100 protein-coding genes (1 of these 100 only partly in view) are annotated in these 94,485 nt (G+C 63.5%); 38 read left to right on the forward strand and 62 right to left on the reverse strand.

The genetic code is table 11. From position 1 onward, the window contains the following. A protein-coding gene (locus BQ8794_RS22800) for a YciI family protein (RefSeq protein ID WP_077380888.1) crosses the window boundary here: on the reverse strand, nucleotides 1–342 show its 5' portion. Its footprint begins 15 nt before the window's first position; only the first 342 of its 357 coding nucleotides appear in the window; the start codon lies at nucleotides 340–342; its stop codon lies off the left edge, out of view. After that, nucleotides 339–722, reverse strand: a complete 384-nt coding sequence (locus tag BQ8794_RS36690; RefSeq protein WP_244555066.1) for a hypothetical protein — start codon at nucleotides 720–722, stop codon at nucleotides 339–341. The genes BQ8794_RS22800 and BQ8794_RS36690 overlap by 4 nt, the downstream gene beginning before the upstream one ends. Before the next feature lie 30 nt (nucleotides 723–752). Between BQ8794_RS36690 and BQ8794_RS22810 the strand changes: the two genes are divergently transcribed. Continuing rightward, nucleotides 753–1,178, forward strand: a complete 426-nt coding sequence (locus BQ8794_RS22810) for an OsmC family protein (protein WP_077380889.1) — start codon at nucleotides 753–755, stop codon at nucleotides 1,176–1,178. A 99-nt stretch (nucleotides 1,179–1,277) separates the two neighbouring features. Here BQ8794_RS22810 and BQ8794_RS22815 read toward each other — a convergent pair whose 3' ends face one another. From BQ8794_RS22815 to BQ8794_RS22840, 6 genes are all read right to left on the reverse strand, one after another. Beyond that, entirely contained in the window at nucleotides 1,278–1,916 is a 639-nt protein-coding gene (locus BQ8794_RS22815) for a YceH family protein (RefSeq protein WP_077380890.1), read from the reverse strand. Between the two features lie 163 nt (nucleotides 1,917–2,079). Further along, nucleotides 2,080–2,859: a succinate dehydrogenase iron-sulfur subunit gene (locus BQ8794_RS22820; protein WP_077380891.1), complete on the reverse strand. Its 780-nt coding sequence runs from the start codon at nucleotides 2,857–2,859 to the stop codon at nucleotides 2,080–2,082. A 64-nt stretch (nucleotides 2,860–2,923) separates the two neighbouring features. Further along, a complete protein-coding gene (sdhA, locus tag BQ8794_RS22825) occupies nucleotides 2,924–4,762 on the reverse strand; it encodes a succinate dehydrogenase flavoprotein subunit (protein ID WP_077381019.1) in 1,839 nt (612 codons plus the stop codon). A gap of 4 nt (nucleotides 4,763–4,766) precedes the next feature. Further along, nucleotides 4,767–5,141 (reverse strand): succinate dehydrogenase, hydrophobic membrane anchor protein, encoded by a 375-nt coding sequence (gene sdhD, locus BQ8794_RS22830; RefSeq protein WP_268929907.1) that lies wholly within the window; start codon nucleotides 5,139–5,141, stop codon nucleotides 4,767–4,769. A gap of 23 nt (nucleotides 5,142–5,164) precedes the next feature. After that, entirely contained in the window at nucleotides 5,165–5,584 is a 420-nt protein-coding gene (sdhC, locus tag BQ8794_RS22835; RefSeq protein ID WP_077380892.1) for a succinate dehydrogenase, cytochrome b556 subunit, read from the reverse strand. A 381-nt stretch (nucleotides 5,585–5,965) separates the two neighbouring features. Further along, the gene (locus BQ8794_RS22840; RefSeq protein WP_077380893.1) at nucleotides 5,966–6,310 is read right to left on the reverse strand and encodes a hypothetical protein; all 345 of its coding nucleotides are present in this window, start codon (nucleotides 6,308–6,310) and stop codon (nucleotides 5,966–5,968) included. 229 nt (nucleotides 6,311–6,539) lie between these two features. Between BQ8794_RS22840 and BQ8794_RS22845 the strand changes: the two genes are divergently transcribed. After that, nucleotides 6,540–6,914 carry a hypothetical protein gene (locus BQ8794_RS22845; protein ID WP_077381020.1) on the forward strand — a complete coding sequence of 125 codons (375 nt, stop codon included), beginning with the start codon at nucleotides 6,540–6,542 and terminating at the stop codon, nucleotides 6,912–6,914. Here BQ8794_RS22845 and BQ8794_RS22850 read toward each other — a convergent pair. After that, the gene (locus BQ8794_RS22850) at nucleotides 6,898–8,121 is read right to left on the reverse strand and encodes a GGDEF domain-containing protein (protein ID WP_077380894.1); all 1,224 of its coding nucleotides are present in this window, start codon (nucleotides 8,119–8,121) and stop codon (nucleotides 6,898–6,900) included. The genes BQ8794_RS22845 and BQ8794_RS22850 overlap by 17 nt on opposite strands. Before the next feature lie 339 nt (nucleotides 8,122–8,460). Between BQ8794_RS22850 and BQ8794_RS22855 the strand changes: the two genes are divergently transcribed. Beyond that, on the forward strand, nucleotides 8,461–8,772 hold the full coding sequence (locus tag BQ8794_RS22855; RefSeq protein ID WP_077380895.1) for a hypothetical protein: 312 nt from the start codon (nucleotides 8,461–8,463) through the stop codon (nucleotides 8,770–8,772). A gap of 50 nt (nucleotides 8,773–8,822) precedes the next feature. Here BQ8794_RS22855 and leuC read toward each other — a convergent pair whose 3' ends face one another. The 5 genes from leuC to rplS all read right to left on the reverse strand — a co-directional run bounded on the left by leuC (nucleotide 8,823) and on the right by rplS (nucleotide 13,858). Continuing rightward, complete coding sequence (leuC, locus tag BQ8794_RS22860) at nucleotides 8,823–10,232, reverse strand: 3-isopropylmalate dehydratase large subunit (protein WP_077380896.1); 1,410 nt, start codon at nucleotides 10,230–10,232, stop codon at nucleotides 8,823–8,825. A gap of 259 nt (nucleotides 10,233–10,491) precedes the next feature. Next, complete coding sequence (locus BQ8794_RS22870; RefSeq protein ID WP_077380898.1) at nucleotides 10,492–11,127, reverse strand: class I SAM-dependent DNA methyltransferase; 636 nt, start codon at nucleotides 11,125–11,127, stop codon at nucleotides 10,492–10,494. A gap of 57 nt (nucleotides 11,128–11,184) precedes the next feature. Beyond that, nucleotides 11,185–12,000: an amino acid ABC transporter permease gene (locus tag BQ8794_RS22875; protein ID WP_077380899.1), complete on the reverse strand. Its 816-nt coding sequence runs from the start codon at nucleotides 11,998–12,000 to the stop codon at nucleotides 11,185–11,187. A gap of 263 nt (nucleotides 12,001–12,263) precedes the next feature. Next, nucleotides 12,264–13,061, reverse strand: coding sequence for a transporter substrate-binding domain-containing protein (locus BQ8794_RS22885; protein ID WP_077380900.1), 798 nt, complete (start codon nucleotides 13,059–13,061; stop codon nucleotides 12,264–12,266). Nucleotides 13,062–13,318: 257 nt separating this feature from the next. Then, nucleotides 13,319–13,858 carry a 50S ribosomal protein L19 gene (rplS, locus tag BQ8794_RS22890; RefSeq protein ID WP_077380901.1) on the reverse strand — a complete coding sequence of 180 codons (540 nt, stop codon included), beginning with the start codon at nucleotides 13,856–13,858 and terminating at the stop codon, nucleotides 13,319–13,321. A gap of 347 nt (nucleotides 13,859–14,205) precedes the next feature. Here rplS and BQ8794_RS22895 point away from each other — a divergent pair, with 347 nt between their 5' ends. Continuing rightward, nucleotides 14,206–14,958 carry a sulfite exporter TauE/SafE family protein gene (locus BQ8794_RS22895; protein ID WP_077380902.1) on the forward strand — a complete coding sequence of 251 codons (753 nt, stop codon included), beginning with the start codon at nucleotides 14,206–14,208 and terminating at the stop codon, nucleotides 14,956–14,958. Here the strand turns inward: BQ8794_RS22895 and trmD are convergent. Next, nucleotides 14,940–15,638, reverse strand: a complete 699-nt coding sequence (gene trmD, locus BQ8794_RS22900) for a tRNA (guanosine(37)-N1)-methyltransferase TrmD (RefSeq protein ID WP_077380903.1) — start codon at nucleotides 15,636–15,638, stop codon at nucleotides 14,940–14,942. The two genes, BQ8794_RS22895 and trmD, sit on opposite strands and share 19 nt — an antisense overlap. Further along, entirely contained in the window at nucleotides 15,635–16,234 is a 600-nt protein-coding gene (gene rimM, locus BQ8794_RS22905; protein ID WP_077380904.1) for a ribosome maturation factor RimM, read from the reverse strand. Before rimM ends, trmD begins: the two co-directional genes overlap by 4 nt. A gap of 148 nt (nucleotides 16,235–16,382) precedes the next feature. On the opposite strand from rimM, the gene BQ8794_RS22910 reads away from it, so the two are divergent. Together BQ8794_RS22910 and BQ8794_RS22915 are read left to right on the forward strand one after the other, a co-directional pair. Further along, nucleotides 16,383–17,321, forward strand: coding sequence for a tyrosine recombinase XerC (locus BQ8794_RS22910; RefSeq protein WP_077380905.1), 939 nt, complete (start codon nucleotides 16,383–16,385; stop codon nucleotides 17,319–17,321). A gap of 114 nt (nucleotides 17,322–17,435) precedes the next feature. Then, a complete protein-coding gene (locus BQ8794_RS22915; RefSeq protein ID WP_077380906.1) occupies nucleotides 17,436–18,503 on the forward strand; it encodes a TraB/GumN family protein in 1,068 nt (355 codons plus the stop codon). 719 nt (nucleotides 18,504–19,222) lie between these two features. Here the strand turns inward: BQ8794_RS22915 and lpdA are convergent. The 10 genes from lpdA to mdh all read right to left on the reverse strand — a co-directional run bounded on the left by lpdA (nucleotide 19,223) and on the right by mdh (nucleotide 30,398). Beyond that, on the reverse strand, nucleotides 19,223–20,629 hold the full coding sequence (gene lpdA / locus BQ8794_RS22925) for a dihydrolipoyl dehydrogenase (RefSeq protein WP_077381022.1): 1,407 nt from the start codon (nucleotides 20,627–20,629) through the stop codon (nucleotides 19,223–19,225). 142 nt (nucleotides 20,630–20,771) lie between these two features. Further along, nucleotides 20,772–21,527: an SDR family oxidoreductase gene (locus BQ8794_RS22930; protein ID WP_077380907.1), complete on the reverse strand. Its 756-nt coding sequence runs from the start codon at nucleotides 21,525–21,527 to the stop codon at nucleotides 20,772–20,774. Continuing rightward, the gene (locus tag BQ8794_RS22935; RefSeq protein ID WP_077380908.1) at nucleotides 21,524–22,009 is read right to left on the reverse strand and encodes a hypothetical protein; all 486 of its coding nucleotides are present in this window, start codon (nucleotides 22,007–22,009) and stop codon (nucleotides 21,524–21,526) included. The genes BQ8794_RS22930 and BQ8794_RS22935 overlap by 4 nt, the downstream gene beginning before the upstream one ends. 68 nt (nucleotides 22,010–22,077) lie before the next feature. Then, nucleotides 22,078–23,385, reverse strand: a complete 1,308-nt coding sequence (gene odhB / locus BQ8794_RS22940; protein WP_077380909.1) for a 2-oxoglutarate dehydrogenase complex dihydrolipoyllysine-residue succinyltransferase — start codon at nucleotides 23,383–23,385, stop codon at nucleotides 22,078–22,080. Nucleotides 23,386–23,435: 50 nt separating this feature from the next. After that, complete coding sequence (locus BQ8794_RS22945) at nucleotides 23,436–26,420, reverse strand: 2-oxoglutarate dehydrogenase E1 component (RefSeq protein ID WP_077380910.1); 2,985 nt, start codon at nucleotides 26,418–26,420, stop codon at nucleotides 23,436–23,438. 160 nt (nucleotides 26,421–26,580) lie between these two features. Further along, on the reverse strand, nucleotides 26,581–27,483 hold the full coding sequence (sucD, locus tag BQ8794_RS22950) for a succinate--CoA ligase subunit alpha (RefSeq protein WP_077380911.1): 903 nt from the start codon (nucleotides 27,481–27,483) through the stop codon (nucleotides 26,581–26,583). Between the two features lie 54 nt (nucleotides 27,484–27,537). Continuing rightward, nucleotides 27,538–27,909, reverse strand: coding sequence for a cupin domain-containing protein (locus BQ8794_RS22955; protein ID WP_077380912.1), 372 nt, complete (start codon nucleotides 27,907–27,909; stop codon nucleotides 27,538–27,540). Further along, nucleotides 27,909–28,199: a hypothetical protein gene (locus tag BQ8794_RS36090; RefSeq protein WP_210189852.1), complete on the reverse strand. Its 291-nt coding sequence runs from the start codon at nucleotides 28,197–28,199 to the stop codon at nucleotides 27,909–27,911. Before BQ8794_RS36090 ends, BQ8794_RS22955 begins: the two co-directional genes overlap by 1 nt. Nucleotides 28,200–28,204: 5 nt before the next feature. Then, nucleotides 28,205–29,398 carry an ADP-forming succinate--CoA ligase subunit beta gene (gene sucC / locus BQ8794_RS22965; protein WP_077380914.1) on the reverse strand — a complete coding sequence of 398 codons (1,194 nt, stop codon included), beginning with the start codon at nucleotides 29,396–29,398 and terminating at the stop codon, nucleotides 28,205–28,207. A gap of 31 nt (nucleotides 29,399–29,429) precedes the next feature. After that, the gene (gene mdh / locus BQ8794_RS22970; RefSeq protein ID WP_077380915.1) at nucleotides 29,430–30,398 is read right to left on the reverse strand and encodes a malate dehydrogenase; all 969 of its coding nucleotides are present in this window, start codon (nucleotides 30,396–30,398) and stop codon (nucleotides 29,430–29,432) included. A gap of 239 nt (nucleotides 30,399–30,637) precedes the next feature. On the opposite strand from mdh, the gene BQ8794_RS22975 reads away from it, so the two are divergent. Beyond that, on the forward strand, nucleotides 30,638–31,066 hold the full coding sequence (locus BQ8794_RS22975; protein WP_077380916.1) for a GNAT family N-acetyltransferase: 429 nt from the start codon (nucleotides 30,638–30,640) through the stop codon (nucleotides 31,064–31,066). A 47-nt stretch (nucleotides 31,067–31,113) separates the two neighbouring features. Here BQ8794_RS22975 and zapE read toward each other — a convergent pair whose 3' ends face one another. Both zapE and BQ8794_RS22985 read right to left on the reverse strand, forming a co-directional pair. Next, nucleotides 31,114–32,316 carry a cell division protein ZapE gene (gene zapE / locus BQ8794_RS22980; protein WP_077380917.1) on the reverse strand — a complete coding sequence of 401 codons (1,203 nt, stop codon included), beginning with the start codon at nucleotides 32,314–32,316 and terminating at the stop codon, nucleotides 31,114–31,116. Nucleotides 32,317–32,462: 146 nt separating this feature from the next. Beyond that, nucleotides 32,463–33,002: a protease inhibitor Inh/omp19 family protein gene (locus BQ8794_RS22985; RefSeq protein ID WP_077380918.1), complete on the reverse strand. Its 540-nt coding sequence runs from the start codon at nucleotides 33,000–33,002 to the stop codon at nucleotides 32,463–32,465. A 285-nt stretch (nucleotides 33,003–33,287) separates the two neighbouring features. On the opposite strand from BQ8794_RS22985, the gene BQ8794_RS22990 reads away from it, so the two are divergent. The 7 genes from BQ8794_RS22990 to BQ8794_RS23020 all read left to right on the forward strand — a co-directional run bounded on the left by BQ8794_RS22990 (nucleotide 33,288) and on the right by BQ8794_RS23020 (nucleotide 40,138). After that, nucleotides 33,288–34,298: an MBL fold metallo-hydrolase gene (locus BQ8794_RS22990; RefSeq protein WP_077381023.1), complete on the forward strand. Its 1,011-nt coding sequence runs from the start codon at nucleotides 33,288–33,290 to the stop codon at nucleotides 34,296–34,298. Nucleotides 34,299–34,384: 86 nt separating this feature from the next. After that, nucleotides 34,385–34,546, forward strand: a complete 162-nt coding sequence (locus tag BQ8794_RS22995) for a DUF1328 family protein (RefSeq protein WP_077380919.1) — start codon at nucleotides 34,385–34,387, stop codon at nucleotides 34,544–34,546. 176 nt (nucleotides 34,547–34,722) lie between these two features. Next, nucleotides 34,723–35,607, forward strand: coding sequence for a diaminopimelate epimerase (dapF, locus tag BQ8794_RS23000; RefSeq protein WP_077380920.1), 885 nt, complete (start codon nucleotides 34,723–34,725; stop codon nucleotides 35,605–35,607). Further along, entirely contained in the window at nucleotides 35,607–36,923 is a 1,317-nt protein-coding gene (mtaB, locus tag BQ8794_RS23005; RefSeq protein WP_077381024.1) for a tRNA (N(6)-L-threonylcarbamoyladenosine(37)-C(2))-methylthiotransferase MtaB, read from the forward strand. Before dapF ends, mtaB begins: the two co-directional genes overlap by 1 nt. An 11-nt stretch (nucleotides 36,924–36,934) precedes the next feature. Then, the gene (ftsY, locus tag BQ8794_RS23010; protein ID WP_077380921.1) at nucleotides 36,935–38,764 is read left to right on the forward strand and encodes a signal recognition particle-docking protein FtsY; all 1,830 of its coding nucleotides are present in this window, start codon (nucleotides 36,935–36,937) and stop codon (nucleotides 38,762–38,764) included. 62 nt (nucleotides 38,765–38,826) lie between these two features. Beyond that, nucleotides 38,827–39,501, forward strand: a complete 675-nt coding sequence (locus BQ8794_RS23015; RefSeq protein WP_077380922.1) for a septation protein A — start codon at nucleotides 38,827–38,829, stop codon at nucleotides 39,499–39,501. Between the two features lie 16 nt (nucleotides 39,502–39,517). Beyond that, nucleotides 39,518–40,138, forward strand: a complete 621-nt coding sequence (locus BQ8794_RS23020; RefSeq protein WP_077380923.1) for a pyridoxamine 5'-phosphate oxidase family protein — start codon at nucleotides 39,518–39,520, stop codon at nucleotides 40,136–40,138. 302 nt (nucleotides 40,139–40,440) lie between these two features. Here the strand turns inward: BQ8794_RS23020 and BQ8794_RS23025 are convergent, their stop codons facing one another. Together BQ8794_RS23025 and BQ8794_RS23030 are read right to left on the reverse strand one after the other, a co-directional pair. Next, nucleotides 40,441–40,650, reverse strand: a complete 210-nt coding sequence (locus BQ8794_RS23025) for a tautomerase family protein (RefSeq protein ID WP_077380924.1) — start codon at nucleotides 40,648–40,650, stop codon at nucleotides 40,441–40,443. Nucleotides 40,651–40,682: 32 nt separating this feature from the next. Then, entirely contained in the window at nucleotides 40,683–41,600 is a 918-nt protein-coding gene (locus BQ8794_RS23030) for an SMP-30/gluconolactonase/LRE family protein (RefSeq protein WP_077380925.1), read from the reverse strand. Between the two features lie 122 nt (nucleotides 41,601–41,722). Between BQ8794_RS23030 and BQ8794_RS35720 the strand changes: the two genes are divergently transcribed. After that, a complete protein-coding gene (locus BQ8794_RS35720; protein WP_167378805.1) occupies nucleotides 41,723–42,043 on the forward strand; it encodes a hypothetical protein in 321 nt (106 codons plus the stop codon). 73 nt (nucleotides 42,044–42,116) lie between these two features. On the opposite strand, the gene BQ8794_RS23040 is transcribed toward BQ8794_RS35720, so the two are convergent. From BQ8794_RS23040 to ccmA, 6 genes are all read right to left on the reverse strand, one after another. Beyond that, the gene (locus BQ8794_RS23040; protein ID WP_077380927.1) at nucleotides 42,117–43,160 is read right to left on the reverse strand and encodes a DUF2332 domain-containing protein; all 1,044 of its coding nucleotides are present in this window, start codon (nucleotides 43,158–43,160) and stop codon (nucleotides 42,117–42,119) included. Between the two features lie 15 nt (nucleotides 43,161–43,175). Further along, on the reverse strand, nucleotides 43,176–43,754 hold the full coding sequence (locus BQ8794_RS23045) for a DsbE family thiol:disulfide interchange protein (protein WP_077380928.1): 579 nt from the start codon (nucleotides 43,752–43,754) through the stop codon (nucleotides 43,176–43,178). After that, nucleotides 43,751–43,918 (reverse strand): heme exporter protein CcmD, encoded by a 168-nt coding sequence (gene ccmD / locus BQ8794_RS23050; RefSeq protein ID WP_077380929.1) that lies wholly within the window; start codon nucleotides 43,916–43,918, stop codon nucleotides 43,751–43,753. Before ccmD ends, BQ8794_RS23045 begins: the two co-directional genes overlap by 4 nt. Before the next feature lie 107 nt (nucleotides 43,919–44,025). Continuing rightward, nucleotides 44,026–44,403, reverse strand: a complete 378-nt coding sequence (locus BQ8794_RS23055) for an Imm50 family immunity protein (RefSeq protein WP_077380930.1) — start codon at nucleotides 44,401–44,403, stop codon at nucleotides 44,026–44,028. Next, nucleotides 44,403–45,068 (reverse strand): heme exporter protein CcmB, encoded by a 666-nt coding sequence (ccmB, locus tag BQ8794_RS23060; protein WP_077380931.1) that lies wholly within the window; start codon nucleotides 45,066–45,068, stop codon nucleotides 44,403–44,405. Before ccmB ends, BQ8794_RS23055 begins: the two co-directional genes overlap by 1 nt. A 223-nt stretch (nucleotides 45,069–45,291) precedes the next feature. After that, nucleotides 45,292–45,900: a heme ABC exporter ATP-binding protein CcmA gene (gene ccmA / locus BQ8794_RS23070; protein ID WP_077380932.1), complete on the reverse strand. Its 609-nt coding sequence runs from the start codon at nucleotides 45,898–45,900 to the stop codon at nucleotides 45,292–45,294. Nucleotides 45,901–46,185: 285 nt separating this feature from the next. On the opposite strand from ccmA, the gene acnA reads away from it, so the two are divergent. Further along, complete coding sequence (gene acnA / locus BQ8794_RS23075; RefSeq protein ID WP_077380933.1) at nucleotides 46,186–48,876, forward strand: aconitate hydratase AcnA; 2,691 nt, start codon at nucleotides 46,186–46,188, stop codon at nucleotides 48,874–48,876. A gap of 66 nt (nucleotides 48,877–48,942) precedes the next feature. On the opposite strand, the gene BQ8794_RS23080 is transcribed toward acnA, so the two are convergent. After that, nucleotides 48,943–49,611 carry a ceramidase domain-containing protein gene (locus BQ8794_RS23080; protein WP_077380934.1) on the reverse strand — a complete coding sequence of 223 codons (669 nt, stop codon included), beginning with the start codon at nucleotides 49,609–49,611 and terminating at the stop codon, nucleotides 48,943–48,945. A 178-nt stretch (nucleotides 49,612–49,789) separates the two neighbouring features. Here BQ8794_RS23080 and BQ8794_RS23085 point away from each other — a divergent pair, with 178 nt between their 5' ends. Together BQ8794_RS23085 and BQ8794_RS23090 are read left to right on the forward strand one after the other, a co-directional pair. After that, the gene (locus tag BQ8794_RS23085) at nucleotides 49,790–50,599 is read left to right on the forward strand and encodes a DUF1223 domain-containing protein (protein ID WP_077380935.1); all 810 of its coding nucleotides are present in this window, start codon (nucleotides 49,790–49,792) and stop codon (nucleotides 50,597–50,599) included. 596 nt (nucleotides 50,600–51,195) lie between these two features. After that, nucleotides 51,196–51,582: a DUF2794 domain-containing protein gene (locus BQ8794_RS23090; RefSeq protein ID WP_077380936.1), complete on the forward strand. Its 387-nt coding sequence runs from the start codon at nucleotides 51,196–51,198 to the stop codon at nucleotides 51,580–51,582. Here BQ8794_RS23090 and BQ8794_RS23095 read toward each other — a convergent pair whose 3' ends face one another. The 4 genes from BQ8794_RS23095 to BQ8794_RS23110 form a co-directional block, all read right to left on the reverse strand. Continuing rightward, complete coding sequence (locus BQ8794_RS23095) at nucleotides 51,583–52,155, reverse strand: GNAT family N-acetyltransferase (RefSeq protein ID WP_077380937.1); 573 nt, start codon at nucleotides 52,153–52,155, stop codon at nucleotides 51,583–51,585. Between the two features lie 117 nt (nucleotides 52,156–52,272). Beyond that, complete coding sequence (locus BQ8794_RS23100; protein WP_077380938.1) at nucleotides 52,273–53,052, reverse strand: Bax inhibitor-1/YccA family protein; 780 nt, start codon at nucleotides 53,050–53,052, stop codon at nucleotides 52,273–52,275. Nucleotides 53,053–53,293: 241 nt separating this feature from the next. After that, nucleotides 53,294–55,843, reverse strand: a complete 2,550-nt coding sequence (locus BQ8794_RS23105; RefSeq protein ID WP_077380939.1) for an ABC transporter permease — start codon at nucleotides 55,841–55,843, stop codon at nucleotides 53,294–53,296. After that, nucleotides 55,843–56,553 (reverse strand): ABC transporter ATP-binding protein, encoded by a 711-nt coding sequence (locus tag BQ8794_RS23110; protein WP_077380940.1) that lies wholly within the window; start codon nucleotides 56,551–56,553, stop codon nucleotides 55,843–55,845. Before BQ8794_RS23110 ends, BQ8794_RS23105 begins: the two co-directional genes overlap by 1 nt. Nucleotides 56,554–56,638: 85 nt before the next feature. On the opposite strand from BQ8794_RS23110, the gene BQ8794_RS23115 reads away from it, so the two are divergent. Both BQ8794_RS23115 and thpR read left to right on the forward strand, forming a co-directional pair. Then, nucleotides 56,639–57,283 carry an arylesterase gene (locus BQ8794_RS23115; protein WP_077381025.1) on the forward strand — a complete coding sequence of 215 codons (645 nt, stop codon included), beginning with the start codon at nucleotides 56,639–56,641 and terminating at the stop codon, nucleotides 57,281–57,283. Between the two features lie 140 nt (nucleotides 57,284–57,423). Next, a complete protein-coding gene (gene thpR, locus BQ8794_RS23120; protein ID WP_077380941.1) occupies nucleotides 57,424–58,020 on the forward strand; it encodes an RNA 2',3'-cyclic phosphodiesterase in 597 nt (198 codons plus the stop codon). On the opposite strand, the gene BQ8794_RS23125 is transcribed toward thpR, so the two are convergent. After that, complete coding sequence (locus BQ8794_RS23125) at nucleotides 57,924–58,442, reverse strand: low molecular weight protein-tyrosine-phosphatase (protein WP_077380942.1); 519 nt, start codon at nucleotides 58,440–58,442, stop codon at nucleotides 57,924–57,926. The two genes, thpR and BQ8794_RS23125, sit on opposite strands and share 97 nt — an antisense overlap. A gap of 52 nt (nucleotides 58,443–58,494) precedes the next feature. Between BQ8794_RS23125 and BQ8794_RS23130 the strand changes: the two genes are divergently transcribed. From BQ8794_RS23130 to BQ8794_RS23150, 5 genes are all read left to right on the forward strand, one after another. Next, nucleotides 58,495–58,788, forward strand: a complete 294-nt coding sequence (locus BQ8794_RS23130; RefSeq protein WP_077380943.1) for a 4a-hydroxytetrahydrobiopterin dehydratase — start codon at nucleotides 58,495–58,497, stop codon at nucleotides 58,786–58,788. A gap of 142 nt (nucleotides 58,789–58,930) precedes the next feature. Then, nucleotides 58,931–59,293 carry a YkvA family protein gene (locus BQ8794_RS23135; protein ID WP_023803329.1) on the forward strand — a complete coding sequence of 121 codons (363 nt, stop codon included), beginning with the start codon at nucleotides 58,931–58,933 and terminating at the stop codon, nucleotides 59,291–59,293. Between the two features lie 234 nt (nucleotides 59,294–59,527). Then, nucleotides 59,528–60,031 carry an invasion associated locus B family protein gene (locus tag BQ8794_RS23140; protein WP_077381026.1) on the forward strand — a complete coding sequence of 168 codons (504 nt, stop codon included), beginning with the start codon at nucleotides 59,528–59,530 and terminating at the stop codon, nucleotides 60,029–60,031. A gap of 174 nt (nucleotides 60,032–60,205) precedes the next feature. Further along, nucleotides 60,206–61,441, forward strand: coding sequence for a dual-specificity RNA methyltransferase RlmN (gene rlmN, locus BQ8794_RS23145; RefSeq protein ID WP_077380944.1), 1,236 nt, complete (start codon nucleotides 60,206–60,208; stop codon nucleotides 61,439–61,441). After that, on the forward strand, nucleotides 61,438–61,917 hold the full coding sequence (locus BQ8794_RS23150) for a hypothetical protein (RefSeq protein WP_077380945.1): 480 nt from the start codon (nucleotides 61,438–61,440) through the stop codon (nucleotides 61,915–61,917). The genes rlmN and BQ8794_RS23150 overlap by 4 nt, the downstream gene beginning before the upstream one ends. Here BQ8794_RS23150 and BQ8794_RS23155 read toward each other — a convergent pair. Then, entirely contained in the window at nucleotides 61,889–62,530 is a 642-nt protein-coding gene (locus BQ8794_RS23155; RefSeq protein WP_077380946.1) for a LysE family translocator, read from the reverse strand. The genes BQ8794_RS23150 and BQ8794_RS23155 overlap by 29 nt on opposite strands. Before the next feature lie 408 nt (nucleotides 62,531–62,938). Between BQ8794_RS23155 and BQ8794_RS23160 the strand changes: the two genes are divergently transcribed. After that, nucleotides 62,939–64,162 carry an argininosuccinate synthase gene (locus BQ8794_RS23160; RefSeq protein WP_077380947.1) on the forward strand — a complete coding sequence of 408 codons (1,224 nt, stop codon included), beginning with the start codon at nucleotides 62,939–62,941 and terminating at the stop codon, nucleotides 64,160–64,162. Between the two features lie 74 nt (nucleotides 64,163–64,236). Here the strand turns inward: BQ8794_RS23160 and BQ8794_RS23165 are convergent, their stop codons facing one another. Then, the gene (locus tag BQ8794_RS23165) at nucleotides 64,237–64,611 is read right to left on the reverse strand and encodes a hypothetical protein (protein ID WP_077380948.1); all 375 of its coding nucleotides are present in this window, start codon (nucleotides 64,609–64,611) and stop codon (nucleotides 64,237–64,239) included. 169 nt (nucleotides 64,612–64,780) lie between these two features. Between BQ8794_RS23165 and BQ8794_RS23170 the strand changes: the two genes are divergently transcribed. Continuing rightward, nucleotides 64,781–65,164 carry a RidA family protein gene (locus BQ8794_RS23170; RefSeq protein WP_077380949.1) on the forward strand — a complete coding sequence of 128 codons (384 nt, stop codon included), beginning with the start codon at nucleotides 64,781–64,783 and terminating at the stop codon, nucleotides 65,162–65,164. A gap of 234 nt (nucleotides 65,165–65,398) precedes the next feature. Continuing rightward, nucleotides 65,399–66,502: a 3-isopropylmalate dehydrogenase gene (gene leuB / locus BQ8794_RS23175; RefSeq protein WP_077380950.1), complete on the forward strand. Its 1,104-nt coding sequence runs from the start codon at nucleotides 65,399–65,401 to the stop codon at nucleotides 66,500–66,502. A gap of 60 nt (nucleotides 66,503–66,562) precedes the next feature. On the opposite strand, the gene BQ8794_RS23180 is transcribed toward leuB, so the two are convergent. After that, nucleotides 66,563–67,246, reverse strand: a complete 684-nt coding sequence (locus tag BQ8794_RS23180) for a DUF805 domain-containing protein (RefSeq protein WP_077380951.1) — start codon at nucleotides 67,244–67,246, stop codon at nucleotides 66,563–66,565. Nucleotides 67,247–67,592: 346 nt separating this feature from the next. Continuing rightward, nucleotides 67,593–69,449, reverse strand: a complete 1,857-nt coding sequence (locus BQ8794_RS23185) for a DEAD/DEAH box helicase (protein WP_077380952.1) — start codon at nucleotides 69,447–69,449, stop codon at nucleotides 67,593–67,595. A 199-nt stretch (nucleotides 69,450–69,648) separates the two neighbouring features. Here BQ8794_RS23185 and BQ8794_RS35725 point away from each other — a divergent pair, with 199 nt between their 5' ends. From BQ8794_RS35725 to BQ8794_RS23210, 5 genes are all read left to right on the forward strand, one after another. Then, nucleotides 69,649–69,798, forward strand: coding sequence for a hypothetical protein (locus BQ8794_RS35725; RefSeq protein WP_167366376.1), 150 nt, complete (start codon nucleotides 69,649–69,651; stop codon nucleotides 69,796–69,798). A 107-nt stretch (nucleotides 69,799–69,905) separates the two neighbouring features. After that, a complete protein-coding gene (locus BQ8794_RS23195; protein ID WP_077380954.1) occupies nucleotides 69,906–70,940 on the forward strand; it encodes an aspartate-semialdehyde dehydrogenase in 1,035 nt (344 codons plus the stop codon). 383 nt (nucleotides 70,941–71,323) lie between these two features. Beyond that, on the forward strand, nucleotides 71,324–72,229 hold the full coding sequence (locus tag BQ8794_RS23200) for a bestrophin family protein (protein WP_077380955.1): 906 nt from the start codon (nucleotides 71,324–71,326) through the stop codon (nucleotides 72,227–72,229). A gap of 125 nt (nucleotides 72,230–72,354) precedes the next feature. Next, complete coding sequence (locus BQ8794_RS23205) at nucleotides 72,355–72,765, forward strand: DoxX family protein (RefSeq protein ID WP_077380956.1); 411 nt, start codon at nucleotides 72,355–72,357, stop codon at nucleotides 72,763–72,765. Nucleotides 72,766–72,916: 151 nt separating this feature from the next. Next, the gene (locus BQ8794_RS23210) at nucleotides 72,917–73,180 is read left to right on the forward strand and encodes a YMGG-like glycine zipper-containing protein (RefSeq protein WP_077380957.1); all 264 of its coding nucleotides are present in this window, start codon (nucleotides 72,917–72,919) and stop codon (nucleotides 73,178–73,180) included. A 76-nt stretch (nucleotides 73,181–73,256) separates the two neighbouring features. Here the strand turns inward: BQ8794_RS23210 and rpsP are convergent, their stop codons facing one another. The 7 genes from rpsP to BQ8794_RS23245 all read right to left on the reverse strand — a co-directional run bounded on the left by rpsP (nucleotide 73,257) and on the right by BQ8794_RS23245 (nucleotide 80,328). Beyond that, complete coding sequence (gene rpsP / locus BQ8794_RS23215) at nucleotides 73,257–73,658, reverse strand: 30S ribosomal protein S16 (protein ID WP_077380958.1); 402 nt, start codon at nucleotides 73,656–73,658, stop codon at nucleotides 73,257–73,259. A 44-nt stretch (nucleotides 73,659–73,702) separates the two neighbouring features. After that, a complete protein-coding gene (locus BQ8794_RS23220) occupies nucleotides 73,703–74,029 on the reverse strand; it encodes a chorismate mutase (protein ID WP_023803766.1) in 327 nt (108 codons plus the stop codon). Between the two features lie 7 nt (nucleotides 74,030–74,036). Beyond that, entirely contained in the window at nucleotides 74,037–75,689 is a 1,653-nt protein-coding gene (ffh, locus tag BQ8794_RS23225) for a signal recognition particle protein (protein WP_077380959.1), read from the reverse strand. A gap of 325 nt (nucleotides 75,690–76,014) precedes the next feature. Beyond that, entirely contained in the window at nucleotides 76,015–76,977 is a 963-nt protein-coding gene (locus tag BQ8794_RS23230) for a CPBP family intramembrane glutamic endopeptidase (protein WP_077380960.1), read from the reverse strand. A gap of 233 nt (nucleotides 76,978–77,210) precedes the next feature. Next, nucleotides 77,211–77,810, reverse strand: a complete 600-nt coding sequence (locus tag BQ8794_RS23235; RefSeq protein ID WP_077380961.1) for a DUF1236 domain-containing protein — start codon at nucleotides 77,808–77,810, stop codon at nucleotides 77,211–77,213. A 63-nt stretch (nucleotides 77,811–77,873) separates the two neighbouring features. Then, complete coding sequence (locus tag BQ8794_RS23240; protein ID WP_077380962.1) at nucleotides 77,874–78,965, reverse strand: zinc-binding metallopeptidase family protein; 1,092 nt, start codon at nucleotides 78,963–78,965, stop codon at nucleotides 77,874–77,876. Between the two features lie 115 nt (nucleotides 78,966–79,080). After that, on the reverse strand, nucleotides 79,081–80,328 hold the full coding sequence (locus BQ8794_RS23245; RefSeq protein ID WP_077380963.1) for a flavin monoamine oxidase family protein: 1,248 nt from the start codon (nucleotides 80,326–80,328) through the stop codon (nucleotides 79,081–79,083). A 258-nt stretch (nucleotides 80,329–80,586) separates the two neighbouring features. Here BQ8794_RS23245 and BQ8794_RS23250 point away from each other — a divergent pair, with 258 nt between their 5' ends. Then, a complete protein-coding gene (locus tag BQ8794_RS23250) occupies nucleotides 80,587–81,381 on the forward strand; it encodes a lytic murein transglycosylase (RefSeq protein ID WP_077381027.1) in 795 nt (264 codons plus the stop codon). Between the two features lie 121 nt (nucleotides 81,382–81,502). On the opposite strand, the gene BQ8794_RS23255 is transcribed toward BQ8794_RS23250, so the two are convergent. Both BQ8794_RS23255 and leuD read right to left on the reverse strand, forming a co-directional pair. Beyond that, a complete protein-coding gene (locus tag BQ8794_RS23255; RefSeq protein ID WP_077380964.1) occupies nucleotides 81,503–82,432 on the reverse strand; it encodes a hypothetical protein in 930 nt (309 codons plus the stop codon). A gap of 61 nt (nucleotides 82,433–82,493) precedes the next feature. Continuing rightward, nucleotides 82,494–83,099, reverse strand: a complete 606-nt coding sequence (gene leuD, locus BQ8794_RS23260; RefSeq protein ID WP_077380965.1) for a 3-isopropylmalate dehydratase small subunit — start codon at nucleotides 83,097–83,099, stop codon at nucleotides 82,494–82,496. Nucleotides 83,100–83,252: 153 nt separating this feature from the next. Here leuD and BQ8794_RS23265 point away from each other — a divergent pair, with 153 nt between their 5' ends. Further along, nucleotides 83,253–83,678, forward strand: a complete 426-nt coding sequence (locus BQ8794_RS23265; protein ID WP_077380966.1) for a GNAT family N-acetyltransferase — start codon at nucleotides 83,253–83,255, stop codon at nucleotides 83,676–83,678. 195 nt (nucleotides 83,679–83,873) lie between these two features. Here BQ8794_RS23265 and BQ8794_RS23270 read toward each other — a convergent pair whose 3' ends face one another. Genes BQ8794_RS23270 through BQ8794_RS23285 form a run of 4 tightly spaced genes read right to left on the reverse strand, consistent with a single transcriptional unit; the run spans nucleotide 83,874 to nucleotide 88,890 of the window. Further along, entirely contained in the window at nucleotides 83,874–85,040 is a 1,167-nt protein-coding gene (locus BQ8794_RS23270) for an NAD(P)/FAD-dependent oxidoreductase (protein ID WP_077381029.1), read from the reverse strand. A gap of 38 nt (nucleotides 85,041–85,078) precedes the next feature. Next, on the reverse strand, nucleotides 85,079–86,575 hold the full coding sequence (locus BQ8794_RS23275; RefSeq protein ID WP_167378814.1) for an ATP-binding protein: 1,497 nt from the start codon (nucleotides 86,573–86,575) through the stop codon (nucleotides 85,079–85,081). 59 nt (nucleotides 86,576–86,634) lie between these two features. Continuing rightward, entirely contained in the window at nucleotides 86,635–87,330 is a 696-nt protein-coding gene (locus BQ8794_RS23280) for a response regulator transcription factor (protein ID WP_077381030.1), read from the reverse strand. A 3-nt stretch (nucleotides 87,331–87,333) separates the two neighbouring features. Then, on the reverse strand, nucleotides 87,334–88,890 hold the full coding sequence (locus BQ8794_RS23285; protein ID WP_077380967.1) for a DUF4153 domain-containing protein: 1,557 nt from the start codon (nucleotides 88,888–88,890) through the stop codon (nucleotides 87,334–87,336). A 562-nt stretch (nucleotides 88,891–89,452) separates the two neighbouring features. On the opposite strand from BQ8794_RS23285, the gene BQ8794_RS23290 reads away from it, so the two are divergent. Both BQ8794_RS23290 and BQ8794_RS23295 read left to right on the forward strand, forming a co-directional pair. Beyond that, entirely contained in the window at nucleotides 89,453–90,334 is an 882-nt protein-coding gene (locus tag BQ8794_RS23290; protein ID WP_167378810.1) for an HpcH/HpaI aldolase/citrate lyase family protein, read from the forward strand. Between the two features lie 26 nt (nucleotides 90,335–90,360). After that, on the forward strand, nucleotides 90,361–90,567 hold the full coding sequence (locus BQ8794_RS23295; RefSeq protein ID WP_077380968.1) for a DUF1737 domain-containing protein: 207 nt from the start codon (nucleotides 90,361–90,363) through the stop codon (nucleotides 90,565–90,567). 253 nt (nucleotides 90,568–90,820) lie between these two features. Here the strand turns inward: BQ8794_RS23295 and BQ8794_RS23305 are convergent, their stop codons facing one another. From BQ8794_RS23305 to BQ8794_RS23315, 3 genes are all read right to left on the reverse strand, one after another. Then, complete coding sequence (locus BQ8794_RS23305; protein ID WP_023802719.1) at nucleotides 90,821–91,243, reverse strand: metallopeptidase family protein; 423 nt, start codon at nucleotides 91,241–91,243, stop codon at nucleotides 90,821–90,823. Between the two features lie 235 nt (nucleotides 91,244–91,478). Then, nucleotides 91,479–92,081, reverse strand: coding sequence for a hypothetical protein (locus BQ8794_RS23310; protein WP_077380969.1), 603 nt, complete (start codon nucleotides 92,079–92,081; stop codon nucleotides 91,479–91,481). A 551-nt stretch (nucleotides 92,082–92,632) separates the two neighbouring features. Then, a complete protein-coding gene (locus BQ8794_RS23315) occupies nucleotides 92,633–93,592 on the reverse strand; it encodes an IS1595 family transposase (RefSeq protein ID WP_077380970.1) in 960 nt (319 codons plus the stop codon). A 168-nt stretch (nucleotides 93,593–93,760) separates the two neighbouring features. Between BQ8794_RS23315 and BQ8794_RS23320 the strand changes: the two genes are divergently transcribed. Beyond that, nucleotides 93,761–94,485: ImuA family protein (locus BQ8794_RS23320; protein WP_077381032.1), on the forward strand; the 725-nt coding region annotated here is incomplete at its 3' end.

Genomic DNA, 94,485 nt, shown 5'->3' on the forward strand with positions numbered 1-94,485 from the left:
GTTGTAGATCGCCCTGACCTCGATCATGCCGATTTCGGCCAGCGGAATCCCGCCGGCGACCTCCAGCGCCTCGTCGAGATCTCCCGCCTCGATCATGACGAAGCCGAGCAATTGCTCCTTGGTCTCGGCGAAGGGACCATCGGTGATCAGCCGCTTGCCCTTGCGCCGGCGCACGGTTTTCGAGGTTTTTACCGATTGCAGCGCCTGCGCGATGATCAGCCGGCCGCTTTGCTCCACCGACCTGTCATAGGCCAGCGAGTCGGCGTCGAGCCTGGCCAGCCTCTCCGGGCTCATTGCGTAAAGGTCTTTTTCCTGGCCGTAGACCAGGCAAACATATTTCATCTTTCATCTCCTTGTTGGGACGAACCGTTGGCGACCAAGGTTCCAGCCGGGCTTTTGACCGCCGCATGATCGAGAAGGGATACCGCAACCCCAATGATGGCGACCGCAGCAAGCAGTCGACCGAAACCGCAAGGTTGCCGAGCCAACCAGTCGGCTTCCTGTTCAGCCGCCTTTCGGCCGGTGTCTCCCCAGTGAGCAGAAAACAGATTATTCATGGTGTCCTCCATTCGGCCACGAAACCCGTAACCGCCCGCAGGACGGCCGAGGCAGATGGAAGTCGACATTTTTGCACGCAGATTTTTTTTACGCGTCGCCATTGGCGCAAAAGCACGGGTGGCCTTCGTGCCCGTGCGCGCTATAGTCGACCAGACGCCGATCACGGCTCAGCCACCACAATCAAGGAGGACTTCATGGACCGCACCGCAAACGCCGTCTGGAAAGGCAATCTGAAAGAGGGCAACGGCACACTCGAGACGCAGAGCGGGGCCCTGAAAGGCACGCCGTACTCGTTCAAGGCGCGGTTCGAGGATGAAAGCGGCAAGGCCGGCACCAATCCGGAGGAACTCATCGCCGCCGCGCATGCCGGCTGTTTTGCCATGCAGTTCTCTCACTTTCTGGCCGAGAACGGCACCCCCGCCACCGAACTCGACGCCAAGGCGGTGGTGACGCTGATTCCTGGCACGGGGATCACAGGCAGCGCGCTCACGGTGGTCGGCAAGGTGCCGGGCATCGATGCGGCGAAATTCCAGGAGCTGGCCGAGAAGGCCAAGGCCGAATGCCCGGTCTCGAAGTCGCTCGGCGCCATAAAGGTGTCGCTCGACGCCAAGCTCGGCTGAGCAAATGGCATGAGGTGATAAACGCCGGCTCCAAGGCCGGCGTTTTCATTTGTGGGGCGTAGGCGATCCTTCACGTCGCTCCGACGCATCAAAAGGTCATCAACGTCCGTCGCCGGTCAGCGCGTCGATGCGTGCGCGCAACTGCGCAACCTCTTCCTCGAGAGCCTGCACGCGCGCTTCGATATCCGAGGCCGGCGAAGGCGCTTGCAAGGGCGCCGCGGCAGCCGACAGCTGCACCGGTCCGCCCAAGAGATGCACATAGCGGTCCTCACGCTGGCCCGGACCACGATCGGTCTGCTGAACGAGCGGTGGCTTGCGGCCGATCAACAGGTCGAGATTGCTGCGAAGCTCGTCGATGGAGGGCAACCGCGCCATGCGCTCGCTGCGCGCCAGCAATTCATAGGCGGTCTGCGGACCGCGCAGCAACAGCAGCCCAAGCAGCGCAATCTGCGCCGAGGTCAGCGAAAAGCGCTGCGCGACGACATGCTCGTAGCGCTCGACGCGCGAGGCAAAGACCTGCCTGACCAGCCCCTTGTGCTCGAGCTGGCCAAGCGCTCGTCTGACCTCGGCAAGCTCGATCGACATCACCGGCTCGCGCGCCGTCTTCTGGTTGGCGGCGGCAAGTGCCGCATTGAGCGTCAGCGGGTAGATGTCGGGCGTCAGTTCCTTCTTTTCGATCAGGCAACCGAGCACGCGCGATTCGACAGGAGAGAGGATGGGGAGTTCGGTATCGGTCATCGGATGGCTATCCTTTTGAAGTCGGCGGGACAGCGCCCCCCTCTGTCCTGCCGGACAGCCCTGCCCTTTGCGGGGGAGATGTCCGGCAGGACAGAGGGGGGTGTGAAGGATCGCTACTATGAACATGCTGGGCAATCGTTGTCGCCGAGGCAGCCGTCCGAAGCTAAACCCTTCTCTCCACCATCATCTTCTTGATCTCGGCGATCGCCTTGGCCGGGTTCAGCCCCTTGGGACAGGTCTGGGCGCAGTTCATGATGGTGTGGCAGCGATAGAGCCGGAACGGGTCTTCGAGATTGTCGAGCCGTTCGCCCTTGGCCTCGTCCCGGGAATCGATCAGCCAGCGATAGGCCTGTAGCAGCGTCGCCGGACCGAGATAGCGGTCGCCGTTCCACCAATAGCTCGGACATGAGGTCGAGCAGCAGGCGCACAAGATGCATTCATAGAGCCCGTCGAGCTTTTCGCGGTCCTCATGGCTCTGCAGCCATTCTTTGGCCGGCTCCGGCGACACCGTCTTCAGCCATGGCTCGATCGAAGCGTGCTGGGCGTAGAAATTGGTGAGGTCCGGCACCAGGTCCTTGACCACCGACATATGCGGCAGCGGATAGACCTTGATCGCGCCGGAAATGTCGTCGCAGCCCTTGGTGCAGGCGAGCGTGTTGGAACCGTCGATATTCATGGCGCAGGAGCCGCAAATGCCCTCGCGGCAGGAGCGGCGCAGGGTCAGCGTCGGGTCGATCTTGTTCTTGATGTAGAGCAGCGCGTCGAGCACCATCGGCCCGCAATCGTCCATGTCGACGAAATAGGTATCCATGCGCGGGTTCTCGTCATCGTCCGGCGACCAGCGGTAGATGCGGTACTCCCGCAGATTGGTCGCGCCTTCCGGCTTCGGCCAGGTTTTCCCGGCCTTGATCTTCGAATTTTTCGGAAGGGTGAGTTCGACCATTATCTCAGGTCCTTTCGGATGACGAGCTTCAGCCCGGACCAAGTCCCGTTTACGGCGGCCATCGTCAATACACCCTCGGCTTGGGCGCGATCTTGGCCAGGTTGATGCCGCCGTCTGCTTCCCTGAGCAGCGGCTCGGTGTGCACCGGCCGATAGCTGAGCGACACCTCGCCGGCCTCGCTGAGCCGGGCCAGCGTGTGCTTGCGCCAGTTGGCATCGTCGCGCGCCGAAAAATCTTCCCGCGCATGCGCGCCACGGCTCTCCTTGCGCGCCTCGGCGGCGTAGACCGTGGTGATGGCGTTGGCCATCAGGTTTTCCAGCTCCAGCGTCTCGACCAGATCGGAGTTCCAGATCATCGAGCGGTCGAACACTTTTACGCCCTTGAGCTCGCCCCAGATCTGCGAAATGCGCTTGCAGCCGCTTTGCAGCGATTCTTGGGTGCGGAACACCGCCGCATCGTCCTGCATCGCCTTCTGCATCTTTTCGCGCAGGACCGCCGTCGGCGTCGAGCCGTTGGCGTGGCGCAGCCGGTCGAAGCGGTCCATGATCTTGTCGACCGAGGCTTCGTTGGGCGACGGGATCGCCGCGTTGCGGTCGATCACCTGGCCGGCCCGGATCGCCGCCGCGCGGCCGAACACCACCAGATCGATCAGCGAGTTGGAGCCCAGCCGGTTGGCGCCGTGGACGGAGGCGCAGCCGGCTTCGCCGACCGCCATCAGCCCGGGCGACACCTGGTCCGGGTTCAAGGCGGTGGGGTTGAGCACCTCTCCCCAGTAGTTGGTCGGCACGCCGCCCATATTGTAGTGGACCGTCGGCAGCACCGGGATCGGCTCCTTGGTCAGATCGACGCCGGCAAAGATCTTTGCCGACTCCGAAATACCCGGAAGTCGCTCGTGCAAGACGGCCGGATCGAGGTGGTCGAGGTGGAGGAAAATATGGTCCTTGCTCTTGCCGACGCCGCGTCCCTCGCGAATCTCCAGCGTCATGCAGCGCGAGACCACGTCACGCGAGGCAAGGTCCTTGGCCGATGGCGCATAGCGCTCCATGAAGCGCTCGCCTTCTGAATTGACAAGATAGCCGCCTTCGCCGCGCGCGCCCTCGGTGATCAGGCAGCCGGCGCCGTAGATGCCGGTCGGGTGGAACTGCACGAACTCCATGTCCTGCAGCGGCAGCCCGGCCCGCGCCGCCATGCCGCCGCCGTCGCCGGTGCAGGTGTGCGCCGAGGTCGCCGAGAAATAGGCGCGGCCATAGCCGCCGGTCGCCAGCACCACCATCTTTGCCGAAAAACGGTGGATGGTGCCGTCGTCGAGGTTCCAGGCGACGACGCCGGTGCAGGTGCCGTCCGGCTCCATGATCAGGTCGAGCGCGAAATACTCGATGAAGAACTGCGCGTTGTTCTTCAGCGACTGGCCGTAGAGCGTGTGCAGGATGGCGTGACCGGTGCGGTCGGCGGCCGCACAGGTGCGCTGCACCGGCGGGCCGTCGCCGAAATTCATCATATGGCCGCCGAACGGCCGCTGGTAGATCTTGCCCTCTTCGGTGCGCGAGAACGGCACGCCGTAATGCTCGAGCTCGTAGACGGCGGCGGGTGCTTCGCGCACCAGATATTCCATGGCGTCGACGTCGCCGAGCCAGTCCGATCCTTTCACGGTGTCGTACATGTGCCACTGCCAGGAATCGGGGCCCATGTTGGACAGCGAGGCGGCGATGCCGCCCTGAGCGGCGACAGTGTGCGATCGCGTCGGGAAAACCTTGGTGATGCAGGCGGTGCGCAGGCCCTGTTCGGCCATGCCGAGCGTGGCGCGCAGGCCGGCGCCGCCGGCGCCGACCACAACCACGTCGAATTTGTGGTCGACATAGCTGTAGGCGGACGCCGTGTTGGCGTTGTTCGCGTCCTTGGCCAAAATTTCAGCCTCCAAATGCCAGTTTGAGCAGGGCGAAGATCGAGGCGACGCCGACCACTACGGGAAAGAATGTGTTGAGCGCGAGCAGCGCCAGCCTCATGCCCTCACCATGCACATAATCCTCGATGATCGCCTGCATGCCGAGCCGCATATGGTAGAGCCCGGACAACAGCACCAGGGCCAGGACCAGCGCCACGAACGGGTTGGCAAGTGCGGCGCGCACTTGGGCATAGCCGGCGCCGTTCAGCGCGATCAGAAAGCCGACGAAGAACAGGATCAGCGGAATGTTGGCGATTGCCGTCAGGCGCTGGCGCCAGAAATGCTCCGTGCCCTCGCGGGCGGAGCCGAGGCCGCGGACCTTGGCCAGCGGGGTGCGCATGTCGGTGTTGTGGTGGCTCACGATCAGGCTCCCCGTGCCATGTAGCCGGCGATCCAGATCAGCAGCGTCAGTACGATCGAGCCGGCCAGCGTCGCCCAGGCGACCCTGGAGGCCGTGTCCTTTTCAAGACCGGCCCCGGTGTCCCAGATCAGATGGCGCACGCCGCCCAGCATGTGGTGCATCAGCGCCCAGGTATAGAACAACAGCACCAGCCGCCCCAGCCACGAGCCGAAGGCCCAGTTGACGGCATCGAAGGTGGACTGCGAGCTCGCCGCCGCCATCAGCCACAGCGCGACCAGCAGCGTGCCGAAATAGAGCGCCCCGCCGGTGATGCGATGGATGATCGACATCGTCATCGTGATCGGCGGTCGATAGACGGTCAGATGCGGCGAAAGCGGCCGTTCACGTCTGGCAAATTCGCGGGTGGCTGGTGATTTGCTCATGGCTCCCCCAGTTCGGCGTCTCTGGAGCCCCAGGTGGAAATGCGGCATTACCGCTTCCGGTTGCGACTTTGGACAGCCCGGTTTCTAATGCTCTTTTTGCACCGCGTCAAAGCCGGAAAATCGTTTCGAAAACGTAATTTAGTCTGAGAAAAGGCGGTGTTTCGCTTCAATCGATTAGGGCAGGACCTCAAAGCCGGCGCAATGTTCGCTGCGATGCAACATATCTGCCCGGCCTGGGCGCCCAGGGTGTGTTGAGATTCAGGTCAGGCCGAGTCGAAAATGGTAGCTCCGGAGCGGAGCGTACATTTCCCTACGTGAGCACCGGAAGCGCAGGAAGCTGCCATTTGCAGGCCGGCCTCACCTGAATATCAGCACACCCGGTCAGCGGATACAGGTCAGCGGGGTGGCGCCGCCCTTCATCACCAGCGCGTCGCGCCCGTCGATCACGATTGCGTCATGCGCCGCGCCGAAGCGGCTGTTTTGATTGGCTGGCGAGGCCGGCAGGTCCTCGCTGGCGCCGTCTGGGCCAAGCACCCTCACCGAAGTGCCGAGATTTTCGATGGTGATCCTGGCGCCATCGGCGCAAGTGTAGGTCGCGGTGCGCGGTTGCGGTGAATCGGCGAGCGGATTTCCGGCCTTCGGCGCATTGGTCTGAGACACGCAGGCAATTGTGGTCAGCAATGGACAAAGGGCCAGCGTCACCCGAAATGTCCGGCCTAACGCCATGTGCTGTCTCCCTGCGCGTCAATCCAGCCGCGATGCTTTGCCAAGATCACCGATGTCGCGCTCGGCGCCGGCCGCGATGGTGGTGGCAAGCATGGCCGAAAGATGGCCGCGGATATTAACCATGTTTGCCGAGAACTGGCGGCCAGCAGGACTGGCCTCTTAACAATGGTTAAGAAAAGGTTAATTTGTGATTCGAGCAAGACTCGGCCTCTGACAAATGGGGGACGCCATGCGTTCGAATTCAGCCAGATCGCGCCTTCCGGCGCCCGTCTCGACGGCCGTCGTCCTGGTGGCGGTGGCCATCGGCTTCGCATTCGCAGCGCCGGCACGCGCCGGGACGCGTGACCGCGTCTACGCCGATTCCTTCGGAAATCTCGTCATCGAGAGCGCCGCCGGCTACAAGCGCATCCTCGTTGGCAAGGGCAACCTGGCCAAGGAACTGTCGGACCACACCGGCGCCGGCCAGCCCAAAATCATCTATGAAGACGACCCCGATGACATCAGCAGCCGCGACTGCTACAGGCCGCCGGTTTTCGTGAAGGGCCGCAGCTATATGTACGGGCTTTCCGACGGCGAGATGCCGGAGCTTAGCCCCTGCCGCTGATCCTCGGCCCGGCATTGGCGACAGCCGGCTGCCGGGCGGCGATTGATCCTATCGAGATCCGCACGCAATTGCGTCCACTGCTCTTCGCTTGATAGAGCGCTTCGTCGGCGCGCCGCAGCAGGTCGGAAAAATCCTCAGCCGGGTGGAGCTCGGCAACGCCGAAGCTGGCGGTGCAACGATGGTTCGCCGGCAGACAGTCGATCGGCAACGCCCCGAAAGCGCTGCGCGTGCCTTCGGCGAAGAGCGGCGCGGCGGCGAGGTTGGTTCCCGGCAGGATGATGGCGAATTCCTCACCACCGATGCGGCCGGCGACGTGATGCTCGGCGGCCGCATCACGCAGGAAGCCGGCAAAGGCCTCGATGACCCGGTCGCCGGATGCGTGGCCGAAACTGTCGTTGATGCTCTTGAAATGGTCGAGGTCGGCGATGACCAAGGCGACCGGAATACCCCTGCGCACGGCGTCACGCATCGCGAGCTCGGCATGACGCTCGAAGCCGCCTCGGTTGAGCAGCCTCGATAGCGTGTCCGTTTCCGACTTCGACGTCGCTTCGGCGAGCACGTCGCGGACCAGAATGATCAGGATGAGAAGCGCGATTGTCATGGCGAACACCGTGCCGAGCGATTGCGATACCAGAGCGTAGTTGCTCTGCAGATAGGCCTGCGGATTGGCTCCCCAGCCGCCCAATGCATGGGCGATGAACGGCTTGCTCACGAATTGCAGGGCGCTGGCCGCCAGTACGGCCATCAGCGCATGGTCGAGCCAGTCGCGTCTTTGCCTCGATGACCAGACGATGCCGACGCCGACGACCTGCATGGCGGCATAGGGAAGCTGGTAGGCCATCATGCGAGCAAGCGATTGGCGCGGTAGATCCTGCACGAAATACACGGCGGCGGTGGCCGCAAACAGGAAGACGAGCATCGGCGCCCACAGCGGCGCCACGCCGTATTTATGGGCAAGCCCGCCATTGAAGGCGATGGTGGCGCCCAGGAAAACGGCGAAGCCCGCGACGACTGCGGGTCGCGCATTGTCGAAGAGCGGAATGCTGAACTCGATGGCGAAATAGGCCATCCCGAGCAGATAACCGAAGACCAGACAGCGCGCCGGCGCGCGCGCCACGTCGTTGAACGAGATGGTCATGAAGGCAGCCGCCAGCAGGCCGGCGACGAGCAGGTTGATTGCAAGGATGAACTCTGCGCCGCCGCCCATGTGGTCTTTCGCACTCCCTGCGACAGCAAATCACGAACGGGCGAAAAAGACGTTAACGTGGGGCCTGATGATCAGCCGGCTTTGAGCGGCTCCACAACAAGCACGCCTCCAACTGTCGATAGGCCGACCGTTGATAGGACGGCCTGTTCCGTTTGGTTTTTGTAAAGCGCCTCGTAGGCGCGCTGCATCAGCGGCTCCAGCTCTGCCTCGCCGGTGGGGCGGCCTCGCCGAAGCTCGCGTTACTCTCGCGCCGGGCGGAAGCCTGCCGACGCCATGAGGCTGCACGGAACTTGAAAACGCGATCGGCGTTTTCCAGCAGCAATCGATGGAGATGCTTTCATGGCCGAAACGATCATGCTGACCGACCACGAAGCAATTCGCTCATGGGCCGCGGCGCGCGCCGGATTTCCGGCAATCGTAGACGTGTCGCCCGAAACGGGAACGCAAGCCATGCTGAGGCTGGTTTTCGGCCAGCATGCCTATCAGGACCAGGACCAGGCCGAACGCCCGGCCAACGCCGGCGGCTACGAACTGGTCGAATGGGACGAATGGTTCAAACTGTTCGACGAACGGCAGCTGGCGCTCGTGGTGGCAAAGGATGAACCCGGCCGGCGTGAGCAGTTCCATGAGATCGTCAGGCGTCCAGGGTGAAGAAAACCCGAACCGCATCGCGGTTCGGGTTCTGGCCTATCGCCATCGGCTTATTTCCACTCGCGGATGTCGACGAAATGGCCGGCGATCGCCGCCGCCGCCGCCATCGCCGGCGACACCAGATGGGTGCGGCCCTTAAAACCCTGGCGGCCCTCGAAATTGCGGTTCGAGGTCGAGGCGCAGCGCTCATGCGGCTTCAGCCGGTCGTCGTTCATGGCAAGGCACATCGAGCAGCCCGGCTCGCGCCAGTCGAAGCCGGCGGCGACAAAGATCTTGTCGAGACCTTCGGCCTCCGCCTGCTCCTTGACCAGACCGGAGCCCGGCACGATCATCGCATCGACGTGAGGGCTGACTTTCTTGCCCTCGACCACCTTGGCGACAGCGCGCAGATCCTCGATGCGACCGTTGGTGCAGGAGCCGATGAAGACGCGGTCGAGCGCGATATCGGTGATCTTGGTGCCTGGAGTCAGGCCCATATAGTCGAGCGCGCGCTGCTTGGACGTACGCTTGTTCTCATCGGTGATATCGTCGGGGTTCGGCACGATACCCTGGACCGAGACGACGTCCTCGGGCGAGGAGCCCCAGGAGACGATCGGCGGCAGTTTCGCGGCGTCGAGCACGACCACCTTGTCGAAATGCGCGCCCTCGTCGGACTGCAGCGTCTTCCAGTAGGCGAGCGCGGCGTTCCACGCCTCGCCCTTCGGCGCGCGCGGCTTGTCCCTGACATAGGCAAAGGTCGTCTCGTCGGGCGCGATCAGGCCGGCCCGGGCGCCGCCCTCGATCGACATGTTGCAGATGGTCATGCGCCCTTCCATCGACAGCGCGCGGATCGCTTCGCCGGCATATTCGATGACGTAGCCGGTGCCGCCGGCAGTGCCGATCTCGCCGATGATCGCCAAAATAATGTCCTTGGCGGTGACGCCTTCCGGCAGCACGCCGTCGACGCGCACCAGCATGTTCCTGGCCTTGCGCTGGATCAGCGTCTGCGTGGCCAGCACATGCTCGACTTCCGACGTGCCGATGCCGTGCGCCAATGCGCCGAATGCACCATGCGTCGAGGTGTGGCTGTCGCCGCAGACGATGGTCATGCCGGGCAGCGTAAAACCTTGCTCCGGACCGATGATGTGGACGATGCCCTGGCGGATATCCTTCTCGGAATAGTATTCGACGCCAAAATCCTTGGCGTTCCTGGCCAGCGCCTCGACCTGGATGCGGCTTTCCTCGTTCTTGATGCCGAACTTGCGCTCGGGCGAGGTCGATACGTTGTGATCGACCACGGCCAGCGTCTTTTCCGGATGGCGGACCTTTCTGCCGGTCATGCGCAGGCCTTCGAAAGCTTGCGGGCTGGTCACTTCATGGACGAGGTGACGGTCGATATAGAGCAGGCAGGTGCCGTCGTCCTGGCGGTCGACGACATGGTCGTCGAATATCTTGTCGTAGAGGGTGCGCGGTGCGCTCATGTGCGTAAATCCGTCGATATGAAAATGGGAAGCGACTAGCGCCTGGCTAGCCGGCGAACACGGCCTAGCGAAGTCGGCTGGTCAGAGCGCCGGAAACGCGCGCCGCGAATCGCGACGGCAGGCGTTTTCTGTCTTGCAGCACGAACCCCTTGTAAGCCGGATCGCCAAAAAGCTGTTCCATGGCGTGGCTCATATCAATGTTTTGGCTTTTCGGCAATTGCGGCTGCGTTCGCAGAACCTGGGTTCTGCAAACCGGGATTCAAACCACCTCGAACACAAATGTCTTCACCAGCGCCTGGGGCTCTGCGATCGCATAGCAGCGGAACCACGGGCTTTCTTCGACCGGCCGCCATTTTTTCGCCTGCTCCAGTTCGTCGAACGTCGCGTGAAACCCGCCGCTCGCAAAAACCTGGTCGCGAACGGTGAAGATCGCGTGGCCGCCCTTCCTGGTGATGCGCACCAGTTCATGCAGGCCGGAGGCCGGTGCATGGCTGATGGTGAACACGCCGGTCGAGAAGAAGGCGCGGAAATACCCGTCCGGCCAAGGCAGCGGATTGCCGAGCGTCGCCTGTTTCAGCTCGCTGTAAGCCTGCCGGCTGCCGGCGATTTCAAGCATTTCAGCCGACAGGTCGAGCCCGGCGATGTCATGATAGCCAAGCGCCTTGAGCGACGGTCCCGACAGGCCGGTGCCACAGCCCGCATCGAGCAGCGGCGCTTCGCCTGACGGCACATGGCGCGCCACCCAGGCGGCGATCAGGAACGGCAGGAGATAACCGAGCGACGCGGTTTCGCTGTCGTAGGTCGCAGCCCATGCCGCGTAGGCCTTGGCAAGCGCTTCCGGCGTGTCGGCCGTATAGACCGCATCCAGCGCGGCATTGGCTTTGTCGACGATCACTGGTTTCTCCGGACACAGGACATATGCCGCAATGGTAGCACCGTCCTCGCCTGCCGGCTATCGCTCATCCTGGCGGCGCAGCCGCTTCTCCAGCGCCCGCAAGGCCAGCGACAGGCCGACCGTCAGGATGAGATAGATATAGGCGACGATCGAATAAGTTTCGAAGAAGCGGAACGAGCCGGCGGCATAGATCTTGCCCATCTGGGTGATGTCGGCGACGCCGAGCACCGAGACCAGCGAGGAATCCTTGACCATGGCAACGAAATCATTGCCGAGCGGCGGCAGGATGGTGCGGATCGCCTGCGGAAACACGATCAGCCGAAAACGCTGCGTGCGCGTCAGCCCCAGCGCCTTCGCCGCCTCGATCTGGCCCTTCTCGACCGCCTCGATGCCGGCGCGGAAGACCTCCGAGATGAAGGCCGAGTAGCCGATGGTCAGCGCCATGATCGCGCGCCATAGCAACGATACGTCGCGTATCATTAGCTCGCCGAACAGGCCGGCGCTTTGCAGCGGCGCCGTCAGCGCGTTCCATCCCGCGACGAAGGCCGGCGCGCCGGCGAAGGCGATCCAGAACAACAGCACCAGCATCGGCACGCCGCGAATGATCTCGACATAGAAGCGAGCGATCTGGCGCAGCCAGCGCGACCCCGACAGCCCCATCAACGCAATGCCGAGCCCGATTGCCGAGGCCAGCGCGAAGGCGACCACCGTGACGAGCACGGTGATGCCGATGCCCTTGGCGACGGTCGCGAAAACCTGGGCGTAAAGGTCGCTTGCGGCGATGAAGATAGCGGCTGCCAGGGCGAGCGCAGCGGCCACGGCGAGCCACCAGGGGAAGTCGGATTTGGCGGTTGAAGATGCGGGCGTTGCCATCAGGGCGCGCCGACGAACCAACGTCGCGCCAAGCCACCCCACTCTGGCCTGCCGGCCATCTCCCCCTCGGGGGAGATCGGCAGCTTCGCTGGCCGCGCTTTTTCTCTAACGTTGAAGATTGGAGAAAGCGGAGGGTACAGCAAATCTCCCCCCTTGCGGCCCTTGCGGGGGAGATGTCCGGCAGGACAGAGGGGGGTGTACAAGCGCAAAGTCAGCGCGAGATCACGCCCACCACTGTCACGCAGCAAGTGCGCCAAACCGGCTCACTGCCCCATCTTGTAATCAAGGAACCATTTCTTGTTGAGCGCGTCGAGCGTGCCGTCGGCCTTCAGCGCGGCGATCGCCGCATTGACCGGCTTGACCAGATCCGAGCCTTTCGGAAAAATAAAGCCGAAATCCTCGGTGCCGAGTGGTCCGCCGATCAGCTTCAGCCCGCCATTGGACGCCTCGACATAGCCCTTGCCGGCAGTGCCGTCGGTCAGCACGACATCGACGTCACCAGTCTTCAACGCCTGCACCGTGGCGCCGAACGTCTCGAACAGTTTTATGCGCGGGTTCTGCTCATTGCCGTCGAGGACGCTGTAGACAGCGGTGTAGAAGGGCGTGGTGCCGGCTTGCGCGCCGATCAGCCCGTCCTTGAAAGCGCCGAGCGTCTTGGCGTCGGTGAAGCGCTTCTCGTCGCCGCGCACCAGCATGAACTGTTCTGAGCGCATATAGGGGTCGGAGAAATCGACCTTCTGCTTGCGATCGTCCTTGATGGTGATGCCGGTCATGCCGATGTTGTACTGGTTGTCGGAAACCGCCTGGATCATCGCGTCCCAGGAGGTGTTTTGGTACTCGACCTGGAAATTCAGCCGCTTGGCGATCTCGTTCATCGCGTCATATTCCCAGCCGATCTGCCTCCCGGTCTTGGCATCGATGAACTGCAGCGGCGGATAGGCGTTTTCCGTCACCACCACCACCTTCTTGCCGCCGAGATCTGGCAGCGCCTGCGCCAGGGCGGCGACGGGCGCAAGTATCAGAGCCAACAGGCCGGCCAACAGCAGTTTCGATTTGATCATGGTACACCCCGAGCATTTGAACGGCCTCGACATTGTCGAGGCTTGCAGGAAATCCGGCGCCGACTTTAGCTTTCCGCAGGCGCCTTGCAAGCCGGCTTGATGCGGCTCGCGCGAAATTGGATTCCATGCTTTCGAGGCATTACGGAACGATCCGTTTCGATTGCGGACCGACGCAGCCCGGCAAAATCGCAACCCATTCCGCGAGGCAAAAAAGGCGGCCGAAGCCGCCTTTCCGAAACATGGTTGTTGAAGACGCCTTATTCGGCGGCAGCGGCTTCCTCGGCCTTGGCGGCCTCGTCGGCGGCCTTCTTCTCGGCGGCGTCCTGCGCCGCCTTCTCGGCGGCCAGCGCCTGGGCGGCGGCCACCTTCTCGGCCTCGATGCGGGCCTTTTCGGCGTTCAGCGCATCGCGCTCATCATCGTTCAGCTTGCGGGCGCGCACGCCGGTGTTTTCCGAAATGCGGGCCGACTTGCCGCGACGATCGCGCAGGTAGTAGAGCTTGGCGCGGCGCACCTTGCCGCGGCGCACGATCTCGACGCCTTCGACCATCGGCGAAAAGACCGGGAACACGCGCTCCACGCCTTCGCCGTAGGAAATCTTGCGAACCGTGAAATTCTCCTGGAAACCGGCGCCGGCGCGGGCGATGACGACACCCTCATAAGCCTGGACACGGGTGCGGGTGCCTTCGGTCACGCGGACCTGGACGCGCACGGTGTCGCCGGGCTGGAATTCGGGAAGCTTGCGCTTGGCTTCGATCTTGGCGGCCTGTTCGGCCTCGAGCTGACGGAGGATATCCATCTCAAAAATCCACTTCTTGTTCTTCCGACAGTCAGAGCGTCCGACACTCGCCTTGCAGTTCCATTGACCGCTCGGCTATGCCCTTTATTCGAGACCATCTGGGTTCGAGAACATCGGGCAGGGGCGACTACACCGTCATTGTTGACGGGTCCGGCAGATTGTTCTTGCCAGCACGGCGCGCACATACAGCTATTTCGGCGCTTTGTCACGCCTTCGCCGTGTCTTTTTTGGTCGTTGGCCGACATTGCAATCTTTCAGCGGCAATCTTTCAGCGCAGGGGGTTGCGTCGAAGGGCCAAGCTTTTTAAGCCGGGCAGAACGTGACTTTCCTCCGGCGGCAACACCTCCATGCCAGTTCTCGATGCGGCCCTGCTCTTTTTCGCGGGCTTTCTCTCAGGTGCCGTCAACGCCATAGCCGGCGGCGGGACGTTCATAACTTTTGGCGCCATGTCGCTGGTCGGCCTGCCGCCGATCGTCGCCAACGCCACCTCGTCGCTGACGCAGTTTCCCGGCTACATCACTTCGACGCTCGCCTACTGGTCCGACATCAAGCATTTCTGGCGCACAGCGTTGCTGCTCGGCCTTGTCTCGGCTTTCGGCGCGCTGGCCGGTGCGCTCATCCTTCTGGCGCTCGACAATCCGTCGTTCCGCGTCCTGGTGCCCTGGCTGCTGCTGGCGGCAACCGCGCTGTTCGCCGCCGGGCCGTGGCTGAAGCCGGCGCCCAAGCCGGGCCGTGAGGCCGCGACGGGTTCGCTGGTCGGTTCCCTGGCGCAGTTCGCCACCGCCGTCTATGGCGGCTTCTTCGGCGCCGGCATGGGCGTCATGATGCTGGCGACGCTCGGCCTCACCCAGGCTGGGGACTATCACCGCCTCAACGCGCTGAAGAACCTGCTGGCCGTGGTCATCGCGGCAGTAGCCATCCTGGTCTTCGTCTCCGGCGACGTCATCGCCTGGCGGCAGGCGATCGTCATGATACCGGGCGGCGCGCTGGGCGGCTATGCCGGCGTCTGGATCGCCAAGCGCGTGCCGCAAATTGCCGTGCGCGGCTTCGTCGTCGGGGTCGGCGTGTTCCTGGCCTTTTACTATTTCACCAGGGGGTGAGCGGCCAACAGATCCGGCCGCCGCTCTTTCGTCAATCTTTCCGATTCGGCGCGTCGCCATGCGGCGATCTTCTGGTGATTGCCCGAGGTGAGAACCTCGGGGATTTGCCGGCCCTCGAATTCCTGCGGCCGCGTGTAGTGCGGGTGTTCGAGCAGGCCGTTTTCAAAGCTCTCTTCATCGCCCGACACCACGTTGCCCATCACGCCGGGCAACAGCCGAACCACAGCGTCGAGCAGCACCAGCGCCGCCGGCTCGCCGCCGGAAAGGATGAAGTCGCCGACCGAGACCTCCTCCAGCCCCCGCGCGTCGATCACCCGCTGGTCGACGCCTTCGAAGCGGCCGCAGACGATGACGACACCCGGCCCGGCGGCCAGTTCGCGCACACGCACCTGCGTCAGCGGTTTTCCACGCGGACTCATCAGCAGCCGTGGCCGTGGATCGCCCGGTGGCGAGCTATGGTCGATCGCCTTGGCCAAAACGTCGGCGCGCATCACCATGCCGGCGCCGCCGCCGGCCGGCGTATCGTCGACGGTGCGATGGCGGTCGGTGGCGAAATCGCGGATCTGGATTGCTCCCAGCGACCATGTGCCGGCCTCCAGCGCCCGGCCGGCCAGCGACACGCCGAGTGCGCCGGGAAACATCTCCGGATAGAGCGTCAGCACCGAGGCGGAAAAACTCACCGGTTGCCCCCGGCGTCCTTCGGCCCGCGCGGCCTGCCCTTCGGGTCGAAACCATCGCGGCCGGGAGCATCGCTGTCTTCGTCATCGATCAAGCCCGCCGCCGTCGGATCGATGCGGACGAAGCCGTCCTTGATCGACACGTCAGGAACGGCAGCCTGCGTGAACGGGATCAGCACGCCTTTGCGCCCCGCCAACGTCACGTCGAGAATATCGCCACCGCCGAAATTATGCACGGCGACGACCTTGCCGATGTCAGCACCGGTATCGTCGCGGACCGCCAGCCCGACGAGATCGGCATGATAGAATTCGTCCTCTTCGCCGTCGTCCGGCAGCACCGAGCGGTCGACGAACAATTCCGTGCCGGCGAGCGCCTCGGCGGCGTTGCGGTCGCTGATGCCCTTGAAGCGCACCACGACGACGGTGTTGGCCGGCCTGATGTCGACGATCTGGAAGGCGCGGCCGTCCCTGGCATAGAGCGGCCCGTAGTCGGCCAGCGCCAGCGGATCACCGGTGAAGGTTTTCACGCGCAATTCGCCCTTGATGCCGTGGGCGGCGCCGATCACGGCCATCTGGACGGGGTTTTGCGGTTTGGTCATCGGTGGAAAAATCCTTTGCCTTGCTCTAGCTCCACGCTCTTGTCATTTCAATGACGCGGCTCTTCACCGCTTCCTAACCCGGCTGCCGGAAGATGGCCCAGAATTGGAAGAACGGAATATTGGAAGAACGGCATATCGGAAGAGCGCAATGCAGGAATTCCTCATCCCGGCCAAACCAGACCTTCAGGCGGCCCGCGAAAGCTGGCTGAAGATGCTGGCGCGCGAACGCCGGCTGTCGCCGGAAACCGTGGAAGCCTATGAGCGCGACACGCGCCAGTTCCTGCACTTCCTGACCGGCCATTGCGGCGGCTCGCCCGGCATTTCGGATATCGCCGCTCTGCGCCCGGCCGATCTGCGCGGCTTTCTCGCTGCCCGCCGCGCCGGGGGCGCCGGCGCGCGCACGCTCGGGCGGGGGCTGGCCGGCATCCGCTCGCTGCTGCGCTTTCTGGAGCGGCGCGGCCTCGTCAATGCGGCGGGTGCTGCGGCACTGCGCGCGCCACGGCAGCCGAAGTCGCTGCCCAAGCCGCTGACGGCCAGTGATGCGAAACACGTCGTTTCGGTGGAAGGCCAGTTGGCGGAGCAGCCGTGGATCGCCGCCCGCAACGCCGCCGTGCTGACGCTGCTCTACGGCTCGGGCCTGCGCATTTCCGAGGCGCTCGGCCTGTCCGGCGCCGATCTGTCGTCGCCTGATGAAACGGTGCTACGCGTCACCGGCAAGGGCGGCAAGACACGGCTGGTGCCGGTGTTGCCGATCGCGCTGCGGGCGATCGCCGAATACCGGCGGCTCTGCCCCTATCATCTCGATCCGAAGGGCCTGCTGTTTCGCGGCGCCCGCGGCGGCCCGCTCAACCCGGCCATCGTCCAGCGCGACATGGCCAAGCTGCGCTCGGCGCTCAATCTGCCGGACACCGCCACGCCGCATGCGTTGCGCCATTCCTTCGCCACACATCTGCTTGGGCGCGGCGGCGACCTGCGCACCATCCAGGAACTTTTGGGCCACGCCAGCCTGTCGACGACGCAGATCTATACCGGCGTCGACACCGCGAGGCTGCTCGAAATCTATGAAGCGGCCCACCCGAGGGCGTAGCCGACGCATGATTTCGCAAAGTTGCAGCCAGGATATGCGCCGTGGAACGATGTCCGAGACAATTTTGCCGCGCCGGTTAACCGTTTCGCCGTTCTTTGTCTCTAAAAGCGAGCCATGAAACACGTCATTACCATCGCCGACCGCACGGCCCTTGCGTCGTTGAAGCTGCTCGTGGCGCTCAACGTCCTGTTTTTTCTCTCTTTCCTCATCATCGCGCTGCTCGCCGCCGGCAAGGCGCGCGCCGAAACCCCGGTCTGCGCCGGCGCCGACATGCTGTCGACCTTGCAGAAGGACGACCCCGCCACCTACCGCAAGATCGAGACGGAAGCGGCCGCAACACTGAACGGCAAGGGCCTGTTGTGGAAACTGGAAAAGGCGGGCGAAAGGCCATCCTTCCTGTTCGGCACCATGCACATGACCGACCCGCGCGTGACCACGCTGCCGCCCGCCGCGCAAAAGGCCTTTGACGCTGCCGACACTGTCGTCATCGAGACCACGGAGGTGCTCGATCAGCAGAAGATGATGGCGGCGTTCCTGAAAGAGCCGGAGCTGATGATGTTCACCGACAGCACCACGCTGTCCTCGCTGCTGTCGCGGGACGATGCGGCGGCGGTGAACAAGGCGCTCGACGCGCGCGGCATCCCGCCGGCGAGTGTCGCCAAGATGAAACCGTGGATGCTGTCGACCATGGTCGCGCTCCCGGCCTGTGAACTGGCCCGCCAGGCCGGCGGCGCGCCGGTGCTCGACATCAAGCTCGCGCAGGACGCCAAAGCCTCAGGCAAGGCCGTCGATGGGTTAGAGACCGTCGCCGACCAGCTTCGCGCCATGGCCTCGCTGCCGCTCGCTTTTCACATGAAGGGCCTCGTCGACACGCTGAAGCTCGGCGACAGGGTGAATGACGTCAATGAAACCATGATCGTGCTTTACCAGCGCGGCGACACCGGCATGCTCTGGCCGCTGTTTCGTGCCGTCCTTCCCGGCGACGAAGACGATTCGGCAAGCTATGCCGCCTTCGAGGAAATCATGATCACCAGCCGCAACAAGATGATGATCGACCATGCCAGGCCGATCCTCGCCAAGGGCAACGTGTTCATGGCGGTCGGCGCCCTGCACCTCCCTGGCGCGGAGGGCCTGGTCGAGGATTTCCGCAAGGCCGGTTACACTGTCACTGCCGTCGACTGAGTTGCACGGTCGAGTTGCAGACCCGGCAGACGTCATTCCGGGCGATGCCTTCACGAATCACGGAAGGCTTGTCATAGTACAGAGAGGTTGAAAGGCTCGTTTTGGCTCGATCGCTGCGAAATTTGCGAAGAAAGTGCATGCGGTCCAACGATTCAAGGCGAAGATTGCCCTGTTTTCGGCGTTTTCGATTCCTAGCGTGAAACCTGTTCAACGATTGCGCGTTGATGTGTGTTGATTGATACTTTTCATCCCACGGAGGACACTTTTATGGCGAATCCAAACGACCCGTACACCACTCCGACCCCCCCTCCCAAGTCGGGTGGCGGCAGCACCGGCTGGCTGATTGCCCTGGTCGTCGTTATCCTGGCCATTGTCGCTTACTATATTTTTGGAACAAGCGGTGAGGCGCCAGAGCCTGGTGAACCGCCGGCTGCAACCACGCCGGCCCCGGCGCCAGCGCCCGCGGAACCGACGCCTGCTCCGGCAGAGCCTGCGCCAGCCCCGGCACCTGCAGAGCCTGCGCCAGCTCCGGCACCCGCAGAGCCTGCTCCGGCGCCTGCCCCAGCACCTGCTCCGGCGCCTGCAGAGCCAGCGCCTGCCCCGGCGCCCGCACCAGCCCCGCAGTGATCGGCTGCTGACTCCAAATACGAACGGCCCGCTGAAAAGCGGGCCGTTTTGCTTTGAGCCGTCAGATGGCTGCCGGAGTTCCTTGGGAAGGCCTACATGTGAATCGGCTTGAAGAAGGTCGCCAGTGCCGCTTCCTTCACCGCTTCCGACATCGTCGGATGGGCGTGGCAGGTGCGGGCAAGATCTTCCGACGAGCCGCCGAACTCCATCAGCACCGCCGCCTCGTGGATCATCTCGCCGGCGCCGAAGCCGACAATATGGACGCCGAGCACGCGGTCGCTCTGCTTGTCCGCCAGGATCTTGACGAAGCCGTCGGTGTGCAGCATGGCGCGCGCCCGGCCATTGGCGCTGAACGGAAACTTGCCGGCCTTGTAGTCGATGCCGGCCGCCTTCAGCTCTTCCTCCGTTTTGCCGACCGAAGCGATTTCCGGACTGGTGTAGACGACGTTCGGAATCACCTCGTAATTCACATGGCCGGCCTGGCCAGCAATGATCTCGGCCACCGCCACCCCCTCGTCCTCGGCCTTGTGGGCGAGCATCGGCCCGGCGATGACGTCGCCGATGGCGTAGATACCGGGGACATTGGTCTTGAGATGGCCGTCGGTCTTGACGCGGCCGCGCTCGTCGACTTCGACCCCGGCCTCCTTCAGCCCGAGATTGTCCGAATAGGCTCGGCGTCCGGTCGCGATCAGCACCGCTTCCGCCTCGATGGTCTCGACCGCGCCGCCCTTGACCGGCTCGAAGGTGACGGTGGCGCCCTTCTTGACCTTGGCGACACCGGTCACCTTGGCGCCGAGCCTGAATTCGATGCCTTGCTTGGACAGCATGCGCTGGAACTGTTTGGCGACCTCGCCGTCCATGCCGCCGAGAATGGTGTCGAGGAACTCGACGACGGTCACCTTGGCGCCGAGCCGCGCCCATACCGAGCCGAGCTCCAGCCCGATGACGCCGCCGCCGACCACCACCAGGTGGCCCGGCACCTTGCCCAGCGACAACGCGCCGGTCGACGACATGATTACCTTCTCGTCGATGTCGACCTTGACGCCCGGAATGCCGGCGACGTCGGAGCCGGTGGCGATGACGATGTTCCTGGTCTCGATCTCCTCGACCTTGCCGTCCTCGCCGGTCACCGACACGTTTCCGGCGGACAGGACCTTGCCGGTGCCGCGAAAGCTGTCGATCTTGTTCTTCTTGAACAGGAAGGCGACGCCGTTGACGTTGGACGCCACCGTCGCGTCCTTGTGCGCCATCATCTTCTCCAGATTGAGCTTCGGCGCGCCGATTTCGACGCCCAGCGTGTCGAAGGAATGACCGGCCTCGGCGAATATCTCGGAGGCATGGAGGAGCGCCTTGGACGGGATGCAGCCGATATTGAGGCAGGTGCCGCCGAAGGTCGCGTTCTTCTCGACCACCGCCGTCTTCAGGCCGAGCTGTGCCGCCTTGATGGCGCAGACATAGCCGCCTGGTCCCGATCCGATGATAACGACGTCATAAGCCATGATTTGTCCTTCTGGTCTGGCACTCAGCCTTGGCTGGCATTTGAGCATTTTGCAGCCAAGTGGAACCACTTGGCGTCGCAGAAATGCGACTAAAACAAATAGATAGAGCGGGATGCCTAGTTCAATTTGAACGCATCCCGCTCTAGCGGCCGCCGCCCACTTCCAAATTCGCGCCTGTCGTATAGGACGCCCCGTCCGACAGGAGCCAGAGAATTGCCGCGGCGACCTCTTCGGTGGTCCCAGCCCTTTGCATCGGCACGCCGTGACGCATCCTCTCGACGCGATCCGGCTGTCCGCCGGAGGCATGAATTTCGGTATCGACAATCCCTGGACTGACCGCGTTGACGCGAATGCCTTCGCCGGCCACCTCGCGCGCCAGGCCAATATTGAAGGAATCGATCGCGCCCTTCGAGGCAGCGTAGTCGACATATTCGCCCGGCCCGCCAATTCTCGCTGCAATCGAGGAGACATTCACGATGGCGCCGCCCTTGCCGCCATGGCTGGTCGACATGCGCTTCACCGCTTCGCGGGCACACAGCATGGAGCCAATGACGTTGATGCGCATCATGCGCTCCAGCCTTGCCCCGCTCATTTCGTCGACACGCGCCCTCTGGTCGACCACGCCAGCATTGTTGACGAGTGCATCGAGCGGCCCGAAGGCGCGATCGATCCTCTCGAACATCGCCTGAATATCGGCCTCGCTGCCGACGTCGCCCTTGATGGCCAGCGCTTCGCCGCCATCCTGCTCGATCGCCTCGACAAGCGCTGCGGCAGCAGCCTCGTTCGAGGCATAGTTGATCGCGACACGGTATCCGGCCTTGGCGGCAAGTTTAGATGTGGCGGCGCCGATGCCGCGACCGCCGCCGGTCACCAGCAGCACTTTTTTGGGCGCGCTCATTCCTGACAGCCCTTCAACGAAAAAACGTCCCACGGCAGTTTTGAAAACCCGTTGGCGCCATAGGCGGCCGACATCTGTAGCGACGGTCCGAGGTCGGGAAAGATCAGGGTCTTCGGCGCGTCGACGCCTTCGGCCGGCAGCAGGGCGATGTTGCCCTTGTCGTCAGCACTGTAGACGACCCCTTCCCATAGCGTGCAGGCGGCGAGCTCGTCGCCGGTGACATCGCCTGTCGGGCATTTGTACATCAGCGAACCATGCGGCCGCGCCACGCCTTGCGTCCACATGACGATGCCGTCGAGCACGACGCCGTTGTCGAGCACCATCTTGAAGGTGTTGGTGACGACAGCCGATCCCCCCGTCGGCCTGAAATCAATCTCGGCCGCACTTTCGGCATCGCCATAGACGGCGAGCTCGAGCGGGCATGCGGCAAAGGCTGCCGATCCCGTCTGCGCAACGCCGGCCGCGCACAGCGTGAAAAACATTCCGGAGTGCAAACGAGAGGAACTCATTCGGTGGCGCAGATCCATTCTCCGGCTCACCTCGACCGGGCCTAGAGATCGAGCACCAGCCGTTCCGGATCCTCCAGGCTTTCCTTGACCCGCACCAGGAAGGTCACCGCTTCCTTGCCGTCAACGATGCGGTGATCGTAGGAGAGCGCCAGATACATCATCGGCCGGATCACGATCTGGCCGCCGACCACCACCGGCCGCTCCTGGATCTTGTGCATGCCCAGGATGCCCGACTGCGGCGCGTTGAGGATCGGCGTCGACATCAGCGAACCGTAAACGCCGCCGTTGGAAATCGTAAACGTGCCTCCTTGCATATCCGCCACGGAAAGCTTGCCGTCACGCGCGGCGACGCCCAGCCGGCCGATCTCCTTCTCGATCTCGGCTATTCCCATCTGGTCGGCATCGCGCACCACCGGCACGACGAGGCCTTTTTCGGTGCCGACGGCGACGCCGATATGGGCGTAGTTCTTGAAGATGATGTCTGTGCCGTCGATCTCGGCATTGACGGAAGGGATTTCCTTCAACGCATGGGTGACGGCCTTGGTGAAGAAGCCCATGAAGCCCAGCTTCACGCCGTGCTTCTTCTCGAACACGTCTTTGTATTTGGTCCTGAGCGCCATCACCGCGCTCATATCCACCTCGTTGAAGGTAGTCAGCATGGCGGCGGTCGACTGCGCTTCCTTGAGGCGGCGCGCGATCGTCTGCCGCAGCTTGGTCATGCGCACCCGCTCTTCGCGCGACGCGTCGTCGGCCGGGGACGGCGCACGGGCGGCGACCGGCGCGGGGGCCTTTGGCGTCTCGGACGGCTGCGACGGAGCGCCCCTGGCGATCGCGTCGAGCACGTCGCCCTTGAGCACCTGGCCGCGCTTGCCGGAGCCCGAGACCTGATCGACCGCGAGATTGCTCTCGGCCAGCAGCTTCGCCGCCGCTGGCGCCGGCGGCATCGCGCGCGCCTCGATCGGCCCGGCATCGCCGGCGATCTTGGCGGTCTCGGCCGCGGCTTGCTTGACGGTGGATGCGGCAGTCGGCGCCGAGGCCTGCGATACCGCGTCCTGCTTCGGTTCGGACGTTGACGCCTTCGCGGGTTCGGGTGCTGCCGCTTTTGCCCCGTTGCCCGCCGAAATCATGCCGAGCAAAGCGCCGACTTCGACCGTCTCGCCTTCCTTGACGGCGATCTCGCTGAGCGTCCCTGCGGCCGCGGCCGGCACTTCGACCGTTACCTTGTCGGTTTCGAGCTCGACCAGCGGCTCATCGGTGGCGATCGCATCGCCCACCTTCTTGAACCATTTGCCGATGGTCGCCTCGGTGACGGATTCGCCAAGAGTGGGGACGCGGATTTCGGTAGCCATTGTGCCTGTCCGTTTTTCTGTCGGTTCTGTTCTATTCGCCGAACTCTGTCCTATTCACCGAGCGCGTCTTCGAGCAAGGCGGCAAGCTGGGCGAGATGCTTCGACATCAACCCGGTCGCCGGCGACGCCGCGGCCGGCCGGCCGGTATAGCGCACCCGCTGGTGCTTGGCGTCGATATGCGCCAGCACCCATTCCAAATACGGATCGATGAACGACCAGGCGCCCATATTCTTGGGCTCCTCCTGGCACCACACCATCTCGGCGTTGCGGAAGCGTGACAGTTCGGTGATCAGCGCCTTGGCCGGGAACGGATAGAGCTGTTCGACGCGCAGCAGGTAGATGTCGTTGATGCCGCGCTTCTCGCGCTCCTCGTAGAGGTCGTAATAGACCTTGCCCGAGCAGAGCACGACGCGGCGGATCCTCGAATCCTTGGTGAGCTTGATCGCCTGGCCGGGGAGCTGCTGGGCATCGTCCCACAACAGCCGGTGGAACGCGCTTTCGCCCGACATCTCCGGCAGCGTCGACACCGCCCGCTTGTGGCGCAGCAGCGACTTCGGCGTCATCAGGATCAGCGGCTTGCGGAAATCCCGCTTCAACTGCCGGCGCAGGATGTGGAAGTAGTTGGCCGGCGTCGTGCAGTAGGCCACCTGCATGTTGTCTTCGGCGCAAAGCTGCAGGAAGCGCTCGAGCCTGGCCGACGAATGTTCCGGCCCCTGGCCTTCATAGCCATGCGGCAACAGGCAGACGAGGCCCGACATTCTGAGCCACTTGCGCTCGCCCGACGAGATGAACTGGTCGAACACCACCTGGGCGCCGTTGGCGAAATCGCCGAACTGCGCTTCCCACAGCGTCAGCGCCTTCGGCTCGGCCAGGCTGTAGCCATATTCGAAGCCGAGCACGGCCTCTTCCGACAGCATCGAGTTGATGACCTCGAATCCGGCCTGTGCCGCCGACAGATTGTTGAGCGGGATGTAGCGTGTCTCGTCGCGCTGATCGTAGAGCACGGAATGGCGTTGCGAGAACGTGCCGCGCTCCGAATCCTGGCCAGACAGCCGGACTGGATTGCCGTCGAGCAGGATGGCGCCGAAAGCCAGCGCCTCGGCCGTCGACCAGTCGATGCCTTCGCCCGACTCGATCGCCTGGCGGCGGTTTTCGAGAAACCGCATGATCGTCTTGTGGGCAGCAAACTCCTTCGGCACCTCGGTCAGCTTCTTGCCGATCTCCTTCAGCGTCTTGACCGGCACGGCGGTCTTGCCGCGCCGCTGTTCGTCCTGGTTGTCGGCTGTGCGCAGGCCCGACCAGGCGCCATCCAGCCAGTCGGCCTTGTTGGGCTTGTAGTGCTGGCCGACCTCGAATTCCTGCTCGAGATGTGCCCGCCAGTCGGCCTTCATCTTGTCGAATTCGGCCTGGCTGAGGTGGCCCTCGGCGATCAGCCGGTCGGCATAGATCTGCACCGTCGTCTTGTGGCGGCGGATGTTGCTGTACATGATCGGCTGGGTGAACGCCGGCTCGTCGCCCTCATTGTGGCCGAAGCGGCGGTAGCAGAACATGTCGACTACGACAGGCTTGTGGAACTTCATGCGGAATTCGATCGCCACCTTGGTGGCATGGACCACGGCTTCCGGATCGTCGCCATTGACGTGGAAGATCGGCGCCTCGATCATCTTGGCGACATCCGACGGATAAGGCGACGAGCGCGAGAAGCGCGGGTTGGTGGTGAAGCCGATCTGGTTGTTGATGATGACGTGCAGCGTGCCGGCGACGCGGTGGCCGCGCAGGCCCGATAAGCCGAGGATTTCGGCAATCACGCCCTGGCCGGCAAAGGCGGCGTCGCCATGCAGGAGCAGCGGCAGCACCTTGGCGCGCTCTTCCAGCGGCACGATCTCCTCGCGACTGCGGCCGAACAGAGAGTCCTGCTTGGCGCGCGCCTTGCCCATCACCACCGGATCGACGATTTCCAGATGCGAGGGATTGGCGGTCAGCGACAGGTGCACCTTGTTGCCGTCGAACTCGCGGTCCGACGAAGCACCGAGATGGTACTTCACGTCGCCCGAGCCCTCGACCTCGTCGGGAGCGGCCGAGCCGCCCTTGAACTCGTGGAAGATGGCGCGATGCGGCTTGGCCATCACCTGGGAGAGCACGTTCAGCCGGCCGCGATGCGCCATGCCGAGCACGATCTCCTTCATGCCGAGTTGACCGCCGCGCTTGACGATCTGCTCGAGCGCCGGGATCAGCGCCTCGGCGCCGTCGAGGCCGAAGCGCTTGGTGCCCTTGTACTTGACGTCGATGAACTGCTCGAAGCCTTCGGCCTCGACCAGCTTCTGCAGGATCGCCTTCTTGCCGGCGGCGGTGAAGGAGATCTCCTTGTCGGTGCCCTCGATGCGCGCCTGGATCCAGGCCTTCTCCTCGGGATCGGAAATATGCATGAACTCGACGCCGAGCGTCGAGCAATAGGTGCGGGTCAGGATGTCGAGCATCTGCCGGATGGTGCCGAATTCGAGCCCGAGCACATTGTCGAGGAAGATCGGGCGGTCGTAGTCGGCGGCGGTGAAGCCGTAATTTTCCGGCGACAGCTCGTTGTAATCCTCGAGCTTGGCGATGCCGAGCGGGTCGAGATTGGCGTGCAAATGGCCACGCATGCGGTAGGCGCGGATCATCATGATGGCGCGCACGGAATCACGCGTCGCCTGATGCACGTCGGCATCGGACAGGGTGACGCCGTTCATCACCGCCTTGTGCTGGACCTTCTTCTCGATGTGCTTCTCGACGATGCCCCAATCGCCGTCGAGCGCCGAGACCAGTTCGCCATTGGCCTGCAGCGGCCACGAGGGCTTGGCCCATGAGGCTCCCTTGGCATTCTTGCGGACATCGCCGGCGTCGTCCTTCAGCGCCGCGAAGAAATCCTGCCATTCGGGGTCGACCGAAGCGGGATCGTCCTCATAGGCGGCGTAGAGCGCGTCGATATAGTCGGCATTGCCGCCATAGAGGAAAGAGGTAAGCGAAAACTGGTCGTTGGCCTGATCTTGTCTTGCCATTTTTTTCAGCGGAGGCTGCGCTCCGTCTCCTGTTTTTGGGAGGGGAGTAGGGCAGTAAGGGAGTAGGGCAGTAGGGAAAAGTAGGCACTTGCCGTCGTTCGTCCCGTTCTTCCTATTCCCCTACTCCCATACTGCCTTACTGCCTTACTCCCCTACTCCCTTAACCCTTAATCGCTTCAACCAAGGTCGTGCCGAGCCTAGCCGGCGACGGCGATACCCTGATCCCGGCCGATTCCATCGCCGCGATCTTGTCCTCGGCGCCGCCCTTGCCGCCGGAGATGACTGCGCCTGCATGACCCATGGTGCGGCCGGCCGGGGCCGTGCGCCCGGCGATAAAACCGGCCATCGGCTTCTTGCGGCCACGCTTGGCTTCGTCCTTGAGGAACTGCGCGGCGTCTTCCTCGGCCGAGCCGCCGATCTCGCCGATCATGATGATCGACTGGGTCTCGTCGTCGGCGAGGAACATCTCCAGCACGTCGATGAACTCCGTGCCTTTGACGGGGTCGCCACCGATGCCGACGGCGGTGGTCTGGCCGAGGCCGACATTGGTGGTCTGGAACACTGCCTCATAGGTAAGCGTTCCCGAGCGGGAAACAACGCCGACCGAGCCCTTGCGGAAGATGTTGCCGGGCATGATGCCGATCTTGCATTCGTTGGGGGTCAGGACGCCGGGGCAGTTGGGACCGATCAGCCGCGATGTCGAGCGGTCGAGCCGCGCCTTGACCTTGATCATGTCGATCACCGGGATGCCCTCGGTGATGCAGATGATCAGCGGGATCTCGGCTTCGATCGCTTCCAGGATCGCCTCAGCGGCGCCCGCCGGCGGCACATAGACGACAGACGCATTGGCACCGGTCTTCGCCTTGCCTTCAGCGACGGTGGAAAAGATCGGCAAGCTCTCGCCCGTGGCACCGGCCCACGTCTCGCCACCCTTCTTCGGGTGGATGCCGCCGACCATTTTTGTCCCGTGATAGGCCAGCGCCTGTTCGGTATGGAACGTGCCGGTCTTGCCGGTCAGGCCTTGCACGAGCACCTTGGTGTTCTTGTCGACGAGAATGGACATGGTGGTCCTTTTTACAAACCGTTGATGGAGGAAGGCTGCGCGGCCATCGTCAGGTCAGAGCCGCTTGAGATCGGCGACGGTAAGGTCGCTTTTGGCGTTGCCGGTGTTGAGGGTCGTCGCCGGCTCGAACATCAGCACCACAGGCTGTTCGCTCAGCGAGCGCGGCCGGTGCTCGACGGACCGCGGCACGACGATGAACTCGCCGCTGCCAAGCTCCACCGTGCCGTCGCGGAAATCGATGGCGATGCGGCCGCGCAGCACCAGGAACGCTTCGTCCTCGTTGTCATGCGCGTGCCAGTCGAAGACGTCGCCGAACTTGGCGATCTTGACCTGGGCATCGTTGACGTCGCCGGCGACATGCGGATCGAAGACCTTTTTGATCTTCTGATCAGCCGCCTCGACCAGGTTTATCTTGTGCGGAGGCATTACGATTGGACCCAAACCTGAAATTTTTCAAACACACCATAGAGAGACGTGCAAAGACCGCCCACCAACATGGTCCACGCGATTGGCCTGAATACCCAAAGAGCAATGCCAACGAAGACCGGTCGAAATTGCGCCTGAAATTCAAACTGCCCAGGCAGAAACAGACCGTACTTTATCGCCTTTCTTTCATCGCCCCACCCGGCTTTGACTAAAGCAACCAGACAAAGCCAAACAAGTCCCATTCCCATGAGGGCCAAGCCACCGATCAACGGAGAAACTGGTTGGCCCATCAGGCTCAGCCCTTCACCGCCGCCACGATTTTCTTGGCCGCATCGTCTAGGTCATCGGCCGAGACGACGTTGAGCCCGCTGTCGTTGATGATCTTCTTGCCGAGCTCAGCATTGGTGCCTTCCAGCCGCACCACCAGCGGCACTTGCAGGCCGACTTCCTTGACCGCCGCGATAACGCCCTCGGCGATGATGTCGCACTTCATGATGCCGCCAAAGATGTTGATCAGGATGCCTTTGACCGCCGGATCCTTGGTGATGATCTTGAACGCCGCCGTCACCTTCTCCTTCGACGCACCGCCGCCGACGTCGAGGAAGTTGGCGGGCTCGGCGCCGTAGAGCTTGATGATATCCATCGTCGCCATGGCGAGGCCGGCGCCATTGACCATGCAGCCGATATTGCCGTCGAGCGCGACATAGGCGAGGTCGTATTTCGACGCCTCGATCTCCTTCTCGTCCTCTTCGGTGATGTCGCGCAGCTCCATCACGTCGGGATGACGGAACAGCGCGTTGTTGTCGAACGACACTTTTGCGTCGAGCACGCGCAGCCGGCCATTCTTCATGACGATCAGCGGGTTGACCTCGAGCAGGCTCATGTCCTTCTCGACGAAGGCTTTGTAGAGGATCGGGAACAACGTCTCGCCATCCTTGGCGGCGTCGCCATCGAGCTTCAGCGCGCCGTTGAGTTCTTTCAAATCATCCGCCGTCACACCTTTTTCCGGGTCGATGGCGACGGTGATGATCTTTTCCGGCGTGTCGTGGGCGACCGCCTCGATGTCCATGCCGCCCTCGGTCGAAACGACGAAAGCGATGCGGCCGACCGAGCGGTCGACCAGCAGCGACAGATAGAGCTCGCGCTCGATGTCGGCGCCATCCTCGATATAGAGCCGGTTGACCTGCTTGCCCGCCGGGCCGGTCTGCTTGGTGACCAGTGTGTGGCCAAGCATTTCCTTGGCGTTGGCGACCACTTCGGCCACCGATTTCGCCAGCCTGACGCCGCCCTTGGCGTCGGCGCCGAGCTCCTTGAACTTGCCCTTGCCGCGACCGCCGGCATGGATCTGGCTTTTTACCACATAGAGCGGGCCGGGCAGTGCCCTGGCGGCGGCTTCCGCCTCGCTTGCCCTGAACACCGGCACGCCTTCGGCCACCGGCGCGCCAAAGCCCTTCAGCAGCGCCTTGCCCTGATATTCATGGATGTTCATGCGCGTTGTCTCCAGATCAGCTGCTGGGGGATCACTTGGCGGCGAGTTGCGGAGCGATCTTGACGCAAGCCTCGCACAGGCCCTGCACCGCCGCCACCGAATTGTCGAACATCTTCTGCTCGGCCTTGCCGAGCTCGATCTCGATGACGCGCTCGACGCCGCCGGCGCCGATCACCACCGGCACGCCGACATAGGTGTTCTTGACACCATACTGGCCGGAGAGATGCGCAGCACAGGGCAGCACGCGCTTCTTGTCCTTGAGATAGGCTTCGGCCATGGCGATCGCCGAGGCGGCCGGTGCGTAGAAGGCCGAGCCGGTCTTGAGCAGGCCGACGATCTCGGCGCCGCCGTCGCGGGTGCGCTGCACGATCTGGTCGAGCTTTTCCTTCGAGGTCCAGCCCATCTTGATGAGGTCGGGCAGCGGGATGCCGGCGACCGTCGAATAGCGGATCATCGGCACCATGGAATCGCCATGGCCGCCGAGCACGAAGGAGGTGACATCCTCGACCGACACCTTGAATTCCTCGGCCAGGAAGTAGCGGAAGCGCGCACTGTCGAGCACGCCGGCCATGCCGACGACATGGCTCTTAGGCAGGCCGGAGAACTTCTGCAGCGCCCAGACCATGGCGTCGAGCGGGTTGGTGATGCAGATGACGAAGGCTTTCGGCGCGTATTTCTTGAGACCCGCGCCAACCTGCTCCATGACCTTCAGATTGATGCCGAGAAGGTCGTCGCGGCTCATGCCGGGCTTGCGCGGCACGCCGGCAGTGACGATGCAGACGTCGGCGCCCTCGATGCCGGCATAATCGTTGACGCCGGTCAGCCTGGAATCGAACCCATCGACCGGCGACGACTGCGCGATATCCAGCCCTTTGCCTTGCGGGATGCCCTCGGCGATATCGAACAGCACAACGTCGCCGAGATCCTTGAGGCCGATCATGTGGGCGAGCGTGCCGCCGATCATGCCCGAGCCGATGAGCGCTATCTTGTTGCGTGCCATGTCAGGATGTTTTCCCTTTAGACTGTGACGGCGTCCAAATCCCTTAACGAAATTGGGTGACGGCGTCGAGGAAGGAGACCGGAATGCTGCTGGGAAGCCGCGAAGATCGTCGCACCCAATAGCCCCGGCGTGTAAAATATTCAAACGATTATTTTGGAGTGAATAATTTCAATCGGTTAGAAACAACGGGAATTACGTAAGCGTCAAAAGAATTGAGACAAGCTTAGGAAAATTACGCAATGAAGATGGAAATAAGAAGGCTGTTTCCCGGCGATGACGCCCTTGTGATGCGGGTCGCCGAAGATGTGTTCGATGAACCGGTCAGGCTGGATCGGCTCGCCGCCTATCTCGCCTCATCAGGTCATTTCATGATCGTGGCATTGGCCGATGGCATAGTCGTCGGCCAATGCGCGGCCGTCATCCACCGCCACCCGGACAAGGTGAGCGAACTCTACATCGACGAAGTCGGCGTGGCGCCGGCCTTCCAGCGCCAAGGCATAGCAACGAAGATGCTCGACGCCATGTTTGAGCTCGGCCGGGAGCATGGCTGCGAGGAGGCTTGGGTCGGCACCGAGCCGCGCAATGTCTCGGCACGCTCGCTTTATGAGGCGCGGAAGGAGCCACACGGGCCGGCGGAGGATGTCGTGATGTATGTATATCGACTCTAGGCGCCGGCAGGACAGAGGGGGTGTGACGGAACGCTACGAAACGAGGTTCAGGCCTGCGCCTGCCTCGCCTCCACAGGCACCACCCGCGCCTTCCGCCTCTCCACCCAGTCTTCCAGCCATTCGTGGCTCTGCATCTCGATTAGCCGCGACGCCGTGCGCTCGAACTCGAAGACCTCGTTGCCGCGCTTGGCCGTATAAAGCTCCGCTGGCGGTGCGGCGGCGCTCACCACCAGCCGCACATGATGGTCGTAGAGCGTGTCGATCAGCAGGATGAAGCGCTTCGCCTCGTTGCGCATGCCTTCGCCAAGCACCGGCACATGATCGATAAAGACGGTCGAGAAGCGGCCGGCAATCGCCAGGAAATCGCGGGCGCCGAGCGGTTTTTCGCACAGATCCCCAAAGGAAAACCGCGCCGCTTCGCGGGCGGCGCGCGGCACCACGACCTGCCGGCCCTTTACCGTAAGGGCCGCTGCCTGCGTCGGCCTGCCATGCGTCATCACTTTCCAGGCCTCGTCGAGAACAGCATCGGCGGCGGCATCGGCGGGGGTGACATAGACCGGCAGGCGGCTGAGCTTGTCCAGCCGATAGTCCTTGTCGGCGTCCAGCGCCAGCACCTGCGCATGCCGCTCCAGGATGCCAATGAAGGGCAGGAAAAGCTTGCGGTTCAAGCCGTCGCCGTAGAGATCCTGCGGCGCGACATTGGACGTGGCGACCAGCACGACGCCGTTGGCAAACAGCGCCGAGAACAGCCGCGACAGGATCATCGCATCGGCGATGTCGGTGACGGAAAACTCGTCGAAGCACAGCACCCAGGCTCCCTCGGCCAACGCGCGGGCCACCGGCGCGATCGGGTCGTCTTCCCTTACGGTGCCCTCTTTACGCGCCTGCCGGTGCTTCTGGATGCGGTCCTGCACATCGGCCATGAAGTCGTTGAAATGCACACGGCGCTTGCGCCGGACCGGCACCAGTTCGAAGAACATGTCCATCAGCATGGTCTTGCCGCGGCCGACGCCGCCGTGGATATAGAGGCCCTTGACGGCCTCGCGCGTCTCGCGCTTGCGAGCGAACAGCCAGCCCAGCGCGCTCGATTTGTGCGCCAGCCGTTTTGCCGAAATCTCGTCGATCAGCCGGTCGAGTGCCGCGACGATCCGCTCCTGCGCCCGATCGCGGTCGATCACGCCCGTGTCGACCCAATGGTCGTAACGCTGCCGGACGGTCGCATGGGTCTGAAGGCCGTCACGCAGATGCATCGGTCACGTCGTTCCGGAGCAATTCCAAGAAAAGTGTGTAGCGGTTTTCTGTCCGGAATTGCGTAAAAACAAAAGAGAGCAATTCCGGGAAAAGCGTGTAACGGTTTTCGGCCCGGAATCGCGTAAAAACACTAAGGGCGGCCGGGTCAGCCTCTTGTAAGCGAGATCGGCAGGCCGTTGGAAGTCTGGCCGTCGAATTTCTCTCCGCCAGAGGAATAGAGCCGTGCCAGCGTGCCGCCATTCGCGTCGTACAGCGTCAACTGCTTGCCGGCGACGTTCCAGGATTTGATGCCGTCGATCGGCGCCGGGCAATGCAGCGGTCCAGCCCGATAGCCGGAGCCGAATTTGGTCTGCGGCGTCGCCACCTGGCAGCTCTGGCCGGACACGCTGGCCTTCCACACGCCGGCGACGCTGCTTGCGGTAAGATCCGGGGCTCCGGCCGGAGCCGTTCCGTCCGGCGGCAGCGAGGCGACCTGAGGGCCTTGCGGCGCCGTCGGAAATTTCGACGGGTCGGCGGTGCCGGGCGACGCCGGCGGCGGCAGCTGGTTTGCGGTCACCGTGCCGGAGGGCGCGGCTTGCAGCGGCGCCGGCTGCTGGTCCATCGACGAGAACCGTGACGTTGAACAGCCGCTGGCAAAGAGCGCGGCCAGCGATACGGCCAGCAGACCGGTTTTCGAAAAACTCATTTCAAACCTCCGTCGGATCCGGCTGGGCTGCCGTCCGCACAATATCCCCTTTACCAAGACGGAGAAGGTGGCAAAATTTCAACCCTGTATGGTTAAAATAGCATTTGCGGCGGCACCTGTTGCAACTTTGCCACAAATGCGTGCCGCCCGAAACCTGCCCTAGACCCGAGACTGCGCAGCGGTTTGCCTGGACAGGCCTGCCCCTGGCGTCCGGCCGCCAAATGCTTGCGCCAGCCCGCTTCGGTCCTATTTCTGATGAAACCGAACCTTGCCGGAGGCGAAATCTTGGCTGCGAGGAAAAGGGTGGCCAACCGCTACTATAGCGGGCCGCTCAGCGATCATTTCGACGGCACCTTGTTCTTCAATCCCAACGGCAAGCCGCCTGCCCGCTTTTCCGATCTATTGAAGTGGCAGCTGGGCGGCGAACGCTCAAAATGGCCGACGGCGGATCCGAGTCCGTTTCGTCAGGCGACACCGGCCAAGCGGATCGACGGCTCCGGGCTGAGGCTGACCATGGTCGGCCATTCCTCGCTTCTCATCCAGACAGCCGGCTTGAATATCCTTACCGACCCGGTCTGGTCGCAGCGCGCCTCGCCGCTTCCCTTTGCCGGGCCGAAACGGGTCAATCCGCCGGGCATCGCCTTCTCCAACCTGCCGCCGATCGACCTCGTGTTGGTCAGCCACAACCACTACGATCATCTCGACCTGGCCACGCTGAAGCGGCTGAAGACAAAGCACGACCCGCTGGTGCTGACGCCGCTCGGCAACGACGCCATCATCGACGCTGGCGTTCGCGGCATGCGGCTTTCCGTGCATGACTGGGGCGAGCGGGTCGAGATAGGCAACGACGTCGCCGTCCATGTCGAGCCGGTGCACCACTGGTCGGCGCGCGGCACCCGCGACCGGCGCATGGCGCTGTGGGCGGGTTTTGTGGTCGAGACGCCGGGCGGAAAGGTCTATTTCGCCGGCGACACCGGTTTCCACGATGGCATCAATTACCGGCTGATGGCCGGAAGGCACGGCGGCTTCCGCCTCGCTATCCTGCCGATCGGCGCCTACGAGCCGCGCTGGTTCATGGCGCCACACCACCAGAACCCGGAGGAGGCGGTGCAAGGCATGCTGTTGTGCAACGCCGCCTATGCCGCCGGTTGCCATTGGGGCACGTTCCGGCTCACCAACGAGCCGATCGACGAGCCGGCAAGAAAGCTGGGCGAGGCCCTCGACGATCAAGGTGTCCCGCAAGAACGCTTTCGCGCTCTGCGTCCCGGCGAAGTCTGGGACGTGCCGGCGCTCTAGGCAGGCGATCCCAGCCCCAGGGGAACCGGGGACGTCGTAACCGCGTTGGTAGTCGTCCACAACCGTTGGCTGCGAGGGATTTTCCCATGATCAAATGGATCATCATTCTTCTGATTATCGCGGCCGCGGCCAGCCTGCTCGGCATGCCGGCATTGGCCGGAGCCGCCGCCACCGGCGCCCGCATTCTCATCGGCATCGTGCTGATCATCTTCCTGCTGGTCATGCTTGGCGTCTTCGCGGTGGCGTAGACAGCACTGGCCCGAAAATCGGAATCGATTTTCAGAAAGCACGATGCGCAGGTTTAAAAATGTCAGAGCGTACTTTGTCCGTCCAAGTCAACGCATGGCGCGCTGGCGTCTCGCACTGGTAATTCCGGCCGCTATCCGCCATATAGGCGCCAAACCGGCATGAGACCTTTTGATCCATGGCAAGCACTGCCCCCTTCGCCAAGATGAACGGCATCGGCAACGAGATCATCGTTGCCGACATGCGCGGTCGCGCCGATCGGGTGACGCCGGCTGCCGCCCTTGCGCTCAATGCCGACGCCACGACGAAATTCGATCAGATCATGGCGATCCACGACGCCAGAACGCCGGGCACCGCCTATTTCATCGACATCCTGAACTCCGACGGAACCGGCGCGCAGGCCTGCGGCAACGGCATGCGTTGCGTGGTGCAGGCGCTTGCCGCCGAGACCGGCCAGAAGACATTCGCCTTCGAGACCGTCGCCGGCATCCTCAACGCTGAAGAACATGCCGACGGGCTGATCTCGGTCGACATGGGCAAGCCGCGTTTTGGCTGGCAGGATATTCCGCTCGCCGAGGAATTCCGCGATACCCGCATGATCGAGCTGCAGGTCGGCCCGATCGACGCGCCGGTGCTGCACTCCCCCTCGGTCGTATCGATGGGCAATCCGCACGCCATCTTCTGGGTCGACCGCGACGTCTGGTCCTACGAACTCGACCGCTTCGGTCCGCTGCTCGAAAACCACCCGATCTTCCCCGAACGCGCCAACATCACCATCGCGCGGGTGACCTCGCCCGAGACGATGGTCATCCGCACCTGGGAGCGCGGCGCCGGCCTGACCAAGGCCTGCGGCACGGCGGCTTGTGCCGCCGTCGTCGCTGCCGCGCGCACCAGGCGGACCGGACGCAGCGTCTCTCTGGTGACGCCCGGAGGCGGCTCCTTGCATGTCGAGTGGCGCGGCGACGACCACGTCATCCTCACCGGTGCAGCCGAATGGGAATTTTCCGGCAGCTTCGACCCGGCGACCGGCGTGTGGGCGCGCGACACCGAAAGCGCCGCCTGATGGCCGCTCTTTCCAGGGGGCCCACTCTTCCCAAAGGTGTTGACGTCGTCACCTTCGGCTGCCGGCTGAATACCTATGAATCCGAGGTGATGCGGCGAGAGGCGGAAAGCGCCGGCCTTGGCGCGCTGGAAGGTGGCGCCATCATCTTCAACACCTGCGCCGTCACCGGCGAGGCGGTGCGCCAGGCAAAACAGTCGATCCGCAAGGCCCGTCGCGAGAACCCGCAGGCCCGCATCATCGTCACCGGCTGCGCCGCGCAGACCGAGCCCCAAAACTTCGTCGCCATGGACGAGGTCGATCTCGTCCTTGGCAATGAGGAAAAGCTGAAGGCGCATTCCTATCGCGCGCTGCCGGATTTCGGCGTCAACGACACCGAGAAGGCTCGCGTCAACGATATCTTCTCGGTGCGCGAGACGGCCGGCCACATGGTCGACGCCATCGAAGGCCGGGCGCGGGCGTTCGTCCAGGTTCAGAACGGCTGCGACCACCGCTGCACCTTCTGCATCATACCGTATGGCCGCGGCAATTCGCGCTCGGTGCCGATGGGCGCCGTGGTCGAACAGGTCAAGCGGCTGAGCGGCAATGGCTATGCCGAAATCGTGCTGACCGGCGTCGACATGACCAGTTTCGGCGCCGACCTGCCGGGCAGCCCGAAACTCGGCAAATTGGTCAAGACAATCCTGAAGCAGGTGCCTGACGTGCAACGCCTGCGCCTTTCCTCGATCGATTCGATCGAGGCTGACGACGATCTGCTCGAAGCCGTCGCCACCGAGCCCAGGCTGATGCCGCATCTGCATCTGTCGCTGCAGGCCGGTGACGACATGATCCTGAAGCGGATGAAGCGCCGGCACAACCGGGATCAGTCGATCCGTTTTTGCCAGGATTTGCGCAAACTGCGTCCTGGCATCGTCTTCGGCGCCGACATCATCGCCGGCTTCCCGACCGAGACGGACGCCATGTTCGAAAAATCGCTGGACATCGTCGAGGAATGCGGGCTGACGCATCTCCACGTTTTTCCATTTTCGCCGCGCCAAGGCACCCCCGCCGCGCGCATGCCGCAGCTTCGCCGCGAACTGGTCAAGCAGCGTGCGGCACGGCTGCGCGCCGCCGGTGACGCCGCTTATCGCAGCCACCTTGCCTCGCTCGCCGGAACACGCCAGTCGATCCTGGTCGAGCGCGATGGGCTCGGCCGCACCGAAGGGTTTACGCTTGCCGCGATCTCCGGGGGCGCGCCGGGCGAAATCGTCGAGGCCGATATCGCCGGCGATGACGGCTCGCGGCTGATCGCGGCGCCGCTTGCCGCCCGCGCCGCCTGAGACGCAAGAACATGGCTGGTTTTCTCAAGAAGATATTTTCGTTCGGCAAGAAGGAAGTGGTCGAGGAGCGGATCGACGAGACCGCACCGCTGCCGCCGATCAAATGGGATGCGCTCGAGGCGCTGAAACCGGCGCCTGTTGAAGAGGCCGAGGCCGCTCCGGCCATTCCACCCGAGCCTGAAATCCAGCCGGAACCTGCTCCGGTCGAGGAGCCGGAGACGCCTGTCGAGGAGCCGGCGCCAGACGAGATTCCGGCAGCTCCCGTCATTCCCGAGTCTCCTCCGGGCTTGGAGGAAATTCCTGAGCCAGCACCGACGCAGCCTGAGATCGTCCACACTGCGGGTCCGTCATCCGAACGTGACGCAGCCCCTCATCCGCCTGCCGGCACCTTCTCCCCGTATAGGGACGGGGAGAAGGGTGCTGATCGTCCCGCCGAGCCTCCTTTTGAAAGCGGCAAAGAAGAAGCTCCGACGCTGACGCCCCCCTCTCCCCGTCCTTCACGGGGAGAGGGTAAGGGTGAGGGGCAGCGCGGACCTGCGCAAGATGCCGCACCGCCAGCCGAGGCCCCCTTAACTGCGCCCGGGCCTGAGGCGCCGGCGGCCGAAATCCCGCCGCCGATTCGCCAGCCGGCGCCGATCGAGGCGAAGCCGATCCTTGCCGAGATAGCGCCCGAGCCTGAAGCCGTCCCACCGCCCCACCCTCGCCTCGATGGGGAGGGTGGCCGCGAAGCGGCGGGGTGGGGTGACAGCGCCGGCGCCAGTCACCCCCGAGCTTCGCTCGGGACCTCCCCCATCGAGGCGGAGGTAAAGCGCGAGCCCGTTCCGCAACCACCGCCGGAGCCCAAGCCGGCTCCCGGCAAGGTCACCGTCACCAAAAAGGTCGAGCAGAGAGCCGAGCCGCAGAAGGCGCCGGAACCGGCGCCGAAACGCTCGTGGTTCCAGCGCATGAAGGAGGGGCTCGCCCGCTCTTCCCGGGAGCTGTCCGGCAACATCGCCGGCGTCTTCACCAAGCGCAAGCTCGACGAGGACACGCTGCAGGATCTGGAAGACGTGCTGATCCGCGCCGATCTCGGCATGGAGACGGCTTTGCGCATCACCGATTCGCTGGCCGCCAGCCGCTACGGCAAGGACGTCTCCGAAACGGAAGTGCGCGCCATCATGGCGGCCGAGGTGGAGAAGGTGCTGACCCATGTCGCCTTGCCGCTGGAGCTCGACCTCAGCCACAAGCCGCATGTCATCCTTGTCGTCGGCGTCAACGGCACCGGCAAGACCACGACGATCGGCAAGCTGGCGGCAAAGCTGACCGACGGCGGCCTGTCGGTGATGCTCGCGGCCGGCGACACGTTCCGCGCCGCCGCGATCGAGCAATTGAAGATCTGGGGCGAGCGCACCAAGTCGCCGGTCATCGCCTCAAAACTCGGCGCCGACGCCGCAGGTCTTGCCTACGATGCCTTCGAACAGACCAGGCAAGCCGGCTCCGACGTGCTGATCATCGACACCGCCGGGCGGCTGCAGAACAAGACCGAGCTGATGGCGGAACTGGAAAAGATCGTCCGGGTGCTGGGCAAGCTCGATCCGGAGGCGCCGCACACCGTGCTGCAGACGGTCGACGCCACCACCGGCCAGAACGCGCTCAACCAGGTCGAGATTTTCCGTAACGTCGCCGGCGTCAACGGCCTGGTGATGACCAAGCTGGACGGCACGGCACGCGGCGGTATTCTGGTGGCGATTGCGGCAAAGCATAAATTGCCGGTTTATTTCATCGGCGTCGGCGAACAGGTCGACGACCTCGAACCATTCTCCGCAAGCGAGTTCGCCAGGGCGATCGCTGGAGTGGCGTAACAAGCTTGATCCCAAGAAGTTGCAGACTTTTTGGACAGGATCATGCGCAAGAAGGAAAGCCTATGAACCCGCGCATCCTCGAACGCGACCCGTCCGACCCGCAGAAACGAAAGAAGGAAGGCGTCAATCCGCTGCTCAAGCTGGTGCTGGAGCTCGGCCCGTTGATGGTGTTCTTCTTCGCCAACGCCCGTGGCGCATGGCTGTCGCAGAAATTTCCGGCGCTGGCCGAGCTCGGCGGGCCGATCTTCGTCGCCACCGGCCTGTTCATGGCCGCGACCGCGATCGCGCTGATCGCTTCCTGGCTGCTCACCCGCACCTTGCCGATCATGCCGATGGTATCGGGCGTCGTCGTCTTCGTCTTCGGCGCGCTGACGCTCTACCTGCAGGACGACATCTTCATCAAGATGAAGCCGACCATCGTCAACATGCTCTTCGGCGGCGTGCTGCTCGGCGGCCTGTTCTTCGGCAAGTCGCTGCTCGGCTACGTCTTCGATTCGGCGTTCAGCCTCGATGCCGAGGGCTGGAAGAAACTCACCTTCCGCTGGGGCCTGTTTTTCCTGTTTCTGGCCCTTGTCAACGAAGTGGTCTGGCGGAATTTTTCCACCGACGCCTGGGTTACCTTCAAAGTCTGGGGCATCATGCCCATCACCCTTCTTTTCACCTTCAGCCAGATGCCGCTGATCATGCGCCATTCGCTTGAAGGCAAGACCGGAACAGAAGGGAGGCCCGGCAAGTAACGATCAAGGAGAGGGCATGGAATTCGTCACCACGCGCGACGAGCTGAGAACGATCTACAAGACGCCTCGGCCGACCGACGGCTCGATCCGCAAGGAACTGAAAGCGCTGGATGGCCACAGCCGTTCCTTCATCGGCAAAAGCCCCTTCGTCCTGATCGGCTCCTCCGACGGCGCCGGCAATGCCGATGTGACGCCGAAGGGCGACAGACCGGGCTTTGCCGCCGTGCTCGACGAGAAGACCATCGCCATCCCCGACCGGCCCGGCAACAACCGGCTCGACACGCTGGAGAACATTCTTCTCAACCCTTCGGTCGGCCTGCTCTTCCTCATCCCGGGCATGAACGAGACGCTGCGCGTCAATGGCGACGCCCGCATCACCGTCGATGCGGCTTTGCGCGAGCGGCTCGCCGTCGACGGCAAGGAACCGCAAAGCGTCGTCCTGGTGACGGTCAAGGCCGCCTACATGCATTGCGCCAAGGCTTTCATGCGCTCCGATCTGTGGAAGCCGGAAACCTGGTACGACCGTGCGACGCTGCCGACGCTCGGCCAGATCCTGCGCGATCAGCTGGCGCTCGCCGATTCGGCCGAGGCGACCGACCGCTGGCTGGACGAAAGCTACAAGCAGACGATGTGGTAGTGTGCCCGGCAACGAATCGCCCGAAAACGGCGGCCACCGTGCTTTCTTGTCCGGAGCGGAGCGAACGCGAAGCGAGCGCCGGCGATCCTTCGCGCCCCCCTCTGTCCTGCCGGACATCTCCCCCACAAGGGGGGAGATTGGCCGTCATCCCCGCTTTCGCCACCCTCCAACCTTGAAAGACAGGCTAGGCGACGAAGCTGCCGATCTCCCCCCAAGTGGGGGAGATGCCCGGTAGGGCAGAGGGGGGCGCGGTCCCGCAGCCTCTCGCAAACTTCCGCGCCGCTGCCGTGCCCGTCGGGAGATTAGCCCTTCCGTCTCAGCGTCTCGACATCGGTCTCGCCGACGAACCAGTCGCGCGCAGCGACCTCCTCGAAAACCACCCAGACGTCGTTGCTGGTCAGCCCGGTGGCGTCGGTGATCGCCGCCGTCACTTGGGCAGCGATCGCGGCCTTCTTGCCGGCCGGATCATCGGCAATCACCTCCTTGACGAGGCGTATGTTCACGAATGGCATGGAGGCCTCCCTGGATGTTGCTTGACGGCCGCTCAAAATGTCTTTGCGCCGTTGACCATCAGCCGGACCATGTAGAGCGAGGTGGTGCCGGCGATGTAGAGGCAGTTCAGCTTGTTGCCGCCGAACACGCAATTGGCGACGACTTCCGGCACCTTGATCTTGCCGATCAGCGTCCCGTCGGGGTCGTAGCAATGGATGCCGTCGGCGGCACTGGTCCAGATCCGGCCATGGTCGTCGAGCCTGAAACCATCGAACAGGCCGGCCGTGCAATCGGCGAAGACCTTTCCGCCGAAGACCTTCTTGCCGGCCCCGTCGACATCGAACATCCGCATATGCGCCGGATTCTGCGCGCCATGCGTGCGGCCGGTATCGACGACGTAGAGCTTGCTCTCGTCGAGCGAGAAGGCAAGCCCGTTGGGCCTGACCATGTCGGTGATCACCGCTTCGATCTCGCCGGTGCCGGGGTCGGCCCGGTAGACATGGCAGGCGCCGATCTCGCTCTCGGCCTTGTCGCCCTCATAATCCGTATCGATGCCGTAGGTCGGGTCGGTGAACCAGATCGACCCGTCGGACTTGACCACCGCATCGTTGGGCGAGTTCAGCCGCTTGCCGCGCCATTTGTCGGCAATGGTGGTGATCGAGCCGTCATGCTCGGTGCGGCTGACGCGGCGGCCCGAATGCTCGCAAGTGACCAGCCGGCCCTGCCGGTCCACGGTGTTGCCATTGGAATTGCCCGACGGCTGCCGGAACACGCTGACGCTGCCGTCGGTCTCGTCGTAACGCAGCATGCGGTTGTTGGGAATGTCGGACCACACCACATAACGGCCGGCCGCAAACCAGGCCGGCCCTTCGGCCCACCGGCATCCGGTGAACAGCTTGTCCACCTGCGCGTTGCCGTTGAACAGCCGCGCAAAGCGCGGATCGAGAATTTCGTAGTCTTCGGCGGCCATGGTTTCCTCCCGGTCATGCAAATCGTTGGTGCCGGCGCGATCAAGCCAGCCGGCGATCGATATGGCAAGATCGTTGATATCGGGACAGGCAATGCGGCCCTTGCTCAGATGGCAAAACCCAAATGACGGGTCATGCGCCGTTAACCGGCTATGCGCTCAGTGCAATGGTGCATTGCAACATCTTCTTTTTGCGGCGCACCATAACTATGTCATGCTGCGTATCGATCAGGGAGGAACAACCTGCCGCAACAATGCGGCACAGAAGGAACCTCGCTATGATTCTCGACAGCCTCGTGAGCCGCGCTCGCACCAGCATCGCCAAGCGCCGGCAATACAACCGCCTCATCGCCGAAATCGACTCGTTTTCCAGCCGCGATCTGGCCGACATGCGCGCCGACCGCAGCGAAATGCTCTACCAGGTCCACAAGCAGATCTACGGCTGAGGCGAACGCATGATCCCGAAAAGTTGCAGACTTTTCGGACGAGATCATGCGCGACCAGAACTGTTTGATCGGCTTAGCCGATCCATTCGATCCAGCGGCCGTGGTAATCGCAATGGGCCAGGCGGCGTGTCTCGCCGCCGGGCCATAGAGTGAGGCTGAGTACCGCCCAAGGCTTTGTGGGATCGCGCGGCTCCATCCTCAGCCTTGCGATAGGCGCAGCGGCCGTGGCCTGTCTGCCCGCCTGCTCCAGGGTGGCGGTGATGGCATCCTTGGTCGCCCGCGGCAGGTATTGCCACATGGTCGAATGATAGAGCACGAAGGCGCCGCCCTGCTGGCGTGCGGCCAGTGCCTTCTCGACAAAATCCGCCGCGTCCGCTTTGACAAGCAGCGGTTGAAGCTTTTCGGCAAGTGACAGCGCGGCGTCGAGCCGGGCCAACCGCGCTGCCTGATCGGCCCAGATGTAAGACCGAAGCTGTAACCGCGCCGCTGCGTCGGCGACATCGACCGGTGCGATGTCGCAGCCGGCGCGATGGCGGATGTTGATCGCTCCACCAAGTGGAACTGCGAGGCCGCGCACCTCCGGTGCCAACCGCACGGGGGAGGCCGGGTCGCCCCACTCGGCATCGCCATAGCGGTAGTGAAAGCTGTCGAACAGGAGATTGAGCCCGGCGCTGGCGCCGATCTCGCACAGATCCAGCGGCAGGCCGGTTTCCCGCGCCACCGTCAGAAATCCAGGCAGCAGCATCGCCGACCGGGCGATTTCATTGGTCTGCGGCACGCCGGCGAGGCCGGCGACGATCCGCTCGTCGGATAGCGCAATTGCCTCCAGCAGCACCGCCGCGATCTCGGATTCGCTTGTCTGGTTGGGCGGATAGATCAGTGCCAGCCGCTCACTGGCACCTGTCAGGACCAACGCATGCAGCGCGCCGCAGAGCCGCAATGCGAGGCCGTCGGCGCGCGCGTCGCCCGGCCAGCCGAGCACCGCCTGCCCGGTCCTGGTGTTTGCCTCGAGAACCTTGGCTAGCGCACGGCATAAATTCGCGGTGAAGGGCGAGCCAAGTCCATCGCAGGCTTTCGCCTGAGCCAGAAAATGATCGCGGATGTCTCGTTCGTCCATCGCGTTTCCGGTGTCTCAGCCCGGCGCCGCCAGCGCTTTTTCGATTTCGGGCAGCAGCAGCGTTTGTGCTGAGCCCGGCGTCAGCGGGCCGACGTGCTTGTAGGCGATCTTGCCGTCCTTGCCGACGACGAAGGTTTCCGGCACGCCGTAGACGCCCCAGTCGATCGCCGCGCGCCCTGCCGCGTCGACGCCGATCGCCTGGAACGGGTTGCCGAGATCGCCGAGGAACCGGCGGGCGTTTTCCGGCTGGTCCTTGTAGTTGAGCGCGGCCATGACGAAGCGCTTGTCCTGCGACAGCGCCAGCAGCAGCGGATGTTCGTCGCGGCAAGGCCCGCACCACGACGCGAAGACGTTGACCAGCGTGACCTTGCCGGCGAACTGCCTGGAATCGAGCCCCGGTAAATTCATGCCTTCCAGCGCCGGCAGATTGGTCTGCGGCGCCGGCAGGCCGATCAGCGCCGATGGCACTTCCGAAGTGTCGCGGCCGGACAGCAGCTGCGTCAGGAACAGCCCCGCCAGCCCGAGGAAAATCAGCAGCGGCAACAGCACGATCAGGCGGCGTGAGCGCGCCGGCGTTTCCGTCTCCATGCTCATGATTTCCCCGCCTTGTCGGAGCGCCGCCGCACGCCGGATGCTTCCAGCTCGGCGAGGTCTCGTCTGCGTGCCCGCTGGTCGAACAGGATCCAGCCGATCAGCCCGGCCAGCACTACGGCCGTGATGGCATAGGCTGCGGTCACATAGAGGGCGTGTACGCTCATTTCCCGATCCAAGGCTTCTTGCAGTGAAGTTAATAGCTGCACTGGCTGTTCGTCGCAATGAACGGCGTCTGCGGCGGATTTGCGGTCACTAGGAATCGGAAGTTCATCTATTGCGACTGCAGCAGACCGGATATTTTGATGATGCGCACGAACTGGCATGTCAGGGACAGCCTGACAGCCCCTTCGCAGGTGAGCAGAATTTTGCCTGCGTCGTCCCACATTCTGACCGCGCTCCTGTCATGACTCTGGAACTTGCGAACGCTGATCGACTCGACTCCTTCGAACGCGAGTTCAAAATTCACCGCGTTGAATGGTCCCCATTTGACGGGAGGCCGGTAGGGGAGACGGGTCGATATAAAATGTAGGTGCAGGCTAGGCCCGTCGCGACTGATTTCGGCCTTGGTGATCTCGACAGAAGACAGGTCCGGATAGTGGCCGTAGATGGTCTGGAGAAAGATCGGATTTTCTATGCGTAGCGGCCACATCAGTCCGTTCCATGGCGCAGCGCCAGCGCTGCCGCAACCGGCCCCAGCACGGCAAGAAACAAGGTCAGCGCGGCAAGAATGAGGAAAGGTTGCAGGAACGGATCGGGGTTGGCCACCGCGCCATAGCTTGCCGAGACGCCGAAGATCAGCACCGGGATGGTCAGCGGCAGCACCAGCACCGAGATCAGCAGCCCGCCGCGCGGCAGCGCCACCGCTACCGCCGCACCGGCAGCGCCGATGAAGGTGATCGCCGGCGTGCCGACCAGAAGGGTCAGCGCCGTGGCGCCGATGCCGATCGGCTCCATATTCATGAACAGGCCGAGTAAGGGTGCCGCGATGACCAGCGGCAGCACGCTTCCTGCCCAATGCGCCAGGCATTTCGTCAGCACGGTCAGCGCCAGCATCTGCCGGTCGTCGCCGAGCACCAGCAGATCGAGCGAGCCGTCTTCCCGGTCGGCCTGGAACAATCGGTCGAGACCTAGCAGGCAAGCCAGCAAGGCGCCGATCCACAGGATCGCCGGGCCGATGCGGGCAAGCAGATTGAGGTCCGGCCCGACGCCGAATGGGATCGTGGCGATCACCGCGAGAAAGAAGATCACGCCGGTCAGCGCCCCGCCGCCGGCCCGGATACTCAGGCGGATATCGCGCAGGAAGAGGGACCACATTACGATGCGGCCCTTTGTTGGTGGCAAGGCGAAATGTAGAGTTCCTTCGCGCCCCCCTCTGTCCTGCCGGACATCTCCCCCACACGGGGGGAGATTGCATGTCGCTCCGGCTTTCGCCAATTGCCAACGTTGCAAGGATGAGCGGGGCGCTCGAGCTGCCAATCTCCCCCCAAGTGGGGGAGATGTCCGGCAGGACAGAGGGGGGCGCCGTGGAGCACCGACATCAAACTGCCTCCCCCATTGCCAACCCTTGTGCCCCCTCAATTCCCAGCGGCAGATGCGTCGCCGCAATAATGATTCCGCCCTCCGAACAATGCTCCCGCATCAGCCCGCCGAATCGCTCCTCCGAAGCCTTGTCCAGCCCGGCCGTCGGCTCGTCGAGCAGCCACAGCGGCCGCCGGCTGACCAGCAGTTTTGCGATCGCCGCGCGGCGGCGTTGCCCGGTGGAGAGATAGCCGAACGGCAGATGGCCGATACCGTCAAGCCCGACCATTGCCAGCGCCTGTTCGGCGCTCAAAAAATCCGCGCCCGAAAAATCGCGCCAGAAGCGGAGATTTTCCGCCACGCTCAGCGCCGTCTTCATCGCGTTCTGGTGGCCGAGATAGTGGCAGGCTGAGGCGACCGAGGGAAAGTCCTCAGCCCCGCCTTCGATAAGCAAACGGCCTGCCGCCACCGGCAGCAGCCCGGCAACTACCCTGAGCAGCGTCGATTTCCCCGCGCCGTTCGGCCCGGTGACGATCAGAGCCTGGCCTTTTTCCAGGACAAAACCGATGCCGGAAAAAATCGTCTCGCCGCCGCGTTCGCCGCCCAGATTTTCGGCGATCAGCCGCATTCCTTGCCCGTCCCGAAAACACCGCGCCACGGCAGCTGCCGCATTGCACAAAATAGCCGTTCGACTGTCTAGAACTATTCCAGAAAATTCTCTATATGCGGGTCATCCGTGCCAGCGGTCGGCACGGGAAGCGAATTAGCGCCGAACCAGCGCACGCGCCGCCTTGAACGGCTCGGGTTGGCTGGGAACGGACAGCGGAAATGGCCGTACCCGCACCTTTGCGCGTGATTGCATGCCATCGGCGTCCGTTCCCTTTCAGGCTGAACAGACAAGGACGGATCGCACGTGTCAAAATCCCTCGATAGTTTCAATTGCCGCCGCACGCTGACCGCAGGCGGCACCGACTATATTTATTACGATCTTCTCGAGGCCGAGAAGAACGGCCTCACCGGCATCGGCCAGTTGCCCTATTCGATGAAGGTGCTGCTGGAGAACCTGCTGCGCAACGAGGACGGCCGTTCCGTCACCAAGGAGAGCATCCAGGCGGTCGCCGGCTGGCTGACCGACAGGGGCACCGCCGGCGTCGAGATTGCCTATCGCCCGGCCCGTGTGCTGATGCAGGATTTTACCGGCGTTCCGGCCGTGGTCGACCTGGCCGCCATGCGCGATGCCATGGCCTCGCTCGGCGGCGACCCGCAAAAGATCAATCCGCTGGTGCCGGTCGACCTGGTCATCGACCACTCGGTCATCGTCGATGAGTTCGGCACGCCGCTGGCTTTCGCCCGGAATGTCGAGCTTGAGTACGAGCGCAACGAAGAACGCTACAAATTTCTGAAATGGGGCCAGCAGGCCTTCCGCAATTTCCGCGTCGTGCCGCCCGGCACCGGCATCTGCCACCAGGTCAATCTCGAATATCTCGGCCAGGTCGTGTGGACCAACACCGAAGGCGGCGAAACCACAGCCTATCCCGACACCTGCGTCGGCACCGATTCGCACACCACCATGATCAACGGCCTTGGCGTGCTCGGCTGGGGCGTCGGCGGCATCGAGGCCGAGGCCGCGATGCTCGGCCAACCCGTCTCCATGCTGTTGCCCGAAGTCATCGGCTTCCGGCTCACCGGCAGGCTCAGGGAAGGCGTCACCGCCACCGATCTCGTGCTCACGGTCACCCAGATGCTGCGCAAGAAGGGCGTCGTCGGCAAGTTCGTCGAATTCTTCGGTCCGGGTCTGTCCAACATGACTCTGGCCGACCGCGCCACCATCGGCAACATGGCGCCCGAATATGGCGCCACCTGCGGCTTCTTTCCGGTCGATGGCGAAACCATCCGGTACCTCACCATGTCCGGCCGCGAGGAAAACCGCATCGCGCTGGTCGAGGCATACGCCAAGGCGCAAGGCATGTGGCGCGATACCGGCTCGGCCGATCCGGTCTTCACCGACCTGATCGAGCTCGATCTCGGCAGTGTCGTGCCGTCGATGGCCGGCCCCAAGCGTCCAGAGGGCCGGGTCGCGCTTGAAGGCATTCCGGCCGGCTTTGTCAAGGCGATGGAAACCGAATACAAGAAGGCGGTCGAAATCGACAAGCGCTATGCCGTCGAGGGCACCGACTACGACCTTGGCCATGGCGACGTCGTCATTGCCGCCATCACCTCCTGCACCAACACCTCGAACCCGAGCGTGCTGATCGGCGCCGGGTTGCTGGCACGCAACGCCAACCGGCTCGGACTCAAGCAGAAGCCGTGGGTCAAGACATCGCTGGCGCCGGGCAGCCAGGTCGTCGCCGAATATCTGGAGAAATCCGGCCTGCAGAAGGAACTCGACCAGATCGGCTTCAATCTGGTCGGCTTCGGCTGCACCACCTGCATCGGCAATTCCGGCCCGTTGCCGGCGCCGATCTCCAGGACCATCAATGACAAAGGTTTGATTGCCGCCGCGGTGCTTTCCGGCAACCGCAATTTCGAAGGCCGCGTCTCGCCCGACGTGCAGGCGAACTACCTCGCTTCGCCGCCGCTGGTCGTCGCCCACGCGCTGGCCGGGACCGTGACCAAGGACCTGACCACCGAACCGCTCGGCGAGGACCGCGACGGCAACCCGGTCTACCTCAGGGACATCTGGCCGAGCTCGGTCGAGATCCAGGAGTTCATCGAGAAGAACGTGACGCGCGAACTGTTCGCCCGCAAATATGCCGACGTCTTCAAGGGCGACGAATACTGGCAGAACGTCAAGGTGCCGGAAGGCCAGACCTATGCCTGGGACCACAATTCGACCTATGTGCAGAACCCGCCCTACTTCGCTGGCATGACACCAGGCTTCGGCACAATCGGCGACATCAAGGGCGCCCGCGTGCTCGGCCTGTTCGGCGACAAGATCACCACCGACCACATCTCACCGGCCGGCTCGATCAAGGCAGCCTCGCCGGCCGGCAAGTACCTCATCGATCATGGCGTCGGCGTTGCCGACTTCAATCAATACGGCACGCGGCGCGGCAATCACGAGGTGATGATGCGCGGCACCTTCGCCAATATCCGCATCCGCAACCACATGCTGGGCGAGAACGGCCGCGAGGGCGGCTACACGATCCACTATCCGTCGAAGGAAGAGAAATCGATCTACGACGCAGCCATGGAGTACAAGAAGGAAGGCGTGCCGCTGGTCATCTTCGCCGGTGTCGAATACGGCAACGGCTCGTCGCGCGACTGGGCGGCCAAAGGCACCAACCTGTTGGGTGTTCGCGCCGTCATCGCTCAGTCCTTCGAGCGCATCCACCGCTCGAACCTGGTCGGCATGGGGGTCATCCCGTTCGTCTTCGAGGAGGGCACCTCATGGGCCTCGCTCAACCTCAAGGGCGACGAACTGGTCGAAATCGACGGACTGAGCGCCATCAAGCCGCGTCAGAAGATGATCGCGAAGATCACTTATGGCGACGGCACGGTGAAGAACATTCCGATCATCTGCCGCATCGATACGCTGGACGAGCTCGACTACTTCAAGAACGGCGGCATCCTGCAATATGTGCTGCGCGACCTGGCAGCATAGAGAGAGGGGAGTAAGGGAGTAGGGAAGGCAATACCTATTCCCCTATTCCCCTATTCCCCTATTCCCCTATTCCCCTATTCCCCTCCCGAACCGCGCCGCCGCCGCCAGCAGCACGCCTAGCATCAGCCCGTTGAGGATGTGCCACAGGAAATGCGTGCCGAGCGGGAAGCTGCCGCAGACCAGCAGATCGATCGTCCTGAAGATGACCGACACGACGAAGATCGCCGAGCCCGCCAGATTGTACCAGCCGGCGCGGTTGCCGCTCGCCGCCACCCAGGCGCCGAAGAAGGCGAGCGCCAGGAAGGGCGGCAGATAGCCGGTCGTGCCGTTCGATGCCTGGCGCAGCCAGTCCGGCACGGCCCAGGTCAACAACCCGGTGACGGCATAGAAGGCGACGAAGATGGCGATCGCCTTGCCCCAGTTCATGCCGAGGAAACGACGCAGGTTGAACAGCGTGTAGGCCAGCGTGAACCCGGCGATCGGCAGCACGTCGGCCCAGACCGTGGCATGGTTGGCAAAGGTGTGGAACAGCGCCGAGCCGATGCCGATCGCCACCACCCACCAGGCCAGCATTTCGGCGAAGATGCCTGCGCCACGCCGGCGCACCTCCCGGACACCCCACAGCCCGGCGACAAGAAAAGCCAGATTGGTCAGTGCGTTGACCGGCTCGGCCCAGTACTCCGGCCCGACCCGCTCGCAGTACAGGTCGACCGGCGTCAGGAGAGTTTGCCACATGCTGATTGTTGCCCGAATCGGTTTCTACCCTGAAGTGTAGCCGTCCTGCTGCGCCCTTGCAGTTGGCTACAGCGGTAAAAGTTTCACCGCAACGTGACTTCCCGTTGACTGCCGCTTCTGCCACATATTTCGCCAACCAGAACAAAGCCGGCCATCACCGGCGGGAGTCGAAACGGTCATGACACCTCGAAGACCATTGCGGCTTGCGGTATTTGCGCTAGCCCTCTCGGTGCTTGCCGGCGCTGGACTTGCCGGCAAGGCGCTGGCCGGCAATGCGCTTGCCGGCGAGGCCGACCGCTCCCAGACAGATAAACCCCTGGTCGGCCAGCCCTTGGGCGTGGTCGAGCTCTTCACCAGCCAGGGCTGCAGTTCCTGCCTGCCGGCCGATGCGTTTTTCGCCGAGCTTGCCGCCAAGGAGAACATCGTCGCGCTCGCCTATCACGTCGACTACTGGGATTATCTCGGTTGGAAGGACACGCTGAGCCGCAAGGAGAACACCGAGCGGCAGTATGAGTATATGCGCGCCTTCGGCAGCCGCTCGGTCTATACGCCGCAGGCCGTCATCAATGGCCGCAGCCATGTCAACGGTGCCCGCCGCGAGGAAGTCGACGGCGCGCTCGCCCGCATGGGAAGATCCGGCGAAGGCATGCAGGTCGGCATCAAGGTCAGCCGGACCAGCGACCGCGTCATCATCGACGCCGGCGATGCCGGGAGCGGCCCCAGCGATGCCCATGTCGTCATCGTCTATTTCGACCCGCCGCAGACCATCAAGATCGGCAAGGGCGAAAACACCGGCCGCAGCATGACCTATTGGAACGCCGTCTCCGGCATCCAGACCGCCGGTATGTGGCACGGCAAGGCGCAGCGCTACGAATTGCCGATGAGCGTGATCGCCAAGAAAGGCGGCTGCGCCGTGCTGCTGCAATCGGTGGGCAAGGACGGCATGCCGGGTCCCATCCTGGGCGCCGCCTTGATACACAAGCCCTGAACGCCCTCGCCTTCTCCGCTTGTGGGGCCCGAAGGGCGGGCGAGGCCAGCGACTCGCCCCGGGTGTTGGATCGGCGCGCAACGTCGAGCGGGGTGCTGGAAGGAATGAGGCGGCGGTGATTTCAAGCAAATTGCCAAGCTGGAACACCCCTCATCCGTCGCCTTCGGCGACACCTTCTCCCACAAGGGGGAGAAGGGAAGGCCGCGCGGATTCACTCGGCCAATAAAAAACCGACGTCAGCTTGCTTCTGACGCCGGTCATTTAGGTTTTGGGATCGTCGCGCTCGATTTCTCCAAGGGAGAAACCGAGGTTGGTTCGATCCGACGCAGACCCGTGGGCGGGGGGCTTGGGGTTTACGAGCCAGTGCCGGACCGAACCGTCTCAGGCAACACCCGTAAATTCGTCGGAGATTGGGGCATTAGCGCGGATAAAAGAAGGCAGAATTGTGGCGACGCATCACCAATTCCAACGGTCGTTTTATAAACGTGACTGGACACCGCGGAAACGGTGCGTCGCCCACCTTTGCCCAGCTGGGCTTGCAATTCCATGGCGAAAGCGCCAACTTTGATGAGTGTAAGATTCGAAGGGATCGAGGCATGACTGATCACGGCAGTGGGACGGAGGATGGGGACGCATCCGCAATACTGATCCCGCTGCATGAGGCAAGACGTGAACGCCTCGACCAGCCGGTGCGGTTCGACCGGCGTGAATTGGACCAGATCCTGAGGCTTTACGGGCGCATGGTCGCCGCCAATGAATGGCGCGACTACGCCATCGACCATCTTGCCGACCGCGCCGTCTTTTCCGTCTTCCGTCGCACCAGCGAGGTGCCGCTGTTCCAGATCGTCAAGGATCCGAAGCTGGCGCGCCGACAAGGCGCTTTCGCCGTCATTGCCGCCGGCGGCCGCATCCTCAAGCGCAGCCAGGAACTTGGCCGCGTGCTTGGCGTGTTCGACCGCACGCTGAAACTGGTGGAGGCCTAACTACTGGTTTTGCTTCCGGAATCTCCGTTCCGGAAGTGAGTTGGGATCGGGCGGAACCTGAGACCCGCCATTGATCGGCAGTTGCATGAACACCGTGTCGAGCCAGCGTCCATGCTTGTAGCCGGAGGCTTCCAGACGGCCCGAATGGCGAAAGTCGAGCTTTTCATGCAGCCGGACCGAGGCACTGTCCGGCCGACCGTCGCCGATCACCGCTATGATCTGGCGGAAGCCCGCCGCCTCGGCCGCCGCGATCAGCCCTTGCATTAGCTTCAGCCCGATGCCATGGCCCTTGGCCTCGGGCGCGACATAGACCGAATCTTCGATGATGAACCGGTACGCAGGCCGCGCCCGAAAGGGGCCGGCATAGGCATAGCCGAGCACGATGCCGGCTTTTTCCGCCACCAGATAGGGAAAGCCGCCCGCTATCAAACTGTCGAAGCGCTCGCCCATCTCGGCACGGTCAGGCGGCTCCAGTTCGTAGCTCGCCGTGCCGTGGGTCACCGCATCGGCATAGATGTCGGTGATCCGGTCGAGATCGGCCGCTGTCGCGCCGCGTATCGTGATGCTGCTCATAATTTATGCAAGCCGTTCATCTGCCTTCTATCACAGCAAAGGCCGGCACAGAAGGAAAGGGCGGCCGTTGGGCCGCCCTTTCCAAATTCGCTGGTCCACAGACTCAAGGGGCCGTGTTTAACGGCGATCGCCCATGAACTGCAGCAGGAACATGAACAGGTTGATGAAGTCGAGATAGAGCCTCAGAGCGCCCATGATCGCCTTGCGGCCGGCGACATCAGTCTCGTCGCCCTCGAAATACATCTCCTTGATGTTCTGCGTGTCGTAGGCGGTCAGCCCTGCGAAGATCAGCACGCCGATCGCCGAAACGGCGAAGGAAAGCGCCGACGACTGCAGGAAGATGTTGATCACCATCGCGATGATCAGACCGACCAGGCCCATGATCAGGAACGAACCGAGCGCGGAAAGATCGCGCTTGGTCGTGTAGCCGTAGAGCGACAATCCGCCAAACGCGGCGGCGGTGGCGAAGAAGGTCTGCGAGATGCTGGCGGTGGTGTAGACCAGGAAGATCGACGACAGCGACAGCCCGACGAGGCCGGCATAGACCCAGAACGTCGTCTGCGCGGCCGAAACGCTCATCGACTGGACGCGGAACGACAGGAACAGCACCGCTGCCAGCGGCGCAAAGATCACCAGCCATTTCAGCGGCGAGCCGAAGATCGCGTAGCCGAAGGATGTCAGCATATCGCCGTTCGGCAGCGTAGCGACCGCCGAAGCCGGATCGGTGGTGGTGGCCAGCATGATCGTTCCGACCGCGGCGAGGCCGGTGATGAGGAGGCCAAGCCCCATCAGATTGTAGACCTTGATCATATAAGCGCGCAGGCCCTGGTCGATAGCAGCATCGACGCCGACGCCGGGCACGGCACGCGTCTGATAATTGCGAACGGGTTCAGCCATGGAAATCCTCATATTGCTTCTGCCCCGTCCGGTGTCCGGCCCATTTGGACCGCGGCGCCGCTGGGCGGGGCTCCAGCATGCCTGCGGCGAAATATGATGGTTATTGGCGTCAAGAACAAGACCGTAACCGGGCGTAATGCTTCGTGAAGTAGCAAAAATCCGGATTTATCGGCCTTCCGAAGCCAACATTAACGAGATTTAACCAAATCCCGGTCGCGTTGAGCTTGCAGATCCTTGCAGATCAGAGATTGCGCAGCACCGGCGCCGCCTTGTGGCCCAGCACCCGCCAGGTGCCGGCGAGGCCGATGCCGACCGTGACCAGCAAGGCAAAGACGATGGTCGCCACCGCCACATCGGGCATGAAATGCGACGGCAGCGTCATGACCCGCGCGACAACGAACCACGCCGCAATGCCGCCTGCCGCCAGCGCGAAGATCGCGGTGGCGAGGCCGATCAGCATGTATTCCAGCGAAAAGGCCGCGATCAGCGTCTTCCTGGTGGCGCCCAGCGTCTTCAGCACCACCGCATCGTGGATGCGGGCGCGGTTGCCGGCCGCCAGCGCGCCGGCCAGCACCAGCACCGAGGCGATCAGCGCCACGCCGGCCGCGGCCCTGATCGCGGTGCCGAGTTGCGCCACCAGCCGGTTGACGATGTCGAGCGCGTCCTTGACCCTGACTGTCGTCACCGCGGGAAAGGCACGGGTGACGGCGTTGAGAAGACGGGCATCGTCGGCCGGCGACGCGCCCTTTTCGGTCAGCGTCGCCAGCCAGCTGTGCGGCGCGCCGGCAAATGTGCTGGGCGAGAACACCATGACGAAATTGATGCCCATCGACTCCCACTCGACCTGGCGGAAATTGGCGATCTTCGCCGTCACGTTGCGGCCGAGCACGTTGACGGTGACGGTATCGCCGAGTTTCAGCCCGATCTCTTTGCCTTCCTCGGCCGAAAACGACACCAGCGGCTCGCCGGCATAATTGTCCGGCCACCATGTGCCTTCGGTCAGCGTCGCATTCGCAGGAATTCTGGCCTCGTAGGTCAGCCCGCGATCGCCGCGCAGCACCCAGGCCCCTTCCGCCGGGACCTTGACCTTGTCGACGTCGACGCCGTTCAGCGCCATCACCCGGCCGCGCAGCATCGGCACCTTGACCAGCGTGCCTTGCGGCGCCTCTTTGCCGACCAGCGCCGAGAACGCATCGACATCGCTGCTCTGGATGTCGACGAAGAAGAAGTTCGGCGCCCGTTCCGGCAGGCTGCCGGAAATCTGCCGCCTGAGATTGCCGTCGATCAGCGCCAGCGTCACCAGAAGCGTCAGCCCCAGTCCCAGCGACAGCACCACCGACGGCGTCAAGGCGCCCGGCCGATGGATGTTGCCGATGGCGAGCCTGAGCACCGTCGAGCCAACGCGTGGGCTCCTTTTGGCGGCCCACTGCACCAGCGCGCCGACAAGGCGCAGCACCAAGAAAGCAAAAATGGTGGCGCCGACGAAGATCGAGGCGATGTAGCGGTCGCCGGAAAACAGAATGGCCAGCGCCGCCAGCAGCAGCGCGATGCCGAGCGCCGCCGCCGTGTAGAGCGGGCGCGGAAAACCGCGGCTCTCAAAACCCATTTCACGAAACAGCGCCGTCGCCGGCACGTCGCGCGCCCGGCCGAGCGGCAGCAGGGCGAAAGCCAGCGTCACCAGCAGCCCGAACAGCGCCGCCATGCCGAGCGCGCCGGGATAGAATCCGCCCTCCGCCGGCACCGGAATGATCGACTGGAGCGCCGCGCTCGCCGCGAACGGCATCAGCGCGCCTAGCGCGACGCCGAGCGTGATGCCAAGTGCGGCGATCATCAGGATCTGCACCAGGTAGACGGCAAAGACGAAACCGCCCGAAGCCCCCAGGCTCTTGAAGGTGGCGATGACGCCGCGCTTGCCGTCGAGATAGGCGCGCACCGCATTGGCCACGCCGACGCCGCCGACCACCAGCGCCGTCAGCCCGACCAGCGTCAGGAACTGCGAAAACCGTTCGATATTGGCGGACAACGCCGGTGCTGCATTGCTGCGCGTGCGGATCGACCAGCCGGACTCGGGAAAATTCTCCGCCGCCTGATCCTGAATGGCTTTTATGCGCGCCTCGCCGGTGCCGCCGGGCAGGCGGACCTTGTAGGCGTTCTCGACCAGGCTGCCGGGCTGGATCAAACCGGAAGCGGCAAGCCCGTCCGTCGAGATCATCAGCCGCGGCGCAAAGCCGAAGCCGTCGGAGACCGCGTCCGGCTCGTTGACGAGCCGGGCGCGCAGTTCGAAGGTGGCGCTGCCCAGCTTCAGCCGGTCGCCGATCCGAAGGTTCAGCCGCTCGAACAAAAGGTCGGGTGCGGCGGCGCCGAAAACACCGGATTGTTCGCCGAACAATTCCTGCTTCGCCAGCACCGGCTGGGTCTCCAGCGCGCCATAGAGCGGATAAGCGCCGTCGACCGCCTTGGCTTCGACCAGCGCCTGGTCGGAGCCGTCGTCGAGCCGTGCCATCGAGCGCATGTTGGCGCTGTGCGAGACCGTGCCCAGCCCGTCAAGAAAGACGTGCTCGGCCTGCGTCGCGGCGCGCTGATTGAACTGGAAACGAAGATCGCCGCCGAGCAGCGACTGGCCTTCGTTGGCGACACCGGCGGTAATCGCCCGGGCCACCGAATTGACGCCGCCGATCGCCGCGACGCCAAGCGCAATGCAGGCAAGGAAGATCAGGAAGCCGGACAGCCCGCCGCGCATCTCGCGCAGCGAGAAGCGGAAGGCGAGCTTCAGCGTGCGCGACAGCGGCATCAGGCCGGCACCTTGCCCGGCTTTGGAACTGGTTCTGGCGCGTCCTCGATCCGGCCCGACCGCATCGACACTTGCCGGGAGCAGCGTGCGGCGAGCGCTGGATCGTGGGTGACCAGCACCAGCGTCATGCCGCGCTCGGCCGCTTTGGCGAACAGGAGATCGGCGACCTGCCGTCCCGTTGCCTGGTCCAGGTTGCCGGTCGGCTCGTCGGCGATCAGGATGCGCGGCGAAGGCGCCAGCGCCCGGGCGATCGCCACACGCTGCTGTTCGCCGCCGGACAATTCGCCGGGGTAGTGAGTGACGCGGTCGCTCAATCCCACCGCCTCGAGCTCCCGCGCCGCCACCCCGAACGGATTCTCATGACCGGCAAGTTCCAGCGGCACTGCGACATTTTCGAGCGCCGTCATGTTGGGAATGAGGTGGAAGGACTGGAAGACGATGCCAATGTTTCGCCCACGAAACGATGCGATCTGGTCTTCGCTCTTGCCGTTCAGCAATTCGCCGGCAATCCGTACCGTACCCGAATCAACCCTTTCCAAGCCGGCCAAAACCATCAGCAGCGTCGACTTTCCCGAGCCCGACGGACCGACGATGCCGGTCGCCTCGCCACTTGCCACGTCTAGGCTGACGCCTTTCAGCACATGGACGGAAGACGCTCCTTCGCCTAGCGTCAGCGATACGTTTTTCAGCGCGATGACGGCTTCTGTCAAAATAAAATCGTCCTATATGGGAAAGGGAGGCCAGAATTCCGCCTACCGCCAGTTTAATGTTCTCGGTCATATGGGGCCCTGCCGCATGGCTTTCAAACACCGACTTGCCGCAGCCTTCGTCCTTTTCCTCGGAATTTGGGGCGCCATTTCTTCGGCGCGCGCCGAGCCGTTCAAGATCGTCGGCTTCGGCGACAGCCTGATGGCAGGCTTTGGCCTCGGACCGGACGAAGGCTTCACCCAAAAACTTGAGGCAGCACTCCGCGCCAAGGGCCACGATGTGACGGTCGCCAATGCCGGTGTCTCCGGCGATACGTCGAGTGGCGGCCTGTCGCGGCTCGACTGGTCGGTGCCGGACGGCACGCAGCTTGTCATTCTCGAACTCGGTGCCAACGACATGCTGCGCGGCGTTTCTCCCGATATCACGCAGAAAAATCTGGACGCCATGCTGGCGAAGCTGAAGCAGCGCAACATCGCCGTGCTGCTGGCCGGCATGCGCGCCGCCCCCAATCTCGGCGCCGACTACCAGAACGGCTTTGACGCTATCTTCCCGAAACTGGCGGAAAAATACGGCGTTCCGCTCTATCCATTCTTTCTCGACGGCGTCGCCGGCGAACCAGCTATGCAACTTGAGGACGGCCTGCACCCGAATGCCAAGGGCATCGACCGCATGGTCGAGCGCATACTGCCGGATGTCGAGAAAGCCATTGCCGTGGTCAAGGGCAACTCTTGAAGGGACCGGATTTCGATGAGGCTACGTATTCCCCACACGATTTGATTTTAGGTCAGGTGCAACCAACAAACCGCTTGCCCCGCTCGATTTTCGATGATTCGCTAGGGACAAGAGTTCGATTCGAGGACAGGAGGCTTACCATGCCGCGTCTTTTCACCGCCCTCGAAATTCCGCGTGACGCCGCCCTTTCGCTGTCCCTGCTCCGGGGCGGCCTGCCCCGGGCCCGCTGGATCGACGTCGAGAACTACCATATGACGCTGCGCTTCATCGGCGACGTCGAGGGCCATGTCGCCGACGAGATCGCCAACGCACTCGACCGCGTCCACCGCCCTTCCTTCGCGCTGACACTGTCCGGCGTCGGCGCCTTCGGCCAGAAGAAACCGCACGCGGTGTGGGCCGGCGTCTCCGCCTCGCCCGATCTTGCGTCGCTGCAAGCCGAGATCGAGCGCATCTGCCAACGCCTCGGCATTCCCGCCGACCCGCGCAAATTCATGCCGCATGTGACGCTGGCCAGGTTGCGCAATTCGAGCCCGCTCGACGTCGCCCAGTATCTTTCGGCGCGCGGCAATTTTTCGACGCTGCCCTTCCGTGTCGGCCGCTTCGTCCTGATGTCGTCGCGCGATTCGGTCGGCGGCGGACCCTACATCGTCGAGGAGGCCTGGCCGCTGTCGGGCGCCGACAGCCGTGCCTCGAGCCGCGTCGCCAGCGCCTCCGACGCTTCGCGGATCATGCGGTAGACCGAGGCAAACGCCTCCGGCCCCTGCCGATAGGGGTCCGGCACGTCGCCTACCCTTCCCTCGGCGAACTCGAGGAACAGACGGACCCGGTCGCGCATGGCGGCAGGCACCAGCGCTTTAAGATCCCGGAGATTCGATCGGTCCATGGCGAGAATGAGGTCGAAACGCGAAAAATCGTCCGGCGTCAGTTTGCGCGCCGTCTGTCCGGAAATATCGACGCCGTGCCGCTCTGCGATCGAGATCGAGCGCGGGTCGGGTGCCGAGCCGGCTTCCCAGTCGCTGGTCCCGGCCGAATCGAGCAGGATATCCCGATCGAGGCCGCGCTCGGCCAGGACGGCGCGCAGCACGCCCTCGGCCAGTGGCGAGCGGCAGATATTGCCGAGACAGACGAAGAGAATGGATTTTATCGGCTTTGCGCTCATCGATCCGGCACTATGCTGAAGACTGCAAATCCAGATAGCACGGGAAACGACCATGGCGAGAGAGAAACTGAGCAGTGAGGCGGTCGCCGAGGCGCTGGCCGGGCTCGACGGCTGGTCGCTGGCCAAGGACGGCGGCTCGATCGCGCGCAGCTTCACCTTCAGCGATTTTTCCGAAGCCTTCGCATTCATGACCCGCGTCGCTCTGGCGGCGGAGAAGGTCGACCATCACCCCGACTGGTCGAACGTCTACAACACCGTGAACGTGACGCTGAACACCCATGATGCCGGCGGCCTGACCGCGCTCGACTTCGAACTGGCCAGGATGATGAACCGCTATTTCGGTTAGGTCGTTGGAGATTTGTCGATGCTGTAGCCCGATTTTCAGGCCGGGGAACGGTCGCGCTCTTGTAGTGGACTGGAGCTTTCACCACATTTTCCGCTGGCAGGCGCGCGTGGAACGCCATGCGCAGCCTCGTTAGGAGAGACTGATGGCGCAAAAATCAGGTTTTGATTTCTTCGGCTTTGGCGGCAAGCCGGGCGACGAGAGCGAAGTGCGCGAGAAATTCTGGCGCACGGCCAAGCGGGCTGCCCGGCAGATCCCGTTCATGGAAGAGCTGGTCGCCGCCTATTACTGCGCCATGGACAAGAACACGCCGCTGCGCGCCAAGGGCATCCTGGTGGCGGCGCTCGGCTATTTCGTGCTGCCGGCTGACGTCATCCCCGACTTCGTCCTCGGACTGGGCTTTACCGACGACATCGCCGTGCTGACCGCCGCGATCACCACCGTCAAAGCCCACATCACATCAGCGCATCGGCTCGCCGCCAAACAGGCGATTGCCGACAACGGCTGAGCCGGCGATAAGGCAGAAAAGTCAAACTCTTGCCGCTTTCGTGGCATCCAAGTCGCGAAAGGGACGTTGCAACTGCCGCTTTCGAGCGACGGGCGCAAGGATGGCGGCGGTTTCCTGGGGTGGATGTCCTTTTCCCAAAGGAAGTTCACCGTTTGGTAACCCAGATTAAATCAAAATGAAGCGACGGGCAGGACGCCGAGCCGGCCTGCCTCCGCACCATATATGGGAAAAGCGATGCGCGGATTGATTGCTACAATTTCGAGCCTGGCACTGGTGGCCATGACAGCGCCGGCTCTGGCGCAGTCCGCAACCAAGATCGGCCAGCACAATGCCTGGGGCACCTACAGCTACCAGGCGTCGGGCGGCAAGGTTTGCTATGTGTTGACCGTGCCGACCGACAAGCAGCCGCCGACGCTTGACCATGGCGACATGTTCTTCTTCGTCAGCCAGCGGCCGGGACAGCAAGTGTCTTACGAGCCGCAATTCATCGCCGGCTACAATTTCCAGGAAAACTCCAAGGCCACCGTCACCATCGACGGCAAGAGCTTTTCGATGTTCACCCGCGGCAAGTCGGCCTGGGTCGAAAACGCCGCCGAGGAGCCGGTGCTGATCGCCGCAATGAAGTCTGGCAGCGACATGAAGGTGCAGGCGAAGTCCGGCCGCGGTAACACCACGACCTATGTCTTTTCGCTGAAAGGCATTTCGGCGGCGCTGTCGTCCATCGCCAGGTGCAAATAGCCGGGTTTGAGTGAGCGGCCGGGCCGTGCCTGGCGCGGCTCTCCCTTCACTCCCCTTGTGGGAGAAGGTAAAGATCGCCCCTGCATGACTCCGCCGTCAAGCTGTGCTATGCGCCGCGCTTCATTTCGGGCACGATGCTGTAATCGGCCGTAAATCGCTTATATTGGCGCAACAATGACCCTTTCATTCGACGTTACCACCGAGGGCGCCCGTGATGCGTTGCGCGCCCGCGCCACGCCGGCCGAGAAACCGTCGCTGATCGGCCTGACCCGGGCCGAGCTTGGCGCTGCCCTCGTTGCATCAGGCATCGTGCCGGAGCGCCAGGCCAGGATGCGCGCCCAGCAGCTCTGGCACTGGATGTATGTGCGCGGCGTCTCCGACTTTGCCGGAATGTTCAACATCTCCAAGGATTTGCGCGCCGAACTCGACAAGCATTTCACCGTCGCCAGGCCCGAGATCGTCGAGGAGCAGATTTCCTCCGACGGCACGCGCAAATGGCTGTTTCGCTTTCCGCCGCGCGGCGCCGGCCGGCCGGTCGAGATCGAAACTGTCTACATTCCCGAAGAAGGCCGCGGCACGCTCTGCATCTCCTCACAGGTCGGTTGCACGCTGACCTGCTCCTTTTGCCACACCGGCACGCAGAAGCTGGTGCGCAACCTGACCGCAGAGGAAATCCTCGCCCAGCTTCTGACCGCCCGCGACCGGCTCGGCGATTTCCCCGACCGCGACACGCCTGATGGCGCGGTCGTTCCGGCCGAGGGCCGGAAAGTGTCCAACATCGTCATGATGGGCATGGGCGAGCCGCTCTACAATTTCGAGGCGGTGAAGAAGGCGCTGCTGATCGCGTCCGACGGCGACGGGCTTTCGCTATCGAAGAGACGCATCACGCTGTCGACTTCCGGCGTCGTGCCGGAGATCTTCCGCACCGGCGAGGAGATCGGTGTCATGCTGGCGATCTCGCTGCACGCCACCAATGACGATTTGCGCGACCTTTTGGTGCCGATCAACAAAAAATATCCGTTGAAAGAGCTGATCGCCGCCTGCCGCGCCTATCCCGGCCTGTCGAACGCCCGCCGCATCACCTTCGAATATGTGATGCTGAAGGACGTCAACGATTCGATCGAGGACGCCAAGGGACTGATCAAGCTGCTCAAGGGCATTCCGGCCAAGATCAATCTGATCCCGTTCAATCCGTGGCCGGGCACCAACTACCAGTGCTCGGACTGGGAGACGATCGAGAAATTCGCCGACTACATCAACAATGCCGGCTATGCCTCGCCGATCCGCACGCCGCGCGGCCGCGACATCCTCGCCGCCTGCGGCCAGCTCAAGTCGGAGTCCGAGCGCATGCGCAAGGTCGATCGGCTCGCCCTGGAAGCGATGATGATCGCGGGGCACGGCGAGGCGTGAACCGCCTTGTCGCCTACTTCATCCGCTTCGCCATCATCCTGATCGGTTATGGCGTCGCCGCGCTGGCGGCCAGCGCCTTCCTCAACATCATGTTTCTGGCGTCGCTGAGCTACACGCCGGAGCACGCGCAGCCGGCGGCGACGGCCTCGCTGTATTTTTCAATCCCCTTCGTTGCGCTGTTCGTCGCCTATTTCGCTTTCATGCCGGCAGCGGTGGCGATTCTCGTCTCGGAAACCCTCGGACGGCGCGACTGGCTGTTCTATGCGCTGGCGGGCGCTGTGGTCGCGGCGGTCTTCCTCGGCTTCGTCCACCGGACCGCCGACGCCAATTTCGAGATCACCGACCCGCGCGTCGCCGCTGCCGTGATCGGCAGCGGCATGGTCGGCGGCATTTTCTACTGGCTGAGTGCCGGGCGCTCGGCCGGAAGCTGGCGCCAAGCCGGAAGATCTATTTCGCCTGGGCGGTCAGGATCTTGAGCGCAAAGGCGGAAAACACCCCGGCGAACAGATAGTCGACGGCACGCGTTACCCGCGGGCTGGCTTTCATCGCGCTCGAGAACTTTTCTGCCGCAAAGACCATCGGCGCTGTTACGGGGATCGACAGCACGACGAACATCGCCCCGAGGAAGAACAGTTTTCCGGGCGCGTTGGGATCATGCGCCGAGACGAACTGCGGCAGGAAGGTCATGAAGAACAGGATGATCTTCGGGTTGAGCAGATTGACGCCGAGCCCTGCCGCCCAGGCGCGAAACAGCGAAATCTCCGGCCCGCTCTTCTTCTCGGGCGAAAACGCCGAACCCTTGGTGATCGCCTGCCACGCCAGGAAGACGAGATAGCCGGCGCCGAAGATCTTCAGGGCCAGGAAAGACATCGGCGAGGCGACGATCAGCGCCGAGATGCCGACCACCACCAGCGTGGTGTGGATCAGCGTACCGAACAGCGCGCCGGCCATCGAGGCAAAGCCGATGGCCCGGCCATGGCTCAGCGTGCGCGACACGAACAGCGTCATGTCGGGCCCGGGCGTGATCGCCAGGATCACGGTGGCGATAGCGAACTGGATCAGCGTGGTGGTGTCGGGAATGAAGGACATCTGCGGCCCCTGGATAAAGAAAGCGCAGCCTATAGCGCAGGTGTTTTATAGACGCCAGCTTCTCGCCAGCACGGAGTCTGGTCTAGCGAGTCGAAACAGCGATGTCCGTTGGTGGTTGGCGAAGGCGCAGCGACATCCGATCTCCGCCCTTGCGGGGGAGATGTCCGGCAGGACAGTGGGAAGGATCGCCGGCCTCCGACTTCATCCATTCCCAACCGGAATCAGCTTGAGGGCTTGGTCGTGATGTCAGGTCGGAGGGACAGCACCCCACTCTGCCCTATCGGGCATCTCCCCCGCAAGGGGGGAGATCGGCAGCTTCGCCGATGGCCTGATCACCGTTCGTCTCTTGCGCAGCCCGGAAAGCCCGTGATACCTCGCCCGCAAAGAACCCTGTCGCGGAACAGCCAAATGTCGAAAGCAAAAGCCGTCAAGAAGGTCGTGCTCGCCTATTCCGGCGGCCTTGACACCTCCATCATCCTGAAATGGCTGCAAACCGAGCTTGGCGCCGAGGTGGTCACCTTCACCGCCGATCTCGGCCAGGGCGGCGAGCTGGAGCCGGCGCGGCGCAAGGCCGAGATGATGGGCATCAAGGACATCCGCATCATGGATGTCCGCGAGGAGTTCGTGTCCGACTTCGTCTTCCCGATGTTTCGCGCCAATGCCGTCTATGAAGGCACCTATTTGCTCGGCACCTCGATCGCCCGCCCGCTGATTTCCAAGCACCTGGTCGAGATCGCAAAAGAAACCGGCGCCGATGCGATTGCGCATGGCGCCACCGGCAAGGGCAACGATCAGGTCCGTTTCGAGCTTTCGGCCTATGCGCTCAATCCCGACATCAAGGTCATCGCGCCATGGCGCGATTGGTCGTTCAAGTCGCGCACCGACCTGATCAACTTCGCCGAGCAGCACCAGATCCCGGTGCCGAAGGACAAGAAGGGCGACGCGCCGTTTTCGGTCGACGCCAATCTTCTGCATTCGTCCTCCGAAGGCAAGGTGCTGGAAGACCCGTGGAGCGAGCCACCGGAATTCGTCCATCAGCGCACCATCTCGCCGATGGACGCGCCGGACAAGGTCACCGAGATCGAAATCGAATTCCTGAGGGGCGATCCGATCGCGCTCGACGGCGAAAAACTGTCGCCGGCGACGATGCTGGCGGCGCTCAACGATCTCGGCCGCGACAACGGCATCGGCCGGCTAGACCTGGTCGAGAACCGCTTCGTCGGCATGAAATCGCGCGGCGTCTACGAGACCCCCGGCGGCACCATCCTGATATCAGCCCACCGGGCGATCGAATCGATCACGCTGGACCGCGGTGCCGCCCACCTCAAGGACGAGTTCATGCCGCGCTACGCCGAGCTGATCTACAACGGCTTCTGGTTCGCGCCCGAGCGGCTAATGCTGCAGGCGATGATCGACAAGAGCCAGGAAGATGTCGAAGGCACGGTGCGGCTGAAACTCTACAAGGGCAACGTCATCGTCACCGGCCGCAAGTCGAACAAGACGCTCTATTCCGACGCGCTGGTCACGTTCGAGGACGACCGCGGCGCCTACGATCAAAAGGACGCCGAAGGCTTCATCCGCCTCAACGCGCTAAGGTTGCGGACGCTGGCGGCGCGAAATCGTAAAAGCTAGCCAGAATAGGATATCTAGAACCCGGCCAAAGCCGGGTTCTTTGTTTGGATTTCACCACGTCGGCATGCCAGCGGTTACCCCGATTTCTCGCCATATGCCTTTACGCCTCTGACCAGATCGTTGATGAATGCCCTCCCCTTGTTGGTCAGCACAAGTGAGCGCTTCCGGCGATCAGCGCCGAAACCGATGGTGATCATCTGGTGGCCACCGGTCATTTCCTGGTGGCCCTCACCCCAATAATAGGCATTGCGGGAGGCGGCGCCGGACTTGATGCCGACGTTCCTCTCAATGTCCTGAACCGAAATGTCCTCATGCCGTGCATTCGCCGCAGCTATTTCCAGTAGAGCCAGGATTGTTGAGACCTGCATCTTCGGATCGAACTGATTGAACCGCCGTAGCGCGTTCATGAGCGTGGTGAGCGCCTTCAAATCGAACATTTCGGTTTCCATCAGTAGACTCCTTTCCCGTTAGGCCGCCATTGCCTCTCGCTGCGAAGATCGAATGCAGGGCCGACGTCCCCGGCCTATAACGGTTTGCGCTGTCGATCCACCCCGCCTGGCCCATAGTCGGAAAGCACCTCTTCAGCTCAATATCGCCTGAAAAATATGCGAGGGAACCATGCGAAAACTGATCTCCACCGGCTCGCCCTTCGAGAAGGCCGCCGGTTATTCGCGAGCCGTGGTACAGGGCGACTGGTGTTTCGTTTCCGGAACGACCGGCTACGACTATGCGACCATGTCGATGCCGGAGACAGTCGAGGCGCAGACGCGCAATTGCCTGGCGACGATTGCCAAGGCGTTGCAGGACGGCGGTTTTGAGATGGCCGATGTGGTGCGGGCGCATCACTACATCACCGACGCGGCTTTCGTCGACATAGTCTTTCCGATCCTCGGCGAGGCTTTTGGCGACATCAGGCCGGCGGCGACGATGATCGTCTGTCAGCTCAACAAGCCGGAAATGAAGATCGAGATCGAAGTGACGGCGCTCAAGCGCACGACCTGAGCGCGGCGGCGCTGCAGAAGCTTGTGCGACGCCAGCGGGGCGCCAATGATCCGCCAAAGATGCTCTGAACCAAAAGCTTGCGCGCCAGCCGCTTGGCGTTTAGCAAGGCCGCGGCTCACGACAGCGCCGCGCGTCCTTTTGGACGCGCAAAGGACGCCGTCGAATTTTGGTTCTGCGCATGACCCCGAAGTCGATGCCGATTTCGGGTCATGCGCCACAGTTAGGACGGTTCCGATGGCTTTGAAAAATCTTCTCCTGCTCGCCGGCGATGGCATCGGCCCCGAGGCGATGGCCGAGGTGAAGAAGCTGATCGCCGCCATGAACGACACGCTCGACAGCGGTTTTGTCACCGATGAGGGGCTGGTCGGCGGCTGCGCCTATGACGCGCATGGCGCGGCGATTTCCGATGCCGACATGGCCAAGGCGATGGCTGCCGACGCGGTGCTGTTCGGCGCCGTCGGCGGGCCGAAATGGGATGCGGTGCCTTATGAAGTGCGCCCGGAAGCCGGACTGCTGCGGCTGCGCAAGGACATGGAGCTGTTCGCCAATCTCAGGCCGGCCATCTGCTATCCGGCGCTGGCCGCATCCTCCTCGCTCAAGCAGGAGGTGGTCGAAGGGCTCGACATTCTGATCGTGCGCGAGCTCACCGGCGGCGTCTATTTCGGCGAGCCGAAGCAGATCATCGATCTCGGCAACGGCCAGAAGCGCGGCATCGACACGCAGGTCTACGACACGTTCGAGATCGAGCGCATTTCGGGCGTTGCCTTCGAGTTGGCACGCACCCGCAAGAACCACGTCACCTCGATGGAAAAGCGCAATGTGATGAAATCAGGCGTGTTGTGGAACGAGGTCGTCAGCCAGACCCACAAGGCCAGATATGCCGACGTCAAGCTCGACCACATGCTGGCCGATGCCGGCGGCATGCAGCTGGTACGCTGGCCGAAACAATTCGACGTCATCGTCACCGACAATCTGTTCGGCGACATGCTGTCCGACATCGCCGCCATGCTGACCGGCTCGATCGGCATGCTGCCGTCGGCGTCGCTCGGCGCGCCGGATGCCAAGACGAAAAAGCGCAAGGCGCTCTACGAACCGGTGCACGGTTCGGCGCCCGACATTGCGGGCAAAGGCATCGCCAACCCGATCGCCATGATCGCCTCCTTCGCCATGTGCATGCGCTATTCCTTCGGCATGGTGGCCGAGGCCGATCGCCTGGAAAGCGCCATCGCCGCCGTGCTCGACCAGGGCTTGCGCACCAGCGATATTCTTTCCCCTGGGATGACCGAGGTCGGCACCACTGAGATGGGCGACGCGATCATCGCCAGGTTCCTGGGCTGACCCTGTGGCGGTCGACGTCCGCTCGGCTTCCAGCCCCCTCAAAACCGCTGTGTCGAGCAGCTAGGCCCTGACGCCCACCGGCACCGGGCCCCACTGATTTTCACGGGCCTGCGTCGGGATCAGCGCGAAGACCAGGATGATCAGCCAGCCGATCGTCGGGATGAACACCACCAGGAAAAGCCAGCCGGTCAGGCCGATGTCGTGCAGGCGACGCACGTTCAGTCCGATCCAAGGCGGGGTTGTCGCCAGCACAAACGTGCCGCAAAGACCGACCGTCACTGCCGGCAATTCGTCAAGATGGCCCATGGCGTCGTCGATGAAGAGGCCAACGCCGACGACCCCGATCAGCGCGATCGTCCAGAACAGGCAAAAACCCCAATATTCCTTGCGGCGGACACGGCCGGAGAAATTGAAGTAATTTTCAGTCAGGCCCCGCCGGAAATAGCTCCAAAGGTCGGTGGCGGGAGCATTTTCAGCGAAACGGCCGAAATGTTGCGGCGCCACGGGCGCATTGCCGGTTTGAGTCGGGGCGGCGGTTGCGGCAGGCGGACTGGCAGCCTGGGCACGGATCGAAATAACGTCGCGTGCCCGTCCACCGGCCGGCTGGAACTCGATAACCATGCCCCTGGCCATCGACGCCTCTCGGCGCAGATCCTCGCGCGCGAAGGTGTAACGGTTGCCGTCGGCTCCGGTGATGAAACCAAAACCCTGGTCCTCGTCATAGTGAAGCACTTCGCCGCGCATGTGCTGCCCCTCGTCCCGCTGGCCAGACTGTTCAAAGTTGCGGCAGACCGCAAGGGGTGGGTGCGGAAATGGGGAGCATCGACCAATCGTCGAAGTCTGCGCCGCCCCTCATCGCCCTGCCGGGCACTCTCCCCGTATAGTGACGGGAGAAGGACGCTGTCATCGCCGGTTTCGCCAATCGCGGGCGTCGCGGAAAGAACGCCGAGGCTGCGGCCAGCGGGCTTCTCCCCGTTTACGGGGAGAAGGTGCCGGCAGGCGGATGAGGGGCGGCGCAGACCTGAATCGATTGCCTTGGCAAAGGACAGCCCTTTGCAGGCCATGACAAGCCAACGATTCCGGCAAATCGCTAAGCCGGCCGCTTCTTCGCTTTCTTGTTCTTGGCGGGTCCGGCCTTGTCGAATTTCGGCTTGCTTGCCTTCCCGGCCCAGGGTTTTGCCTCGAATGCGGCGGGGCGCTGATCGGCTGACGGTGCGCGCTTCTCATATTTGGGCGCGTTCTGGTCGAACGTCCGCTTGCCGCGGTGCGGCTTCTTGTCCGGCCGTGGCTCCTGATAGCCGGCCCGCGACAGGTCGGGCGTGCCGTCCAGCCGCTTCACCGCGATGTTGTTCTGCAGCTTGCGGTCCGGGCCGATCGCCTGGAAAAACCGGTCGGCCCAATCCGCCGCGATCTGCACGAAGGTTTCTTCCGGCTGCATCTTGATGGCGCCGATCTCGCGCTTGGAGATGCCGCCGGTCCGGCACAGCATCGGGATCAGCCAGCGCGGCTCGGCATTCTGCCTGCGTCCCACCGACAGCGAAAACCAGACGCTGTCGCCGAAATCGTCGCGGCGGCTTGGCGCCTCGTCGCGACGGGCAGATCTATCGCCAGAGGGCCTGTCGCCCGACGGCGCGAACGGAGCGACGTCTAAAAGATCCTCGGGCGCCGAGCGGCTGGAGCGGCACAGACGCACGAAGGCGGCGGCTACCTGATCGGGGCCATGCTGCTCAAGAAGCGCATTGATGAAGCCGCGTTCATCATCCGTCACAGGCTCGCTGAAAACCGGGTCGGCGAGGATGCGCTCGTCGTCGCGCCGCAGGACGTCGTCGGCCGAAGGCGGGCTTGCCCATGTCGCCGCAAGGCCAGCGCTTTGCAGCAGCCGTTCGGTGCGCCTGCGGGCATTGTTGGGCACGATCAGCGCGCTGACACCCTTGCGTCCCGCCCGTCCGGTCCGCCCGCTTCGGTGCAGCAGCGTCTCCGGATTGGTCGGCAGGTCGGCGTGGATCACCAGTTCGAGGTTGGGCAGGTCGATGCCACGCGCCGCCACATCGGTGGCGATGCAGACTTTGGCGCGGCCGTCGCGCATCGCCTGCAGCGCGTGGCTGCGCTCGTTCTGGCTCAGCTCGCCCGAAAGCGCGACGACGGAAAAGTTGCGGTTGTTGAAGCGCGCGGTCAGGTGATTGACGGCAGCGCGCGTGTTGCAGAACACCAATGCGTTCTTCGCCTCGTAATAGCGCAGCACGTTGATGATGGCATTTTCCCGGTCGGCCTGGGCTACGCTCAGCGCCCGGTATTCAATGTCGAGATGCTGCTTTTCCTCGCCGGCGGCCGAGATGCGCACCGCATCGCGCTGGTAGCCTTTGGCCAGCGTGGCTATGGAGCGCGGCACGGTGGCCGAAAACATCAAGGTGCGGCGCTCGGCCGGCGCGGCGTCGAGGATGAATTCCAGATCCTCGCGAAAGCCGAGATCGAGCATCTCGTCGGCTTCGTCCAGCACCACTGCCTTCAGCTCGGACATGTCGAGCGAATTGCGGGTGATGTGGTCGCGCAGCCGGCCGGGCGTGCCGACGACGATATGGGCGCCGCGCTCCAGCGTGCGGCGCTCGGTGCGCATGTCCATGCCGCCGACGCAGGACGCTATCGCTGCGCCGGTCAGTTCGTAGAGCCATTCGAGCTCGCGCGTCACCTGCAAAGCGAGCTCCCGCGTCGGCGCCACGGCCAGCGCCAGCGGTGCTGCAGCATGGGAAAAGCGCTCGGCGCCGTCGAGAAGGGTCGGCGCCAGAGCCAGCCCGAAGGCGACGGTCTTGCCGGAGCCGGTCTGGGCGGAAACCAGCGCATCGGCCTGCCCGAGCTCGAGAACCGCCTTCTGCACCGGCGTCAGCTCGACATAGCCGCGTTTTTCCAGCGCCTTTGCCAGCGCGGGGACAAGTGCTTCGAAATTGGACATTTCACTCTTTCGGAATTCGGATTCTTTTATGCCCGGCAATGGGTCATCCGTCGGCGAGCGCCAGGAGCGCCACGAGCCAAACGATCCAATCGTTCGTACTTCGCGCCGCCGCCATTGTACAGGGCAAGCCGCCTGGCTGCGTCGCGATTGACTCTTTACGCAAACCGCGTAAAAGCCGGCACCGAATGGGGTAGTTCCGATGCGCGGCCTTTTGATGGCGCTTCTTGCCTTCGACGTCCCCGGCCGCAATGCGAACCATTGGGCCGGGCGCCTCGGCGCGTCTGCTCGTTCCAGCAAAACCACGTTCTTGGCCAAAAAAACCGGTAAAACGACCACTAAAACGGTCTGATTCCCTTGGCCTAACCACCCTCTCCCGGGTCCGGCCCGGGGGTTGAAACCCGCATCGGCCGGCGGGTTTTCTCCAAAAAAACCGAGCGGAGAGGACAGGAGATTTCGATGAGTTTCAAGGTTGCAATCGTCGGCGCCACGGGCAATGTGGGTCGGGAAATGCTCAACATACTGGAAGAGCGCGGCTTTCCGGTGAGCGAGGTGGTGGCGCTGGCCTCGCGGCGCAGCCAGGGCACGGAAGTGTCGTTCGGCGATCGCACGCTGAAGGTCAGGGCGCTCGACCAATATGATTTTTCCGATACCGACATCTGCATCATGTCGGCCGGCGGCAACGTCTCGAAGGAATGGTCGCCGAAGATCGGCAAGCAGGGCTGCGTCGTCATCGATAATTCGTCGGCCTTCCGCTACGACCAGGACGTGCCGCTGATCGTGCCGGAAGTGAACCCGGACGCGATTTCGCTGTTCACGCGCAAGAACATCATCGCCAACCCGAACTGCTCGACGGCGCAACTGGTCGTGGCGCTGAAGCCGCTGCATGACCTCGCCACCATCAAGCGTGTCGTCGTCGCCACCTATCAATCGGTATCCGGCGCCGGCAAGGAAGGCATGGACGAATTGTTCACGCAGACCCGCGCGGTGTTCGTCGCCGACCAGGTCGACGTCAAGAAGTTCACCAAGCGCATCGCCTTCAACGTCATCCCGCACATCGACGTCTTCCTCGACGACGGCTTCACCAAGGAAGAGTGGAAGATGGTCGCCGAGACCAAGAAGATGCTCGACCCCAAGATCATGCTGACGGCGACCTGCGTGCGCGTGCCGGTGTTCATCGGCCATTCGGAAGCGGTCAATATCGAATTCGAAAAGCCGATCACCGCCGAGGAAGCACGCGAAATCCTGCGCGAGGCGCCAGGCTGCCAGGTTCTCGACAAGCGCGAGGACGGCGGCTACATCACGCCGCTGGAATCGGCCGGTGAGGACGCGACCTTCATCTCGCGCATCCGCGAGGATTCGACCGTCGACAACGGCCTGTCGATGTGGATCGTCTCCGACAATCTGCGCAAGGGCGCCGCACTCAACGCAGTGCAGATCGCCGAATTGCTGATCGAGCGCGGGCTGATCCAACCGAAGAAGAAGGCGGCTTAGTCTCGCTCACGGGCCGTATCGCCGCTGCCGCGGCGGGCCCTCCCGCGGGGGCGCCGGACAACCGGCGGCCCGCGGTCGCGGGCTCGGCTTTCGGCCGTCAGCCCCCTTCTCCCCGTTCACGGGGAGAAGGTGCCGGCAGGGGGATGAGGGGCAGCACCGGCGTCTCAAATTCTGCTCAGTTTTGACGCAACGCCTCACCAACTTTCTTCAGATCGGTCTCGCCGGCCATCGATTGCTCCCGAATGTCTTGCGGATTTTCGACAGCGTGCTCGGCTAGACCGGCAAGACGACATTGCCATGTCGCTGGCGGCTGGGCTTATGCGTGTATTGCGTCACACAATGGAACCGATCAGGATCATTGCCGGTCCGTGAAAGGGGTTTCGATGATCGTTCGCCCGCGCCCGGGATTCCTGCATCTGTTCTTCATCATGCGCGGCTCGGTGGTGCCGCGCATCCTGCCGCAGATCTTCGGCTTCGGCGTCTATGGCGCACTGGTGTTGCTGGCGGTCAGGGCGCTGGGGCTTGACCTCGGCAATGCCGGCCCCGCACCGCTCGCCTTGCTCGGTGTGGCGCTGTCGATCTATCTCGGCTTCCGTAACAATGCCGCCTACGACCGCTGGTGGGAGGCGCGCAAGCTGTGGGGCCAGCTTGTCTTCGACATTCGTAACCTGGCGCGCGCCAGCACCGGGTTGATCGAGGATCGGGTCGAACTGCGCGGGCTGCTGATGGAGGCGATCGCCTTCTGTCACTTCCTGCGCGGCCTGCTTCGGCGGGTCGATGCCACGACCGAAGCACGCGCGTTCATCGGTGAAAAGGCCGAAAGTGCTGCCAAGCTGGCCAACCCGCCAGACGCCATGCTGCGCCGGATGGGCGAGCGAGCCGCCGCGTTGTACAGGGCCGGCGCGATCGACGTCATGGGTTACCGCATCCTCGACGAGCGCCTGTCGCAAATCGCCGCAGCGCAGGCCGGCTGCGAGCGCATCATGGGAACACCGCTTCCGTTTGCCTACACGCTGCTGTTGCAGCGCACCGCCTATATCTTCTGCCTGCTGCTGCCGTTTGGCCTGGCCTCGACTGCCGGCTGGGCGACGCCGCTGTTCACGGCGCTGATCGCCTACACCTTTTTCGGCCTCGATGCGCTTTCGGAGGAACTCGAGGACCCGTTCGGCACCGAGGCCAACGATCTCGCCCTCGACGGCCTGTGCCGCGTCTGTGAAATCTCTGTGCTCGAGGCACTCGGCGAAGCGCCGCCGAAAATGATCCCTGCTGAAAAGTTCTATTTTTCCTGAGGGTTTGTTCCCGCGCTCACCGCAGCACCGCGCGCTGGAAAAATCATAGGCGTGTCGGATCGCCGCCTCACGCCGCGTCCTTGGTTCGACCCTGGGCAAGAGGGCTCGAAACAACCGGAGGACCAATGACAATGTCTCAAACAGCATCCGTCACGCCCGGCGCACTGTGGACCGGCCGCGGGCTCAGCGCCCTCATCGTTCTGTTCATGATCTTCGACGGCGTCATCAAGCTGCCGCCGCTCGATGTCGTCACCCAGACCATGGTGCAACTCGGCTGGCCGGCCGATCCCGATGTCTCGCGCATGCTCGGCATCATCGGGCTGGTCTCGACCGCGCTCTATGCGGTGCCGCGCACCTCGGTGCTCGGCGCCGTCCTGCTCACCGCCTATCTCGGCGGCGCCATCGCGACCCACGCGCGTCTTGGCAGCCCGCTGTTCTCGCACACATTGTTCGGCGTCTATCTCGGCCTCATTCTGTGGTGCGGCCTTTTCCTGCGCAATCCCGGGGTGCGCTCGCTGATCCCGTTCAGCCGATAGCGGCGACGTCAAAAGCCGTTCGATGGCGGTCACGTCGCCAGAGAGGGCGCTGTCTGCCGCCACCCTCTTCCTTGTCCTTGGATCAAATCGCCGGGTTGCGAGTTAGACGATGTGGGGCGAGGACGGAAAACCCCATTTGGGAGGAGCGACGATGAAGAAACTGGTGGTCCTGATGGTATTGGCAACCTCGCTCGCAGCCTGTTCCCGGACGGAACAGGGCGCCGCGGTCGGTGGCCTGGGTGGCGCTGCTGTCGGCGCTGCCGTTGCAAACGACCCGGTGGAGGGAGCTGTTGTTGGTGGTGCTGTCGGCGCCGTCGCCGGCGCGCTGATCGGCCGCGCCACTGAAAGGGGCCAGTGCCGCTATCGCGATCGCTATGGACGCGTCTACATCGCCCGCTGCCCGGCAGGCTATTGATCGGGCCGCGTCATGGCTCCGACGAAACAAAACGGCGGGCAAAGCGCCCGCCGTTCCGTAGGCGATAAAAAGCGGATTATTCGGCGCTCGCGGCTTCCGCCTCTGCCGGCGCGGCTGTTGCGGCGGCAACAGCGGCGGCTGCATCGTCCTGCGCCTTCTTCAGAAGTGCGGCGCGCTCCTGCGCCTTCTTGCCGGGCTCGGCCTTCTTCGGATTGGAGCGGGCCTCACGCTTGGCGATGCCGGCCTCGTCGAGGAAGCGCAGCACGCGGTCGGTCGGCTGGGCGCCGTGCGAGAGCCAATGCTTGACGCGGTCGGCGTCGACCTTGACCCGCTCGCCGTCCTTGGGCAGCAGCGGGTTCCACGAGCCGAGCGACTCGATGAAACGGCCGTCGCGCGGCGAACGGGCGTCGGCGACGACGACGTGGTAATAGGGACGCTTTTTCGAGCCCGCACGGGCCAGTCGGATTTTCAATGGCATTTCTTTTCTCCTAAAACGCTGATTTTCGGGTTTACGGCTGGTCCTCAGCCGGTTTTCGTTCCGCCGTTGGATGCGGCGATATGCTCGTGATGCCGGATCACTTCACGGACGACGAAGTTCAGGAATTTCTCCGCGAAATCCGGGTCGAGATGGGCGTCCTTCGCCAGTTGGCGAAGGCGGGCGATCTGCTGCTGCTCGCGTGCCGGATCGGCCGGTGGCAGGCCATGCGACGCCTTCAGCTCGCCGACCGCCTTGGTGCAGCGGAAACGCTCGGCCAGCATGTGGATGAGCGCTGCGTCGATGTTGTCGATCGAGGCGCGGTAGTCGACCAGCGCCGCGCGTGCGTCGGCCATGTCCTTCTCTTCGTTCATGGCGCCCTCACTTCTTCTTGCCGGGGCCGTTCTTGCCGAGCCCATTCTTGCCAAGCATTGGCAGCCCGCCGCCGGATCCTGGCAAACCAGGAAGCTTCATGCCGCCGGGCAGCCCAGGCAGGCCACCGCCACCTGGAAGGCCAGCGGGCAGGCCCTTCATGCCGCCGAGACCGGCTGCCTGCGCCTGCTTCTGCAAGGCTTCGAGCTGCTTGGGGTCCATCTTGGACAGGTCCGGCATGCCGCCGCCCATCATACTGCCCGGGCCACCCATGCCTCCCATACCCCCTGGCATCATGCCGCCGAGGCCCATCTTCTGGGCCAGGCCGCCCATCATGCCGCGCATCAGGCCACCGCCTTTGCCCTTGCCGCCCATCGCCTTCATCATGTCGGCCATGCCGCGATGCATCTTCAGGAGCTTGTTGATCTCGGCCGCATCGGTGCCGGAGCCTGCGGCGATGCGCTTCTTGCGCGAGTGCTTCAGAATATCCGGGTTGGCGCGCTCGGCCTTGGTCATTGACGAGATGATGGCGAGCTGGCGGCCGAACATCTTGTCGTCGAGACCGGCGGCGGCCATCTGATCCTTCATCTTGCCCATGCCCGGCATCATGCCCATGATACCGCCCATGCCGCCCATCTTCGACATCTGCTGAAGCTGGCCGGCAAGATCGTTCAGGTCGAATTTGCCCGACTGCATCTTCTTGGCCATCGCCGCCGCCTGCTCGGCGTCGATGTTTTCGGCAGCCTTTTCGACGAGGCTGATGATGTCGCCCATGCCGAGAATGCGGTCGGCGATGCGCTTGGGATGGAATTCCTCCAGCCCGTCCATTTTCTCGCCGGTGCCGATCAGCTTGATCGGCTTGCCGGTGACGGCGCGCATGGAAAGTGCTGCACCACCACGGCCGTCGCCATCCATGCGGGTCAGCACCAGGCCGGTGATGCCGACGCGCTCATCGAAGCTTTTTGCCAGATTGACGGCGTCCTGGCCGGTCAGCGAATCGGCGACCAAAAGGATTTCGTGCGGCGACGAGACCTTCTTGATGTCGGCCATCTCGACCATCAGCGGCTCGTCGATATGGGTGCGGCCGGCGGTGTCGAGGATGACGACGTCATGGCCGCCGAGCTTTGCCGCCTGCACGGCGCGGCGGGCGATGTCGACCGGCGTCTGGCCCGCGACGATCGGCAGCGTGGCGACCTTGGCCTGCTCGCCGAGCTGACGGAGCTGCTCCTGCGCGGCGGGACGCCGCGTGTCGAGCGAGGCCATCAGGACCTTCTTGTTCTGACGCTCGGTGAGGCGCTTGGCGATCTTGGCCGATGTCGTCGTCTTGCCGGAACCCTGCAGGCCGACCATCATGATGACGACCGGAGCCGGTGCATTGAGGTCGATGGCGATGCCCTCGGCGCCCAGCATCTCGACCAGCTCGTCATGGACGATCTTGACGACCATCTGCCCGGGCTTGATCGACTTCAGCACGGCGGCGCCGACGGCCTTCTCGCGCACCTTGTCGGTGAAGGAACGCACCACTTCCAGCGCCACGTCGGCCTCGAGCAGCGCACGGCGCACCTCGCGCAGCGCCGCCGAGACATCGGCCTCGGACAGGGCGCCGCGGCCGGTGAGGCCGTTCAGGATCGAACCAAGACGTTCCTGTAGCGATTCAAACATTCTTTTTCCTTTTCCCTGGCACCCGGATGATGCCCGAGAGGTAATGCGTCCGCGCCCAGTATCCAACTCAAAGCCGTCCGGGCAAAAGCCCAAAGCCAAAAAGCACCCGGGGGCGCACAGCGCTGCCGGATGTTGGCCTCCAGGATCGATTTACAGCACGTCGCCTCAAACAGGCTTCGGCGTCCCGGTCGGCTTGCTCGGAGGGATACTCGTCGCGGAATTCGCGGGCTGTAGACAGGAAATCGGCCGCGGAGTCAAGGTGCGGGGCCGAATACGCTGAACCGGGCCGGTTCGGTTTATGGCAGCACCACCAGCGTGATGCGCATCAGCTTGGGCCGCCAGGGTGCGAAAAATCCGGCTCGACCTTCAGCGGCGAGCGCGGGTGCAGCAGCAGCAGAACAGTCAACAGGCTGCAGACGATGCCGATCGCCGCGATGAGGACGGCATCAAGCGTCGTCCAGCCTGGGCCTTCGAGCGGCTTGGCGTTGAACAGGGCGAAGGAATTGTAGCTTTGCTGATGCGAAATCAGCAGGAAGCCGGTCAGATTGTTGCCGAGGTGGGCGCCGAAGGCCGCGCCGAGATTGCCCGTGGCATAGACCACAAGCGTCAGGAGTAGCGCAAAAGCGGCGATCGAGGCCAGCACGCAGGCGTTGATGACGGTCGTCGAGCTTGGGTTCCAATGCATCGCAGTGAACAGAAGTCCTGGCAGCAGCGCCCAGATGAAGGGGTTTTGAAACCGGTTGGCCAGGCCTCTGAGGAGATAGCCGCGAAACAGCACCTCTTCGGACGAGGTCTGCAGCAGGGTCAGCGCGGCGATCGGGATCAGGAACAGCAGCCAGGACGACAGGCCGATTTCACCACGCGCAATGTCGGGCTGCAAGAGATAGAGCAGTATCTCGGAGAGCAGCGATGTGACCAGCACCGCGGCCAATCCCCTAAAAAATCCCGAGCGCGAAACGCGGCGGCTGGTGCCGATCAGCGCCATCAGCGGCTCGCGATGGACCCAGCGCATGGCAGCCCACAGGCCGAGCCAGATTCCGGCAAAGGAGGCGAGCGCGGCGAGGATCCCGGTGGGCGAGGCCATGAAATTCTGCACCGCCCCTCCTTCCATCGGGGCGCCAGACGATGCTTGCCAGACGACGAAGACATAGGCGCCGCCGAACAGCACGGCGATGGTCGTCGCGACCCAGAACAGAACGACGATCGCCGTTCCGAGCAGGAGCGGCGGCAGGGTCGTCTTGGCGTTGGGAGTATGCCGGTAGCGCTCGAAGGCGGCAGGGTCTATCACGCGGGCTCACAGGCTGGTGCTTCGGGTCGCATGATCTATTCGATCGGGTCGTGCCGCGCAATCAACGGATTCGCTAGCCGCCAGCATTGCAAGAAAGGCCACTTCTCCCCGTCACTATACGGGGAGAAGGGCGCGGCAGGGCGATGAGGGGCAGCGCCGACTTCGACCATTGGCGGTCTCCAACGATCCTGGATTCCGTGATTCGTCTAAAGCGATTGCCCTGTTCGGCACCGTCAGCGCTCGACGTACATGATGCGTCGGGTGCCGGGGTCGACCAGTGCCGGCTGACCGTTCACATAGACATAGCGGTAGTCATAGTCCGGAATCTCGCGCAACTCGACGGTGTCGGGCAAGGTCGCGCCGGTAACCACCTCGCCCTCGAGATAGACCGGGTCGACCCGGTTGGTCTCGATATAGGTGCGGATTTCGGCCGGCGGCCGCCTGATCGGCTCGATCGGCTCGCCAGCGACGATCGCTCCGGTATAGATGTCGGGATCGTCGACATCGGCGGGCGCTTCGACGATGGTAATGTCTGCGTCGGCCGGGCGCCGGGTCAGGACGACCTCGTTGCCGCCGAAATCGGCCGTCACATAGTCGGAATAGATCCAGCCCTGGCCATTGGCCTCGGCTATGGTGCACCATTTGCTGTTTTGGATGCAGCCATCGAGCGTTGCCGACTGGCCGGCGGCGAGCACGCCGATGACCGGGTATTGCGGGCCTGGGCCGGCGCGAATGTTGAGATCGGCGACCGCCGAGACGGCGGTATCGGCCAAGGCTGTGCCGGACATGGCGACAAGCGCTCCGGCGACAGCAGGAAACAGTATGCGCTTCATGGTTTCGCTCCGTTTTGATGGTCCCTCGCGAACGAAAACGAAACAGGACTTCATGCGTTCCGGCTAAAACGCCTCGGCCGGCTCACGTTTTGTTCCGGATTCTTTCACGACAGTCAGCAGCTCATGGACGAAGGCCAGCTTCTGTGCCGTCAGCTCCGAGATGACGAAGGGATAGAGGTCGGGCAGGCCCATGCAGCGGTTGATCGAGTTGGACGCTTCCGAAAGCACCAGCCAGCGGGCCAAGATCTTCTCGAACGGTTCGGGAACGGCGGCAGGTTCCGACGGCGCCGGTTGCAGCTCGCCGCCGGTGTCGCCCCGCGACAGGTCGTTGGCCTCCACGGTTTCCAGCCGGCCGAGCGGGAAATTCAGCGCATGCACCATCTCCAGCGTATCGGTGATGTGCAGATGGTGCGCCCATGTCTCGGCCCAGTCCTCCCAGGGATGGGACGTGGCATAGGCGGAAATATGGTCCTGCTGCCAGTCGGGCGGCGCGCCATTGGCATGGTAGGCCTTCAGCGCCTGCTCGTAATCGGCGCGCTCGTCGCCGAACAATGTGCGGAAGGCGGCAAGCCGTTGCGGGTCGTCGCGGATCAGGCGGTCCCAGTAATAGTGGCCGAGCTCATGGCGGAAATGGCCGAGCAACGTACGATAGTTCTCGCCCATCTCGACGCGCCGTCTTTCGCGCTCGGCCGAGTCCGCCTCGGCGACATTGAGTGTGATCAGGCCGTTGTCATGGCCGGTCAGGATGCGCGCGCCACCCGGACCGCCGATCGGATCGGCGAGAAAGTCGAAGGCGAGGCCGGCCTCGTCGCCGGCGCTCCGCTTGGGCGCGACCGGCAGTCCGGCGGCGAGCAGCGAATAGATTGCCCGCTTCTTTGCCGCTTCGACGCGGATCCAGCGACGGCGGTTGCCATCGACCGAAAGGTCCGGGATCAGCTGGTTCAGCGCGCAGGCGTGGCAGAAGGCATGGCCAGGTTCCGCCATCCAGTTGCAGGCGCACTCGTCGGCATTGGTGCACTGGAAAACGCCGCCGGCGCCAGACAGCACGAAACGCGCATGCCCGGGATCGTAGAGCACGGGGCTGGCGCAGTTCAGGCACTGGGCGTTCTCGAAATAGAGGCGGTGGCCGCAATGCGGACAATCGAAGAGCTTCATCCCAATCTCAAATCACCAGGTCTCAAATCACCAAGTCTCAAATTATGAGGCCCGGATATAGTGCGCAGCGGCATATCGCCCAAACGCCTGTCGGCGGCCGGCGTTCCTGCCGTTGCTATTTTGCCGCCAGCTGCGCGGCGACCGTTCTCGCCACCGCCTCGCCCGACAGCCTGGCGCCGCCGCAGGTCTGCATCAGCGGACCGGCCAGATGCTCGCCGGCGAAGAAGATTTTTTCCGCCACCGGCTGCATCAGCGTGGCGCGCGCCTGCGAACGGCCAGGTCGGGCCGCCGCATAGGCGCCGCGCACGAACCGCTCGCCGCCCCAATTGGTCATCATGGCGCGCCCGACATGTTTTCTAACGTCACCGCCGAAGATGGCGCACAGCCGGTCGATGACGAAGTCGACGCCTGCCGCCTCGCCCGCCGCCGACATCTCCCAGGCGAAATCGCCGCCGACGAAGCCGACCATCAGATCGAGGTCGAAGGGAAAGCAAAGGAAGTAGATATCGTGCCTGGCCAGCCGCTCGATCAGCAGGTCGTCGAACGGCTCAAGCCCGAGCCTTGTGCCTGTGATTTCGACCGGCAGCTTGGTCAGCATGCCCATCGGCAGGTCGAAAAAGGCAGCGAAATGCCTGTCGGGCAGCGCCGGCGCGAATTCGATCTCCTCGAAGGCGAGCACCGCCGGCGAGGCGGTGACGATGGCCGCCTTGGCGCGGATGGTGCCGCGATCGGTGACGCAGGCGACGCCGGGCACGTCCCAGAGGATTTTCCGCACCGGCGTCGACAGCTCGACCGGCACGTCTGCGCCGAAACGGGCGACCAGCGCGCCGAACCCCTCCTTGGTGAAGTAGTTCGGATCGAGATCGGCGGCGGCCTGAAAGTCGCGGATCGATATCTCGTCCTCGTCGGCGCCAAAGTCCATCGGCCCGGCGAAGGTGGCGGCCGCGCGCGGCGCATGGCCCTTGGAGAGCAGGGCCGAAAGACGGTCGTCGTCACCAATCTTGACCTCATGCGCCGCCAGCAGCTCGAACAGCCTGATATCGGCCGCCTTCATCGCGGCCTCTTCGTCCTCGCTCGCCTTTCGGTTGCGATAATAGAGATGGTCGATATTCATGTCGTGATGATGAAGCGTCCAGCGGGCAGCTTGCGCCTCGGGAAAGTAGGGATTTCGGTCGGCCGCGTGCAGCCAGGCGCAGCCGATGTCGAAAGGAACGCCGAAATGCTGATCGCTGGTCCAGGCGCGGCCGCCGATACGGTTCATCGCTTCGACCAGCTTGAAGGAAAGGCCGGCCGCACGCAGGGTCTTGGCGGCGGAAAGTCCCGCCGAGCCGGCACCGATGACCACGACGTCAACGTCTTCCATGAATATTCCAGCCCCCGCCACAATAATTACTTGATCGTAAGCAAGTTGTCCGGCATTCGCCAGCGCTGCGGCGAGGATGCGTAAACGAGTTCTTAGCGTATCGGCCTCGAAAGTCGGTGCCGATTCTCGGAAAGCACGATGCGCAGATTGTAAGTGTCGGAGCGTACTGCATCCAGGCGGACGCACGTCGCTCCAACGGTGACAAGCGGGCGTTTCGCTGGCAAATTGGTATTCGATCCAGGCAACCAGGAGAGCAACATGGCATTTTTTGCCAAGGCAAAGATTTTCGCAGCGGCGGCATCGATGATGCTTGCGGCGGCAACAGCGGCACAGGCCGCCCAATGCGGCAATACGGGCGCGGGCTTCGAAGCGTGGAAGGCGGAGTTCGCGCAGGAAGCAAGGGCCAATGGTGTAGGCTCGAAGGGTCTGGCCGCTCTGGCCAGCGCCACCTACGCAAAGAGGACGATCGCCGCCGACCGCGCCGTCCACAAGGCTTTCGGCGGCTCGGTGGAAGCTTTCATGAAGCGCCGTGGCGCGTCCACGATCATTTCCAAGGGCCGTTCGCTGAAGAAGTCGAACGCAGCGCTGTTCGACAAGATCGAACGGACCTACGGCGTGTCGCCGGGTGTGTTGCTCGCCATCTGGGGGATGGAGACCGGCTTCGGTTCCTTCCTGGGCAAGCAGAATACGGTCTCTGCCATTGTAACGCTTGCCTATGATTGCCGCCGCCCGGAGTTCTTCTACCCGCATGCTGTTGCGGCCCTGAAGCTGGTTGATCGCGGCGCGTTGAGCGCCTCGTCGGTCGGCGCCATGCATGGCGAGATTGGCCATACGCAGTTCCTGCCCGGAAATGTCTTGAAATACGGGGTCGGCAACAAAAATCTGCGCGACAAGGGCACTGCGTTGGCTTCCACTGCCAACTTCCTCAGGGGTCATGGTTGGCAGGCCGGCGCGAGTTCTGAGGCGAATATGGGCGCAATTGCCGGCTGGAATTCCGCGAGCGTCTATCAACAGGCCATCGCCCGCATCGCCACGTCGATCGACGGCGAGTGATACAAGTCTCTATTCGACAAAAAAGCCCGGCCATGCGCCGGGCTTTTTTGTCGATGAAGGTCACGACTGCCGCCGCTTCGGCCCCGCCTCGGGAACGAAGGCACGAAGCAGAGAAGCTAATTCAATTCGGCGAGCCTAGCGCCTTGTCCATCGCTTCCCTGACCTCGGCGGGCCACGTGTTCACAGCCGGCCACGCGTCCGGCTCGGGCTTGTCGCCGCGGCGGGCGAAATAGAGCTTGTGGTTGGCCGGATCGATCGCCATGAAACCGTCATCGCCGCCGCAATCATGCGGCATGCAGCCGCTGGCGTAGAAGACGCCTGAGGTGGTCTTCTCGGTGCCGCCGCCGACCAGCAGGCTGGTCGCCATGTCGGGCATCTCCTTGCCGAGCAGCGTCGCGGCTTGCCTGGAGATGGCCTCGTTATGGAAGGCATCGACGATGCTGTCGTATTGCGTCGGGTCGACATCTTTCCAGCCGGTACCCGGCTCCGGCATGTAGGTGAGATTGCCCAAGGTCGACAACCCGCCGGTCGGCGACCATTGCAGCGCCGGCTTCGATTCGCCTGGCAAGAGATTAGGCACGAAATAGATGGCGCTGTCGGATAACGCGGCCGGCGGTGCGCCGCATTCATCCTGCTCGACCGTAGTGCTCTGGATGGTGCCGCCTTCCGGCTTCCACACGATCACCTTGGCCGGACCGCATTGATTGCCGCCGTCGCCGACATCGACCAGCGCCACCGTGACGCCGCCGACCTCGACAATTTTGTCGAAGAAGACATCGTAATTGCGCGCCAGCTGCTTGCCATCATAGGCCAGCACCTTCTCGCCATAGTCTTCCTGCTGGGTGATGGTCAGCTGCCCATTCTCGAACGGGACCGGTGCTTGGCTGTCATCCTCGGCCAGGGCCGCATTGCTCGACGCGCCCAGGTCGGCGGCCCCGTCGGACGCATCGTCAGCCGGCACGAGCACCATGTCGGTCTGTGCATGCGCGCCAGCCACCGGCATCAGAATCCACGCCAGCGCGCAGGCGCCGGCAAGCAGCGAACGTGTCATGCCTGCCCCTCAATTCAGCCGCCACGAACCCGGCCTGTCGCGGCCGGGGTCATCGTACCGTTCAGGCCCAGGGCCGCAGCTCGGCGTTCTTCTTCTCGAACGAGGCGATGGCGTCGGCCTTCTCCATGGTCAGGCCGATATCGTCGAGCCCGTTCAAGAGGCAGTGCCGCTTGAAGTCGTCGAGGTCGAACTTGACCACGCCGCCGTCCGGCCCGCGGATTTCCTTGGCTTCGAGGTCGACCGACAGCGTTGCGTTGGAGCCGCGCGAGGCGTCGTCCATCAGCTTGTCCAGATCCTCCGGGCTGACGGTGATCGGCAGGATGCCGTTCTTGAAGCAGTTGTTGTAGAAAATGTCGGCGAACGAGGTCGAGATGACGCAGCGTATGCCGAAATCGAGCAGCGCCCATGGCGCATGCTCGCGCGACGAGCCGCAGCCGAAATTGTCGCCGGCGACCAGAATCTGCGCCTTGCGATAGGCCGGCTTGTTGAGCACGAAGTCGGGGTTTTCCGAGCCGTCGTCCTTGTAGCGCATTTCGGCAAACAGTCCGCTGCCGAGCCCGGTGCGCTTGATCGTCTTGAGATAATCCTTGGGAATGATCATGTCGGTGTCGACATTGACGATCGGCATCGGCGCGGCAACGCCGGTGAGCTTGGTGAATTTTTCCATAGGTCTTGCCCGTCTTCTTTTCGCTGCGGGGATGTGTTGGCGCCCGGTTTACACAAAGCTGCAGGCAAATAAAAGGCGGCTGTTTTCGGCCGGCTTTGGCCCCGAAGCACGGACCGCTTCAAAGTTGCCGCCCTATGGTGCACCTTGGCAGGCATGACGACACGTCCCAAAGTCCTCTACGCCAGCGAACCGGCCCTCGACGCAGCCGAGTTCCGCCGCGTGCTGGTGGAATCCGGCCTCGGTGTCACCCGGCCTGTCGATGACGACCTGCGCCTGAAGGCGATGCTTGCCAATGCCGATCTGGTGTTGACGGCGCGCCTCGATGCGCCTGGCCGGCCGCTGATTGGCCTCGCCCGCGGCATCACCGACTTCTCGTGGGTGTGCTATATTTCCGAGCTCGCCGTTTGCAAATCGGCGCAAGGGCTCGGCATCGGCAAGGGCCTGCTCGACGAAGCGCGGCGGCAGCTCGGGCCATCCGTCGCCATGTCACTGATTTCCGTGCCCGACGCCGTCGGCTTCTACGAACGGATCGGCATGACGCGCATGGCGGACGCGTTCTGGTTTGGCCGCGAGCGCTGACGCGTTGCCTGTCGCGATCCTTCGCGCCCCCTCTGTCCTGCCGGACATCTCCCCCACACGGGGGGAGATTAGCAGTTTCAGCGCCCCGCTCGCCCCTGCGACGAACGAGGTTTGCGAAAACGGTGGTGACAGCCAATCTCCACACTCGTGGGGGAGATGGCCGGCAGGCCAGAGGGGGGCGCTGTCCCGCCAGCTTCAGATCACATTCAACTCCCTGAAAGCCCGCCCCTCAGCGACACGCTCATACCCAAACGCCGAGCAGTCCACCGTGCGGTAGCCGCCATGCACAATCAGCTCGGCCAGTGCCTTGCCGACTGCCGGCGCCTGCTGCAGACCGTGGCCGGAAAAACCGTTGGCGAAGAGGAAATTTTCCACTTGCGGATGCGGGCCGATCACCGCGTTCTGGTCGAGCGTGTTGTAATCGTAATGGCCGGCCCAGGCGCGCGTTGGCTTGATCGCCTCAAAGGCGGGAATGCGGGTCGCCAGCACCGGCCAGATCACCTCTTCGAACAGCGGCCAGTCGGGCTCGAAATCGCTCGCGTCGGCGGGGCCGTCGCCCTCTTCCGGTTCGGCCCCGCCGGTGATGTAGACTGAGCCTTCCGGCCTGACATAGATGCCTGAGGGATCGACCAGCAGCGGCATGTCGTCATATTTCTCGCGCGCCTCGAAGATGAAGACATTGCGCTTGCGCGGTTCCACCGGCAGCACCAGTCCGGCCATCGCCGAAACCTTGCCGGCATTCGGCCCGGCGGCGTTGACGACGATACCGGCGTCGAGCCTTTCGCCATTGTCGAGGCCGACGCCGGTGACGCGGTCGCCCTGCCGTTCGATGCCGGTCACATCGGCGGTGATGAAATCGATGTTTTTGTCGCGCAGCGCCTTGCGGAACAGCATCAGCATGGCATGCGCGTCGAACCAGCCCTCGCCGCTGCGGCCATAGGCGCCGGCGATGATGCCCTCGGCCGACAGCCATGCAAACCGGCGGACGAGCGCCTCCGCATCCTCAAGCACGATGTCGGCGCCCTCGGCCATCTGCGTCTCGTGATTGGCCTTGAGGATCGGCAGTCCGTTCTCGCCGGCAAGGATGAGATAGCCGCCTTCGCGAAAGCCGATGTCGGCATCGGCTCCGAACTCTTCCGTCAGCCGCCGGAACAGTTTCAGCGTGAACTGCGACAGCCGGATGTTTTCTGGGATGGAAAACTGCTGGCGGATCGAAGCGCAGGACAGCGTCGTCGCCGCATGGGCGAACTGCGGGTCGCGCTCGACCAGCGCGATCGAGCCCGAAAACCCTTCCTCGCGCAGATAATAGGCGATCGAGGAGCCGACGATGGCTCCGCCAACGATGATGATGTCGTAGCGCACTTTCTTTTCGCCTTTCCGGTTCGAACCGCCTGTGTCGATCACGCGGCCGGCAGGATGATCTCGAAGCGCGTGCCGCGCTCGGAGTCAACCAGGCGGATCGTGCCATCATGCGCTTTCAGGAGGGCCAGAACGATGCCGAGGCCGATGCCGGTGCCGCCGCAATCGCGGCGCGTGGTGAAGAATGGCTCGAAAATGCGCGCCCGGTTGCTCGGCGAAATGCCGGCGCCGTCGTCGCTCACCTGGATCGTCGCCTTGCCACCCGCGCTCGCCGCCGTGATCGAGACCAGCGTCGCGCCATGCCGTGCCGAATTGTCGATGAGATTGGCCAGCACGATCGCTGCGTTCTCGGCCGAGATGCGCAGGCCGGTCTCGCCGCCCGCCTCGACACGAAGCGCCAGCCTGTCCCCGGTCGGCAACAGCGCCAGGGCCGCACTGAGCGATGTGGTTTCGCCGCTGGGCGCAAGATTTTCGGCGCGCGCCAGGTCGAGCAGACGGCGCACCAGCAAATTGAGCCGCCCGGCGTCGGTGACGATATTGTCTGAAAACCGCCGCCGCTCGGCCTCGTCCATCGCGTTACCCGAATCGCGCAGCAGTTCGGCCGCCCCCTGGATCGCCGTCAGCGGCGATTTGAGCTCGTGCGAGACATGAGTGGCGAAGGTTTGGATGCTGTCGGAGCGCGCATGCAGCTTTTCGGCCATGTCGAGGAAAGCGTCGGAAAGCGCTGCCATCTCGCGCGTGCCGTGATGGTCGAGCGGCCTGATCGCTGCGCGATCACCTGCGGCGATGCGTTTCGTGCGCTCCATCAGCGCGTAGATCGGCCGGCTGACGGTGCGCAGGAAGATCAGGCCGATGAGCAGCGTGCCGCCGAGGATGGCGATCGCCGCCAGCACCACCTTGCCGCGCTCGCCATAAAGATGCTTGACGATGTTGTTCGGCGTCCGCGACAGATAGACGACGCCGGCGACCTTGCCGTCGACGGCGACCGGCATGGCGACGAAGACGCGGACTCTCGTGCCGCGGCTGACCGAATAGAGCGACGGTGGCGGCTCGTCTGATATCCTCTGCCGGAGCGCACTGGCGTAGCGGCCGGCAAGTGCTGCGCGAACCTCACCGACGGCGCCGAGCGACAGGCCGACCTCTTCGCGTCCGGCGATGACGACGCCTTTGGGGTCGAGCAGCCGAAAGCCGGCAAGCGTGGTCTTCTGCGTCTCGGCAAGAATGCCCGACAGCCGCGCCCCGATCGCCGTGAAGGCGGGATCGACGGTGGCGGCCGTCGCCGCAGGCCGGGTCGCCAGGACCCTGTCGGACGCAAGGTCAAGGCTTGGCTCGATCGGCCGGTAGGGAGAGTCCGGGTTGTCTCTCGCGGCCGGCACGGTCGCGCCGAGCCTTTCAGCCGGGATGCCGGCGTCGCGGACCTCTTGCGCATGGATGGCGGCAAGGGCGGCACCTTGCGCGATCAGCTCGGCCTCGGTCTGGCGGATCAGCTGGTTCTCGTAGAGCCTGAAGAAGAACAGGCCGACCAGCGGCAGCGCCATCACCATGGTTAGGATGGCAACAACGACCGTGGCGAGGCGCGGCCGCCATTTATGCGCGGTCACGCGCCGCACCGGCCGAGCCGGAAGCCGACGCCATGCACGGTCTCGATCGCATCCGTGCAGCCGGCCGCCGCCAGCTTGGCGCGGATGTTGCGGATATGGCTGTCGACGGTGCGGTCGGCGACATGGATGTTGCCGGCATAGGCATTGGCCATCACCATGTCGCGCCCAAGCACATGCGCCGGGCGCGCCAGAAACCCTTTCAGGATGGCGAATTCGATCGAGGTCAGCACCAGCGGTCTGCCGTCGAAGCTGGCGGCGTGGCTGGCCGGCAGCAAAGCCAGTCTGCCATGCGAGAATTGCCTGTCGTCGGCCGGTTCCGCCTTTGCCGGGCGGGCACGCCGCAGGATGACGTTGACGCGGGCGACCAGCTCGCGCGGGCTGAACGGCTTGGTGACATAGTCGTCGCCACCCATTTCGAGCCCCAGGATGCGGTCGATTTCTTCATCACGCGCCGACAGGAACAGCACCGGCACATCGGATGTGTGCCGCAGCCGCCGGCAGACCTCCAGCCCGTCCATCTCCGGCATGCCGATGTCGAGCACGACAAGGTCGGGCGCGCGGCGCTCGATCGCCTGCAAGGCGGCGGCGCCGTCGGCTACCGCAACCGTTTTCATGCCGGCCTTTTCGAGCGCGAAGCAGATGATCTCGCGGATGTGCGGATCGTCGTCGGCGATCAGGATGTGATGCGGCATCAATCAGCGGCCCGGCACGAAGGGTTCGGAGCCCTGAGGAACCACGAACGGGATAGACGTGTCGAGAGTGCGAAGAAGCCGCAAGTCGCGAAAGCTCCAGGCGCGCCAGTTTTCCTGGGCCGCGCGGTAGCGGGCCTCGTCGCGCCCAAGCAAACGGGCGAGTTCGCGGTAGGGGGAAACCCTGGCCGCATTGGTCCTGGCCTGCTGCTCGAGAAAGCGATCGAGCGCCGGCCGGGCGCTGGGACCGAGCGAGCGCAGATACCAGAAATCGAGCTCGCTGCCGTGGCCGGTCATTTCGAATGAGTGCTCGACATTGTAGTTGGCGATCAGGGCGGCAAAGTTGATGAACGAGCAGGCATAAAGCGTCGCCGATAGCGTCAGAAGATTGGCGGAAAGCAGCCATTCATTGGATTTTCCGAGCGCGATGCGGGCGATGATCAGGGCGAGGCCTGCCGCCACCAGCCCCATCCAGACGAAGGCTGCGACGCGCCAGTAGGTCAGCGCATAGATGCCGACATAGAGTTCGAGCCGCAGGATCGACGAGATGACCAGCACGATGTTCTGCGCCACCCAGACATAGACCAGCCGGCGGATGAACCGATCGCCGGAAGTGGCACTTCCCGGCCTAAGCGCCGCCAGCACGAAACCGGCGGCGAGCAGCGCCGTGACGATCAATGGATAGGCGCCACGATGCGCATAGGCGGCATAGGTCAGCCCGTCGGGCAGGGCGATGCCGCCCCACAGATAGGTGGCGTCGAGCACGGTCTGCATCGCGAACAGGATGTTGAAGACCAGCAGCGCGCGAAGAATGGCGGCCTTGCCGAAGATGATGTCCTCGATCGCCCTGGCGGGTTTTGTCGTCGTCGTCACCCCGCTGACAGTGACAGGTGACACCCGACGCGCAATGCGGCGCAAAAAGCGCGGCAGGCGCGGGCGCAGAAAGGCCCAGACGCCGGCAACCACGACCAGCCAGAAGGCCAGCCGCGGCAGCTGGATGAGGTCGAGCAGTGCGAGGAGGTCGATCAGCGACAGCCAGTATTCGATAACCGGATTGGCGGCGCCGAACAGCACCAGAAACACAGCGCCCAGGGTCAGCGGCATGATCCAGACGGCGATCGCCGCGAAGCGGATGCGCCGCCGGCCAAGCCGCCGTGCCGCCTTGCGCCAGCGGAAAAAATCGTGGACGAACCGAAACGGCGCTGCGATCAGGAAGAGCGCGACCTGGCCGGCAATGCGGGCAAACCCGCGCCGCAGCCGCCCGACCAGCGAAAGCGCAAAGACGGCCAGCGCCGCAAGCCCGATCGCGACGGACAGCGCACTGACATTTTCAAGGAGCGGCAGCAGCCCGACAAGCAGGGCAACGGGTTTGAACCAGGCCCGGCCGGCGCTGAGCGCCGACGGCTGGATTGCCGCGGCTGCGGCTGCCAGCGTGAGGCTGAACAGGAAAAGCGTGATGCCGACCGGCTGCCCATAGAAGAAGAAATCGGCCAGCGCGGCAAGCAGGACGGCAACGCCAAAGCGCGCGCAAGTGCCCGGCGCGGCGGTAAGCAACGATGTCATGATCGGATTTTCTCAGCGGCTTTGATCCGGCCGGGGGGCGGAGATTTGCGGGTGAAGGGGAAGAGGGCCGCCGAACGCGTCCGCGGCGGATCGATGAGCCAGCAACCGTCATTGCGGAGGGGCAGGGACCAACGGGTTTTTTCGCGCTGTTGCATGCCGCCTGTATCGCCGGCCGAAATGCAGGCAGCGAGGCGGGTCCGAGGAGATTTTCCGCAATCTCGTGTAGTTTTTGTGCAGAGCAATCGCTTCAGGTTTGAATCCGCCCGTCACCCCTTTCCGGGCGCTTGCGCTGCCCCTCACCTGCCTGCCGGCATCTCCCCGTATAGTGACGGGGAGAGGAGTGCTCTCATCGCCGGTTTCGCCAATTGCCAGCATTGCAAGAATGGCGCCGAGGCTGCGCCAGCCCCTTCTCCCCGTCGCTATACGGGGAGAAGTGCCCGGCAGGGCGATGAGGGGCGGCGCCAACTTCGACGATTGGCTTGCATCCAATGCAAGCTACGACTGCCCGAAGCGATTGCCCTGTGTGCTTGCTTCGATCGCCTCCAGGCGGCATAGATCAGGCATGACCGAAACCTGCCGCCCGCGCCGCTCGGTGCTCTACGTCCCGGCCTCGAACGACAAGGCGCTGGCCAAGATCTCGTCGCTGGCCTGCGATGCCGTCATCATCGATCTTGAAGATGCCGTGGCCCCGGCCGACAAGGTTTTTGCGCGCGAAAAACTGGCTGATATTTTCGCTCACCGCGCAAACCTGCGCTGCGAAATGGTCGTGCGCATCAACCCGCTCTCCAGCGAATGGGGCGCCAAGGACTTGCTGGCGGCGGCACGCTGCGAGCCCGACGCCATCCTGCTGCCCAAGGTCGACACGCCGCGCGACGTTCTGGAAGCCGGCGACGTCCTCGACGACACTTTCGCCCCCGACGAGGTAAAGCTATGGGCGATGATCGAGACGCCCAAGGCGCTGCTCAACATCGGCCCGATTGCCGAGCTTGGCCGCGATCCGGCCTCGCGGCTGGTCTGTTTCGTTGCCGGAACGAACGACCTGGTCAAGGACACCGGCATTCTCGCCACGCCCGACCGGCGCTATCTCACGCCATGGCTGATGCAGATGGTGCTCGCCGCGCGCGCCGGCGGCCTCGACCTGCTCGACGGTGTCTTCAACGATTTTCGCGATCTGGACGCTTTTGCGCGCGAATGCACGGAAGCAGCCGCCATGGGGTTTGACGGCAAGTCGCTGATCCACCCGGCCCAGATCGATGCCGCGAACCGCGCCTTTGCACCATCTGCCGAAGCGGTGGCCGAGGCGCGCGCGGTGAAGGAGGCCTTCGCGCTTGCCGAAAATGCCGGCAGGCAGGTCATTGCGCTGAACGGAAAAATGCTCGAACGGCTGCATCTGGCGCAGGCCGAGAAACTGCTGGCGAAGGCGGCCGCCAGCGGCGGGGCATAATCGACAACTCACCACAGGAATGAAAAATGAAACTCTACCGCTTTCTGTCCGGCCCGGACGATTCCAGCTTCTGCCACAAGGTGACGGCAGCGCTGAACAAGGGCTGGCACCTGTTCGGCTCGCCGACCTATTCCTACGACAAGCAGACCAAGACCATGCGCTGCGGCCAGGCCGTGGTGAAGGATGTCGAGGGCCAGGAATACGGGCCCAGCACCAAGCTCAGCGATTGGTAGACATCGCGTCGAGCATAAAACACTTCCAGATGTCGGCGGGCCAGCGCCCCCCTCTGTCCTGCCGGACATCTCCCCCACTTGGGGGGAGATTGGCGGTGTCACTGTTGGCGTTTTCTTTGCAACGTTGGAGAATGGCGAAAGCCTAGAATGACGGCCGATCTCCCCCCTTGTGGGGAGATGTCCGGCAGGACAGAGGGGGGCGCGAAGGAATGAGACGCTGCTTCTTGACTGCGTGCAGGTCTCAGGCAGCCCTTTACTCGGCTGCCTCTTCGATCCGCTCCATATCATCGTCCGACAGGCCGAAATGATGGCCGATCTCGTGGATCAGCACGTGGGTGACGATGTCGCCCAGCGTCTCCTCGTTCTCGGCCCAGTAGTCGAGGATGGCGCGGCGGTAGAGCGTGACGCGGTTCGGCCCCTCGCCGGTCTGCGGATTCCAGCGCTCGGCGATGCCGCGCCCCTCAAACAGGCCGAGCAGGTCGAAAGGCGTTTCCAGCGACAGGTCGTCCATGATCTCGTCGGTCGGGAATTCGGCGATCTGGATGACGATCTCGCCGGTCAGCTTGCGAAACTCCTCCGGCAGATGGGCGTAAGCTTCCAGCGCCAGGAACTCCATTTCCTCCATCGACGGCGAAAGCTCGTCGTGCCAGGTACGGGTCTTGTAGATGCGGGCCATGCTTTGTCCTTCTGATCCCGGCATATAGGCTTTCGCGCCGGACTCGGCAATTGGCCGGGTTGCCGTCCACGCGCCGCAGGAATAAATTCCTAATTATATACTTGAGAAAGTACGGGAATATGTCCTATGATCCGGGCCGACAGGCCGGCACTGAAATGACTGAGGAAATTGCGATCACGCCCGAGATGATCGATGCGGGGGTATCTGAGCTTTCGCGATGGGTCTCCCCGGAGGACTATCGAGCCGACCCCCGCGATTTGGCGATCTGGGTGTACTCAGTGATGGCAAAGTGCGCGCCCAGCTGAGCTAGTTCCATAGATGGGAATTCCCATTTGATTTGACGCTCCCCATCTAACCAGTCGAGATATTGGATGATTGCCCCGGCGTAACGCTCAAGAGCCCGAATTGAGCGGGTCAATGCATAGATCTCTTCGGAGCTTACGTCCGTATAAGTGCCGATTTCGACGTGTAGCTTGTGCGGGCTTTTGCGGTAGCGCGTCACATTGGATGTGCGCACATACGAATGGACCCCGTCCGTAATTGGATCGTGGATAAGCCGATTTCGGGCAGATCGGATTTCGCCATCGATCATGTCAACCAGGATTGGGATATGGTCGCTGTGGCGCTCCCAGTGGTTAGCGACTGCATGCCCCTTGCAGACTTGGAGGGCGCCGCGAAAATCCAGCTCGTTTCGGATGAGTTCGTAAGCCGACAATTCAACGCTAGACATGGTATAGAAAAGAATGACGAAGCATGCCTCTTCAAGATGCGCCCATGCGATGCACATATCTCCGAGAGCGTGCTTGATTTTGTCCAACTCGTGTTCGTGAATAGCCATGCCAGATAGCGCCAAAAAAACAGATGATCAAAAATTCAACGAGACCTTGAAGCGGATGCTCAAGACCCCGCCGAAGCCTCATCCTAAGCCGAAAGACGAAAATAAATCCCCCAAATCAGAACAGAACGGGGACGAAACGGTTTGCAAATAGTGGCCAAATCAGACACGATTCAGCTTCTAAAAAAAGACCCCGCCGAAGCGGGGCCAGTTGGCACTTGGGAGGTTTCCGCCCTAGTAAGACGGATAGCTCCTGCAATGCTCGCGGACGAACTCTAGTCGTCCAAAACGTACACGCACGTAGAAGGTGACGTGTACGGCCTTCGGCCATGAACATGTGACCATGTTCGTGTCCTCCGCCGGGATGGTCCCCGGATAACCGGAACGCGGGATTGCGCCCCGCTCTCAAAGGGCGCGTTCCGTGGCCGGTCTGGAGTTAGACCGAATCAAATATTAGTCGATTCGAATGCGCGCGACGACTCCAACAAGCAGCCATTCCCGGTTTTCACAGGGACTTCTTCTTTCGCCTTCGAAGTAGCTTGCGGGCTTTTTGCTTAAGCGTTCGGGGTTTCACCAATCCGCCGATAGGTAAGGCGCTTGCCTTCGATCTTCGCAAGCAACTGGTCATGACGTTCCGTATCCGAAACGTTCAAGGCGGTGCGGCGGTTATAGCGGAAATCAAACTCTGCAAGATAGCGGTGAAGATGGGCTTCGCCGCAATGCTGATACGTTCCGACCATGCCGCGCTTGAAGACTGAGAACACGCTTTCGATGGTGTTGGTGTGGACGTCGCCGCGAGCGTACTCGTTGGCCGAATGCTTCACGGTGTCATGCTTGGCGAACTCGCGACCAGTGACAGGATAGATGGCGCTTTCGTCGGTGTAGAGCGTCGATTTGCGGTCGGCATTGCGAACCAGAACGTCGCGCACTTCCACCTTGCTCGCGTGCTGAACGTGGAACATGCGGGCCTTGCCGCCGCGCTCGACCAGACCGACGATCGCATTCTTCATGGGCTTCTTGCGCTTAAGGTAGGGACGCCCACGACGCTCGGGCGAAACGTAACCATCTTCGCGGCGTCCATAATATGTTTCGTCGGCTTCGACGGTCTTGCCTTCGCCGCCAAGCGGGCCGGATGACTTCACGTCTTCGCTCATCGCCTCGCGAATGCGGTGCGCCATGAACCAAGCGGTCTTGTAGGTGACGCCGAGCATACGGTGCAGCTGATGAGCGCTCATGCCCTTCTTGGACGAAGCCATGAGGAACGTCGCAAGAAGCCACTTGTTCAGGGCGATCTTGGAGCGCTCGAACACGGTGCCGACAGTGACGGTGAACTGCTCGCGGCATTCCATGCAGTTGTACAGGCCGGGACGGTGCGCCTTGCCGACCATCTTGGTAATGCGCTCGGGATTGGCATTGCCGCAATGCGGGCAGTTAGGACCATGCGGCCAACGCTGCGCCTCAAGGTGGACGCGGGCTGCATCGGCGTCTTGGAAGATCGGGCTATCGAGGCGCATTTGGCTAACTCCTTGGATTCATTTATCGTCCAAGGGTCGTGCTTTGTCAAGTATATAATTAGGAATAAATTCCCCATGACTGCGCCCATGACTCCGCTTGACTCTTCGGGCGGCCTCTGGAATCTATTGGAACATAACAGGAACAATTGTGAGTGGAAGCTGACAGTCATGGCGACAAGCGCCGTGGCGCGGGAGACTGTTTTTGCCCTGCGCCGCCAGATCGCGAAGATCGAGGGAACGCTGCCCGAGCGCCTGCAGGCGCCGGCCGGCGCTCCCGTTGATGCGCCCCGGAATCCAACAGCTGATGTCACGCCCCAGGATCCAACAGCGGACATCCCGCCCAAAAATCTGACAATTGTCCGCCGCGGCCTCGCCGTGGCGCCGCCCGATGCGTTTCTGCGCACCGGCGCCGAAGGTCTCGATACCGCGCTCAGCGGCGGCCTGCCGAAGGCGGCGCTGAGCGAGATCCATGGCGCCGCGACCCGCGATGCCGGAGCCGTCGCCGGCTTCGCCCTGTCGCTTGTCAGCCTGATCCTCAAACAGGGGCCGCGACTGCCGGTTCTGTGGATCGGCACCGCGGAAATCTTCCGCGAGGCCGGCTTCCCCTATGCCGCAGGGCTTCATCGCCTTTTCGGCATCGAGCCGGAGCAATTGCTGTTTTCCGAGGCGCCAAGGCTCCTCGACGCGTTGTGGACCGCCGAGGAGGCCGCCCGGATGACGGCGCTCGCCGCCGTCATCCTCGAAATCCGCGGCAGTCCGCAGCGGCTGGACCTCACCGCGACGCGGCGGCTGCACGCCCGGGCACAGAGCGCCGGCCGGCCGGTGTTTTTGCTGCGCCAGGCCGGCGCTCTGTGCCCGGGCGTGCAGCCGCCGCGTCGCGGTGAGGTCCAGCC

The sequence above is a fragment of the Mesorhizobium prunaredense genome, assembly GCF_900156895.1.
GTDB lineage: Bacteria > Pseudomonadota > Alphaproteobacteria > Rhizobiales > Rhizobiaceae > Mesorhizobium > Mesorhizobium prunaredense.

What these genes read in the sequence shown, in the direction of transcription:
- BQ8794_RS22810 (WP_077380889.1), top strand. Translation starts at nt 753, where the DNA reads ATGGACCGCACCGCAAACGCCGTCTGGAAAGGCAATCTGAAAGAGGGC.
- BQ8794_RS22815 (WP_077380890.1), bottom strand. Translation starts at nt 1,916, where the DNA reads ATGACCGATACCGAACTCCCCATCCTCTCTCCTGTCGAATCGCGCGTG.
- BQ8794_RS22820 (WP_077380891.1), bottom strand. Translation starts at nt 2,859, where the DNA reads ATGGTCGAACTCACCCTTCCGAAAAATTCGAAGATCAAGGCCGGGAAA.
- sdhD (WP_268929907.1), bottom strand. Translation starts at nt 5,141, where the DNA reads ATGCGCACCCCGCTGGCCAAGGTCCGCGGCCTCGGCTCCGCCCGCGAG.
- sdhC (WP_077380892.1), bottom strand. Translation starts at nt 5,584, where the DNA reads ATGAGCAAATCACCAGCCACCCGCGAATTTGCCAGACGTGAACGGCCG.
- BQ8794_RS22840 (WP_077380893.1), bottom strand. Translation starts at nt 6,310, where the DNA reads ATGGCGTTAGGCCGGACATTTCGGGTGACGCTGGCCCTTTGTCCATTG.
- BQ8794_RS22845 (WP_077381020.1), top strand. Translation starts at nt 6,540, where the DNA reads ATGCGTTCGAATTCAGCCAGATCGCGCCTTCCGGCGCCCGTCTCGACG.
- BQ8794_RS22850 (WP_077380894.1), bottom strand. Translation starts at nt 8,121, where the DNA reads ATGGGCGGCGGCGCAGAGTTCATCCTTGCAATCAACCTGCTCGTCGCC.
- BQ8794_RS22855 (WP_077380895.1), top strand. Translation starts at nt 8,461, where the DNA reads ATGGCCGAAACGATCATGCTGACCGACCACGAAGCAATTCGCTCATGG.
- leuC (WP_077380896.1), bottom strand. Translation starts at nt 10,232, where the DNA reads ATGAGCGCACCGCGCACCCTCTACGACAAGATATTCGACGACCATGTC.
- BQ8794_RS22875 (WP_077380899.1), bottom strand. Translation starts at nt 12,000, where the DNA reads ATGGCAACGCCCGCATCTTCAACCGCCAAATCCGACTTCCCCTGGTGG.
- BQ8794_RS22885 (WP_077380900.1), bottom strand. Translation starts at nt 13,061, where the DNA reads ATGATCAAATCGAAACTGCTGTTGGCCGGCCTGTTGGCTCTGATACTT.
- rplS (WP_077380901.1), bottom strand. Translation starts at nt 13,858, where the DNA reads ATGGATATCCTCCGTCAGCTCGAGGCCGAACAGGCCGCCAAGATCGAA.
- BQ8794_RS22895 (WP_077380902.1), top strand. Translation starts at nt 14,206, where the DNA reads ATGCCAGTTCTCGATGCGGCCCTGCTCTTTTTCGCGGGCTTTCTCTCA.
- rimM (WP_077380904.1), bottom strand. Translation starts at nt 16,234, where the DNA reads ATGACCAAACCGCAAAACCCCGTCCAGATGGCCGTGATCGGCGCCGCC.
- BQ8794_RS22910 (WP_077380905.1), top strand. Translation starts at nt 16,383, where the DNA reads ATGCAGGAATTCCTCATCCCGGCCAAACCAGACCTTCAGGCGGCCCGC.
- BQ8794_RS22915 (WP_077380906.1), top strand. Translation starts at nt 17,436, where the DNA reads ATGAAACACGTCATTACCATCGCCGACCGCACGGCCCTTGCGTCGTTG.
- lpdA (WP_077381022.1), bottom strand. Translation starts at nt 20,629, where the DNA reads ATGGCTTATGACGTCGTTATCATCGGATCGGGACCAGGCGGCTATGTC.
- BQ8794_RS22930 (WP_077380907.1), bottom strand. Translation starts at nt 21,527, where the DNA reads ATGAGCGCGCCCAAAAAAGTGCTGCTGGTGACCGGCGGCGGTCGCGGC.
- BQ8794_RS22935 (WP_077380908.1), bottom strand. Translation starts at nt 22,009, where the DNA reads ATGTTTTTCACGCTGTGCGCGGCCGGCGTTGCGCAGACGGGATCGGCA.
- odhB (WP_077380909.1), bottom strand. Translation starts at nt 23,385, where the DNA reads ATGGCTACCGAAATCCGCGTCCCCACTCTTGGCGAATCCGTCACCGAG.
- BQ8794_RS22945 (WP_077380910.1), bottom strand. Translation starts at nt 26,420, where the DNA reads ATGGCAAGACAAGATCAGGCCAACGACCAGTTTTCGCTTACCTCTTTC.
- sucD (WP_077380911.1), bottom strand. Translation starts at nt 27,483, where the DNA reads ATGTCCATTCTCGTCGACAAGAACACCAAGGTGCTCGTGCAAGGCCTG.
- BQ8794_RS22955 (WP_077380912.1), bottom strand. Translation starts at nt 27,909, where the DNA reads ATGCCTCCGCACAAGATAAACCTGGTCGAGGCGGCTGATCAGAAGATC.
- BQ8794_RS36090 (WP_210189852.1), bottom strand. Translation starts at nt 28,199, where the DNA reads ATGGGCCAACCAGTTTCTCCGTTGATCGGTGGCTTGGCCCTCATGGGA.
- sucC (WP_077380914.1), bottom strand. Translation starts at nt 29,398, where the DNA reads ATGAACATCCATGAATATCAGGGCAAGGCGCTGCTGAAGGGCTTTGGC.
- mdh (WP_077380915.1), bottom strand. Translation starts at nt 30,398, where the DNA reads ATGGCACGCAACAAGATAGCGCTCATCGGCTCGGGCATGATCGGCGGC.
- BQ8794_RS22975 (WP_077380916.1), top strand. Translation starts at nt 30,638, where the DNA reads ATGAAGATGGAAATAAGAAGGCTGTTTCCCGGCGATGACGCCCTTGTG.
- zapE (WP_077380917.1), bottom strand. Translation starts at nt 32,316, where the DNA reads ATGCATCTGCGTGACGGCCTTCAGACCCATGCGACCGTCCGGCAGCGT.
- BQ8794_RS22985 (WP_077380918.1), bottom strand. Translation starts at nt 33,002, where the DNA reads ATGAGTTTTTCGAAAACCGGTCTGCTGGCCGTATCGCTGGCCGCGCTC.
- BQ8794_RS22995 (WP_077380919.1), top strand. Translation starts at nt 34,385, where the DNA reads ATGATCAAATGGATCATCATTCTTCTGATTATCGCGGCCGCGGCCAGC.
- dapF (WP_077380920.1), top strand. Translation starts at nt 34,723, where the DNA reads ATGGCAAGCACTGCCCCCTTCGCCAAGATGAACGGCATCGGCAACGAG.
- mtaB (WP_077381024.1), top strand. Translation starts at nt 35,607, where the DNA reads ATGGCCGCTCTTTCCAGGGGGCCCACTCTTCCCAAAGGTGTTGACGTC.
- ftsY (WP_077380921.1), top strand. Translation starts at nt 36,935, where the DNA reads ATGGCTGGTTTTCTCAAGAAGATATTTTCGTTCGGCAAGAAGGAAGTG.
- BQ8794_RS23015 (WP_077380922.1), top strand. Translation starts at nt 38,827, where the DNA reads ATGAACCCGCGCATCCTCGAACGCGACCCGTCCGACCCGCAGAAACGA.
- BQ8794_RS23020 (WP_077380923.1), top strand. Translation starts at nt 39,518, where the DNA reads ATGGAATTCGTCACCACGCGCGACGAGCTGAGAACGATCTACAAGACG.
- BQ8794_RS23025 (WP_077380924.1), bottom strand. Translation starts at nt 40,650, where the DNA reads ATGCCATTCGTGAACATACGCCTCGTCAAGGAGGTGATTGCCGATGAT.
- BQ8794_RS23030 (WP_077380925.1), bottom strand. Translation starts at nt 41,600, where the DNA reads ATGGCCGCCGAAGACTACGAAATTCTCGATCCGCGCTTTGCGCGGCTG.
- BQ8794_RS35720 (WP_167378805.1), top strand. Translation starts at nt 41,723, where the DNA reads ATGACGGGTCATGCGCCGTTAACCGGCTATGCGCTCAGTGCAATGGTG.
- BQ8794_RS23040 (WP_077380927.1), bottom strand. Translation starts at nt 43,160, where the DNA reads ATGGACGAACGAGACATCCGCGATCATTTTCTGGCTCAGGCGAAAGCC.
- BQ8794_RS23045 (WP_077380928.1), bottom strand. Translation starts at nt 43,754, where the DNA reads ATGAGCATGGAGACGGAAACGCCGGCGCGCTCACGCCGCCTGATCGTG.
- ccmD (WP_077380929.1), bottom strand. Translation starts at nt 43,918, where the DNA reads ATGAGCGTACACGCCCTCTATGTGACCGCAGCCTATGCCATCACGGCC.
- BQ8794_RS23055 (WP_077380930.1), bottom strand. Translation starts at nt 44,403, where the DNA reads ATGTGGCCGCTACGCATAGAAAATCCGATCTTTCTCCAGACCATCTAC.
- ccmB (WP_077380931.1), bottom strand. Translation starts at nt 45,068, where the DNA reads ATGTGGTCCCTCTTCCTGCGCGATATCCGCCTGAGTATCCGGGCCGGC.
- ccmA (WP_077380932.1), bottom strand. Translation starts at nt 45,900, where the DNA reads ATGCGGCTGATCGCCGAAAATCTGGGCGGCGAACGCGGCGGCGAGACG.
- BQ8794_RS23080 (WP_077380934.1), bottom strand. Translation starts at nt 49,611, where the DNA reads ATGTGGCAAACTCTCCTGACGCCGGTCGACCTGTACTGCGAGCGGGTC.
- BQ8794_RS23085 (WP_077380935.1), top strand. Translation starts at nt 49,790, where the DNA reads ATGACACCTCGAAGACCATTGCGGCTTGCGGTATTTGCGCTAGCCCTC.
- BQ8794_RS23090 (WP_077380936.1), top strand. Translation starts at nt 51,196, where the DNA reads ATGACTGATCACGGCAGTGGGACGGAGGATGGGGACGCATCCGCAATA.
- BQ8794_RS23095 (WP_077380937.1), bottom strand. Translation starts at nt 52,155, where the DNA reads ATGAGCAGCATCACGATACGCGGCGCGACAGCGGCCGATCTCGACCGG.
- BQ8794_RS23100 (WP_077380938.1), bottom strand. Translation starts at nt 53,052, where the DNA reads ATGGCTGAACCCGTTCGCAATTATCAGACGCGTGCCGTGCCCGGCGTC.
- BQ8794_RS23105 (WP_077380939.1), bottom strand. Translation starts at nt 55,843, where the DNA reads ATGCCGCTGTCGCGCACGCTGAAGCTCGCCTTCCGCTTCTCGCTGCGC.
- BQ8794_RS23115 (WP_077381025.1), top strand. Translation starts at nt 56,639, where the DNA reads ATGGCTTTCAAACACCGACTTGCCGCAGCCTTCGTCCTTTTCCTCGGA.
- thpR (WP_077380941.1), top strand. Translation starts at nt 57,424, where the DNA reads ATGCCGCGTCTTTTCACCGCCCTCGAAATTCCGCGTGACGCCGCCCTT.
- BQ8794_RS23125 (WP_077380942.1), bottom strand. Translation starts at nt 58,442, where the DNA reads ATGAGCGCAAAGCCGATAAAATCCATTCTCTTCGTCTGTCTCGGCAAT.
- BQ8794_RS23130 (WP_077380943.1), top strand. Translation starts at nt 58,495, where the DNA reads ATGGCGAGAGAGAAACTGAGCAGTGAGGCGGTCGCCGAGGCGCTGGCC.
- BQ8794_RS23135 (WP_023803329.1), top strand. Translation starts at nt 58,931, where the DNA reads ATGGCGCAAAAATCAGGTTTTGATTTCTTCGGCTTTGGCGGCAAGCCG.
- BQ8794_RS23140 (WP_077381026.1), top strand. Translation starts at nt 59,528, where the DNA reads ATGCGCGGATTGATTGCTACAATTTCGAGCCTGGCACTGGTGGCCATG.
- rlmN (WP_077380944.1), top strand. Translation starts at nt 60,206, where the DNA reads ATGACCCTTTCATTCGACGTTACCACCGAGGGCGCCCGTGATGCGTTG.
- BQ8794_RS23155 (WP_077380946.1), bottom strand. Translation starts at nt 62,530, where the DNA reads ATGTCCTTCATTCCCGACACCACCACGCTGATCCAGTTCGCTATCGCC.
- BQ8794_RS23160 (WP_077380947.1), top strand. Translation starts at nt 62,939, where the DNA reads ATGTCGAAAGCAAAAGCCGTCAAGAAGGTCGTGCTCGCCTATTCCGGC.
- BQ8794_RS23165 (WP_077380948.1), bottom strand. Translation starts at nt 64,611, where the DNA reads ATGGAAACCGAAATGTTCGATTTGAAGGCGCTCACCACGCTCATGAAC.
- BQ8794_RS23170 (WP_077380949.1), top strand. Translation starts at nt 64,781, where the DNA reads ATGCGAAAACTGATCTCCACCGGCTCGCCCTTCGAGAAGGCCGCCGGT.
- leuB (WP_077380950.1), top strand. Translation starts at nt 65,399, where the DNA reads ATGGCTTTGAAAAATCTTCTCCTGCTCGCCGGCGATGGCATCGGCCCC.
- BQ8794_RS23180 (WP_077380951.1), bottom strand. Translation starts at nt 67,246, where the DNA reads ATGCGCGGCGAAGTGCTTCACTATGACGAGGACCAGGGTTTTGGTTTC.
- BQ8794_RS23185 (WP_077380952.1), bottom strand. Translation starts at nt 69,449, where the DNA reads ATGTCCAATTTCGAAGCACTTGTCCCCGCGCTGGCAAAGGCGCTGGAA.
- BQ8794_RS35725 (WP_167366376.1), top strand. Translation starts at nt 69,649, where the DNA reads ATGCGCGGCCTTTTGATGGCGCTTCTTGCCTTCGACGTCCCCGGCCGC.
- BQ8794_RS23195 (WP_077380954.1), top strand. Translation starts at nt 69,906, where the DNA reads ATGAGTTTCAAGGTTGCAATCGTCGGCGCCACGGGCAATGTGGGTCGG.
- BQ8794_RS23200 (WP_077380955.1), top strand. Translation starts at nt 71,324, where the DNA reads ATGATCGTTCGCCCGCGCCCGGGATTCCTGCATCTGTTCTTCATCATG.
- BQ8794_RS23205 (WP_077380956.1), top strand. Translation starts at nt 72,355, where the DNA reads ATGACAATGTCTCAAACAGCATCCGTCACGCCCGGCGCACTGTGGACC.
- BQ8794_RS23210 (WP_077380957.1), top strand. Translation starts at nt 72,917, where the DNA reads ATGAAGAAACTGGTGGTCCTGATGGTATTGGCAACCTCGCTCGCAGCC.
- rpsP (WP_077380958.1), bottom strand. Translation starts at nt 73,658, where the DNA reads ATGCCATTGAAAATCCGACTGGCCCGTGCGGGCTCGAAAAAGCGTCCC.
- BQ8794_RS23220 (WP_023803766.1), bottom strand. Translation starts at nt 74,029, where the DNA reads ATGAACGAAGAGAAGGACATGGCCGACGCACGCGCGGCGCTGGTCGAC.
- ffh (WP_077380959.1), bottom strand. Translation starts at nt 75,689, where the DNA reads ATGTTTGAATCGCTACAGGAACGTCTTGGTTCGATCCTGAACGGCCTC.
- BQ8794_RS23235 (WP_077380961.1), bottom strand. Translation starts at nt 77,810, where the DNA reads ATGAAGCGCATACTGTTTCCTGCTGTCGCCGGAGCGCTTGTCGCCATG.
- BQ8794_RS23240 (WP_077380962.1), bottom strand. Translation starts at nt 78,965, where the DNA reads ATGAAGCTCTTCGATTGTCCGCATTGCGGCCACCGCCTCTATTTCGAG.
- BQ8794_RS23245 (WP_077380963.1), bottom strand. Translation starts at nt 80,328, where the DNA reads ATGGAAGACGTTGACGTCGTGGTCATCGGTGCCGGCTCGGCGGGACTT.
- BQ8794_RS23250 (WP_077381027.1), top strand. Translation starts at nt 80,587, where the DNA reads ATGGCATTTTTTGCCAAGGCAAAGATTTTCGCAGCGGCGGCATCGATG.
- BQ8794_RS23255 (WP_077380964.1), bottom strand. Translation starts at nt 82,432, where the DNA reads ATGACACGTTCGCTGCTTGCCGGCGCCTGCGCGCTGGCGTGGATTCTG.
- leuD (WP_077380965.1), bottom strand. Translation starts at nt 83,099, where the DNA reads ATGGAAAAATTCACCAAGCTCACCGGCGTTGCCGCGCCGATGCCGATC.
- BQ8794_RS23265 (WP_077380966.1), top strand. Translation starts at nt 83,253, where the DNA reads ATGACGACACGTCCCAAAGTCCTCTACGCCAGCGAACCGGCCCTCGAC.
- BQ8794_RS23275 (WP_167378814.1), bottom strand. Translation starts at nt 86,575, where the DNA reads ATGGCGCTGCCGCTGGTCGGCCTGTTCTTCTTCAGGCTCTACGAGAAC.
- BQ8794_RS23280 (WP_077381030.1), bottom strand. Translation starts at nt 87,330, where the DNA reads ATGCCGCATCACATCCTGATCGCCGACGACGATCCGCACATCCGCGAG.
- BQ8794_RS23285 (WP_077380967.1), bottom strand. Translation starts at nt 88,890, where the DNA reads ATGACATCGTTGCTTACCGCCGCGCCGGGCACTTGCGCGCGCTTTGGC.
- BQ8794_RS23290 (WP_167378810.1), top strand. Translation starts at nt 89,453, where the DNA reads ATGACCGAAACCTGCCGCCCGCGCCGCTCGGTGCTCTACGTCCCGGCC.
- BQ8794_RS23295 (WP_077380968.1), top strand. Translation starts at nt 90,361, where the DNA reads ATGAAACTCTACCGCTTTCTGTCCGGCCCGGACGATTCCAGCTTCTGC.
- BQ8794_RS23305 (WP_023802719.1), bottom strand. Translation starts at nt 91,243, where the DNA reads ATGGCCCGCATCTACAAGACCCGTACCTGGCACGACGAGCTTTCGCCG.
- BQ8794_RS23310 (WP_077380969.1), bottom strand. Translation starts at nt 92,081, where the DNA reads ATGGCTATTCACGAACACGAGTTGGACAAAATCAAGCACGCTCTCGGA.
- BQ8794_RS23315 (WP_077380970.1), bottom strand. Translation starts at nt 93,592, where the DNA reads ATGCGCCTCGATAGCCCGATCTTCCAAGACGCCGATGCAGCCCGCGTC.